Below are 112,486 nucleotides of genomic sequence, written 5' to 3'. Positions count from 1 at the left end.
TCAATCGGGGCGAGAAGCGGTGGGCGAGTCGGGAAATCCGGCCGCTACCGCTGCCGCCACTTCCAGAAGCGCGGTGCGGGTCCGCCCACGAAGACGATCCAGCTCGATTTCCGCACCTTCCTCGAGATGCGGGTCGAACGGAATCGTCCGTACGTGGGCGCATCGCTGCTCGAAGTGCTCGATGACCTTCTGCAAATCGACTTTTCCCGCTCTGGGCCGAACCCCGTTGACCACGGCCACCGACGTGGCCACCAATGATCGATACCCGTGAGCATCGAGCCAGTCCAACGTCGCCGACGCGCTCCGTGCACCGTCTACCGACGCCGAGCTGACGACCACCAGAGTGTCGGTGCCTTCGAGAATGCTCTCCATGGCCGAATGCATCAAACCGGTTCCACAATCCGTGATCACGATGCTGTAGAACTTCTCCAACATGTCGACCGCGCGGTCGTAGTCTTCGCCGCTGAACGCCTCCGACGCTGCCGGATCCGAATCGGACGCCAACACCTCCAATCGGTTGGCATTCTGCGACGTGTAGGCGCGGACGTCGCTGTAGCGATCCAGAGAATCCATGTCACGCAACAAGTTTCGAACGGTTGCAGTTGTTTCGCTAGGAACCTTCTGCCCCAGTGTTCCGCGGTCGGGGTTCGCATCGATCGCGATCACTCGATCACCTCGAATGTCGGCGAACGTCGACCCGAGCGTGGCGGTGGTGGTCGTCTTGCCGACACCGCCCTTCAGTGAGAGCACCGCGACGCGATAGCACCCCACGAGCGTCCGATCCACCTGTGCGGTCAGCTCGAGCCGACGCTGCTGGACGGCGCTGTTACCGACATCGATGCGGCCGCCGGACATCACGTACAGCGCCCGACGCCAGCCGGAAACCGGTGGCACATTCGCCGATCGAACGAGCAACGAGTTGCCGAGATCGTGCGAAGAGACCGGCTGCACGGTCAGCCGATCACCCGTCAGGCTCTGACCGACCGCCGCTGCCTGGGGACCCAGACCATGCACGTCGACTGCGCCGCGCAGCTGCGGCTGGTGCTGTGCGACGGATTGCGGATGCGGAAGTTGGGGCCACGGACCGGCCTGAACTGGCCACTGGTTCTGCGGATTCTTTTCACCCTGCGGCGCACCCTGACCCGGAGACACCATCGGCCCCTGTTGCACAACCTGACCCTGGGGCTGCGCCCCGTTGTTCTGCGGAGCCCAGTTGTTCTGCGAAGCCCAGTTGTTCTGCGGCGCCCAGTTGTTCTGCGGAGCCCAGTTGTTCTGCGGCGCTCCATAGTTTTGCGGCATCCACTGCTGAAGTGGCGGTGGCCCCGATGGCACCGGTGCCGTAGGCGGACTCTCGATCGGCTTCGCCTCGGTAGATGGGGCCACAGTGTTCTGCCGCGCAGGAGTCGCCTGCTCAGCGGAGGCTGAGGGAGTCTTCGTAGACGTTCCACTCGCAGTGGCCCTGTCCACCTCATCGACAACCACCGCCGCCGAATCGGCGAGCACCGCCACCCCACCGGAATCCGTAACCGCATCAGGTCCGTCGACCGCGGCAACTGTCCCGCTCTCTGCTTCACCACCGTTGTCGATCGACTCGGGAGCATCTTGCGCCACCACCGCAGGGTCCACCGAAACCGGCGGCGGACCAGACGTGGGCGTGGCCTCGTGTGGCGCTACCGGTGGGTTGTCCGCGCTCTCGGGCGGCATGGTGATGGGGGTCGAGCGGAACGGTTCCCGTTGAACCGCAGGCTTCGCGTCGGACACCGGTGTGGCTTCGACGGCAACCGCAGGCTCCGGATCTCGGTCGTCCGGCGGGTCGTCGTCCAATGGTCGGACGGGTTGCCAATTGTTCTCGTGCCGATCGGCCATGACCGATTCCCCCCAGTTCGCGTCCTACATCCTTCGATCCGGCTCGGATGTCTCCCCCATCGAGCCGGATCGGACGCTACCAGCTGAGCGGCCTGCGCAGCGGCCGAGTGCTAGTTCAGACCCGCGTAGCTGTGCAGGCCCGAGACCACCATGTTGATGATGAAGAGGTTGAACAGCATGGCGGTGAATCCGGCCACGTTGATCCACGCGGCGCGGGTGTTGCGCCAGCCGGAGGTGGCGCGGGCGTGCAGGTAGGCGGCATAGATGATCCAGGTGATGAACGACATCGTTTCTTTGGGGTCCCAGCCCCAGAAGCGTCCCCATGCGGCCTCGGCCCAGATCGCGCCGAGGATGACGCCTGCTCCGAAGAGTGGGAAGGCGACGATGGTCGTCTTGTATGCGAGTCGGTCGAGGGCTTGGGCGTCGGGCAGCTTGGAGGCGAATTTGCCCCAGAACCCAACGCTTTCCTCTCCCAGTGGCTGCTTGATGCGCAGTAGGAACAGCAGGGAAGCGACGCCGGAAACCAGCAGGATGCCGCTACCGACGCTGACGATGGTGACGTGAATGGGTAGCCAGTAGGACCGCAGTGCCGGGACGACCGGGGCGGCGTCGGCGTAGAGCTTGGTGGCGGCGAAGAACATCAACACGATGATCGGTGCTAGAACGAACACCAGCATCGGGCGCATCGCCTTCTTGCGCAGGGCGATGACGGAGGTCAAGGCCGCGGCTGCGGTGGCCATGGTGACGAATTCGTACATGTTGCCGAGCGGGAAGCGGTGCGTGGCGAACCCACGCAGTACCACCGCGGCGATGTGCAGGATGAGGGCCGGCGCAAGCAATGCGAAGCCCATGCCTGCCAGGCGGTCGGAGAGCGGGCGCTTCGGCGCTTCGGCGATACGACCCGGCCGGGTCTCGACCACCGGGGCACCTGCACCGACCAGTTCCTTGGCCTGAGCAGCCGTGGCCTTGGCCGACGCGTACTGAGCGATGAGCAGAACGAATGCGAGCACGTAGATGGTGAACGCTGATTCGAACGACCAGTCGCTGTACTGCGAGAGGGTCTCGTTGATCGGCATCGGTCAGTTCTCCTGTTTCGAGGTGTCGCCGAGCAGGCGGGTGCACAGGCGGTCGAACTCTTCGCCCCACCCCGCCTGATCGGTGCGTGCAAGTCCGCCGAGGTCTACTACAGTACGTCGTGCCTGGGCGTCGGCGGTGAGCCGGACCCAGATTCTGCGACGCTTGATCACCAGTGAGACGAGCAGCCCGCCCATCATCGTGAGTGCGAAGACGAGCACCCAGGTCTGAGCCGGGTCGTGGGAGACCTGAAGGTTGACGAACTCCTTCGCCCCGTCGAACGTGACGACGGTGCCGTCGCTGAGCGTCGCGGATTCTCCCGGCATCAGGTTGACGCGATCCTGCTTGACCAACCGACCCTGGGCGATCATTTCCTGGTCGAGCGAGAAGATGGACTGCGGCAGTCCGGTGTCGAGGCCGGTGTCGCCCTTGTAGACGTCGATTGCGACGGCGGGGTCGTTCATCGCAGGGAAGCTCGACGACAGCAGGCTGCCGTGGAACGACGCCGTCGGCGCGAACAGTCCCTCGATGGCGATCTGGTTCTTCCGGCGGTCCAGTGCGTCGGGATACAAACCGCCGGGCGGGTCGACGCGCAGCACGCCACTGGACAGGAAGGTCGTGGCGTCCGTCGGTTGCCACTGAATGGTGTCGGTACGGGTCTCACCGTTCGGGAACGTCACGGTGAAGGTCGGTGCATAGCCGTGGCCCTGCAGGTAGACGCGGTCGCCTGCGACGCGCAACGGGTGGTTGACCTGAAGCTGATCGTCGCGCCACACGTTGTTCGTCAGGTCGTCGCCGGCCTGGTATTCGATGTTGGAGGTGAACATCTCGGCCTGGCCGTTGTCGAGGTAGTCGGCCTTAAAGTCCTTGACGCGCACGCACAATGGCTCGAGGTCGGTGCCGTCGACGAGATTGCCTGCGCGGAACGAGTCGTAGTTCGCGGGGGTCGAGGTGCAGAATCCAGGGCCGTCGTCGGCGATGACGATGCGGTTGCCCTCGTAGCCGAGCAGTTTGCCCATGGCGATCGCGGCCAACAGCCCGACGAGAGAGAGGTGGAAGACGAGGTTGCCGAGTTCACGGACGTACCCCTTCTCCGCCGAGAGCGTCACTGCTCCGCCGTCCTCGGTTCGCTGGGCGACGCGCCAGCCGCGCAGCTGAGCACGCACCTGACCGGCAATGTCCTCGGGTGTGCCGTCGACGTCGTACCGGCTGTGGTGCGGCAGCCGCGAGAGATTACGGGGAGCGCGAACAGGCTTGGTACGCAACTGCTTTGCGTGCTCGATGCACCGCGGCAGGATGCAGCCGATCAACGAGACGAACAGCAGTGCGTAGATCGCGGTGAACCAGAAGCTGCCGAAGACGTCGAACAGCTCGAACTTGTCCATGATCGGGCCGAGGGTCGGCCGGTCGGCGATGTATTGATCGACCTTGCCTGCGTTGAGGCTGCGCTGCGGCACCAGGGCACCGGGCACTGCGGCGAACGCCAGCAGGAACAGCAGCACCAGCGCGGTCCGCATGCTGGTCAGCCCGCGCCAGGTGTTGCGAATCAGGGCCACTCCCCTGCCCAGCACCGACTGCTTGTGGGGCGGCGACGCCTCGGTGCGCTCTTCGACGTCGGTGGTCATATCGGCAACACCACATCGGAGACGAAGGCGTCGCGTACCCAACCGACGAACTGATCCCAGGCACCGGTGACCAGTGCAATTCCTACCGCTATCAACATGATTCCGCCGAACACCTGTATCTGTCGTGCGTGTGTACGTAGCCAGCCGACGCCTCGAAGCGCGCTGACCGAACCGAACGCGAGGATCACGAACGGCAATCCCAGACCGAGGCAGTACGCCACGATGAGGGTGACGCCGCGCGCTGCCGTCGCACCGTCGGTGCCTGCGGCGAGCGAGATGACGCCTGCGAGTGTGGGACCGAGGCACGGGGTCCACCCGAGTGCGAACACGCCGCCGAGCAGCGGAGCGCCGGCCAGCGAGCCGATCTGCTTCGGCTCGAAGCGCACATCACGCTGCAGTGCGGGGATCAGTCCGACGAACACCAGCCCCATGGCGATGGTGACGACACCGCCGATGCGCATGAGCAGCTCACGGTTGATCGACAGCACCGTGATCGCCCCGAACACCGACGCCGTGGCGAGAACGAACACCACGGTGAATCCGAGTACGAACAGTCCGGCCGCACCGGCGACGCGCACCCGGCCGTTGCGCACCTTCGTCTTGACAGCGGCCTCGTCGGCACTCACGGCCGGCGCGTCGGCTCCGACGACTCCGGCGAGGTAAGACAGGTAACCCGGTACCAATGGAACGACGCACGGTGATGCGAAGGAGACGAGTCCGGCCAGGACACAGGCACCGAGAGCCAGGATCAGTGGCCCGGAGGCTGCAGCTTCCTGAAAACTCGCGCCTATCCCGGCGAGATACATCGTCTCTGTCACGGCTGCACTGGCTCCTCGGCTGCTATCCGTTCCACGACGGGCTGCAGATCCTCGGCCAGCAGTTCTCGCAGAAACACTGCGGCGACACGATGCTGCCGGTCGAGCACGACGGTGGTCGGGATAACGGAGGTGGGAACGCCGCCGAGTGCGTTGAGCGTGCGCATCGGCGGGTCGTAGATCGAGGAGTAGGTGACGTTGTTGCTGACGACGAAATCCTGTGCGGCGGTTTGTGATTCGTCGCGCACATTGATGCCGAGGAATTCGACGCCGGAGGCCTTCGTGGCCTCGTAGACCTTCTCGAGATCGTCGGCTTCACCGCGGCACGGACCGCACCACTGTCCCCAGACGTTGAGCACGACGACGTCACCGTCGTAGTCCGACAGCGAGGTCGTCTTGCCCTCGGTCATCAGGTCGGGCCCGGACAGTTCGCCGAGGGCACCGCGCTCGGACGGCGGATCGTAGAAGATGTCGGTCTTCCCGCCCGGCGAGACGAATTGGAAGGTACCGCCCTGAGCAACCGCGTCGGTGCCGGTCGAACAGCCGGCGACGAGGGCCACCGCGGCAACCGCGAGCAGAAACCTACGCACCGGAGATCCTCGGGTCGGACGATCCCGCTGGCTCGGAGTAGACGAGGTCGACGAGCTGATCGCCCTCGTAGACCAGCGACGTCAGCGACGCGAGTCCGCACTGGCGATTGCGCGGGTCGTGCCACAGCCGGTCGCCCTGCAGGAAGCGGCGAAGTGTCCACACCGGGAGTTGGTGGCTGACGCAGACGGCCTCGTGCCCGACGGCCGCGACGCGGGCTGCGTTGACGGCGGCGAGCATGCGGTGCGCGATCTGCAGGTACGGCTCGCCCCAGGACGGCGTGAACGGATCGCGCAGTTTCCACCAGTGTCGTGGCCGACGCAGCGCGCCGTCACCGACGGCGACGCGCAGCCCCTCGAATTCGTTCCCGGCCTCGATGAGGTTCTCGTCCTCGGCGATGGTCAGGCCGTGAGCCGCTGCGATGGGTCCGGCGGTCTCCTGGGCGCGCAGGAGCGGCGATGCCACGACGTGGGTGATGTCGTGGCCGGCGAGAGCGTCCGCCACCGACTTGGCCTGTGCCTGACCGGTGACCGAGAGCTTGAAGCCGGGCAGCCGCCCGTAGAGGATTCCCTTGGGGTTGTGCACCTCGCCGTGCCGGAGGACGTGCACGATGGTGCGCGTCGTCGAGTGCGGATGTGTTGCGGGGGCCTCGGTCACGTCGGGGTCCTGTTTCTCGCTAGTCGGGTGGGGAGTCAGTTCTGTGTAGACGTCACAGTGGTGCGGTAGCGGCTGCTGCGGCTTTCGCGGCAGCCGGGGCCGCGTCGGCGATGATCGAGAACGCGTCGTCGTCGAGGGCTGCGGAGACGAACCAGGCCTCGAATGCGCTCGGCGGCGGGTAGACACCGCGCGAGAGGAAAGCGTGGAAGAACGCCGGGTATCGCCATGTCTGCGCGGCCTTGGCCTGCGCGTAATCGGTGACGGGTCCATCGGCGAAGAACACACTCACCATAGTGCCCGCGAACTGCACCTGATGGGTGACGCCTTCGGCGGTGAGGGCGTCGCCGAGCAGCGTTCCGAGCCGTTGCGAGTTCGTCTGCAGCTTCTCGTAGACGGCTGCGTCGGCCAGTTGCAGGCTCGTCAGGCCGGCTGCGACGGCAACGGGGTTACCGCTCAGCGTGCCCGCCTGGTACACCGGTCCGGCCGGCGCGAGGTAGGCCATGATGTCTGCTCGGCCACCGAATGCGGCAGCGGGCAGTCCACCGGACATGACCTTGCCGAAGGTGTACAGGTCGCCTGCGACACCGTCGATGCCGTACCAACCGGCGGCGCTGACGCGGAACCCGGTCATCACCTCGTCCATGATCAGCAGCGCGCCGTGCTCGGTCGCAAGACGACGCAATCCTTCGTTGAAGCCGGTGACCGGGGCAATCGCGCCCATGTTGCCTGCGGCGGCCTCGGTGATGATGCAGGCGATCTGGCCGGCGTTGGCCTCGAACGCGGCGGAAACGGCGGCGAGGTCGTTGTATGGAACAACGATGGTGTCCGACGCCTGTGCGCCGGTGACTCCCGGAGAAGTCGGGAGTCCGAAGGTGGCCAGACCCGAACCGGCGTCGGCGAGCAGCGCATCGACGTGGCCGTGGTAGCAGCCGGAGAACTTGAGGATCTTGGTGCGGCCGGTGAATCCGCGGGCCAGACGCACCGCGCTCATGGTGGCCTCTGTGCCCGAATTCACAAGGCGAACCTGGTCGACGGGGCCGACTCGACGGACGATTTCTTCGGCGAGCTCGATTTCGCGCTCGGTGGGTGCGCCGAACGACAGGCCGGTTGCTGCGGCCTTCTGGACGGCGTCGACGATGGCCGGGTGAGCGTGCCCGTGGATCATCGGACCCCAGGACGAGATGAGGTCGACGTAGGACTTCCCGTCGGCGTCGGTCATCGTGTATCCGCTGGCCTGCGTGATGAACCGTGGGGTTCCGCCGACCGATGCGAAGGCCCGCACCGGCGAGTTGACGCCACCGGGAATCACCGTGCTCGCGCGAGCGAAAAGTTGGGCCGATACGGGGGCGTCGTCGCCGAGAGGAGCAGTCACGACTTCCAGTGTCCCAGGTTCGGCGAAATCACCAACTACAGGGCGTAATAATGAGCTCGCCCGACAGCCTCAGTCGTCGGTTTTGTTGTCCTCGGGCATGAACACCATCGCAATCAGGATGATGCCCCAGATGCCGAGGGGCCACAGAGGCCAATAGGCGGTCGGCTCGCCGTCGGAGATCCACTGGACGGCCCAGATTCCGTTCATGACGACGGCACCGCCGAACCACCACCGCCACTCGTCCAGATACTCACGCCACTCGCTCGTCGTGCGGGCGACGTCCCTTGCTTTCGATTCGTGTGCCGTCGATTGCTCTGCGTCCGGCAAGTCGCGAACGACCTCGGCCAAGTCGCCGCGAGTTCTCGACGCCCACACTGCGTCGAGGCGTTGTTCGTACTCGACCAAGGTCAAGCGGCCCTCGCCCATCGCCAGGCCGAGTGTATTCACGACGACCTCACGTTCGTCGTTGCTCACGCGCAGGTCCAGCCGATCGTCCTTGTCGACATTCTTTCCCATACGCAGCCTCCCGACACTCGTGTCCGTTTTGTCACCTTAACGGTTGAGTGAGCTACGCACCGGGTAGTTGGTTTCGATGACGAACACCGACAGAACAAACACTGACAGCTCCGCGGACGGGGTCACCAAAGTCGCCGAACTGATGTCCGACGCCGGACTCTGCATGTTCACCACCGTCGGCGCAGACGGCCACCTCATCTCACGTCCGATGGCGCTGCAGGAAGCCGAGTTCGACGGCGACCTGTGGTTCTTCGCCGCACACGACTCGCGCAAGGTGGCCGACATCGCGGCGAATCCGACGGTCAACGTCTCGTTCCAGTCCGGCGAAGGCTGGGTGTCCCTGTCCGGCACCGCGGCCGTGGTCGAGAACCGAACGAAGGCCGAGGAACTGTGGAACACCCGGGCGGCCACGTGGTTCGAGAAGAATCCCGATTCACGGGAGGTGGCACTGATACACGTGGCCGCCGAGGGTGCGGAGTACTGGTCGACCCCCGGATCGAAGGTCTCGAATCTGATGGCTTACGCCAAGGCCAAGATCACCAACGAGCGGCCCGACCTCGGCGAGCACGAGGTCGTCGAACTCGAGCTACCCCACAATTCGACGAACTAGTTCCGCTCGTGCCGGGGTGCTGTCGGGGGCACGTCCGGATCGCCCACGAGGTTCTGGTGGCCTGTGACGTTGCGGTCGTCCGTCACATTGTGGTCGCCAGCGATGTCCCGGTCATCTCGCACGTTGCGGTCGTTTGTCAGGGTCCGGCCGTTCTTCACGTCCGGGTCGATACGATTCGCGCGCTCGAACTCCGAGTCGACCTCGTCGCGTGATGCCGCCGCAACTCCCTGGTGGGACTGGGCCTGCTGAGCAAGTTTCTCCGCCTCGGCTGCTTTGACGTCGGCCTCGGCCTGCGCTCGACGCGCCTTGGCCTCGCTTTCGCGAGCGAGCAGTTCACGCTCTTCTACGATGGCCGCTTGATCGGCTGCCTTTTCACGAATGTCGTTCGCTTCCAGCCTCTTTCGCTCCTTGCCTTTGCGCGCCACGACCAGGGCGACGGCAACGACCAACACTACGACGACTACTGCAACGATGATCCACACTGCGGTACTCATAATTGGAACTCCCGATCTGTTTCGAATGCCGAAGCGGCAGACGTTCCCCGTCGGTTACCCGAGTAACGAATCAGTAAACTCGCCGAACATCGTGCGGGCGAGCGCACCGAATTCCTTCTCGTCCAACAGGCCTGCCCCGTCGAGCACAGACGCGATCAGTTCGACACCCGTCACGAGCGGCAACTCCTCCAGGTTGACCCGGGCCGCCAGACTCGGTTCGGTCGGCCACGACCCGATGACCAGGCCGGAACATTTCACGTCCGCTGCACGCACGGCTGCGACGGTCAGCGCGCTGTGATTGAGCGTCCCCAGCTCCGCCCCTGCCACGATCAGCACCGATGCGCCGACGGCAGCGGCGATGTCGAGCGCGGTGAACCCTGCGGCACCCAGGCGCACCGCTACTCCGCCCGCACCCTCGACCAGGACGAGGTCGTGGGTCTCGTCGAGTGCGAGAACCGCGTCGACGACGGCGGCGAGTTCGAGCATCGGCCGACCGGACCGGCGGGCCGCGACATCAGGTGCGAGTGGCTCGGGGTACCGCGCCAGCTCGATTCCGCGAACTCCCGAAAGACGCTCCACCACATCGATATCCGACTCTCCCGGGCGGTCGTCCCCCACTCCGGTTTGCGCCGGTTTGCATACCGCCACCGTCCGTCCGTGCGTCCGAGCCGCGGCCGCGAGCGCTGCGGTCACCACGGTTTTCCCGACGCCGGTCGACGTTCCGCTGACGAGCAGCACGGTCATCCCGGTACCGCCGAATCGAATACTGCAGCATTCAATACCGTCGCCAAAACCGCTGCGGCACGGTCGATGTCGGCATCGGTGAGGTCGGCGCGGGCGGTCAATCGCAGCCGAGATGCGTTCGGAGGAACCGACGGCGGCCGAAAGCACCCGACGCGCACGCCGAGCTCGAGACAGTCCGCGGCCGCGCGGACGGCACGCTCGGCATCACCGAGTATCACCGGAACGACCGCCGATGCAGTCGGTTCCACTCCCGCCGCAGACGCCAATTGGATTGCCCGAACACCGATCGCAGCCACTCGATCGGGTTCGGTGCGCAGAACTTCCAGCGCGGCCGATGCTGCGCCCACCGATGCCGGGGCGAGCCCGGTGTCGAAGACGAAGGTCCGCGCGCCGTGCAGCACCTCGTTGCGGACGGCGGCCGGGCCGAGTACGACGCCACCCTGCGCCCCGAGTGCCTTGGACAACGTCGCGGTGATCACCAGATCGGGCGCACCGGCCAGGCCCGCGTCGTGGACGGCCCCGCGTCCGCCGGCTCCACGAACACCCAGCCCGTGCGCTTCGTCGACGACGAGTACGGCGCCTCGTCGCCGGCACACCGCGTACAACTCGGCCAGCGGTGCGAGGTCGCCGTCGGCGCTGAACACCGAGTCGGTCACCACCAGAGCCCGCGTCTCGGTGCGCTCCCGCAGCAGTCGGTCGACGTGCTCGGGATCGCAGTGGTGCGCGACGGCAACCCGTGCCCGGGACAGACGACAGGCGTCGATCAGGGATGCGTGCGACGCGGCGTCGGATATCACCAGTGCGTCACGTCCCGCCAGTGCGGTCACGACGCCGAGATTGGCGGTGTAGCCGGAGGAGAACACCAGCCCGGCGTCGGCACCGACAAAATCGGCGAGTTCGTCCTCCAGCTGCTCGTGTGCCGTCGTCGTGCCGGTCACGAGCCTCGATCCGGTGGATCCGCCGCCCCATCGACGCACGGCGGCGCAGGCCCCGTCGATGACGGCGGGATGTCGAGCCAGACCGAGGTAGTCGTTCGACGCCAGATCGAGAACTGCGTCCTCGGCTGTGCGGGCAATGACGACGCGCTCGAGTCCGGCCTCGCGTCGGTTGCGCGCGGCGGCGTCGAGCCACTCCAGAGCGGTCATGGCAGCACCATACTTGAACGCTGTTCAAGTATGGCTTCGGGCCACCGCCAGCATGGCCTCGGCGATGGCCGTTACGTCCTCGCCGGTGCAGATGTACGGCGGCATCGCGTAGACGAGGCGACCGAACGGCCGCAGCCACACTCCCGCGTCGACGGCCACAGCGGTCGCCCGTGCCATGTCCACCGGAGTGTGCATCTCGATCACCCCGATCCCGCCCAGCACTCGGACGTCGGCGACGCCCGGCAGCGAACGAGCAGGTGCCAACCCCTCTGCCAGACCCGATGTCACACCCGCGACCTCGGCGCGCCAATCGCGCGAGAGCAACAGTTCCACCGAGGCCACTGCGATCGCGCACGCGAGCGGATTGCCCATGAACGTCGGCCCGTGCATCAGGCCACCGGCCTCACCGCCCGAGACCGTCGTGGCTACCTCGGTGGTGCACAGCGTCGCCGCCAGGGTCAGATAACCGCCGGTCAGAGCCTTGCCCACGCACATGATGTCCGGCGCGACACCGGAATGATCGGCGGCGAACAACTCCCCGGTCCGGCCGAAACCGGTCGCGATCTCGTCGAAGATCAGCAGTACGCCGTACTCGTCGGCGAGGCGACGCAGCTCGACCAGGTATTGCGCGTCGTGGAATCGCATACCGCCCGCACCCTGCACAATCGGTTCGACGATGATCGCCGCCAGCTCGCTCGCGTGCGCCGAGAGCACCCGTTCGAACTCGGCGACGTAGGACTCGTCGAAGTCCGTGGGTGGGGCCGGTGCGAACACCTGTTTCGCGAGCACGTCGGTCCACAGCGTGTGCATCCCACCGTCCGGATCGCACACGCTCATCGGAGCGAACGTGTCGCCGTGATAGCCGCCGCGCCAGGTCAACAACCGCGTGCGCCCGTCCTCTCCACGGGCCCGCCAGTACTGCAACGCCATCTTCACCGCAACCTCGACCGAGACCGATCCGGAATCCGCGAGGAACACCTTGTCGAGCCCTGCGGGGGTGATCTCGACCAGCAGCTCGGCCAATCGCGCCGCCGGAGCGTGCGTCAGTCCACCGAACATCACGTGACTCATCCGGCCGAGCTGATCGTGCGCGGCGGCGTCGAGCACCGGGTGCCGGTAGCCGTGCACCGCCGCCCACCACGAACTCATCCCGTCGATCAGTTCCCGGCCGTCGGCCAGGCTGAGCCGCACCCCGGATGCACTCTCGACCACCAGCGGTGTAGCGCTCGCTGGAAACCGGCTGTAGGGGTGCCACAGGTGGTCGGAATCGATTCGACGAACATCCTCGGAAGTCAACACGCCACAGCACCCTGCCACAGCGCCCTCGAGCGCCGGCCGCATCGCCCCCTGAGGCGAAATGTCCGAATCCGTTAGCATCGCAGCATGATGATGCCGCGCACCACGACGAGACTCGCAGTCGTTGCCCTCGCGTCGACTCTGACACTCTCCGCCTGCGGCGGCACGGCCGAAACGCCTGCGGCCACCTCCACCACGACGGCACCGGCCTTCGCCGTCGACACCTCGACTCCCATCGGTGCGCTCAACGACCGAATTCTGCAGTGGATCAACGGCGAGAACGCACCCGATCCCACCGACGTGGAGGCCGTCGTCGGCCCCGAGTTGGCCGAGGCCGTGGCTCCGCTGGGCGGACTCGTCACCCCACTCGAACAATTGCGCGCCGGTGCACCGAACGTGGCCACGAACTTCGATGCCGGCCCCGATACCGGCGTCCTGGGCTTCACCACCGCCGACGTCCCGGCCACGATCTCCACCTCGATCGGTGCCGATGGCAAGCTCGACGGATTCCTGGCCAGACCCGACACCCCCGAGATCTCGTCGTTCGACGACCTCGATGCGGCGCTGTCGAAGGTGGCCCCGAAGTACTCCTACAGTGCGTCGCGCCTCAACGGTGGTGACTGCGAGGCCGTCTATTCCACCAACGCGGACGCAGTGCTGCCGCTGGGGTCGGTGTTCAAGTTGTACGTCCTCGGCGCGCTCACCGACGAGATCGAGGCGGGTACGGTCCGATGGGACGAGCAGCTCACCGTTCGCGATGCGACCAAGAGCGCGCCGTCCGGCGAGTTGCAGAATCTGCCCGACGGCACCGCGGTGTCGGTTCGGGAGGCTGCCGAGAAAATGATCTCGTTGTCCGACAACACCGCAACGGATCTGTTGATGGAACGACTCGGCCGCGACCGCGTCGAACGCCAGCTCGGTGTCATGGGACATCACGACCCGTCGGTCATGACGCCGATGATGGACACCCGGCAGTTCTTCGTCATCGGATTCGGCGATCCGAACATGCGGGCCGCGTGGTCCGGTGCGGACCCGGACGGCCGGGTCGAGCTGCTCGCCCGAGCGGACTCGCGGCCGCTCGAGATCGACTTCGAGAACTTCCTCGACAATCCGGCGTCGGCCGACGGCGTCGAGTGGTTCGCCAATGCGCAGGACGTCTGTGCGGCGATGGGCTACCTGGCATCGGGTCCGGCAGCGGAGGAGAACCGCCGGATCCTGGCGATCACCCCGGGTGTACAGCTCGACGCCGCACTGTGGCCGTATTCGGGCTTCAAGGGCGGCAATGCACCCGGCGACCTCGCCGGCGCATTCCTGGCCACCGATGCGTCCGGTCAGGACTGGATCGTCACCGAGCAATTCCAGGCCGAAGGTGCGATCGATCTGATCCCGTCCAGCTACGCGTTCCTCGTTGCTCAGGAGGCGTTCGCGCTACTGAAGTAGGTGTGATTTGTAACATCGGTGTTACTGCTGCATTACACTCGCGGTCGTGGAGGCACAACACGAACCAGCCCAGCACGCGTGGCCGTCGGGCTTCAAAGAGTTCCTGGTCAGCGAATTCACCGACTTCAGTCCCCTGGTCACCCGGGCTCTGGAGGACAACTGTGCGTCGCTGTTCCACGACGGTCCGTACGCGAAAACGGGCTTCTGGCGCACCTGCAGAGCGGTGTTCAGAGAATTCGTCTGGCCGGTCTGACTTTCCGGCCCTCACGCGCGGCGGCAAAAGGTTACCGTCGAGTATGGCAACCACAACGGATCACCTTCGGAACACTCTGGACGGCCGCTGGCGAGATGTGAAGAACGAGGCGCGCACGCAGCTCGCGCGCGACGAGTTCCGACCGCACTACACGCCGAACACCGTCATCGCCCGCACCAAAGCACTCGAGCAACTCAAGCTCCTCGCCGCCGCCGGTGCGGCCGACAACGGCTTCAAGAAGGAACACGGCGGTACCGGGGATGTCGGCGCTGCAGTGACGATGATCGAGATGCTCGCGATGAGCGACCTGTCGCTGATGGTCAAGGCCGGCGTCCAGTGGGGACTGTTCGGTGGTGCCATCGAGAATCTCGGCACCGAACGCCACCACGAGGCGTACGTCCCGAAGATCATCGACCTAGAACTGCTCGGCTGCTTCGCCATGACCGAGACCGGACACGGCAGCGACGTGCAGTCGCTCGAGACCACGGCCACCTACGACCCGAAGACGGACGAATTCGTCGTCAACTCCCCTACGCCGTCCTCACGCAAGGACTACATCGGCGGTGCCGCCGAGACTGCGACCGTTGCCGCGGTGTTCGCCCAGCTCATCACCGCCGGACCGGGCCAGGAGCCCGAAAGCCATGGTGTGCACTGTTTCTTCGTGCCACTGCGTGACGAGAACGGCGACGACCTGCCCGGCGTCACCACCTCGGACTGCCAGTACAAGGGCGGCCTGCCCGGAGTGGACAACGGCCGCATCATGTTCGATCACGTCCGGATCCCACGAGACAACCTGCTCAACAAGTACGCCGATGTGTCCGACGACGGCACGTACACCTCCCCCATCGAGAACAAGTCCCGACGGTTCTTCACGATGCTCGGCACGTTGATCCGTGGCCGCGTCACGGTCGGCGGCAGTGCCGCCGCTGCCGCGCGGGTCGCTCTCGACATCGCGACACGATACGCATTGCAGCGCAGGCAGTTCGCTGCACCCGATTCCGATCAGGAAGTCCTGATCATGGACTACCTTGTGCATCAGCGTCGACTGTTCCCGCTCATCGCCAAGTCCTACGCCCTGCAATTCGCACAGAACGAACTCGTGTCGAAGATGCACGAGTTGCAGACCGCGGACAGCCCCGACGCCGAGGAGCAGCGTGAGCTCGAGTCACGGGCAGCCGGCCTCAAGGCGGCAAACACCTGGCATGCGACCGCCGCGATTCAGGAAGCCCGCGAAGCATGCGGCGGCGCAGGCTATCTCGCCGAGAACCGGCTGATCTCGCTCAAGGCCGACACGGACGTGTTCACCACGTTCGAGGGCGACAACCATGTGCTCACCCAGCTGGTGGCCAAGGAACTGCTCACCGCGTACGCCGACGACGTCAAGTCCATGAGCCCGGTCGAGTGGGTCAAGTTCGCCGCCGATATGGTCGGCGACCGAGTGGTCAAACGCACTGCAGCGCAAGCGATCATGCAGACCATCCTGGACCGCCGTCAGGACAACGAGGAAGAGGGCTCGCTGTTCAACCGCGGCACCCAGGTCAAGATGTTCGAGGATCGCGAGGAGTACCTGCTCTCCACCGTCGCTCGCCGGTTGCAGTCCAAGTCCAAGGAGACCAGCCCGTTCGAGGCGTTCAACGCGGTGCAGGATCACGTGCTGCACGCTGCGAGCGCGCACATCGATCGCATCATCTTCGAGGCCTTCATCGCCGGCATCGAATCGTGTGAGGACGCGGCCACCCAGGATCTGCTGCACGAGGTCTGCGATCTGTATGCCCTCTCGGTGATCGAGAAGGACAAGGCCTGGTTCATCGAGCACCGCTACCTGTCCACCGAGCGGTCCAAGGCCGTCACCCGCGCCATCAACGAGCGCTGCCGCACACTGCGTCCGCACGCGGAGTTGCTCGTCGACGGTTTCGGTGTGCCCGACGCGTTGGTCGGTGCGGCGATGCTCGGCGAGCCGGGAGCGGGAACCGAGGAAGAGCCGGCGGCCAATCCCAGTCACGCGCACTGACGCATGACGGGACCGGAGCCAGGAGACCGAACCGACTAGGGGACTATCGCGAAAACTCGGCAGGGGCCACCGGTCGCGCCGGCGTGCTTGGGTGCGCCGACGACGACCGTCGCCCCTGCCGGGGGCACCGCATCGAGATTCGCCAGCGCTTCGACTCCGTACCTGCCCGCCCCGAGAACGGCTGTGTGCGCGGGGTATTCGCGGTCGTTCATCCGGTCGAGGCTCAGCGTGTCGACCCCGATTCCGACGATGTTGCGCTCACGTACCAGCATCTGTGCCGCGGCAGCGCCGAAGCCCGGCGCGGCACGCTCGGCAAGTCGGGTCTGCCACCGACTGTGCATCGCGACCAATGCCCGATCGGGTATTCGGCCGTGCTCACGCTCCCACCGGTCGATGTCCTCGGGTGTCACCACAGCTTCCGGATCTGCCTCGGCCCGCGCCGATATGTCCACCACCACGAGTGGGGCGATCAGATCGTCCAGGGGCAGCACGTCGGCCGTCGCCCCGCCGCGAACACGGTGCGCAGGGGCATCGATGTGCGTGCCGGTGTGCTCCCAGTACGAGAGCTTGTTCACCAGGAAACCACCGAGCTCGTAGGCCGCGACCGGGCGCATCGAGAACGGTTCGCTGCCCGGCCACACCGGAAACGTGGGGCTCAGGGTATGCGTCAGGTCGACCAGTCGGCCGGCCGGAACAGCCGCGGCGACAACGGGTTCGGCACGCACCGCCCCGCTCGCCGCGACCGTCAGCGCAGCCGCGCCCAACGATCCGAACAACGCCCTACGGCCCAATGTGCGGTGAACCGTCTCGACGACCTCGGGGCCACACATCAGCCGGCAGCGGGAGTGACGAGCAGAACCTTGTCGTCGGACCCGTTGTCGGTGGTGAGCAGAAACGCTCCGTCGTTGCCGAAGCTGGTGAGCGAACGCAGGCGTCCGTAGGTGCCGACCAACGCGTCCGCCTCGTCGACGTATTCGGTGCCGTCCTCGGACAACTTGAGGAACACGAGCTTCTCGCCCTGCTGACTCGACACCACCGCGGCACCGTTCCAGGAGCCCCATCCTGCACCGTTCGCGAAGGTGAGGCCGGGCGTGGCGATTGTGGGGCTACCCGAACTCCAGACCGCCGCGAGTGCACCGGGCACCCGGGTGGGATCGGTCATCGGTACCGATTCGTCGTAGATGACCGGGAGTCGGTCGGGGCGGTAGCCGTAGTTGCCACCGGGCTCGAGCAGATTCAGTTCGTCGTCGCGAGTCGTACCCTGCTCCACCTCGTAGATCTGTCCGGTCCCGGGGCGGATGGCCAAGCCCTGCACGTTGCGATGGCCGAGTGTGAAGATGCGATCCGGTGAATCGGCCGCCGGGGAACCGTCGGCGTTGACGTGCAGAACCTTGCCGCCCAACGAGTTTCGATCTTGCGGCACCGTCGGCGTTGCAGTGTCGCCGGTACCGACGTACAGGGTGCCGTCGGGATGAGCGAGGATGCGGCAGCCGCCGTGTCGCCCACCGTCGGCGACGGGAATGTCGTCGATCAGCGTGCCGGTGCGCGTCAGCGCGGTCCAGGCCGTGTCCACCGTCCACGAGAGGACGGCAATGTGGTTGTCACTTCCGCCGCCGCCCGCGCTGCCGGTTCCGGCGCTGCCCGTGCCTGCTCCGCCGCCTTGCACACCTTGGCACGTGTAGATCGTTCTGGATGTGCCGAAGTCCGTGGCCAGGGCGATGCCCATGAGTCCGGTTTCCCCCGACGCGTACAGATCGTCGAGGTCGGCATCGAGCTCGCGGGTGGCCCCGTCGACGTCGCGGATCACGAACCGCCCGGACCGTTCACCCGTCAGCACCGTTCCGTCGGGCGCGACCACAGCATCCCATGGTTTCGCGAGTCCGTCGAGCACCGTGGTGACCGTCAGATCAGGGAGCGGATCGGTCTGTGCCGTCGCGCCCGTCGAACATGCCAGCGTCAGGAAGACACTGGCGGCGAGTACTCCGGAACTGGACACCAGCTTGTTCATCCACACTCCTGACGACGATCTGCGACCAGCCCGATATGACCGGTATCACATGATTTTAAACACAGTCAGGAGGTGAACCGCCAGCTCACGACGCGAGGCGGTACCCGGCCTCGGCGACGGCAGCATCAACCGTCGCGGTATCGAGTGCCGAATCACTGCTCACCACAACGGAACCGGCGTCCACGTCCACATCGACACCGGTGACCCCCGCGATCTCGGAGACTTCTTCCTTCACCGACGCGGCACAGTGTGCGCACGTCATGCCCTCGACCGAATATGTCGTCTGCATCGTCGACTCCCCTTCTGTCGTCAGGAGCGCACGAGGCGCGCGATGGCCTCGGACGCTTCTTTCACTTTCGCGTCTGCTTCCGGCCCGCCCTGCCTCGCCGCCTCCACGACGCAGCCGGCGAGGTGGGCATCGAGCAGCTTCAACGAGACCGACTGCAGCGCTTTGGTTACGGCAGAGACCTGGGTGAGAACGTCGATGCAGTAGCGGTCGTCGGCGACCATGCGGGATATCCCGGCCACTTGACCTTCTATACGACGCAATCGCTTCAGCAGGTCGTCCTGCTCGGCGCTGTAGCTGCTCATAGCCTCACTATACCCCTACCGGGTAGGGGGTGACTCTTCTGTTCGGACTCGGCGCACACCGTCGACGATCAGCAATCCCGCGACGATGACGGCGAGGGCGGCCAGCGCGATCCAGGACCCCGAGTAGAACGTCCCCTGATATGCCGGGGACACGTCGGGAACCGCGGGGAACTCGGTGGTTCGCACACCCATGTTCCAGCACGCCACGGCTCCGATCCCCGCCAGCAGCGCAACCACGATCTCCACCCAGCCGACGGACTTCCTCACAGGTACTCCCGTTTGGCCGTTTCGAGAGCCGCACGCAACCCGTCGTCGTCCTTGGCCCAGGCCTGAACCAGCCCGCCGCCCACCAGCCGTAGCCCGATGCCGTGGCGCTTCCGCGGCACCCCCGAAAGCTCCCCGAGCACTCGCGCCGTCTCCCACCGCTTGGGCTCGTACTCGTCGTCGGCGTACTCGGCCGGAGGAAAGATGTCTTCGATATCGGCGACGTCGACCGTCTCCGTGCCCTGACGCAGCGCTCGGGTGGTGAGTTCGACGCTGACGTGCATGCGAGCGGCGCGCAGCTGAACGTAGGTGAGACCGACGAGGATCAGCGAGAACAGCACGAGTGCGAACCAGTGGATCACCGGACCGGAGGCGAGCTCGACGGCGAGTACCACGAGGCAGAACGCAGGCCCCCAAGCCAACATGCGCCATCGACCACCGGGTTCGTGGAACAGCACGGTCTCGCTCGCCGACATCTCACTGCTCACGATGAAACCACTCCCGTGCCGACGGGCGGTAGACGAGAACGGCCGCGAGAACAAGGCCGATGGTGATCACCAGCGGAACGAACGGGAACACCAGTGCCGCGAAGATCAGCAGCAGAGCGGCAACTCCCGACAGCGCCACCAGAGCGCGTCGAAATCTGCGGTCACCGCCGCGGACGTGGCTCGACATCAGTCCGATGGCCAATCCGACCACTCCGGAGATCACGCCGAGGCCGCGAAAGACGGTGAGGAACGAATTGCCCTGTGCTTCCGAGCTGAACGAGGCACGAATCTGATCGGCGGGGAGCGTCAGGGCGATCATGCAGACGACGATCAGCAACACGGCCGAGGCCAACCACAGCCAGTAGGCGGCCGAGACCACCCCAGGACGGACGATCGATGCGTCGGTGTCTGCGCTCACGCCAGACATCCTGCCACCGCGGGGTGGGAAAGGGTTCCGGCGGCAGAAATTCCGTACGGGCCCAGCGCGCTCAGCCTGCAGAAATTCCCAGCGCCATGATTGCGATCGCGGCCGAGACGGCGAGAAGCAACCCGAGCAGCGCCCAACCGGGACGGCCGCTCTCCTGGGGACAGGGCTCGCGGTCGGCTGCCGGCTGGGTCACGCTCGCTACTGCAGGGGTGTTCTCTGCCATGTCGGATCCGATCACTCGAAAAGATATCGAGAGTGATGCTAGTCACACAGCAGAGATCACAGCCGAGAACACGCCCGAAACTTCCGAGTTCCGACAACTACCGCCGTCTGGACGCGACGAAGTATTCGTTGGATTCACGACGATGCATCAGGTAGATCGCTCCGGCGGCAAGTACACCCTGGCCGATACCGATCACGCCCATCACGATGTTCATGGCCCCCGCCGTCGATGCCATGGCGAACAGATCGAGCATCGTGGTGAACACGATGAACGATCCGATGACGGTCAGCAGCATCCGGGCCCACATCTTGCCCGCGCGCATCCGCTTGACCCAGAACAGGAACAGCGCCCCGAAACCGATCACGACGAATATGGTGACGACCAGCATCACCGTCACCATCGACTGCGTGGACTCGACGGTCATGTCCGCTGCCGCATCCTGCGCCGCGAGTTCGTCGAGCAGAGACTGCGCAAATTCCTCACGCGCCCCGAACAACGTCCAGACCGAGTACAGCGCCGAGAGAGCGCCGATCAGCGCCACTCCCCACCACAGATGGCGGGCCGTCTCCACGTCGACCGGTGCCGGTCGTGGAGTCGGCTCCAGCTCCGGACCCGATTGCGGGAACCCGTGCTCGAGCTCCCAGCGTTGCCAATCCGGTTGCGACGGTGGATTGTTGGGCGTGTTGCTGTCGGGGTTGTTTCCCGGTGGAAAATCGTTCACAGCCAGCCCGCCACTTCGGTTGCCCAGTAGGTCAGTACCACATCGGCACCCGCACGCCGAATCCCGACGAGCGATTCCAGCACCGCCGCATCTCTATCGATCCACCCGTTCTGTGCGGCGGCGGTGATCATGGCATATTCCCCGGAGATCTGATACGCCGCAACCGGAACCGGCGACATCTCGGCCACATCGCGGAGTATGTCGAGGTAGGACATGGCCGGCTTGACCATCACCATGTCGGCACCTTCGGCGAGATCGAGCTCCACCTCGTGGGTGGCCTCTCGGCGGTTCCGAGCGTCTTGCTGATACGTCCGGCGATCGCCCTGCAGCGACGAACCGACGGCTTCCCGGAACGGGCCGTAGAAGGCCGAGGCATACTTCGCGGAGTACGCCAGCTGACCCACCTCGACGTGACCGGCCGCGTCCAGTCCGGCGCGGATCGCACCGACCTGTCCGTCCATCATTCCGCTGGGTCCGAGCAGATGCGCGCCCGCGTCCGCCTGCGCGACGGCCATGTCGACGTAGCGCAGCAGGGTGGCGTCGTTGTCGATCGAGCCGTTCTCCCCCAGCACCCCGCAGTGGCCGTGCGAGGTGAACTCGTCCAGGCAGGTATCGGCCATGATGACCGTCGAATCTCCGAGGTCGGCCTTCAGTCGAGCCAGTCCACGATTCAGAATTCCGTCCGGATCGGTTGCCCCCGAGCCGGTTTCATCCTTGTCTTCGGACTTCGGCACACCGAACAGCATGACGCCACCGACGCCTGCCGTCACGGCATCCTCGGCCGCTGCGCTCAGCGAGTCCAGCGTGTGCTGGAACACCCCGGGCATCGAGCTGATCTCTCGCGGTTCGGAGATGCCGTCGGCCACGAACATCGGCAGTATCAGATGCCTTGGCTCCAAGGACGTTTCGGCTACCAGCCGACGCAGCGCCGGGGTACGGCGCAGGCGTCGGGGGCGATCGGTGGGGAACAAGGTGGAACCTGCCTCACTTCGTTCGTCGTGCGCGTTTTGCGTAGTCAGAGCTACGCAAAACGCGCACGAGGCGCGTCAGCGCCTACGTGACTTCTTGCGCGGCGGGGGCAGTGCACCCTCGGCGCGCAGACGAGCTGCGTGCTCGGCGAGCGCCTCGACCAGTGGTCCGACCTGAGCCGACTCGGGCTGCACGTCCACGCGCAGACCGAATTCGACGGCCGTCTCCGCCGTCTTGGGGCCGATGCACGCAACGAGTGTGCGGGCGTGCGGCTTTCCGGCGATGCCGACCAGGTTCCGGACGGTGGAGCTCGACGTGAAGCACACTGCGTCGAATCCGCCGGTCTTGATCATCTCGCGGGTCTCGGCGGGGGGCGGCGCGGCCCGAACGGTGCGGTATGCGGTGACGTCGTCGATCTCCCAGCCGCGTTCGCGCAACCCTTCGGCTAGCGTTTCGGTCGCGATGTCGGCACGCGGCAACAGAACTCGATTGACCGGGTCGAACACCTCGTCGTACGGCGGGAAGTCCTCGAGCAGTCCGAGCGAGCTCTGCTCCCCCGACGGCACGAGCTCGGGGTTGATGCCGAACGAGCGCACCTTCGCCGCGGTTGCCTCACCGACGCACGCGATCTTGACGCCGGAGAACGCGCGGGCGTCCAGCCCGAACTCCTCGAACTTCTCCCACACCGCCCGGACGGCATTGGTGGAGGTGAAGACGACCCACTGGTAGCGGCCGTCGACCAGGCCCTTGACGGACCGTTCCATCTGCGCCGGGCTGCGCGGGGGCTCGACGGCGATGGTCGGAACCTCGATCGGGATGGCCCCGTGCGTGACGAGGCGGTCGCTCATCTCACCGGCCTGGTCCTTGGTACGCGGCACCAGCACGGTCCAGCCGTACAGTGCGCGAGACTCCCACCAGGACATCTTGTTTCGGCCGGAGACGACCTTGCCGACGGTGACGACGAGCGATCCGACGAGCTCGGATCCGGCGTCGTTCAGAGTCGCCAGTGTTGCTTCGACGGTGCGCTGCTGACGGGTGGTGCCACGAACGGTGATGGCTGCAGGCGTCTGCGGTGCCAATCCGTGTTCGACGAGGGCGCTGGCAGTTTCGGCCAGGTGACCCGACGTCGCGTGCAGCACCAGCGGGCCGGGAGCAGCAGCGAGCGCTGCCCAGTCGACCTCGCCGCGGACGTCGGCCTCGGTGTGACCCGAGCCCAGTGCCATGCCGGCGTAGCTGGGCACCGCGGATCCGGCGGGCAGGCCGGGGAGCACCTCGAAGGGCACGTGCGTCCGAGCGACGGCGCTGACCTCGGCGATCACCGAATCGGTGGTGAGCGGATCTCCGGAGACCAGGCGAACGACGTCGTGGCCGTTCTTGGCCTCGGCGAGAAGCGTTTTGGCGACCTCGGCGGGCTCGCCGAGCGCCGGACGAACCTCGACACCGTTCTCGCCCGTCTCCGCGTCCCGAGGAACATCGGCACCGACGAGCGCGGTGACGCCCTTGTCGACATCGGGATCGGTGAATGCGAGCTCGGCCGCTCCGAGCACTTCACGTGCCCGGACCGTGAGCAGAGCCGGGTCACCCGGCCCGGATCCCACGAACAGGATCCGTCCGTTGGTGTTCTTGCGGACTGGGCTCATCGGTTGTTCTCCAGTGCTGTCTTGTGTGGGTACTGCAGTTCTATCGGGGTTGCCGTGCCCCGTTTCGGAATCAGTCGAGCGGTGGCGATCGACTCTCTCCGTACGACCGGACGGGTCGCCGTGCGTTTGGCGCGTCCGCGGACGGGTGCCGTTATGGCCCTAGACATGAGATCCACCCTGTGCGTGAGAACCGGCCTGCGCTGGTTCGGTGACTGAAACGAGTTCGCGGGCACCGAGATCGAGCAGTTCGCGGGCCAATTCCCGGCCCAGCTCCTCGGCGCGGTCGGGTGATCCGACGATCGACGCGCGGATGGTGTCGCTGCCGTCGATCGCGGCTACGCAGCCACGCAACGACAGTTCGTCGAAGATGCGGCCGTCCTCGTCGATGGATTCGACGACCTCGGCGATCGCGCCGACCGGAGCGGTGCAGCCGGCTTCGAGTTCGGCCAGCAGTCCACGTTCGGCTGCCACCGCGGCGCGCGCGTGTGCGTCGTCGAGGGTGGCGATGGCCGCCGCGAGATCGGTGTCGCCGGTGCGGCATTCGACAGCCAGGGCACCTTGGGCGGGTGCCGGCAGCAGCTGCACCGGATCGAGTGCTTCGGTGACGACGTCGAGTCGGCCGATGCGGGCCAGTCCGGCGCGGGCGACGATGACGGCGTCGAGCTCGCCCGAGGCCACCTTCCCGATCCTGGTGTCGAGGTTGCCTCGCAGCGGCCGGACATCCAATCCCTGTCCGAGAGCTCGCAATTGAGCAATCCGGCGGGGTGCGGAGGTACCGACCTTCGCGTCCGCGGGCAGCTCGCCCAGTACCAGCCCGTCGCGGGCCACCAGGGCGTCTCGGGGATCCTCGCGGGCCGGGATGGCCGCGATGACGAACCGGTCGTCGGCTGCCGTCGGCAAATCCTTGTAGGAGTGCACGGCGATGTCGACAGTGCCGTCGGCGAGTGCCTCGCGCAGCGCTGCGGTGAAGACACCGACGCCGATCGTCTGTACGGGTGCAGCAGACAGATCGCCCGCGGTCTTGACGATCACCAGTTCGGCCTCGACCCCTGCAGCGGCGAGAGCCACGCGCACGGTGTCGGCCTGGGTGGTCGCGAGAAGGCTTCCGCGAGTACCGATCTTGACGATGTCGTTCACTCCGATCGCTCCTGACCGGCGGTGCCGCCGGGGTGAAAGTCCGAGCGCAGATCGGTACGGCTGGCGGTGAAGTCGTCGACCAGCTCCAGCGAGCCGATCTCCATCGGCGTCGCCACCGCATCGACCGAACCGGGGCTCAGCTCGAACAACTCCCGCAGCGCAGCGGCGTAGGAATCCCCGCCCGGGGTGCTGGCGAGCTGCTTGACGCGCACCGTCGGCGAGTGCAGCAACTTGTCGACTACCCGGCGCACGGTACGGGCCACCTCGTCGCGCTGCGGTGAATCGAGCCCGGGCAGCCGCGACTCGAGGCGCAACAACTCCCCCTCGACCACTTCGGCAGCGCGCTGACGCAGTGCGGTGACGGTGGGGGTGACCTCGGCAAGCCGTTGTCCCGCAAGGTAACCCGAGAGTTCACTGGAGACGATCTCGCGAGCCGCCGACGCGTCGTTCGCCGCAGCACCGGCTGCGGGATCGCGCTGAAGCGACTCCATGTCGAAGACGGTGATACCCGGCAGCTGCGCCACTGCGGCGTCGACGTCGCGGGGCAGTCCGAGGTCGCAGATCACCAGGGGGTGCTCGGAGTCGCGTCCGACGAGGGCGAGGTGAGCATCGGCGATGGAGACCACGGCCCCCACCGCACCGGTACAGGTGATGAGGATGTCGGCCTCGGCCACCGCGGCGGGCAGATTCTCGAGGGCGACCGACGTTGCCGGGATTCCGTTCGAGACGGCGTTCTCGGCCAAGTGGTCGGCCCGCTCGCGAGTGCGGTTGACGACGGTGAGGCCGCCGATTCCGGCGCGGCCGAGGTGCGCGACGGCGAGGCCGCCCATGGCTCCGGCTCCGAGGACGACGGCCTTGCGACCGGCGAGGGAACCGCCGAACGTCTCGGCGGCGCGATCGAGGGCAACCGAGACCACCGAGGCTCCGGCGGCGTCGATTCCGGTTTCGCTGTGTACCCGCTTACCGACGCGCAGCGCCTGTTGCGCCAGTTCGTGCATCACCCGTCCGGAAGCCTGCTGGCCGTCCGAGGCGGCGTATGCCGACCGGATCTGGCCGAGGATCTGCTGCTCGCCGATGACCATCGAGTCCAGGCCGCTGGCCACTGCGAACAGATGTTCGACGGCGGCCTCGCTGTAGCGCACGTAGGCGTGCTTGGTCAGGTCCGCGATCTCGAGTCCGGAGTGTTCACCGAGTACCTCGCCGACGGCGGTCAATGCGCCGTGGAAGGCGTCGACGACGGCGTAGATCTCGACACGATTGCACGTGGACACCACCATGACCTCGGAGATGCTTCCGCTGGCCATCAGTTTGTCGGTCAGTTTCGGGCGATCGGTGTCCGTGATGGCGACACGCTCGAGGACTGCGACGGGAGCGCTACGGTGCGATATCCCGACGAGAAGGACACTCACGGTGCAATCACCGATCCGTTTCTTGTCGAACTGTTGACTGGGCTTGGATTTCCGGCGATGCGCGGGCCGTGACTGCGGCCGAGACGTGCCGTGGACGTGAGTGGAGGCGGTGAGACCGGCTGTGGCCGAGGCGCAGTGACGACGGTCGGCGCGGTCACGCCGGCCGGTTCGGACACGTTGCGAGAGCTGTTGAAAGAGAGCACCTGCATCTCCACCGCCAGGTCCACGCGCCGTACCTCGACGTGTTCGGGAACGTCGAGCACCATCGGCGAGAAGCTCAGAATGCACTCGACTCCGCCTGCTACGAGCTTCTCGGCGACGACGTGCACGGCGTCGTCGGGGGTGGCGATGACGCCGATGGTCGCCTCGAGTTCACGGCATGCCTTGTCGAGCTCGTCGACGTGCCGGACGGTCAGTCCGTCTACGTCGGTGCCCACACGCGCCGGGTCACGGTCGAAGAGGCCGACCATCGTGAAGCCGCGACGCGCGAATCCGCCGTACCCGGCCAGCGCCTGTCCCAGATTGCCGACTCCCGCCAGTACGACGCGGTGGCCGCGATCGAGTCCGAGTGCGCTCTCGATCTTGGCGCGCAGACGTGCGACGTCGTAGCCGACACCGCGAACGCCGTTGGGGCCGAGAAAGGAGAGATCCTTGCGCAGTTTGGCCGACCCGACACCTGCTGCGGTGGCCAGTTCTTCACTGGAGACGATGAGAACGCCCTCGTCTGCGAGGATGGAGAGGACCCGCAGGTAGGTCGCCAGACGGGTGACCGTAGCCTGAGGGATGACCCGCTCTACGCCGCTGGGCGACGGGCGCTCTTCGGTCACGTCTGGGGCTCCTCGTCCGAACGGCGTCGATGCCGGTCTTCACGCTGATCCTGCGTTCGTGTCTATTTCACGAATGCTGTTCACACCACGGTAACTGCTTGTGAACGAATGAACAAAGTTGCGCATACCGGCCTTCACCTGCACACGGAGACGAATCACACGTTCTTAGGGTGCCCTGCCCGAGCCAGATCGGCCCGCAATCGGGGCACGTCCACCTCCCAGTAGCTGTGCTCGATGCCGTCGAGCAGCACCACCGGCACTCGGTCCCCGTACTCCGCACGCAGGTCAGGCGATTCCGTCGCCGCCTCGTCGACGTCGACGACCGTGACGGCCACGTCGAACTCGCGGCACACCTCGCTCAACACCTCGAGCGCGTGGGTGCACGAATGGCAGCCTGCACGGGTGAGAAGAGCCACGCCGCGGGGAGTCGTCTGCATCAGTCCACTGTGACACGTCCGCAATGGAGACGAACGTCACAGACGGCCACCCCGCCGGCCCGCCCTCACGGCCGGCTTCGCTTGTCCCCCGTCGGTCCTGTCGGACCCACGACTAGGCTGCGAGGGTAGCCGAGTGGGCTGCTTGCGTGACCGACTCGGCTGCGCGGGTAGACCGACTGGGCGCATCGAGTACTCGAGTGGGAGGAGGACCGAAGTGAGTGACGGGGGAACCGACCTGCCGATCGAGGCCACGCCCGATATCGACATGGTCGACACCGAGGATCCGCGCGGGGACAAGCAGTTCAAGCGGCGTATTCGCAGGATTCGCAACCCCTTCGGTCCGTCCGATGCAGAAGTCCGCGCCAACGTGGCCGGCCAGGCCAGTGCCGACGCCGCTCTCGCGTTGCAGATCGAGTCCGAGGGCGCGATTCCGCGCGATCTCACCGCCGCGGCCTTCTTCGACGTGGACAACACCATGGTCCAGGGCGCATCGATCATCCATTTCGCTCGCGGGCTGGCTGCTCGCAAATACTTCACCAGTGGCGACTTGGCTCAATTCGCTTGGCAGCAAGTGAAATTCAGGGTCAGCGGCAAGGAGAACAGCGAGGATGTGGCCAGCGGCCGAGAAAAGGCGCTCTCGTTCATCAAGGGCCGCCCCACCTCCGAACTGACCACGCTCGGCGAAGAGATCTACGACGAGGTCATTGCCGACAAGATCTGGGCCGGTACTCGCGCTCTCGCGCAGATGCACCTCGACGCCGGCCAGCAGGTGTGGCTGGTCACCGCCACTCCCCTGGAACTGGCTCAGATCATCGCCAAGCGGCTCGGGCTCACCGGGGCACTGGGAACCGTCGCCGAGAGCAAGGACGGGGTGTTCACCGGCCGCCTCGTCGGAGACATCCTGCACGGCATCGGCAAGGCGCACGCAGTGCGCTCACTGGCTGTGCGTGAAGGCCTCAACCTCAAGCGGTGCACCGCGTACTCGGACAGCCACAACGATGTTCCGATGCTCTCGCTCGTCGGGACCGCCGTGGCGATCAATCCCGATACGGACCTACGTGAGCTGGCCAAGAACCGGGGCTGGGAAATTCGCGACTATCGCACCGGACGCAAGGCCGCCAAGATCGGCGTCCCGACGGCGTTGGCCTTGGGCGCAGTGGGCGGCGGACTCGCTGCCGTGGTCGGCCGTCGCAAGGGCTGACATCCGGGCAGGCCGCTCAGAGCGTCAGCTGCATCAGGGTCAGGTCGAGCCATCTGCCGAACTTGACGCCCACCTCCGGCATCTGCCCGACGGTGGCGAAGCCGAATTTCCGGTGCAGCGCGATCGAGGTGGTGTTCTCGGACTCGATGAACCCCACCAGCACGTGCACCTCGCCTGCCCTGGCCCGCTCGATCAATTCGCTCAGCAGCGCACTGGCCAGGCCACGCCGATAGAAGTCCCGGTGGATGTACACCGAGTGCTCCACCGAGTGCCGGTAACCGCTCTTGACCCGCCACTGCCCGTACGACGCGTATCCGGCCACCCGGCCGTCGACCTCGGCGGTGAGGACGGGGTATCCCGCAGCGAGGCGGCCGTCGAACCAGGCCGTGCGATCGGCGAGGTCTACCTGTTCCTCGTCCCAGATGGCAGTCGTGTTGGCGACGGCATCGTTGTGGATGTCGAGAATCTCGGGCAGATCTTCGGTGGTGGTGTTGCGAATGTGCACTGGCACAGGATAACCCGTGCGTTCACCCCAGGAAGACGTTGCGTCTCTTGGCCAGCAGTCGGTACAGCGTGTGCTGAATGGTTTCGCGGACGTGGTCGGTCAGCTCGAAGAGCACCATCGGATCCTCGAACGCGGCGGCGTCGTACGAGTCGGTAGGAATCGGCTTACCGAACTCGATGTACCACTTGGACGGCAACGGGATCAGGCCGAGCGGACCGAAGTGCGGGAAGAACGGCGTGACCGGAAAGTACGGCATGCCCATCAGTCGAGCCAGTGGCGCGATGTCGCCGATCTTCGGGTAGATCTCCTCCGAGCCGACAATGGAGCACGGGATGATCGGTGCACCCGTTCGCAGAGCCGCCGAGACGAACCCGCCACGGCCGAATCGCTGCAATTTGTAGCGCTCGCTGAACGGCTTGCCGATGCCCTTGAAGCCCTCGGGGAACACCGCTGCGAGTTCGCCGGTGCGCAGCAGGCGCTCGGCGTCGGGGTTGCACGCCAGCGTGTGCCCGGCTTTGCGGGCGATGGTGCCGACGCCGGGCATCTCGAAAGCCATGTCGGCGGCCAACATTCGTAGTGGACGGTGCGCCGGATGGTGGTCGCGCACCGCGACCGACGCCATCAGCGCATCGACCGGGACAACACCTGCGTGGTTGGCGACGACGAGGGCACCACCGTCGGACGGAATGTTCTCGATGCCCTTCACTTCGACGCGGAACCACTTGTCGAACAGCGGCCGCAGCAGCGGAAGCCAGATGGCGTCGGCGAAGTGCGGGTCGTAACCGAACTCGTCCACGCTGTAATCGCCGGCCAGACGTCTGCGCACGAACTCGGCAACCGAGGAGATCTGGTCCACGACGGCGGTCTTGGTGTCGTCGATCATCGAGAGCAGCGGAGTCGGGATCGCTGCCGCCGAAGGGGACGCGACGACGGGGGCAGGGTCGAGCAGCGGCGTCGGCTCACGCGGCTCGGTGTAGGCGGAGGGGTGCCGTTCGCGCGAACCCTGCGACGCGCGGACCGAGCGGCCACCGTGCAATGGAATCACTTTGGCCACTTCACTCACCCGTCCCTCCCGAACTTCGCACTGTGTCCGTGCTACGCAGTGCCGCCAGTGCGCGCGCCGTGGATGCGCCGGTGTCAACGGCCGAGAGCAGTCGATTCTCGATGCCGTCCACCCACTCGGTCCTGATGACCGGGCGAAGCGCAGCGCCGCGGACGAAGTCGTCGAATGCCTGAACCGTAGTCCACCGCGGCTCGAAGCCCAGGACCGAACGCATGCGGGTGGTGTCGAGGCCGCAGCCGAAGTGGAAGTAGTCGAGTTGTTCGGTGGTGAACTCCCGCATCATGCCGCCCATGAGAGCGCGGCCGACACTCTTGAACAGTGGAAACGGAACCGGCACCTGGACGCGCCCGGCACGGCGGATCGCCTGCGACAGCATGATCGTGCCGTCGGCCCCGATGTTGAACGTGCCCGCCGGACCGCCGATGGTGGCGCGCTCGAGCGCGGCGAGGGCGTCTTCCTCGTGCAGCAACTGCATACGTGCATCGCGGCCGATGATGCTCGGGATCAGCGGCGAGGTCATGTACCGCGAGATGGTGCCGTTCAATCGCGGACCGATCAGCGGTGCCATGCGGAGGATCGACACGGCGATGTCGGGTCGTCGACGGCCGAGTCCGCGAACGTATCCCTCGATGTCGATGGTGTCCCGCGCGTACGCACCGCTCGGTGGGCGTCGGGCGCTCATCTCCTCGGTGAACTTCACCGGGTCCTTCGCGCTGCAGCCGTACACCGAGGAGGACGAACGCAGCACCACCTTCTCCACCGTCGGAGATTTCTGGCACACCGCGAACAACTGCATCGCGCCGATGACGTTGAGGTCTTTCATCGTGGCGCGGCCGCCGGATCTGGGGGGTTTGGCCACGGTGGCGGCATGCACGACCGTATCCACGCCGGCATTACGAATCACTTTGCCGATCAACGGGTTTCGGATGTCCGCGCGGACGAACTCGGCGCGGCCCATGCGTCGGAGCAGATCCTTGCTCGGCGACAGCGCGTCGACGGCGATCACCCGTTCGATCTGCGGGTTCTGGGCCAGTCTGGTGACGAGGTACCCGCCGAGAAAACGACTCGCTCCGGTCACCAGGACCACTCGGGGCGCGGCAACACCACGATCGCTCGGACTCACTGCGCACCCCCAACATCGGCTCCGGTCCAAAGCCTACTGGATCGGTGGGCAGACGCGAGGGCGAGAAGCGAAGCCCACGTTCGAACGCCAGGAGGCCCGCCACCGACGGTGACGGGCCTCCTGGTGAAAGCTATGCCGGCAGAACTACTTGCCGAGTTTCCTGCGCTGCACGCGGGTACGACGAAGCAGCTTGCGGTGCTTCTTCTTCGACATGCGCTTGCGACGCTTCTTGATCACTGAACCCATGCGGGTGTCCTCACGTTCTTCTCTAGCGTTTTCGCGCACGCCGTTTGCGTACGCCTACCTGACAACCAAGCCCTGAGGGCTTCGAGCCAAAAGCCTTGGTCACCGAGCTGGCGCTGGGGCCACGTACTCGCCCACGGCTGCACACCGGCTGGCTGGCACGACGAGCGCCAATCCTACCGGTCCGAACCGGCACTTACGAAACCGGCCCCGCGTGCACTACTAGCCTGCGTCGAAGTACGAGGTCTCGAGATAGTCGTGAACCGCCTTGGCGTGCACACGAAAAGATCGACCCACTCGTACAGCGGGCAATTCTCCGCCGTGTACCAGCCGGTACACGGTCATTTTCGAAACCCTCATCAGCGTCGCCACTTCAGCGACAGTGAGGAACTGCGTTCCGGCCAGAGCCGGTTGACCATCCGGGGACGAACCCTTGGACGGCTTGTTTATAGACGCCATCAATCCACATACCTCCGGCACGTCTCATGCGGCAGGCTTCCCCTCCTGCCGAACAGACACGCACGTGCTGCCCCCGAGCCTATAGGGACAGATGGGGTTACTGCGACGGGAGTGGGGAAAAGATTTTTCAATCTGCTGTGATGCCCATCTCAATGGATCGGGCATTTGCGGCACCGAGAGCATCGAAAAACGCTGCTCGAAGGCCATTTCGTTCCAATTCTCGCACTGCTGCGGCCGTCGTACCGCCCGGCGAGGTCACGGCATATCTGAGCTCGTTCGCACTCTCGTCGGACCGATCCAGCATCGCCCCGGCCCCCACCATCGTCTGAACCACGAGCGCCGACGCCACCTCGCGGGCCAATCCCAGGCCCACTCCCGCGTCGATCATGGCCTCGGCCACCAGGAAGAAATAGGCCGGACCCGACCCGGATACCGCCGTCACGGCGTCGAGCTGATGTTCCTTGACCACCACGACCTTGCCGACGGCCGAGAGGATGGAACGCACCAGTTCGAGGTGCTCGGCGCGGGCGTACTTACCCGGTGCCAGCACGCTGACGCCCTCCCCCACCAGCATCGGGGTGTTGGGCATGACCCGAACGACAGGGAAGCCGGCGGGGAGCTTGGGCTCGAACTTGGCGGTGGGAACGCCTGCGGCCAGCGAGACGATGAGTTGTTCGCGATCGCCGTCGAGCTCGATCTTGGTGATCTCGGTCAGTGCCGTTTCGACGTCGGCCGGCTTGACCGCCAGCACGATCACGTCGGCCCCCTCGGATGCGTCGCCGACGGTGGTGGTCAGGACACCGAATTCCTTCGCGATCTCCTTGGCGCGGGCCTCGGACTTCTCGGCGACCACCAGATCGCGCACTGCGTGGCCGGACTCGAGGAGTCCCGCAATCAACGCCTCGCCGATCCGTCCGCCGCCGATCACTGCAATTCTCGTCATGCGGCCAAGCCTGCCATGTCAGTTCGAGCGCGGCACCATCGCCAACTGTCTGCTCTGCACCACGACGGCACCGGTCGAATCCAGCACCACGTGGTCCTCCTCGAACCAGGTGCTGCCGATGACGGTGCTGGTCGCCGCCACGCGCAGCCACCCCGGTGCCGGACGGCGCCGCAGGTAGGTCGTCAACTGCACGGTCGGCGCCCAACCGAACATTCCGCGGTTCATGGTCACCGGAGCCGAGATGTCTCCGGTCATCAATGCGAACAACACCGCGGTGCCGATGTCGGCCTCGTCGCCCGCGAAGGGACGCACCCACAATCTGATCTCTGCCTCGCCCTGCGCGCCGGTCAGGAAGGACGCCGAGGACTCGTCGATACGCATCTCGCAGCCCTTGGCGACGTGCACGATGGACGCCATCGGATGATCCCCTGCCACCGCGAGTGTCTCGGCGGGAGGTTCGACGGCCATCGACGCCAGCGACGTCGGCGTCTCGTGGTGGGGTTCGTCGGAGTCGGGACGACCCAGGGTCACCACCGCCCGCACGGCGACGCGTCCGGCCTGGGTGAGTTCGACGTCGACGTGGGAGACCTGCCGACCGCGCTTGCGCACCACTGTCGTCAGTGCAACCTCGCCGGGATCGGGAGCGGCCAGGTAGCTGACGCTCACCGCGAGCGGCTGGATCTCGGCCTGCTCCGGGTCGGTCAGGACGATATGCCTGCGCGCCGCTGCCGCGCAGACGGCGAGCATGGCGCCGCCGTGCACCTTGGGACCGATGGTCCAGGTGGAGTCGATCGCGCCCGCGAACGACGCAGTGTCGGTGGCGACCTCGAGCGCGGTCAGGGTGGTGGCGGCCTTGAAGGGGCTGGCAGAACTCATTCCCGACAACTTACCGGCGGCCTCAGGACAGGTGTGCGCGGGCGAACTGCAGTGCTTGTCCGAGCATCGAGGAACGCTCGGGGACCGTCCGCGCGTTCTGCGTGTTGATCTCGATCACCGCCTGACCGTCGAAGCCGCGGCGCACCAGTTCGGTGCACACCTCCACGCACGGCTGACTGCCGTGCCCGGGGATCAGATGCTCGTCGACGGACGCGCCTCGGCCGTCGGCCAAATGCAGGTGCGCGATGCCCTCGCCCATCCGATCGAGCATCTCGAGGGCGTCGGAGCCCGCGGTGGCCGTGTGCGAGAGGTCGAGGGTGTAGTGACCGTGGCCGACGTCCGTCGGGTCGTACGACGGGGAGAACGCCGACAGGGCGGCTCCCGGGCCGCCCCGTCGTTCCAGTCGCTGTGCCGATTTCTCCTTGCGTCCGAAGAACCTGTCGGCACGCATCGGAAACATGTTCTCGACGGCAACCACCACGTGCGAGTTCGCTTCCAGTTCCGCTACCTGATCGGCGAAGCCCTCGCTGTACTTGCGTTGCCAGCGGAACGGCGGATGCACGACGACCGTAGCCGAACCGAGTTTCTCGGCCACCTCGACCGATCGGGCCAGTTTGGCAATCGGATCCGATCCCCACACCCGCTGCGAGATCAGCAGACACGGCGCGTGGATGGCCTGAACCGGCATCGAGTACTCCCGAGAGAGTGCGGCCACCGCGTCGACGTCCTGGCTGACCGACTCGGCCCACACCATCAGTTCCACGCCGTCGTACCCGAGTTCGGATGCGTAACGAAATGCCGCCTCCGTGTTCTGCGGGTACACCGATGCCGTGGACAGCCCGACGTGTATTCGCTGCGCAGCCATCGCGGTTCCAGCTCAGCCGGTACTGAGCTGGAAGGCGAGCGGACCGAGCGTCACGAACACACCCACTGCGATCGCGATGACGATCGATATCAGATCATCGGTGCGCCGCAGAATTCTCACCACCGCCACGAGACCGACGATCACCAGCACCGACAGCACCAGGGCGACCCATGGCAACACGTCCCACAGTTGCTCGAAGCCCTTGAACAGCAATGCGCCGACGACGATGGCCACCACTGCCTGACCGAGGAGCACGAGCCACTGCCGAACGGCACCGCCCTTGCCCTTGGCGGCCGAAGCACGGCGGCCGGATCGGGTAGCGGGGCTCGCGTCGGTCTCGGTCTCCGGTGCCGCTGCAGTGTTGTCCTCGGCGTCGCGCTCTGCATCCGGCTCGACGAGATCGACGGCCTGGGTGGGAACGGATGTCGCAGGTGCCTCGGTCGACGCGACCTTGCCCGTCGCGGTGGATTCCGTGTCGTCTGTACGCGCAATGCGCGCAGACACCGCCGTCTTCGCGACGTCGTCGACGTCGATCACCGCTGCTCGCGGAGTGACGTCGGTGTTCGGCTCGGCCACCTCGACCTGGCGCGGCGCGGTGAATCCTGCGGGCTTGCGGTTCCGCCCCTGTTCGGCCGCGGTGGATCCGTACGGCTGACGCTCCGGTGGCGTCGTCGGCGCAGCCGGACGATGACCGCGCTCGGTGTCGTCGTGCGACCGATTGAGCAGGTCACCGGCCACCGTGGTGGAGCCGGACAGCAGTTCTGGCTCGGGCTGCTGCTTCTCGCGCCTGGCCACCGGTTGGAACGCGGTCGGGCGTGCGCTCTGCGGTCGGGCCGGTTGTGGCTGCGAGGACAGGAATGCGGGCGCGTCGTCGGGCGTCACGCGGTCGTCGTCGGCCTCGACTCGAGCGGGGGCCGGCGTGTCACGGTCCGCCGGAGGCGGGGCAGGCGCGTCGACCACCGGGGCGCTACGGCTGCCCGGCTCGTCCCGGACGACCGGGATTTCACCGGTGAGCTCGGCGACGGAGATGCCGCCCTTGACGCCTCGGCGACGGCGTCCACCGGTGCTCAGGTTCGTCTGCTGGCCGTTTCGGGCCAACAGCTCGGCAACCGAGATCTGCCCGGTGTCTTCTGGATTGTTCTCGCTCATCTCGAACTCCCCACCAGATCGCCGTCGGTTTCGGTGTCCAGCTTCCTCAAAATCAAACCTTCCCTCAGCGCCCACGGGCAGATCTCGAGTGACTCCACCGACAATGCCCGCATGCTCGCCTCCGCTACCAATGCCCCGGCCACCAGTTGTGGCGACCTGTCGGCGCTGACGCCTTCCAATTCTGCACGGTCGGCGGCCGTCATCCGCGATATGAAGGCTATGAGTTGCCTCAAGCCGCTCGCAGTGAGCGTCCGCGTCACTCTGGGACCGGCCGCGGAGGGCGCGGCACCGGTCAAGCGAGCCAACGAACGGAATGTCTTCGACGTTCCCACGGCCCGGTCGGCGTCGCCGGCCGCGAGCAACTCCTTGGCGGGGGTCGCCAATTCCGCATCCAGCCAATCCCGGAGAACCGCGATACGACGCTTGCCCGGTGGATCCTCGTCGAGCCAATCGCGGGTGAGGCGACCGGCACCGAGTTGCAGAGAGAATGCGACGTCCGGATTCTCGTCGCTTCCGCTGGCCAGTTCGAGCGATCCGCCGCCGATGTCGAGTCCGAGGATGCGCCCGGCGCTCCAGCCGTACCAGCGTCGAACCGCGAGAAATGTCAGTCGCGCCTCGTCGACGCCGGACAATGTCTGCAGGGAAACTCCGGTTTCGGTGAGTACTCGAGCGAGCACGTCCTCCGAGTTGTAGGCGTCACGCACTGCGGAAGTGGCAAATGCCATCAGTTCACTGCAACCCGAACGTTCCGCGATGGCTGCGAACTCACGAACCTCGTTCACGAGGCGATCCGCGCCCGCAGGGGTGATGTTTCCGTGCGCATCGGTGTTCTCGGAGAGGCGCAGCGTTGCCTTGCTCGAGCTCATCGGGGTGGGGTGAGCGCCGCGGTGGGCGTCCACGACAAGTAGATGCACCGTGTTGCTACCGACGTCGAGCACCCCTAATCGCACAGGTCCACGGTACTGGGTCTAGCGTCGTCCTTTGTGACAGCAGGTCGTGAGCAGCCACCGTTCGCTGCAGAGGTCGAGATGGATTTCCCACGAGAGTGGGTCGAATTCCCAGATCCAGACAATTCGGAACACCTCATCGCCGCCGATCTGACGTGGCTCCTGTCCAACTGGACCTGCGTCTTCGGCACTCCGGCATGCCAGGGAACCGTCGAGGGCAGGCCCGACGACGGGTGCTGTTCGCACGGCGCATTCCTGTCCGACGAGGACGACAAGCGCAAGCTCGACGAGTCGGTGAAGTTGCTCACCCCGCAGGACTGGCAGCTCATGGACAAAGGTCTGGGCAAGAAGGGATACGTCGAATACGACGATCTCGACGACGAACAGTCGCTGCGTACGCGCCGCTACAAGGGTGCGTGCATCTTCCAGAACCGTCCCGGCTTCGAGGGCGGCATCGGGTGCGCGCTGCACTCGATGGCGCTGCGCAAGGGCATCGAGCCGCTCGAGGTCAAGCCCGATGTGTGCTGGCAGCTGCCGATCCGGCGCACCCAGGACTGGGTGACGCGGCCGGACGGCTCGGAGATTCTCAAGACCACCATCGGCGAATACGACCGACGCGGCTGGGGCGAAGGCGGTCTCGATCTGCACTGGTACTGCTCCGGCTCACCCGACGCCCACGTCGGCGCGAAGCAGGTGTTCGAGTCCTACAAGCCCGAATTGACCGAGCTGCTCGGCAAAGCCGCATACGACGAACTGGCGTCACTGTGCAAGCGTCGCCGTGGTCTGGGTCTGATCGCGGTGCATCCGGCCACTCGTGAGGCTCAGCGTCGATAGAGCCGCTGCGCCGCATGTGCGCGGAACCTCGTAGCCCACTACGAGTTTCTGTGCACATGCCGCAGGCTCTATCCCTCGAGCTTGTAACCCAGCCCGCGCACGGTGACGAGGTGTTCCGGCTTGGCCGGGTCGGCCTCGATCTTGGAGCGCAGTCGCTTCACGTGCACGTCCAGGGTCTTGGTGTCGCCCACGTAGTCCGCTCCCCACACTCGGTCGATCAACTGTCCGCGGGTGAGCACTCGGCCGGAGTTGCGCAGCAGGTACTCGAGCAGGTCGAATTCCTTGAGCGGCAACGTGATCTGCTCGGATCCCACCATCACGACATGGCGTTCGACGTCCATTCGCACCGGGCCGGCCTCGAGCACTCCGGTGTCGACTCCGCCGTCGACCTCGGCGTCGGAGCCTCGACGCAGTACCGCGCGGATGCGGGCGATGAGCTCGCGTGCCGAATAGGGCTTGGTGACGTAGTCGTCTGCTCCCAGTTCGAGGCCGACCACCTTGTCGATCTCGCTGTCGCGTGCGGTCACCATGATGACGGGAACACCTGAGCGCGAACGTAATTGCTTGCACACGTCGGTGCCGCTCATCCCGGGGAGCATGAGATCGAGCAGCACGATGTCCGCTCCGGCGCGATCGAACTCGGCCAGAGCCGACGGTCCGTCGCCCACGACGGTGGCCTCGAACCCTTCCTTGCGGAGCAGGAAGGCCAGTGGATCGGCCAACGACTCTTCGTCTTCCACGATCAGAACGTTGGTCACTGATTCTCTCTTTCTGTAACCGCAGCGTCGTCTTCTTCTTCGAAGTACGCGGGGATCTGGAGGGTGAAGGTGGATCCGGTGCCCAGCTTGCTCCACAGCGAGATGCTGCCGTTGTGGTTGGCTGCGACGTGTTTGGCGATGGCCAGGCCGAGGCCTGTGCCGCCGGTGGCCCGCGACCGAGCTTTGTCGACGCGGAAGAATCGTTCGAAGACGCGTTCCTGGTCGGCCTTGGCGATGCCGATGCCGCGGTCGGTGACGGCGAACGCGACCTGCGAGCCGCGCAGGGCCCGGCTGACCGAGACGGGCGATCCGTTGGACGAGTACGCGATCGCGTTCTGGATGAGGTTGGCGAGCGCCGTCACCAGTAGAGCTTGGTCGCCGAGCACTTCGAGTCCGCTCGGGTGATCGGTGGTGACGGAAATGCCGGCGTTCTCGGCGGCGAGCTTGGAGCGATCCATCGCCTCGTTGACGACGGTGTCGACGTCGACGACCTCGAGGTCGGGTAGCTTCTCGGCCCCTTGCAATCGCGAGAGCGCGATCAGCTCGGTCACCATGTTGCCCAGGCGTTTGGATTCGGCGACGACCTTGCCGCCGAAATGCCGAACGGAATCCGGATCGTCCGCGGACTCGAGCAGCGCCTCGGCCAGCAGGCTCATCGCACCGACGGGCGTCTTGAGTTCGTGACTGACGTTGGCCACGAAGTCGCGACGCGTCGCTTCCATCCGCACCTGCTCGGAATCGTCGTCGGCGAAGAGCACCACAAAACGTCGATCTTCCTTGCTGAGCAGGCGCGCGACGCATCGGACGGCGATCTTGTCGCGGCCCGGTCGCGGAGCCTTGGAGCTGAGATCGACTTCGACGGGATGGCCGTCGGACAGCACTTTCGTCGCCGCAGCCCAGGCGCGCTCGTCGATCGAACGGTTACGCACCAAACCGAGCTCCTCGGCCCGTGGATTCGAGAGCACGACGTCGTGAAACTGATCGACGACGGCGATGCCGCTCTCCGACGCGAGCACGATCAGGTCCAGTACCTGCGACATCGTCAAACCGGACGTGGCGCGGCGACGCTCCGAGTGTCGAGTGTTGAGATACGGGATGAGAACACCGCCGACGAGGTATCCCACGAAGGCCGCGGCGATTGCCAGTAGTACGGCCGATGCAACACTCACACCGGAATCGTACGTTCGATGGACAGCTCACATACGCAGGGTGCAGGCATTTCCCTGGTCGTCATAGTCCTCGTCGGCAGTGTTCTTCGTTCGTTCACCTGCAGTTTCGACAAACTGCCGGTTTGTGCGCGGTGGAGTTACTTACCGCCCTGATTTGCCACGGCAGCAGCTCCCGCGGCCGCTGCTTCCGGATCGAGGTAGGTGCCACCCGGATTGGTGGGCTTCAATTTGCCGTCGACCTCGGTGAGGTCGTACTGCAATGGGATGCCGGTGGGAATGTTCAGCTCGGCGATGTCCGCGTCGGAGATCTCGTCGAGGTACTTCACGAGCGCGCGCAGCGAGTTGCCGTGCGCGGCGACGAGCACGGTCTTGCCTGCCTTCAGGTCGGCGACGATCGTCTCCTCGAAGTACGGGATCAGCCGCTCGACCACATCTGCGAGGCATTCGGTCAGCGGAACGCTGTCCAGATCGGCGTAGCGGGGATCGGCATCCTGGCTGAACTCGCTGCCGACCTCGATGGCGGGCGGCGGGGTGTCGTAGCTACGACGCCACAGCATGAACTGCTCGTTGCCGTACTTGTCCTTGGTCTCGGCCTTGTTCAAGCCCTGCAGCGCGCCGTAGTGCCGCTCGTTGAGACGCCAATCGCGCACGACGGGAATCCAGTGGCGGTCGGCGGCGTCGAGTGCAAGGTTGGCGGTGCTGATCGCGCGACGCAGCAGCGAGGTGTACAGCAGGTCCGGTAGGACGCCTGCCTCCGCGAGGAGCTGACCGGCACGCTTGCCCTCGGCCTCACCCTTCTCGGTCAGTCGCACGTCGACCCAACCGGTGAACTGATTGGACGCGTTCCATTCGCTCTCGCCGTGACGGAGCAGAATCAGGGTTCCGATACTCATGTGGTCAGTTTCTCATGCGGGACGCTGGGGAGTGGAGCCTGCGGAACGACCTAACGCTGGGGGTCGTGGCCCGCGTGCGACGAGCACGCCGACCACGACGATCATGACCGCGGCGGTGAGGGTGATCGGGATGGGAATGATCGGGTCGAACAACACGAGCAGGGCGCCCACCGGAACTGCGATGTTGACGACGCGGTCCGCGTGGGCTCGGATGGCGATCAGCCACACTCCGAGGACGAATATCGCAATCGGCACCGTGACGGTGAACGACGCGGCAACGTCGCCGAGCTTGCTGTGTTCGGTGAGCACATCGATCTCGACCTCGATGCCGGCCGAGAACGCGCCGGCGGCCGCAAAGATGAAGTAGTGCGCGTAGCCGTAGATCAGCGAGTTGCCGAACTTTCCGATTGCCCGGTGATGCGGCGGCCAGAAGTAGATCCACCACAGGCTTGCGGTGACGACGAGTGTGAGGACGGAAATCGAGATCAACGGTGCCAGGGCCGTCTCGTCGTGCAGCGCTTCGATGATGGCGTTGGCCGATGCGAGCAGACTTTCGCCGAGGAGTATCAGCGTGAACAGCCCGTAGCGCTCGGTGATGTGATGCGGATGCCACGGCGTCGAGCCGCTGCGTTCGGCGATCACCGGAACCGACATCTCGGCAGCCGCCAGCACGAAGAACATGATGACAGCGGCCGTGCCGTCGAGCAGCACCATCCACAGAATCCACAGAACCTGCACTCCCGCAATGCCTATCGCGTACGACAGTGCGGTCTTCTTGTACTCACTCGACCGAGATGCTCGAACCCACTGCGTCACCATGGCCACGCGCATCACGACGTAGCCGAGTACCACGATCGCGAAATCCTTGTCCACGAACGCCGGTTCGATCCCCGCGGCGAGCACCAGGACTCCGGCCATCTGCACGACGGTCAACGCGCGATAGAGCCAGTCGTCGGTGTCGAACGACGTGGCGAACCAGGTGAAGTTCATCCACGCCCACCAGATCGCGAAGAACACGAGCGCATAGCTGAGAAGACCGTCGGCAAGGTGGTTCTCGGTGAGCGCATGATGGAGCTGCACTGCCGCGATACTCACGGCCACCACGAACACGAGGTCGAAGAACAATTCGAGTGGACTCGCGGTCCGGTGTGGCTCCTGGGGATCACGCGGTCGCATCGGCACCAGACGTGCAGTGGAGAGATTCACGCTCGCAGACTAAGTCATCCGATTCGCGAATGTTGTCTCGATTGTGTTGCTGCGGTTGTCTTTACGGACATTTCGGGCATGTTCGACGGTATGGCGCGACCATTTTCGGGACCTCACACCCTTTTTGCCGACCGCGCGCCGGGATTCAGCGCATAACGGGGGTGTGAGGTCGAGAGAAAGGGTGTGAGGTTGCGGATCTACTCCCCCAGTGCTGCTCCGATACCGCCGATCCGAGCTCCCACACTCTGATCGACCGCTTCGGTGTCGACGAAATAGCGGCGGAACACCGATCGCATCAATTCGATGACCTCGATGTGCTGCCTGATTACAGAAGCCGCCGAGCCTTCTTCGCCATCGGCCAGTCGCTTGAACTTCGCACCCAGCAATCGAGCCGACGGAAGGGTGCCATATGCGTTTAGATCGACAAGAAATTTCGTTTTTCCCAGCATTCCTGCCAGGTGGTCGATGTAGTCCGCGCAGACCTGGTCGCACCGAGATGCAACGCCCGCAGGAATTTCCATCAGCCCTGCCTCAGCACGCTCCGAGAGGTCCCGCCAATACTGCATCGACTCGAACAGATTGCCGTTTCCAGAAGCCATCGAACCTCAGCCTTTCTGTCTACCGTGCCCGCGCAGGCAGGCTGGTCTGCAACGATTTCGTGACCCGACCGATTTCCGAACACGGATCACCCATCGGCTCGCGCCCAGCCCTTCCGTCGAGAATGAAGTACACGATTCCCCCGGTAACTTCGTAAGCGATGCCGCAACTGACCTCGTCGTACTTCGCGGTACGTCGAAATTGCACGAAACCGTCTTCGTCAGCAACAGTGAAGCTGCCGAACTGGTCGTTCGCTTCTACATACCCGAGGTTGTGAGCCGAGGAAAATACGCCCAGGAAGTACCACGACCCAGGGTCAGGGTCCGTCCAGATACACGTCTTCCAGTCGTTGGACAGCGGCGCATCCCCGAACAGGTTCGTGCTTTTACTTCCCACATCCAATCCCGCGGCCTCGATGGCATTGTTCGGGATGCTGCACGGATCCCACGGCTCGGCTGCGCTCGGTGCTTCCGACGTCGAGGTCGGCGAATCCGCCACCGGCGCTCCCGACGTCGAGTCGCCACATCCGGCGACCAGAACCATCACCGCGGTCACACCCGCCACCGTCCACCGAGTTGTCCTCACATCTGTTCGACGCACCGAACATCGCGTCGGTTCCACCGACCACAACGACCTCACACCCCTACTGACGACTGCGCGCCCCCGCTCACTTCAGAGCAAGGGCGCGCAGTCGTCAAAAAAGGTGTGAGGTCACTACCGAGGCAAGATCAGCCGCAGTTCGACGGTGCCGGCTCACCTCGGAATCGTGAGTCCACGTAGGCGTAGGCCTCGGGCAGTCCGACGAGCGATCCGCTGAAGTGCTCCGCAAATGGGTACGCCCGGAACTGAACGGTGGCACCGGCTGCGCAGTAGCGATCGACGGTTTCCTTCACCGGCGCGAACGGGGTGATAAAATCGTTGATGCCGTGCCAGATGTACACCGGGGCCGTAGGCACGCCTTCGTAGTCGACCAGGCTGTTCTTCTTCAGTACTGCCTGCGCTGAGGGCAGCGACGCGATGTCGACGTTCGACAGATCTCTCGCGCTCTTGAACGCTCCGCCGATGATGATCGGGCGGCGGCATTCGTTGCTGACACGATCCCGCAACGCCAGGCCGGCCGCATTGAGGTTTTCCGAGACGGGGAACTCGGTGGGGTATTCACGTTCGAGTCCAAGCGATGCCGCGAGCGCCATTCCGAAGGCCGGGTGTGGAATCGCGCTGTAGCCCAGGTTCTTTGCGATCAATCCGAGGTCGGCAGGCGTTCCGCCGTGCACGCTGGCCACGATGTTCAGCTCGGGGGCGTAAGTCGGTGCCATCGCACCGGCCCACGATGTCGCCAGTGCGCCGCCGGAGTAACCGAGCAGAGCGACGGGGCTGTCCTTCAGCGGCAACTGCTCGAAGTTCTGGACCGCCCGAACACCGTCGAGCGTCAACCGACCTTCGTACTCGGCAGCGCCGTAGGCACCGGTCGGTCCGAGGTAATCCGGTACCGCAACCGCCCACCCGCGGGCGACCATTCCGACGTACAGGCTCGGAGCTTCACCGATCTCGTACGTGAAGAGGCCGTGCGAGGGTGCACATTTCACACCCAGGGCATTGATGACTGCCTGGTAGGACACCAGCGGCGTCCCCGCGCCTTTACCGCGCGGCATCAGCACAGTCGTCACCGCGGCAACGGGAGCACCGGCGGAGTTGGTCGACCGGTACTTGAGTTGCCAGATGTCGGTGTTCGGGTACATCCATGCGTCGGCCCGACGGCTGGCGAGGATGTCACCCGGCGCGTGATCGGCGATGTCGGCCGGTGCCGCGTAGAAGACGTCCGGATCGGGGGCAGTCGGCGCTGGGGCAGCCGAAGCTGTTGCGCCCATTGCGAACAGGGACGCGCAGAGTGCCACCAGAATGGTCCCCAGGGCAAAGAATTTTCGGATCACGGTGAGCCTTTCGGAGTAAGCAAATCGAAGTGTCACGGCACTGTAGGTAAAGAGAACTGGTTGGTCGGATCCGTCGAGGAGAAGGTGACGTCCGCCGGGCCGGGTCCACCGGCGAAGGACGGATCGGAAGCGGTGATGTCGACTCCGATGCGGTGGCCACGGTCGAATCGATGGACGATGCTGGGCAGCGAGATCGTCACCGGGTCCGCGGATCCGGTGAGGACGGCGGGTGCGACGAGCCCGTGAATCGGACTCCGCACACCGTTCGGTGCGACGTCGAGCACGGTGACGAAGACCGTCGCAGGCCCGGACACCGTGGGACTGATGGACAGCTCCGGTGCGCCGACGACGTCGACGGGTTCGGCCAGCGGCGCGGTTGTCCAGGTGGCGGAAGAACCGGGTAGCGAGACGCGAGGAACGGGCAGTTCCGCGGCAATGTTCGGAAGGCCGAGAGTGGTGTGCATCGGACTGCCTGCATCCCGAATCGTCTGTGTCCACGCACCACTCGGGACGTCGCCCTGGGACAGAGTGCCGTCGGCCAACTGGAACGTGCGCCTGGTGCCGACGGGGAACGTCTGCGACTCTTCGTAAGCCGGCGACGCGACGCCGTTGTAGGGCACCCAGTCTCGGAAGTAGGTGAATGCCGGCCCCGGGTCGACGTCCTTGTCCTTGAGGTGTCGGTCGAGCCAATTGCCCACCAGTGCCGCTTCGTGCTGATTGAACGGATCGGGGGCTTTGATGTCGAACTCCCCCGGATAGCCCTTCCGATCGTTGTGTCCCCACGAGTGCCAGACCATGGACGTTTCCACTCCGCGCGCCCGCAGAGTATCGAACGTGGCTGCTGCCTCGTCGAGACTGAACAGTGAATCCTTCTGGCCCTGCGTGAGCAGAACCGGGACATCGACTCGATCGAGATAGTCCACGGGCGAGACGTGACGCATCGCCGCCAGAGTTCCCGGGTCCGGTTCGCGATTGGCAGAGAAGGCGGACGCGGCGTCGCAGACCCACTGGGCATAGTTCGGGCATCCCTGTGCCCGGTCTGGATCGGCTGCATACCCTCCGGGACCGGTCAGGACGGCGCCGGCCGCCAGAAATGCCGAACCGAACACGCTCTTGACCGGGCCGACCGACCTGCGCCCGGCTCCATCCGGTGCCAGCGAGCGAGCCAGATCGTTCCACGTGATCATCGACGCGACGGTATCCAGTCGCGAATCCACCGATGCTGCCGCCAATCCCGTTGCACCGGCATAGGAACCACCGAGATAGCCGACGCGGGGATCCTGCGGAGCATCGAGGCGAACGACGTCCAGAACGGGGGCTTCGACAGAGAGAGCGGCGTCGGTGAACACGCCTTCGCTGTCACCGGCAAGGTAGCCGATGAGGTCCGAGGCAGCCATGCCGTCGTAGTCGGGATCGGCGAAATAGATCTTGCACGTCGAGCCACCGAAACCCAGGGCGGAGTACGACAGAACCACGTAGCCGTGGGTCGCGAATCTCGCTGCGGCACCCGCTTGGTCGTCCTTGGATCCGCCGAAACCGTTGCTGGTCAAAATGGCCGGAGCCCGGTTGTCCGGTCCCAGACCATCGGGGACGTAGATGTCGCCCACGACAGTGCACTGCTGATCCCGCTCAGGACCAACCGCGACGTCGAAATATCGAGTCTGCACCGAGAAGTCGCCGAACGATTGCGGGGCCAGCACCGGAAGGTCCGCAGCATGAGCAGGCGCGGTGGCCACGACCAGAGCGGTCGCGGTGACACCGACCACGGTCGAGAACAGTTTCATCGGACGCAGTTCGTCGGCGGCGCGACACCCCGAAACCTGTTGTCCAGGAATGTGAGCGCAGCGGGAAGACCCTCGAAGGCCGCCTGAATGTGCTGCGGGGCGTGAACGACGTCGAACTGCAGAGTCGCCCCGTTCGCGCAGTACCGTGCGGCAGTGTCGCGCAGGGCACCGATGGGGATCAAGGGGTCGTTGTCGCTTCCCCACAGCAGCGTGGGTGCGGTGGGAACTCCCGCATACTTCAGCAAACTGTTTTCGTCGATGATCTGCTGCGCTTCGGGGCTGTCCACCAAGGACGTCGTGGTCGAGACCGCCAGCGCGCTCTTGAAGGCTCCGGTAGCAAGGATCACCGGTGTGCACGCATTCGAGACCTGATCCTTCAACGCCAGACCGGTGGGATTGAGCTGAGCCGTGATCGGTAGACGGTCGGGGTACTCGCGTTCGAGTCCGATGGCCGCGGCAAACGCGAGCCCGAATGCCTGATGCGGCTGGAAACCCAACGCGCGAGCGATGTTGTCCAGATCGGCAGGCACCCCTCCGGCTGCGGCACCGACGATGTTCAGCTCGGGTGCATAGCTCGGAGCGAGCGCGGCAGCCCACGCCGTCGCCATCCCACCACCCGAATACCCGGCCATTCCTACCGGACTGGCCGACAGTCCGAGCTCGGGAACCCGCTGCGCGGCGCGAATTCCGTCGAGAGTGATCTGACCGCCGAGCTTGGCTGCGCCATAAGCACTTTTGGGACCGAGGTGGTCCGGGACTGCGACCGACCAGCCACGCATCAGGGCCAGGTTGAGAAATTCACGCTCCTGAACACCGGTCGTCGGATCGGCCCCGAACAACGATTCCGACGGCGCGCACTGCAACCCGAGCGCGTTGACGAACGGCTGATACGACAGCAGTGGCCCACCGGGTGCGCGGTTCGCCGGCGCGAGAACGGTTGTCACAGCAGCGATCGCGTCTCCTCGGGAGTCGGACGATCGATACTGGATCTGCCAGATGTCGGCACCCGGGTACAGGGGACTCGAGAACCGCCTGTTCGCCACGACGTCACCGTTGTTCTTACCGGTCAGGTCCGCCGCAGCCGCATAGAGCGTGCCGGGCACCGGTGTCGGATCGGTCGGCGCGGCCGACGCGTGTGGTGCAGTGACGAACAGCATCGACATCAGCCCGACGGCGGTCGTCAGGGTCAAGAGGGTGCGGCGCATGATGAAAGCTCTTCTCGATTTTCATTGGGCCCGGGCCATTCGTCGGACCGGGGAAGTCTCAGGTCTATTTTCGGATCGGCATTTGTCGTTCGGGGCCTGCCGGTCATGGTGACCGCTGGGGTGCCGTCAACGGCTCTCGCACACATTCGGCGGCCGCTCGATCGCCTCGTGGCAGTGCCATCGCGACAGCGGTGGCCACGGCCATCGTCGCTGCCAGTCCGAACAGCACGTTCTGCTGCGAGGCCAGATGATCCGACGCCACCGGCAGCGCGGGAAGCATCGCGAAATACACGGCACCGGCGGCCGCGGTACCCACCGCCGACCCGACTTGTTGGACCGTCGGCAGGATCCCCGACGCGGAGCCGATGGCATCCGGGCTCACACCGGCGACGATGGTGCTCTGCAGCGGCGCGATCACCGATCCCAGGCCGACCCCGACCAGAACCAGTGGGATGGTCATCGGCCACGGAAAGCCGGGCCGATCGAAGTGATCCACGGCGGCACCGAGGACGAACAGCGCCGCTCCCATCGTGGCCGCACCTACCGCCACCACGCGAGAGTCCCAGCGGTGGAATGCTATCGGCGCGGCCAGCGACGCCACAACAGCCCCGAGGGCGAAGGGGATCGTGATCACTCCCACCGTCGACGCGCTGTCGCCCAGTCCGGTCTGCAGCGTCACCGACATCGTCAGAACGAATGCAGTGAAGGTGCCGTACACCAGCGCCGAGACGACGCACCCACAGGTGAACCCACGCTCGACGAAAATGCGGGTGTCGACCATGACGTGTGCACCCGCCGCGCTCCGGCGCCGTTCCCACATCGCGAAGACGGCCAACAGAACCAGGCCTATGCCGAATGCGGGTACCGCGGCCATCGCACTCGCGCTGGTCATGATGGGGTACACGATCGACACAGCACCGATCGACCACAGGGCAACCCCGATCGGATCGAACAGGCCACCCGACAGCACGTGCCCCGAGCCGGCGGAGACATACCGCCGGGCGAGGACGATTGCCGCCACCGAGATCGGAACGTTGATCAAAAATATTGCACGCCAACCTGTTCCGAGGATATCGAGGTGAAGCAGGACCGCGCCGACGGCCGGTCCGGCCAGACCTGCGAGTCCTGCCGTGCCGCCATACAAGGCGAACGCAGTGGTACGCCGCGCCCCGGAGTAGGTTGCGGTCACGATGGCCACGGTCTGAGCGGACATGGCGGCGCCCGCAATTCCCTGCAGGACGCGACAGAGGATCAGTAGTTCGATGGTGGGCGCGTACGCGCACAACACCGACGTCGACGCGAACATCGCAGTGCCGACGACGAACGTGTTTCTGCGCCCGAATACCTCACCTGCTCTGGCCATCGTGAGGAGCGCGCACGCAAATGCCAGTAGATACGCCGCTGGTACCCAGACTTGCTGTGCACCTGTCCCGTCGAGGTCCAGGGCGATCGTGGGCAGCGCAACGGTCACGGCCGTGACGTCGATCATCTGCATCGTCACCGCCAGCAAACAGGCGCACAGCGTCATCCACGAGCCGCTGCGTCGGCGTGTCATACCCTGCTGACGTCCGGAAGTTCGTGCGCGAACGTACTCGCATCGGGGAGCTGCGGTACGTAATCGCCCGATTCGACCACGGCAGTGAAGATCTCGGAGATCTTGGCGAAGTAGAGATCGATCGAGCGATCGGCCTCGTCCGTTCCCGGGTACAGAAATTCCACGCCGGTGTGATCTTCGAATCGGTTGACCCACATGAAGACTTCCTCCGAGCTACCGCGGTTGCCGTACAACCCGGCCCCGGCCGCGTCGAGTTCGGCTTCACCGGGCAGCTTTCGGACGTCGACGTACGAGATCATCGGCGCGGTCCACCCCGGTTGTGTGGTGATTCCGTGTTCCGGGCCGACCAGTTCGAGAACTCGGTGGTAGGACGTGTTCGCCAGCAGCTTCCCGGAATCGAATGCCTGCTGAGCAAGGACGGCCAAGGTGAGAAACGTCGGCTGCGTGCCCAACTCGAACTGCACGGGAACGAGGCTGGAGAACCAACCGATCGAGGCGAATTCGCCCGGCAGAGTTCGAGTGCTCTTGGGCGTCAGGCCCAGGTAGCTGCTTCGGCCGGCCAGTTCGTATTCTGCCAGGGCTGCCGCGGCGAAGATGCCTCCGATGAATTTTGCTCCCACTCCGGCACATGCGTCGTCGACGGCCCGCGCCTTCGCGCCGTCGAACAGCGGAAACGAATTGTGCGACGTTCTGGTGTAGTCGATACTGTTGCGTCCCAGCGGAAGTGGGAATGTCGGAAGATCACCACCGTTGTCCGTGACCAGGTCGATCCAGGTCCGGACCGCCGCGGACTCGAGAGTCGTGGCATCGCTCTCGGTGCGCTCGCGCCGGCAGTACTCGATGTAGCTGCCCGGGGTGAACAGTCCATCGGACTCCCCCGTCACCGCGTTGCGATAGAGCTGCCGCAACTCGTAGTACGTCAGCGCCTGCGAAATGCCGTCGGTGTCGAGGTGATCGACCGCCGCGTACACCACAAAATGGTCGTCGTGCTCGATCGTCCCGAAGGAGAAGCAGTTCCAACTCTCCGGCCCCGGGGTGGTGTCCTGCACGTGCCGTCGGATATCGGCCGCACTCGAGGGCACACCGTAGGAAGTCGGCTCGAGCACGATGTCGTCGACGTCGACGACGTGGCGCACCGATCCGGCCGACGTGGTCTCGAACCAGCTCGAGAACGAATCATGGCGCTTGACAAACGTATTGAACGCTTGCCCCATTGCCGCGCTGTCCAACTTTCCTTCGATGCGGAACGTGACGAGGCACAGTCTGGAGAAGCGAAAGGACGATCCTCGGTTGCGGAATGCGGCCTCGAGGTACGCCTGCTGGATGTGGGACGGACGTGCCGGATGGACGGGTGCCGCTGCGGCCGCGCCCCGTGAGGCGTCGGTAGGCGACCACGTGGTGAGTGGTCCCGGAGCAGGCTTCCACTCGTCGATGAGTCCGAATGCAACCACGACACAACCTTTCGGAGGGAGAGATACGACGCAGCACAGTGAGGTGCGTCGGAGGGGCCAGTGCATCATTCGAGCGAGACGGAGAACACCCCACGGCCCGGCATTTTGGAAAATCGACAACGATGCGCGAGATATCTGTGTCAGAACTGAAGGATCGTCAAGATTGTGGTGGAGGCCAGACATTCGATCTAACGTCGGACACTCATCGCGCTGACCGAAAACCAGGCTCCGCGCTGCCCCCCCCACGATGTCAGGAACGGTAGATGATCGACCGATACCGCCTGCGTGATGCGACCGTTTCGGCCCTGAGTGTGCTCGCGACCGTCGTTGTTCTCACGTCGGGCACAGCAGCAGTGGCAACTGCCGAGACAGCATCGTCGGTCGTCGGAGTAGAAGGCATCGGGGAACGCCGCGACGTCGTGCACGTGCATTCCGCGGCAATGGACCGCGACGTCGTCGTCGACATCTTTCGGGCGGAGGAACCCGGTGCGCCCACCCTCTATCTGCTCAACGGTGCAGCCGGAGGAGACGGCGGCAGCAGCTGGTTCGATCAGACCGACATCGCCGGTTTCTTCGGTGACAAGAACGTCAACGTGGTGGTCCCACGGGGTGGCGCTGCGAGTTACTACACCGACTGGTTGCACGACGACCCGGTGCTGGGCCGAAACAAGTGGTCCACGTTTCTCGGTCTCGAACTGCCGCCGTTGATGAACGCACTGCTCGACAGCAACGGCGTCAATTCCGTCGCCGGTATCTCGATGGCCGGGACGTCCGTTCTGCAACTGGCCATCGCCCACCCCTCCGTCTACCGATCCGTGGCCTCGTACAGCGGATGTGCCCGTACGAGCGACCCGGTGGGCGAGATGTACGTCAGATCCGTGGTCGAAGCGCGCGGCGGTGGATCCACCGCGAACATGTGGGGGCCTGCAGGCAGTGCCGACTGGATTGCCAACGACCCGTACGTCAACGCCGAAGGCCTGCGTGGTGTCGCGGTGTACATCTCGAGCGGAACGGGAGCGCCCGGCGCGTTCGATGTACCCGGCGGACCCGGCATCGGTAGCGACTACGGCAAGCTCGCCCAGCAGCTTGCCGTCGGAGCCGTCATCGAGGCGACCACCGATTCGTGCTCGCACCAGATGCAGCAGCGCCTGCAGGAGTTGGACATCCCCGCCACCTACAACTTCCGACCCAACGGAACCCATTCGTGGGCCTATTGGCAACAAGACCTACACGACTCGTGGTCGGTGATCGCGCCGTCGATGGGACTGCCGACCACCTCCTGAGCCGTGACTTCCAGCGATGACGAAGGAAACTCGATGAGCCGAACCGACACCGTGGGCACTCCTGCTCTTGCCGCCACCTGGGCCCGTTCACCCTGGCCGCTCGCCGACATCATCGCGGCCAAACGCGGCCGAACGGTCTCGGTGGTCCTCCCTGCCCTCGACGAGGAGGACACCGTCGCGGACGTGATTGCCTCGATGACTCCCCATCTGGGAAGTCTCATCGACGAAGTGGTCGTGCTCGATTCGGGCTCGACCGACCGCACGGCTGTCCGGGCGCGCGCGGCCGGGGCAACGGTCGTCTCCAGGGAAGAGGTGCTCCCAGCCCTACCCGTCGTCGGTGGAAAGGGAGAAGTCCTGTGGCGCGGAGTAGCGGCCACCTCGGGCGACATCGTGGTGTTCGTCGACTCGGATCTGGTCGATCCGGGCTCGCACTTCGTGCCGTCGCTCGTCGGCCCGCTGCTCATGCACGAGGGTGTCGAACTGGTCAAAGGCTTCTACCGTCGCCCTCTGACGATCGGCGACAGCACCGACGAGGATGGTGGCGGACGCGTCACGCAGTTGACGGTGCGGCCCCTGCTGACCGCACTTCGTCCCGAACTGGCCGGCGTCTTCCAGCCGCTGGGCGGCGAGTACGCCGCCACTCGCCGATTGCTGGAAACTCTGCCCTTCGCCCCCGATTACGGCGTCGAGATCGGACTGCTGCTCGACACCTATCACCGCTCGGGTGCGGACACGATCGGGCAGATCGGACTCGGAACGCGCCGCCATCGAAATCGGCCGACCTCCGAGTTGGCCGTCATGAGTCGACAGATCATCGCCACGATGTTCTCGCGCCTCGGTCTCGGCGATTCCGGCGCCGGATTCACCACCTTCTCGACCACGGGACCTCAGGTCTCGATGAGTGTGGCACCGCTGTCCTCGGTCGACCGTCCCCCGCTGATCACCGTCGACGACTACCTACGTGCCACCCGGCGGCACTCGATGGGCGCGCCGGTCTGACCCGAATACAGACGCACCCTCCACCGACGAACACGGTGGAGGGTGCGCTGGGTCGTGCAGAAGAACGAGTTACTTGCCTGCAGCTTCCGACGCCCGCAAGTCCTTACGGAGAATCTTGCCTGCCGCAGACTTCGGAACGGTGTCGATGAATTCGACGCGTCGAACCTTCTTGTGCGGGGAGACGCGCTCGGCGACGAACGCGATGATGCTCTCTTCGTCGATCGTGGCACCCTGCTGGCGGACGACGAAAGCCTTGGGGATTTCCTCGCCCTCGTCGTCGAGAACACCGATGACGGCCGCGTCGGCGATTTCCTCGTGCGTGAGCAGCAGGGCCTCGAGCTCGGCCGGCGGCACCTGATAGCCCTTGTACTTGATCAGTTCCTTGAGGCGGTCGACGATGTAGACGACGCCTTCGTGGTCCGCGACAGCGATGTCACCGGTGTGCAGGTAACCGTCGGAGTCGAGGGTCTCGGCGGTGGCGGAGGGGTTGTTCAGGTACCCGACCATCACGTTCGGTCCCTTGACCCACAGCTCGCCCGGCTTGCTCAATCCCTCTGCGGGAAGCTCGATTTCGTCGCCGGTGGCCGGGTCGACGAGCTTGTTCTCGGTGTTGGCCAAGGGCTGACCAACCGAGCTCAGCGGCATGTCGTCACGGTCGAACGGGATGGCGTGGCTGACCGGGCTGAGCTCACTCATGCCGTAGCCCTGGCGCACCCGCGTGTTCAAGCGCTTGGCGACGGCCTTGCCGAGCTCCTCGTCCAGCGGTGCGGCACCCGAGAAGATGGTGTGGACGCTGGAGAGGTCGTACTGGTCGATCATCGGATGCTTGGCGAGCGCGACGGCCACCGGCGGTGCGATGAACAGGTACGTCAGCTTCTGATCCTGAATGATGCGCAGGAATTCGACGAGGTCGAACTTCGGCATCGTCACCAGGTGCGCGCGCAGCTTCAGCGCGATGTTGAGCAACACCGTCAGGCCGTAGATGTGGAAGAACGGCAGTAGCGCGAGGATCGCGTCGTCGCTGTCGATGCCCACCCGCGGTTCCATCTGTGCAACGTTCGCGACGAGATTGCGGTGAGTGAGGATGACGCCCTTCGGCACACCCGTCGTACCGGAGGAGTACGGCAGCACCGCGACGTGCGTGGCCGGATCGAACGAGACCTCGGGGGCAGGCGCGCCCTGGGTCAGCAGATCGCGCAAATTCGGGTGCCCCTCGGCACCGTCCAGCACGATGACGTGATCGGCGTCGATGCCGACCTTCTCCGCAGCCGCCTTCGCCTGCGGGTACAGGGGCGAGACGGTGAACAGGAACTTCGCACCCGAGCCGGTGAGCTGCTTGGCGATGTCCTCCGCCGTGTACAGAGCGTTGATCGTCGTCGCGGTTCCGCCTGCGCGCAGGATGCCGTGCAGCACCGACGCGAACGCGGGAACGTTCGGCGAGTGCAGTCCGACGACATCGCCCACCTCGAGCCCGCGCGCAGCGAGCGCACCTGCAATGGCGTCGACCTGGCCGATCAACGTCTTGTAGGTGGTGACGTCACCCGAAGTGCCGTCGATGAGAGCAGGCTTGTCGAGATCGGACTCGGCGATCGACCCGAACAGGAAGTCGTAGACGCTCAGATTCGGGATCTCGACGTCGGGAAAGGGACTGCGGAAGCTCATGGCTCTCCTTCGAAAAACTGCGGCAACAATGATCGAACACTACAGTGAAAGCGGTCACATCGGACAGCGACCCTACCGCTGAGTCAGGTAGGGCGGCCGCTAACTTCGGGACGCGTACGGTTTGCCCGCTGCTGCCGGTCCTCGCACGTGGCCCACCAGCCCGGCGACGGCGAAGATGGTCACCACGTAGGGCAGCATCAACATGAATTCGCTCGGCACCGGAGACCCGATGATGCCCAGCACGTTCTGCAGGTTCGACGCGAATCCGAACAGCAGTGCAGCCAACGTCGCGCGCACCGGATCCCAGCGCCCGAAGATGACCGCGGCGAGTGCGATGTAGCCGGCACCGGCAGTCATTTCCTTGCCGAAGGCTCCGACGGAACCGAGCGTGAAGTACGCACCGCCGAGTCCGGCGATGGCACCGGCGAGGCAGACGTTCCAGAATCGCGTTCGAGCCACGTTGATTCCGACGGTGTCGGCGGCTTGCGGATGCTCACCGACGGCGCGCAGTCGCAGACCCCACTTGGTGTGGAACAGGCCGAAGAAAACCAGCGCCACGGCGATATACATCAGGTACACGATCAACGTCTGTCGAAACAGCACCGGACCGACGATCGGAATCTGCGAGAGCACCGGAATGTCGATGCGCGCGAAGCGCGGTGGCGAATTGAGAGTCTCGGCGTTCTTGGTGAGCACCACCGAGTACAGGAAGCTGGTCAGTCCGACGACCAGGACGTTGAGCACCACACCCACGATGACCTGATTGACGAAGTAGCGAATCGAGAACACTGCCAGCAGCGACGCGGTCAGTGCACCGGCCACCAGAGCGGCGAGCAACGCCACGTAGGTCGACCCGGTGATCGACGCGACGACGGCACTGACGAAAGCACCTGCGAGCAACTGACCTTCGATAGCGATGTTGATGACACCGACCCGCTCGGAGATCACCCCGCCCATCGCGCCGAAGATCAGCGGTGTGCTCAGAGCGACTGCGCCGATGAGCAATCCGGGCACCGGGATGGTCTCACCGTCGGCTGCCCACGCGAGAAAGCCGAACACGAACAACACCGCGAACACGGCAAGCACCCACAGCGGCGTCGAGCGGTACCGCGAGGCCAGCAGCGCCGCGTAGCCGGTGATGACGGCCAGCAACACGACCACGATGAGACCGGTGCCGTACGACGGCACACCCACGGCCGGCAGCGCGAAGAAGTCGTCCTCCGATGCCAATGCGAATGTGCTTGTGCCCGAACCTTTCTTGACAACGAACAGCACCAGAGCAAGCAACGTCACGACCCCGAGGATCGACGGCACCTTCCAGCTGCGACCGAGTACTGCCTCGGCGGGGGCGACGACGGGGGCGGTCACAGTGCACCCACCTTCGCGGTCTCGGCCTTCGCCAGTTTCTCTTCGCCTGGTTTGGGCAATCGGAACACCGCTCGCACCAGTGGCGGCGCAGCGATGAACAGCACGATCACCGATTGCACGACGAGCACGATGTCGATGGGTACGCCCTCGGCCGCCTGCATGGCGAACCCGCCGGCTTTGAACGCGCCGAACAGGATTCCTGCGAAGAACACACCCCACGGCTTCGATCGGCCGAGCAGTGCGACGGTGATGGCGTCGAATCCGATTCCGGCATCGATGTCGGCGCTGAAGCCGGTGGTAACGGTGCCCAGCACTTGGGCCACTCCGGCCAGGCCGACGAGCGCACCGGACATGATCATGGCGTAGAGGTAGATCCGATTGACGTTCATACCGGCCACCCGTGAGGCGTGTGGGTTCTCGCCCACTGCCCGGCAGCGGAATCCGAGGCTGGATCGCTCGAGCAGCCACCACACTGCGACGGTCACGAGGATCACCAGAACGAAACCGAGGTGCAGGCTGTACCGGTCGCCGAACAGCTTGGGGAACACCGCTGTCGACGCGATGGGAGCGGTCTTGGGATTGTTCGATCCCGGAGCCTGCAGCGCTCCAGGGGTTCGCAGAAGGTACGAGATCAGGTAGAACGCGATGTAGTTGAGCATGATGGTGACGATCACCTCGTGAGCACCGGTGCGCGCCTTGAGGAATCCGGCGATACCTCCCCACACCGCGCCGCCGAGAACTCCGGCGACGACGGCCACCAGCAGGTGGATTCCGGCCGGCAGGTTCACTCCGAACCCCACCCAGCCTGCGCATGCCGATGCGATGAGCATCTGGCCTCGACCACCGATGTTGAACATGCCGACACGGAAGGCAAGTGCCACACCGAGTCCCGCGACGATCAGCGGAGTGGCGAAAGTCAGCGTCTCGAGCAGAGGCCGGATACCGTTCTCGAATCCGGGCCGCCGAAAGTTGTACACCGAGCCCTGGAACAACGACGAGTACGCTCCGGCAACGGAATCCCAGATGGCCTTCAGCATGTCCGAGGGACGCGAGAAGAAGTAGCCTGCCGACTCCTGGACGCCGGTGTTGGTGGCGGCGATGAGCACGGCACCGACGATCAGCGCGAGCAGTACGGCGAGAACCGAGATGATGGCACTGCCGGTGAAGATCTGGCGGAGCACTACATGTGACGCGGACGGCTGCGGAGGTGTGGGGGGCTGCTGAGCGGCCGGGGGCTGCTGGGTCTCACTCACCACGCTCACCGCCCATCATCAATCCGAGTGTTTCGCGGGACGTATCCCCGGGGACGATTCCCACGATTGCTCCTCGATACATGACGGCGATGCGGTCGGCCAGTGCGGCGACCTCATCCAGTTCGCTCGAGACCACGATGACCGGGATCCCCGAATCCCGAGTGGCGACGATGCGCTTGTGCACGAATTCGATGGACCCGACGTCGATTCCGCGAGTCGGCTGGGCCGCGACGAACAGCCGCAGATCGCGGCTCAGTTCGCGTGCGAGTACCACCTTCTGCTGGTTACCACCGGACAGGCGTCCGACGGCGGTCCCGATTCCCGGTGCCCGCACATCGAATTCGCTCAGCTTCTCCGCTGCGAACTTCTCCAGATAGTCGCGCTGCACCGCTCCGCGCTGCACGAACGGCATGCTGTTCGAGCGGTCGAGCATCAGATTCTCCGCAATCGAGAACTCGCCCACCAAACCGTCGACGGTACGGTCCTCCGGCACGAAGCCGACACCGGCGTCGAGCACGTCCTGCACCGTCGATCCGACCAGCGAACGACCGTCGAGGCTGATCTTTCCGGACACGTTGTCCTGCAACCCGAGTAGAGCCTCGACGAATTCGGTCTGCCCGTTGCCCTGCACTCCGGCGACGGCGAGGATCTCCCCCGCCGCGACCTCGAGGCTGACGTCGTCGACGGTCTTGTTGCCCTGGGCGTCGAACACCGACAGATTCTCGATGACCAGCGCCGGCTCTCCCGGAGAGGCGGGATCCTTCGAGACCGTCAGCTGCACATCGCGTCCCACCATCATGGCCGCGAGTTCGGTGTTGGAGGCGGTCGGTTTCGCTTCGCCGACCACCTTGCCGAGCCGGATGACGGTGATCTTGTCTGCCACTTCGCGTACTTCGCGCAACTTGTGGGTGATGAAGACGATGGTGGTGCCCGACGCCGCGAGCTCGCGCATGATTCGCATCAGATCGTCGGTTTCCTGTGGCGTCAGGACGGCCGTCGGCTCGTCGAACACAAGCACCTTGGCCTCACGAGAGAGCGCTTTGACGATCTCCACCCGCTGCTGCACGCCGACCGGTAGGTCGTCGACGAGAGCATCGGGATCGAGATCGAAGCCGAACCTCGCGGAGATCTCTCGTACCAGCTTTCGTGCTGCCACGAGATCGAGTCGTCCACCGAGCGAGGTGGTTTCGTTGCCGAGCACGATGTTCTCGGCGACGGTGAACACCGGTATCAGCATGAAGTGCTGATGCACCATGCCGATGCCGGCGGTCATCGCCTCGCCCGGACCGGCGAAGTTCTGCTCGACGTCGTCGAGCAGAATCTGGCCCTCCTCGGCGCGATACAGGCCACTGAGCACGTTCATCAACGTGGACTTGCCTGCACCGTTCTCGCCGAGGAGGCAGTGGATCTCGCCGGATTCGACGCTCAGATCGATGTGGTCGTTGGCGATCAACGAGCCGAATCGTTTGGTGATACCGCGAAGTTCGAGCTTCATATCCCTTTACGACCGCTTGGTGCTACTTGGGTGCCGACGGCGACTCGACGGTGATGGACCCGTCGACGATGCCGGCCTTGATCGTGTCCAGCTCGCCCTGCAGTGCGGGGTCGACCTTGGATTCGAAGTCGTGGAACGGTGCGATGCCGACGCCGTCGTTCTCCAGGGTGCCCACGTACGGAGCGTTGTCGAACTTGTCGGCACCGGAGTTGGCGACGACCTCGTCGACGCTGGTCTTGAGGCCCTTGGTCACCGAGGTGAGCAGCAGGTCACCGACCGAGGGGTCGGATTCGAAGACGTCGGCGTCCGCACCGATGAGGGCGACGGGACGCGAGGAGTCCCGAATGGCCTGTGCCGCACTCTGATAGATGGGTCCACCGACCGGGAAGATGACGTCGGCGTTCTGGTCGATCAGACCTTGAGCGGTGTTCTTGGCAACTTCGTTGGCGGTGAATCCACCGGTGAACGAGCCGTTCTGCGAGGGCACGTCCCAGCCGATGACGCGGACCGCCTTGCCCTTCTGCTCGTTGAAGTAGTTCACGCCGTCGGCGAAGCCGTCCATGAAGATGGTGACGGTCGGCAGCTGGGAGCCGCCGAACGTGCCGACCACTCCGGTGGTGCTGTAGCTCGCGGCCGCGTAGCCGGCGAGGAAAGCCGACTGCGAGGCGTCGTAGGTCAGCGGCTTGACGTTCGGCAGGTCGATCGTCGAGTCGTCGATGATCGCGAAGTCGATGTCGGAGTTGGCCTCGGCTGCCACCTTGGTGGCGTCGGCCAGATCGAATCCGACGGTGACGATGAGGTTGCAGCCCTGATCGACGAGGTTGTTGATGTTGGGGGCGTAATCGGTGGGCGACGCGGACTCGACGGTGCGCGGCTCGACGCCGAGCTCCTGGGAGGCTTCGGTCAAACCCTCGAACCCGAGCTGGTTGAACGACTTGTCGTCGAATCCGCCGCTGTCGGAAACCATGCAGGGCAGGAAGTCACTGGATCCGCCTCCACTCGATCCTTCGTCCTCGGGAGCGGATCCACAGCCTGCGATCAGGGCGATGGCACCGAGCGACGCGACGCCGCCGAGTGCTGCCTTCCGCGTACTCGTGCGGGTAACGAATGACAAGATGTCCTCCAATTTAGATGTGCTTCGTCTGGGTCGGGACGCTACTCGCGCGGGCGAGGGTGCGCAGGATTTCACTCAGGAGTCCTTATCGGATGCAGCCTTGTCGGGCACAGCCTTGTTGGGCTCGGCCTTCTCGGGCAAGCTGCCGCCTTCACGGAGTATTCGTGCTTCGTCCTCACGCACCATCACTGCCGGCCCCGCTGCCACCACCGATGGGTTCGGCGGCGTACCGGGTCTGAATACGTTGAAGAATACGTTGAGGACCACTGCCACGATGCTGGCGGCACTGATTCCGGAATGGAAGATGGTGACGAACCAGTCCGGAAATTCGTCCCAGAAGTCGCTCGCGACAACGGGAATGAGGCCGAACGCCAAGGTCACCGCCACGATGACCACATTGGAGTTGTTGTCGTAGTTCACCTTGCCGAGGGTCCGGATGCCGCTGGCGGCGACGGTTCCGAACAGAGCGATGCCTGCCCCGCCGAGTACCGGCAGCGGGACGACACCGACGACTGCGGCAAGAACCGGCGAAAGGCCCAGCAGCGCAAGCACGCCGCCACCCACAGCCACGACGAAGCGGCTCTTGATGCCGGTCATCGCCACCAGACCGACGTTCTGCGCGAAGGCCGTCGCCGGGAAGGTGTTGAAGATCGGGGCGACGGCAGAGGACACCATGTCTGCGCGCAGGCCGTCACCGACGCGCTTGGAGTCGACATCGGTTCCGACGACCTCTCCAACGGCGAGGATGTCGGCCGTGGTCTCGACCATGATCACCAGGATCACGATGGTCATCGAGACGATCGCACCGACGGCGAAGATCGGTGACCCGAACGCGAACGGGGTCGGTACGGCCACCACGGACGCGTCACCGACACCGTCGAAGTCGGTTTTGCCGACGATCAGTGCTGCGATGGTGCCGACGACGAGTCCGAGCAGAATCGACAGCCTCGACAGGCCAGGAATCTTGGTCATCACCAGCACGGCGAGGAGGGTGAACATCGCCAGCCCGATATTGGCGGGATCGAGATAGTTCGGGTTCGGGGCACCGCCCACCATCTCCTGGCCGGTGATCCACCGCGCGGCGACCGGCATCAGCGACAGTCCGATGACGGTGATGATGCTGCCGGTCACCAGCGGCGGAAAGAAGCGAATGATCTTCGAGAAGAACGGCGCGATGGCCAACCCGATCAGTGCGGCCACCAGCACGGCACCGAGGACCGTGCGCAATCCGGTTCGGCCGTCTTCCGCACTGCCGATGATCGTCAGCACCGTCGAGACCGAAGCAAACGAAATGCCCTGCACCAGCGGCAGTTGCGAGCCGAAGAACGGGATACCGATGGTCTGCAGGACGGTGGCCACGCCACTGACGAACAGCGCGCACGAAATCAGCAGGGCTTGGTCGGCACCGGACAGCCCGGCCGCTCCACCGACGATGATCGGTACGGCAATGACGCCACCGAACATCGAGAGAATGTGTTGCAGACCGTAACCGAACATCTGCAGCACCGGCGGGCGGGCGTCCTCGGGCCTGGTCATGAGAGTCAGGCTATGAACCGGACGTTACGGGCAGCCACACAGACCCATTTCGAGCGAGTTACGCTTGCTCGGCCTTGTCTGCTCCCACCAGATGCTCGAACGCCTTCAGGTTCGCCAACGATTCGCCACGCGAGACCCGCCATGCCCATTCACGTTTGATGGACTCCGCGAATCCCAGCTCGAGCAGCACGTTGAAGTCCCCGTCGGCGGCCTCGAGGGTCTGACCGAAGATCCGATCGAGTTCGTCACCGTCGACAGCCCGCAACGACATTCGGCCCACGAGATAGATATCGCCGACCTTGTCGATGGTGTAGTGCACCCCGTACAGCCGACGGTTACGACGCAGCAGGTACTTGTAGACGCCCTCGAAGTTCTCGTCGGGCTTGCGGCATACGAATGCCTCGATGCGCACCCCGTGATGTCCGACGGTCAACATCGTCGTCGTCTTCAGTTTGCGTTCCCCGGGCAGTTCGACGGTGAACACCTCGCCGCGCCGTGTGTAGTCCAGTTCGCGATCCTTCAGGACCCGGTCGATCAGTTCGGCGGTCTCGCTCATGCAGTCACAGCTCCTGATCTGCGTAGTTTCGACAATCCTCGGACCCGTCGCGGCGAGAACTCGCTCGGTGCCTCACCGCGGTCGAAATGGAATTTGGCCTGCCGGTAACTCTCGATGAGACCGTCCGCGGTGTGCTCCCACGAGAAGTTTCTGGCGTGCCGAGGTGCCGCACTTGCCATGTCCGCCAATGCAGTTCGATCCGAGAGCATGGACGCGAGCGCATCGGCCCAGTCCTCGGTGCGGTGCCCCTGCACCAGCCGACCGGTCTCGCCCGATCGCACGGCCACACCGAGACCGCCCACATCGGCTGCCAACACCGGCGTTCCGCACGCCTGAGCTTCGATCGCGACCAGGCCGAACGATTCGTTGTAACTCGGCACCGCAACGACATCCGCGGCGCGGTAGATCTGGGCCAGACGCGACGACGGTTGTGGCGGCATGAACGTCACCCGCGGGGTGATCCCGAGACTCTCGGCCAGATCGATGAGGCTGTCGGGCCGATCCAACCCGCTGCCCGACGGCCCGCCGACGATGAGGACCCGTAGCGGCGATGACGGATCTCGCTGCAGCACTTCGGCGGCCGCGGCGATGAGCACGTCGGGAGCCTTGAGCGGTTGGATGCGTCCGACGAATGCGACGATCGACTCGTCGGGGTCCAGACCCAGCTCGATGCGGGCCGCGAGCTTGTCCCCCGGATTGTATTGCGCCAGATCGGCTCCCGGCGCAACCACGTCGATCGAGTCCTGCGATGCCCCGTAGATCTCCACGAGGGACTTCGCTTCCTCGGTCGTGTTGGCGATCAGCCGGTCTGCCTCGGCCACCACTTGCTGCTCGCCGATCTGGCGCGCCGCAGGCTCCGGTGAGTCACCATGCGCCAACGAGGCGTTCTTGACAGCGGCGAGGGTGTGCGCGGTGTGTACCAGCGGCACTCCCCAGCGATCGCGCGCGAGCCAGCCCACCTGACCCGAGAGCCAGTAGTGCGAGTGCACCAGGTCGTAGTACCCGGGCTCGTGCCGGGCTTCCTCACGCAATACCCCGGCCGCGAACGCGCACAGCTGGGTGGGCAGGTCGTGTTTGTCCAGCCCCTCGAACGGGCCGGCGACGATGTTGCGGACCAGCACTCCGGGTGCCGCCTCGACGACGGGAGCATCGGTCGACGCCGTGGCCCGCGTGAATATCTCGACCTCCACACCCCGCTTGGCCAGCTCTTTGGCGCTCTGCAACACGTAGACGTTCATGCCACCCGCGTCACCCGTTCCGGGCTGCGCCAGTGGGGACGTATGCAAGGACAACACAGCGACCCTGCTCAGCTGGTGTCCATTCACTCCCTCAGTGTGCACGCCTCCACATTACGTCTCGATAACTACCCCTTCAGACGACCGGGCAGGCTCAGACCATCCGGGAGTGCAGCCTGCGGAACGACCCAGGCTGTCGAGAAACTCGGTCACCTCGGCGAAGAACCTCTCGGGATCGGCGACGAACGGTCCGTGATCCACGCCCTCCCAATACGACGCCACGGCCGTGGGAATCAACTCCGCTGCGTGACGCCCGGCGGAGACGTCGACGACGGTGTCCTCGGTGCCGTGCAGCACGAATGCCGGCACATCGAGGCTGCGGAGCAGGTCGTCGTGCCCGACGGCACGATCGAACAGGGCAGCGCGCACTCGCGGCCGGGTCGACAGGGTCAACCCGAACAGCGCCTGTGCTTCCGTCCCTTTTCCTTCTGTCGGCCCGGTCAACGCGTTGCCGAAGCTACCGAGCGCCTTGATGGCAACGCGGGGCTCCTCGGCCATCGCACCGGGGATCGCCGCCCGCATGGCCGTCCCCACGCGTCCGCCTGCCTCTCCCCTGCCGATGCTGGTGATCGCGCCGACGAGCACGACGCCCGCCACCGCGCCCGTGCCGTGTTCGGCGAGGTAGTCACAGATCACCAGACCGCCGTAGGACCAGCCCAGAAGCACTGCGTCGGCGGTGATGCCCTCTGCGCCGAGCACCGCCTCGACGTCCCCGGCCCAGATCTTCGAGTCGTCGTAACCCACCGCAGGGGCATCGGAGTAGCCGTGACCCCGCAGGTCGACGGCGACAACGCGGTACCGCTCGGCCAAGTTCGCCAACAGTCCCTCGCCCCAGCACGCCGAGCTCTGCGCCCACCCGTGCAGCAGAACCAGTGGCCTCGCCTCGGGGTCACCGCTGACGCGGTAGACGATGTTGGCTCCGTCGATCCCGGTGGCCTGGCGAACCGGTCCTGCTGCAGGGGTGCTCATAGTGGGTGAACCTACGCGGCGGCCCTGCGCATCGAAGCGAGCGGATCGGAGTACAGGGAGCTGAGAGAGACCACCGTCGCGGCGTATTCCTGCACCCGGTCGCCGAATCCGGTGACGCGAATATCCCGGCGTGCCAGCGTCGAATGCGCGGTGAATGCCTCGCCCACGTGCGGGATTCCGGCCGGGTACGCGGTGAACGCCTGGCCCCCGAGTACGACGCGATCCGGATTGAACATGTCGCGCAGCAGCGCCACCGTCCGACCCAGTATCCGAGCGCGCTCGACCAGCAGTTCGCGCGCCGCCTCCGAACCGCCCTGCGCTGCCTGGTACACAGCGGCGATACTCGGACGCGGTTGCGGCGCAAGAATTTTGCGGTCGACGGCAGAAGCGACCACCGCTCGATCACTGACGGAGGCCTCGAGGCAGCCTCGGTTACCGCATCCGCACAGCGCCGATGATCCGGTGGGCAGGTGGGCGATGGACCCGGGGCCGCTCGCCGGGGTGTGGACGCGGCCGTCGATCGTCAGAGCCATGCCTGCGGTCTCGCGTGCGTAGAAGTAGAGGGAGGTTCCGCTCGAGCTCTGCGCTGCCGCGGTGTCCGACAGTCGAGGTGCAAGCAACAATTCCGAGGCTGCCATCGCCTCGACGTGCCCGGACACCGAGATGGGAAGGCCGAGTCCGCCGCCGATGATGCCGGCGACGCGGCCGTTCTCCCACCCCAGTCGCGGGTGGTCGACGGTGCCGTTCGCGGTGTCGACACGGCCGCCGATGGCTACGCCGACCCACAGCGGTGTGCGGCGGTGCCAGCGGCCGGCAAAGGCACCGGCACTGCGGGTGACGGAAGCCAGCGCCGCCTCGGGGGATCCACCTGGCGTGGGGATTTCGACGGCGCCGAGGATGCGCCCCCGCAAGTCGCTGACGGTGATGCCGGTGACGACGGCACCGATGTGGATGCCGATCGTCGAGAATGGTTCGTGGTTGACCTCGAACGGCACCCGGGGCCGTCCGATTGCGCCTGATGCCGTCAGGTCTGCGCGCTCGCGCAACAGCCCGACACCGAGCAGAGCCGATACCTGACGGTTGACGGTGGCGATGCTCAATCCTGTTGTGCGAGCTGCGCTGTCGCGTGAGATGGGGCCTTCGACGCAGGCCACTCGCAGCACCGACGCCACGGGGCTGTCGACGATCCGCAGATCGGGTGCAACGAGTTGGACGCGGGATGCGGGAGCGGTGACCCGTCCGGGCGAGCGCAGAGCGGGGCGAACGTGGTGGTGGTGCAGCGTGGTTACGGACATCCGTCGTGGATCCTCAGCAGTGGAGACCTTCGTCGCGAATGAACAGCGACGACGGTGCGAAGTGATGCAGGTCAAGGGGCGAGCACGGTGGTCACGAAGGACCACGACACGCGAATCAACTGCCCGTAGCGCAAAAAGGCTAGAGACAGGTTCCTTGGCCGAGACAACACAGTTCCCGAGGGAGCGGCAAGCGAGAACCGAGGGACGCGGTCACATAGGTGACCCGCATCGCGGTGGTCTCGCTGGCGGACATGAGTCCAAAATTAGCACTCGAAGCCCAATTGTCCAATCGGGCCCGTCCAGAAGCGCTGTTTCTCCCGAACTAGAATTTCCCCATGACCTCGCCCGAACAGATCGCACCCGATACCCGAATCGCCGTCGTCACCGGAGCGAGTTCCGGCATCGGCGCGGCCACCGCCCGCCAACTCGCCGCCGACGGATTCCACGTGGTCATCGGCGCCCGCAGACTCGACCGGCTCGAGGAGTTGGCGTCGGACATCGGCGGTACGGCCCTGGAACTCGATGTCACGGACGAGGATTCGGTAGCGGCCTTCGCCGCGGTGATCCCCCGCGTCGACGTCCTGGTCAACAATGCAGGCGGCGCAAAGGGACTGGCTCCGGTGATCGACGCCGACCTCGACGACTGGCGCTGGATGTGGGAGACCAACGTCCTCGGCACGCTACGTGTCACGAAGTCGTTGCTGCCCAAGCTGATCGACTCCGGCGACGGCCTCATCGTCACGATCACCTCGGTTGCTGCGTTCGAGGCGTACGACAACGGCTCGGGGTACACCTCCGCCAAACACGCTCAGGCCGTGCTGCATCGAACGCTACGCGGCGAACTGCTGGGTAAGCCGGTGCGGTTGACCGAGGTTGCGCCCGGCGCCGTGGAGACCGAATTCTCGCTCGTCCGCTTCGACGGCGACGCCGCCAAGGCCGACGCTGTCTACCAGGGCATCACACCGTTGGTGGCGAGCGACATCGCGGAGGTGATCGGCTTCGTGGCCTCGCGCCCGTCGCACGTCAACCTCGATCAGATCATCATCAAGCCGCGCGATCAGGCCGGCCCGGGGCGCTTCTCCCGTAAGTAGCCCATGTGCATGGAAACTCGTAGTGCGCTACGAGTTTCCATGCACATGCGCGTAGCGCTCTACCCAGCGGGCGCGGGTGCCGTCGTCGTCGCAGGTGCCGTGGTCGCAGGGGTCGTGGTTGCGGTTGCTCCGCCGGCGGGAAGCGCCGACATCGACTCCCAGGTCGGCCAGTCGATGGCCCAGTCGTACAGATCCCCATCGGCCGCGGACAAGTCGATACGGGTGCCGGTGACCTCCACCGGGTCGCCGTACATCGCCGTACCGAAGTACTGCTGTGCGTCCTCGGTGGAGAGATTTATACACCCGTTGGTGACGTTGGACGCGCCCTGCACGCCGGTGGTCAGCGGGTTGGCGTGGATGAACTCACCGTTGTTGGAGATGCGCACCGCCCAGCGTTCGCGCACGTTCTCGTAGAACGGCGGGTTGGACATCAGGAAATCCTCGTGCTTCTCGGTGACGACGTGGATGCCGCTGCGGGTGACGTTGCGGTCCTCGTTGCCCTCGCCGTAGCTGACGGGGATGTCCATGATCGTCGCGCCGTCGCGGACCACCTGCATGCGGTGGCTGGTGGCGTCGGCGACGACCACCTGGCTGCGTCCGATACTGAAATTCAAGGTGACGTCGTCGGCACCGTACGCGCCGTCGCCGTAGTTCACGCCGTAGAGCTTCGCGACCACCGACACCGTCGTACCGGGAGCCCAGTAGTTGGTGGGACGCCAGTGGATGCGTGAGCCGTTGTCGTCGGGGAACCAGGCCCATGCGCCGGGGGTCGGCGGGTTGGTGGTCACCGTCAACGCCTTCTCGACGGCCGCCTTGTCCTCGATCGCCGAGTCGAACTGCAGGATGATCGGCGCGGCGATGCCGACTTCCTGGCCGTCGCCGATGTTGGTGCTCACCGAGGTTCGGCTGTCCGGTTCGACGGTGGTGAACGCACCCTCGATGGGCACGGTCTTGTTGTCGCCGCCGACAGCCGAGCCGGACCACGTGTACTCGACGCCGTAACCCAGGGGTTCGGTGACGGCGTAGGAGGTCTTGTCCGGTGAGAGTGCACCCTGGACGACCTTGCCCTCGGGGTTCGTCAGCGCAACGTCGGTGAGCGTTCCGTCGGTCACGGAGACCGAGATGGGCGCGACGGGGCTGATGTCGACGGCACCGTCGGCCGGGTTCGCGGTGACCTTCGCAACGGGCGCGGCCTCGGTGGTGGGGGCTGCAGCTCCCGAGCCTCCGTCGCCGGATCCGACGGTGCAACCTGCCACCAACGCCACCAAGGCGACGAGCACGGCGATCAACCACACCGCGCGCGTCCGTTTTGTCTGTTCTACCTGCTCATGCACGTTATCCAACGTACCTGCGTCTGCGAACTGCCCCACTTTTCCGGGTCATTTTGGGGGCAGTCTCACAGCGGAGTCAGAGTTTCTGCGTGCGGAGCTCGTGGCCCTTCGACGTCAGGCAGCGGCCAGTTTCGAGGTTCCAGTCCCAACCGTGCAGGTTGCAGGTGAGCTTCTTACCCTCGACGATGCCGAATTTCGTCAGGTCCGCTTTCAGGTGCGGGCAGCGGCGTTGGATCTCGTAGCCGCCCATCGTGATCGTGGCGGTGTCGTCGTGCGCCTCGGAGAACCAGCCGTCGGCATAGGCGATGCGCTCGTCGGTGAGGCACTTGAAGAACGTGTACAGGAATTCGTTGTAACCGCCGACGCGTCGGGCCCGGAAACGGGTGGACAGGAAGATCGAGTTCACCCAATCGGGCTCCTGATCACGCACTGCGGTGCGGACCAGTTCCGGCGGAATGGTGAAGCTGTAGCGGAACTTCTCGTCCGAGATCGGCTCTCGCACAATCCTTTTCGGAAAGTCCAGCACGACGGTTTCGTCGCCCATCGTGATCCCGACGGGGTAGCCGATTCCGTCGCAGATCAGGTCCGTCTGCGCCATGATCGGCTCGAACAGCCCCCGCAACGGCTCGAGCAGCGGCTCGCCCTCGGCCGGAGCCCAGCCGGCTTTCTCGGCCGCGATGACCGATGCCTGACGCTGCGCGTAGGCCTCGATGTACTCGGCCTTGCCGGTGGTGAAGATGGCCTCCGCCTCGGCGGTGGGAATGGGGTGCTCGTGCGAGAGCAGCTCGGAACCGTCGAACGTTGCGGCGGTGCCCGGCATCATCAACAGACCCTTGTCGTGCCCGTGCAGGCGCATCTGCTCGAGAAACACCATCTGGTCCGGGAACACGTTGGCCGGGTCGCCGTAGACGTCGTTGAGGAAGCGGAGATCGTCGTCGAGGAAACACGGCGGGCCGGCCGACGGAATCACCCAGGTGGAGCCGACCTGTTCGATGTACTGGCGCGCTCGATCCATCTGCCGCTGACGCTTCTGGATGCCGAAGTTCTTCTTGGCCCGCGAGACCATGTCGTAGACCATCGGGTACCAGATCGCGCCCGAGTACTGCAGCATGTGCACGTCGACGGGGCCGAAGTTCTCGGTCATCACGTCCAGGTCCACCGGCCGTGCGTCGTTCATGTTGAACGCCACGGTCTTTCCGTCGGAAACAACCAAGCCCGAGTCACCGATCGGACCGTCCGCGGGTGCACGCAGCGCGATGATCATGATGTCGAGATCGCCCTTGGGACCGGAGATCGTGTGCTTGACCGAGTCCGTCGTCTCGTAGAACTTGTGGAAGCCGAGCTTCTCGAGCTCGTGCTTGAGGTCGAGCACCGGGTAGTCCGGCAGCAGCACCGTCGCGTCCTTGTTGACGTGCTCGGCCAGGTTCCGTGGATCGAAGTGGTCCTTGTGCAGGTGCGAGACGTACAGGTAATCGCAATCACCCAACTCGTCCCAGTCCAGGCCCGAGTTGTCGGGGAACGGGAACCACGATGCGTAGAACGACGGGTTCACCCACGGATCGCACAGGATGCTCCCGGCGTCGGTCCGAATATGGAATCCCGCATGTCCCACGCTGGTGACCTGCACTGATTTACCTCCTACGAGCCGGGCTTTTCAAAGCTCCATCGTATGCGCCGTTTCGGGCGGCTCTAACCCAGCGCGCAGTTGACGAGGTCACACTCGGGCGTGAGCGTGACGCCGAACTTCTCCTGCACACCGTCTCGGACGTGCGCGGCGAGCGCCATGATGTCCGACGCGGTCGCCCCGCCTCTGTTGGTGATGGCCAACACGTGTTTCGACGACAATGCCGCGGTGCCTCGTCCGAATTCGGTGCCGTAGCCGCGCGGGAAGCCTGCGTTCTGGATCAGCCAGGCAGCCGGGATCTTGGTTCCCGCGGGGTCGGGGAAGTTGGGCGCGTGCGCAGCGGCCTCGGGCACCTCGGGCAGTACCGGGTTGAGGAAGAACGATCCGACACTCCACGTGTCGTGATCGCTCGCGTCGAGCACCATCCCCCGCTCGCCGCGCAGAGCCAGTACGGCGCCGCGTACGTCCGGCACCGGTACGACGTCGCCGATCTGCACGTCGAGACGCTCCGACAGTGCCGCGTAGCGCACCGGTAGCGACTCGGTCGTCTTCTTCAGCGCGAACGTCACGTCCAGAATCACGTACCGCGAGGATCGCTTGAACACCGACGACCGGTGCGTACCGAAACCGCATTGCTCCGGCGTCCACACCGAGGTCTCCTGCGTCTGCCGGTCGTACACGGTGAGACTGTGCAACAGCTCCGACGTCGACGCCCCGTACGCACCCACGTTCTGGATGGGCGTCGCGCCGGTGGTTCCGGGAATGCCCGACAGCGCTTCCATCCCGGACAGTCCTGCATCGATCGTCGCCTGCACGACGGCATCCCACTCGACGCCCGCATCGACGGTCACGATCTCGCCGTCGATGTCCAGCCGCGAGCCGGTCACCTGAATCACCCGACCGTCGAACCCGTCATCTCCGACGACCAGGTTGGATCCACCGCCGACGACCAACACGTCGGTTCCGGCCCGATCCGCGTCGCGCACCAGCGAAACCAACTCGTCACCGGTCGTCGCGACACAGAATTCACGGGCCGGGCCACCCACGCGGATTGTGGTGAGCTCCGAAATTGCAGTAGACACGGACTCTCACGCTACCGGTCGCGCATGGCGTGAAGAGTCACCCGGTAACCTGCGTGGATGCCTCGCCCTATTGAGCACAGCTCGACTGTGCCCGCCTCCGCCGACAAGGTCCACGCAGCGCTGACATCCGAGCAGTACTGGAAGGACCGCATCGAGCAGATCGGCGGCCCCGGTGCCAGCTTGAAGAGCGTCACCGTCGGCGACGGCACCATCGACGTCGTCATGACCCAGTCCGTCCCCGAAGAGGAGTTGCCGTCCGCGGTGACCGCCTTCAAGAAGGGCGACCTCATCATCGAACGCACCGAGAGCTGGGGACCGTTCGACGGCACCCACGCCGAGGGCACATTCGGAGCCACCGTCGAAGGGGCACCGGCTCGCATCACCGGCACCACCACGCTCGACGGCAAAGGCGATACGACGACCGTCGCACTGGCCGGCACCACCGAGGTCAAGGTCCCCATCTTCGGCGGGAAGATCGAATCGATGATCAGCGAGCAGGTGCTCTCGCTCATCGACAACGAGCAGGACTTCACCGGTAACTGGATCGCCGCACAGGCGAACAGCTAGCCTGGCGCACTATGGCTCGCCGAATGAACTACTCCGCCCGGTTCACCCACTCGACGCAGCAGGTCTATGCAGCGCTGTCCAGTCGCGATCATTGGGACGCGCGCATCGAGGAGATGCGTAAGTACTCGGAGAACGAGCTGAAGAGCTTCGAGGTGTCCGACGCCGGAATCGACATCGTGATGCACCACGTCATCCCGCGCACCGAACTGCCCGACATCGCGCAGACGGTGATGAAGAAAGACATGGTCATCACCCGCAACGTGCACTTCGACGCCTACGAGGAAGTCACCGCGGGCCACTACGACGCGTCGATTCCGGCCGGTCCGGGTTCGTTGAAGGGCACCACGTCGCTCTTCCCCACCAACGGCGGTTCGACCCTGCGCACCTCCTCGGAGGCCAAGGTGTTCCTGCCGTTCATCGGCGGCAAGCTCGAGCAGCTCATGCTGGTCAACCTCATCGACCTGTGGCGCGGTGAAGGCGAAGTGACCGCCGACTGGCTCGAGAAGAACGCCTAGCCCACTGAAGGGGCCTGAAGGCGTCATCACCCGCGGCACCACCGGCATCAATCGGTTGCGTCGTAGCGACCGGTGGCTGATGCACAACCCCGATGTTCGACGCGTCCTGCGCGACTCACCGGATCCCCTCGTCGTCGACCTCGGGTACGGGGCGATGCCGAACACGACTCTCGAACTCGCGGGCCGACTGCGCACCGTCAGACCCGATATTCGCGTTACGGGCCTCGAGATCGACCCCGCCCGCGTCGTTCCCGGGAGTGACGGCGTGGAGTTCGCCCGCGGCGGATTCGAGTTGGCCGGTCTGCGCCCGAACCTGGTGCGTGCGTTCAACGTACTACGGCAATATCCCGAGGACGCGGTTCCTGCTGCCTGGCAACGCATTCAGTCTCGCCTGGCACCCGGCGGCCTGCTGGTGGACGGTACCTGCGACGAGTTGGGTCGACGCTGCGCGTGGGTATTGCTCGACGCCGACGGCCCGCGGTCTCTGACTCTGGCCTGGGATCCGTTCGATGTCGAGATGCCGTCGGACATCGCGGAGCGACTCCCGAAGGTGTTGATACACCGCAACATCGAGGGCGAGCTGATCCACGATCTGCTGCAGCGCGCAGACAGAGCGTGGTCGGTCTCGGCACCACTGGCCCCTTTCGGCCCCCGCCTGCGCTGGCGCGCTGCTCTGAAAATACTTGCCGAACAAGGGCTTCCGATCACTCTCCCCCGCCGCCGCATGCGAGACAACGTGCTCACGGTGCCCTGGGCGACGGTTGCACCGAGATGAACGATCTACCCCTCACGGTCAGACCGTGCGCGCCCGAGGACCTTTCGAAACTCGAGCGATGGTCGAATTCAGATCCGGTCGACTGGGTCGGTCGCGCTCGTCTCCACGAGGACATGGCGTCGGGCAATTACCGATTCGAGTGGACCTGGCTTGCCGAACGCGCGGGCCGTCCGGTCGGGCGCGCTGTGTGGTGGGGCCGTCCGGGCGCAACCAGCCCCGTCACCCTCGACTGCTTGTCGGTCGTGCCTACCGAGAAGCGACCGGCCGACGTCGGCACTGCCCTGATCAGCAGCGCTCGTGCGGCCTTCGCGCATACCGCCGATCTCGAATTCAATGTCGATGTGGCGGTGAGCAATTCGCGAGACTCCTCGTTACCGTCGGCATTGGCGTGGCGCGAATCGGCCGCGCACCGGGGTGGTTTCACCCGCACGACCGAACGCGTCTCTTTCGCCCGAACCGCTGACGATCCGGTGCCCGCGGCCTCGACTCGTCTGCACTTCTCGGCGGGCACCGATGCGCAGTTCCTCGCGGTGTTCGAGGCCGTCGCAACCGGAAGCCTCGACTCTCACACCCGCGCCATGGTTGCCGAACACGGAGTAGCCGCACTCGCGGAAGACGATCTTGCCTTCTACGGTTCCCTACCGGGGCGGCGCGAGGCCTGGCAGATCGCGAGCCGACCCGACGGCACGACTGTGGGCTTCGTGGTGCCGACGAGAAATGCCTACGACGCGGCCATCAGCTATCTCGGAGTGCTTCCCGAGCATCGCGGTCAGGGGTATGTCGACGATCTGCTGTCACAGATGGTCCGGATGCACCACGACGACGGGCAATACCGCATCGTCGGAACCACCGATGCGGTCAATGCCCCCATGCGTTCTGCCTTCGAGCGCGCAGGTTTTGCCGTCACCCGTAACCGGATCGTGCACGCGGGCCGGTGATCACGTGCAGGCAGACAAGGCCAGTTCGACGCGTTCGGCCACGCGATCGGTGCTGCTGCCGGCCTCGGAGTACAGCGCCTGCGGGTCGACGCGACCGATCGCCACGGCGTCGCACACCACCTCGTCGAGGGTCAGTTGCGAGATTCCGCCGGCAGCCAGATCGAGCACCGTCCGCACGGGCGTGGTGATGTTGAACGTGCCGGCCGATTCGACGTCACGAGGCTCGAGCCGCAGACGGTGAACCGCAAGTCGGGTGTCGCTCAGGCGTAGGTCCCCGAACGCGCACAGGTGCACGAACTGCGGGTGCAGGTGACCGAATCCGTGCAACTCCGCGGCGCTCTGGTGCGAGATCACTGCCTCGCCGCCGAACCAGGCGCACCACATCGCGAACACCTCGAGCTCGCTGTGCGGCCATTGGCCCAGTCGGAACAAGTTGCGCTCGACGCGGGTCCACGTGTTCGTCGCCAGGTTGACGCGCACCATTGCCGAATCGAAGCCGAGCTCCCCGGCCTGCTCGGCGGTGAAATAGCCGTCCTGACGAGTGGCGAGCGAGTGCAGTTCCTGCACACTCGGTCCTGTCGTACCCATGCCGCAAGCGTACGGCAAAATGTGTTACAGATCACAAACTTTGGTACCGGAGACATCTCTTCGGCGAGTTTCACAGAGCTTGCTCAGAATCATCGGGAAGACTGCCGGGAATGTCCTCCACAGCCAAGCGCAGCAGCGTGCCGTTGATTGCAGTCTCCGTCGTTGTAGTCCTCCTCGTCGCCGTCATCGGTGGCGAGTTGTTCGTGCGTCAGCAGATCAAATCGTGCCTCGCCGGCCAGCTCGAATCCGAGCTCGGCAGCCAGGTCGAGGTCGGTCTCGGCCTCAAGCCGGTTCTGCTGTCCTTGGTGGACAAGAAGGTCTCGTCGGTCACCGTCGACAGCGACGACGCGCGATTCGGGCCTGCCGAGGGCATGGTCGTGCACGCCGAGGCACGGGATCTGAACCTCACCCAGTCCGCGGATTCCGGCGGCACCATCGGCAGCTCGAGTGCCGACATCTCGTGGTCTACCGACGGCATCACCCGCACCCTGCAGAGCCAGGGCATCGGCGCGATCGTCTCGGGCGTCACCTCGGATGCATCGGCGGGCACCCTCGAATTCGCCGTCGGCGCGCTCGCAAAGCTGACCGTCAAGCCGCAGGTCGCCGACGGCAGGGTCGACTTTCAGACCGTCGACGCGTCGATCCTGGGTCTCGGTATCCCCACCGACCTGGTCGACTCCGTCGTCGGGGTGCTGACCGACAGCCTTCAGGCGTACCCGTTGGACATGACCCCGACGTCGCTGACCGTCACCGACTCCGGCATCGAGCTCACACTCGAAGGCGGGCAGTACACAATTCCCGCGACCCAGCAGAACCAGAATCAGCAGACCCCCGAGGGCTGCTCACTCGTCGCGTAACCCCACGTGCGCGGTAACTCGTAGCCCACTACGAGTTGCCGTGCACATGCGACGCAGTCGCTCTAGTTCAATCCGTCGAGCACCGCACGGGTACCCGACAGCCCCAATCGTGTTGCGCCCGCGTCGATCATCGCCAGGGCGGCCTCCGTCGTACGGATGCCGCCGCTGGCCTTGACGCCCAATCGACCGCCGACGGTCTCCGCCATCAATCGCACGGCCTCGACGCTCGCGCCGCCGGCCGGATGGAAACCGGTGGATGTCTTGACGAAGTTCGCGCCCGCGGTTTCTGCCGCGCGGCACACTTCGACGATCGCTTCGTCGGACAGCGCTGCCGATTCGATGATCACCTTGAGTACGGCATTGCCGATGCCTTCACGGACGGTCACGATGTCGGCCAGAACGGCGTTGTAGTCACCCGCAATGGCGGCTCCGACATCGATCACCATGTCGACCTCGTCGGCACCCTGCTGCACCGCGAGCCGCGCCTCGGATCCCTTGATCAACGAATGATGCTTGCCCGACGGGAATCCGGCGACGACTGCGGTGAGCATTCCCTCGGCGCGAATCGGCAGCATCGACGGCGAGACGCACACGGCGAGCACTCCGAGCTCACGGCCCTCCTCGATGAGCGCGGTCACGTCGGCGGTCGTGGCTTCGGGCTTGAGCAGCGTGTGGTCGACCATTCCGGCGAGGGCGGCGCGGGTGAGTGTCATGTGGTTCAGCTTTTCACAGCTCTGCCATTCGCAGCCCTGTCGGTCTACGATTTGCGGTCATGACCGCAGCGTCGCTCGCCGCCACCTTCAATGCCACCAGCAGGGAGTTCGACGCGGTGACGCCGCAGGTCTGGGGACCTGCCGGGCAGTCGCTCGCTTTCGCACTCGAGCTGACACCCGGCGATGCCGTTCTGGACGTGTGCTCGGGCACCGGGGCATCGGCAATTCCTGCGGCGGCCGCCGTCGGACCCGACGGCATGGTGCATGCCATCGACCTCGCCGACGATCTCTTGGAAGTGGGCCGGGTGAAGGCCACCGATCGGGCACTGCGCAACATCGACTTCGTCGTCGCCGACGCCACCGAGTGGCAACCCCCGTCGACCGTTCCCGTCGCCGGATACGACGCCCTGGCCTGCTCGTACGGCATCTTCTTCCTTCCCGAACCAGAGCAGGATTTTGCCCGACTCGTCTCGTTGGTTCGCCCAGGCGGGCGCGTCGGAGTGACGGTGTGGCGCAAGGGCTCGGCCAGAGAGTATTCGGGCGCGTTCTTCGACGTGATCGGCAGACACTGGCCGCCGAGCGCGGGCCCTGCGCCGGACCCGACGGCCACAGTCGACGATCACCCGATCCGCAGGATGGAGACAGCGGATCTACTCGATGCCTGGCTCACCGCCGCCGGCACCTCGGACGTCCGGGTCGTCGAGCTGTCCAATCATGTTCCGGCGACACAGTCGTTCGTCTGGGATTTTGTGCTGGGCAGTGCACTGCGCGGTGCACTGAACCCGTTCGACGACGCAACTCGCGCGCAGATCCGGGCCGAGTTCTCGGCTCTGTTGACCGAGCGCGGGATCGATTCGATCGATCTCGGGACACTGGTGGCAACCGGGGTCCGCACGCCCTGAGAGAATCGTCGGCATGAGTTCTTCCGTATCCGAGGACCGCCGCTACGTTCTGTCTCTCGGTTGCCCCGACAAGACGGGCATCGTCGCCCGAATCTCGACCTTCCTCGCCGACGTCGGTGGTTGGATCGTCGAGGCCGCGTATCACGCCGATCCCGACACCGGTTGGTTCTTCACCCGGCAGGCCGTGCGGGCGTCGTCGGTGGACATGAGCATCGATGACCTACGCACCCGCTTCGCTGCGGTGGCCGCCGAGCTCGGTCCGGAAACCGAATGGGCACTGCATGATTCGGGCGAACCCAAGCGCGTGGTACTGCTCGTCAGCAAAGAAGCGCACTGCCTGCACGATCTGCTAGGACGGGCGGCGGGCGGCGAACTGCCCGCGCAGATCTCCGCGGTGATCGGCAATCACAAGTCGCTCGAGCCGATTGCCGCCGCGCACGGCACACCGTTCCATCACGTCGAGTTCGCGAAGGATCCGGCCGAGCGCGGGCCCGCCTTCGAGAAGGTGCGCTCGCTGGTCGATTCCTACGACCCCCACGCAGTGGTGCTGGCGCGCTTCATGCAGGTTCTGCCGGAATCGCTGTGCGCGCACTGGGCGGGCCGGGCGATCAACATCCACCACAGCTTCCTGCCGTCGTTCGTCGGTGCCCGGCCCTACCACCAGGCCTTCGCGCGGGGCGTCAAACTGATCGGTGCGACGTGCCATTACGTCACCGCCGAGCTCGACGCGGGTCCCATCATCGAGCAGGACGTCATCCGCGTCGACCATTCCGACGAGGTCACCGACATGGTGCGTCAGGGCCGCGACATCGAGAAGCTGGTGCTCTCCCGTGGTCTGCGATGGCACCTGGAAGATCGGGTGTTGGTGCACGGCCGCAAGACCGTGGTGTTCAGCTAGATCACAAGTTACGGAGCCGAACGACCTCGGCGTTGAATTCGTCGATTGCTTCGACCGAGCTCATGTGTCCGATGCCGGGGATCACGATCAATCGGCTCAGATGGTCGTGATCGTCCAGCGCGCGGGCGAGTTTGCGGGCGTGCACCGGCGGGGTCAGTCGGTCGGCAGATCCGACGAGGACGCTGGTGGGGACGGACATGTTCGCCAGTGCCTCGCGGATGTCGAGGTTGCTGATGGCCGCGCCCCAGATGCCTCGTGTGCGCGGGGCGCATTCGAGCACGATCTTCTCGCAGAAGGCCACCTCGGCTGCGGTGGCTCCGGGAGCCATCGAGATGTATTTGATGGCTTGGCGCGTCACAGGCGACGGCCGCAACGGTAGCGCCGAGCTCAGCACGGCTCGACCGACCGGTGCCGGAACGCGTGGGAAGCGCTGCGGCAACGGGATGACTGTGGTCTCTCGGACGAGAGAGTCGGTCGCGGTGCTGGCGAGGAGCACGGCGCTGACGAGTCGATCGACCTGTTCGGGGTAGTTTCCGGCCCATGCCATGATCGACATACCGCCCATGCTGTGTCCCACCAGGACGGCCTTGTTGTCTTCGACGACAGTCGCGGCGAGCACCGCAGCGAGGTCGTCGGCCAGCACATCCGGGCTCAGAGGCCGCGTTCCGACGTCGCTGCGGCCGTGGCCGCGCTGGTCGTACGCGATGACGCGGTATCGGCCGGCGAGGGCGTTGATCTGCGGAAACCAGTAGTCGGCCGAGCAGGTCCACCCGTGGCTGAAGACGATCGGTTCTGCATCGGGATCACCGTAGCTACGGACGTGCAGGTGAGCGCCGTCGTCGGTGACCACCTCGGTGATGTGCGGCTCGATCGTGGGGTGCTTCAGAAGCTCGTCCGGCCGAACGTCCGTCGTCTTGGTGAACGAATGCAGGCGACGCCGGCGGACGACGAATGCACCGACCGATGCCGCCGCGGCCGCGCCGCCGATTCCGAACAGCACACGTTCGACTACCTTGCGTGAAACCACAGAAAATCCCCTCTACCTCGACCCCCTGGCGGGTTCGGTAGACGGTACGCCCACAATCCCGTGGGCGTCGATGCGCCTGCCTACCAGCGGGGTCCGCGCTGAATGCTGTCGATCTTGGGTCGGACGTCGACAAGGTACACGCACACCGCGACGACGCCGATGATGCCCAGGAATCCGATCACTCCGGAGACCAGGATAAGGAGCAGACCCACGAACAGGATGGCCAGCCAGGCGGTCTTGGTGAGCTTGTCCACGGCAGGAAAGGCGTCGGCGCGCTGACGCAGCGCGTGGAAGATCGCGAATCCTGCGCCTACCACTCCGAGGATCTGCAGAAAGGTAAGGATGTAGTAGCTGAAGCTGCCGGCGATGCTCACGCGGTCAGTGTACGAGAAACGACCCCCGCACCGCGCGGCGCAGGGGTCGTTTTCTTTACGAATGCTTTAGCGAGTGGTCTTCTTCGCCGGAGCCTTCTTGGCCGGAGCCGGGGTGGCCTTCTTCGCAGCCGGTGCCGGTGCCGTCTTCTTGGCCGGTGCCGGGGTCTTCTTGATGGGCGAGCTCGCGCTGCTGCGGGTCTTGGCCTCGACCTTGCCCGCCACGCCGCTCACCTTGTCGGAAGCCTCGACGGCCTTGTCCTTGGCCTCGTCGCCTGCTTCGTCGATGTTCTCGGCGAGCTCGTCGGCTGCGTCGGAGATCTCCTCGGCACCCTCACGAACCTTGTCCGACGCGATGCCGGCCAGAGCTGCGGCGCGCTCACCCACTGCGCGAGTCTGCGAAGCGACGGTTCCGAGAGCCTGCTCGGTAAGGTCGACGACGTCGTTGGCTGCCGAGTTGGCGCGCTCGAGGCCCTCTTCGACGGCAGGCGTACGGCGGATGCGCTCGACGGCCTCTTCGCCGCGCTCGGCGAGGGAGGTGTACAGATCGGAGGCAACCTTGAGGTACGCCTCGGCAACCTTGCGCAGCTCTTCCGGGGTGAAGCGCTCACGCAGTTCGGCGATCTCGTCGGGGAGTTCCGCAGGCAGGGCAGCGAGGCGCTCGCGCAGGTTCTCCACGCCCTCGGTGACCTCTTCGGAGATGTCGGCGAGCCGAGCGTTGACCTCGCTGGTGCGGCTCTCGGCGCGCGAACGCACCTGAGCGACGACGTCGGCTACGGCCTGGACGACAGCGTCGCCGGCACCGACGGCTGCAAAGATGGGGGTCTTGACGTTCTCGAAGTTCTTGGAATCAGACATCGGGTGTCTCCTGTTCGTCGGGTTCGGGCTCTTGCGTCGACTCGTTCTCACGACAGAACGAGTCGTAGATCTCGATCAGCACTTGCTTCTGCCGTTCGGTGATGTGCTCATCACCGAGCAGAGCTTCGCGCACCGGACCGTGGGGACGCGCTTCCAAGATCCCGGCCCGGACGTACAGCACCTCCGAGGAGACGCGCAGACCCTTGGCTATCTGCGCTAGTACTTCTGCGGACGGGTTGCGCAGTCCGCGTTCGATCTGGCTCAGGTAGGGGTTGCTCACTCCGGCCCGACTGGCGAGTTGCCGCATGGATACCTGAGCGGCTTCCCGCTGCGACCGGATGTAGCTCCCGATGTCCTGCGCTGCAGTCGTCACGACTGAAGCGACAAGATCCCCCGCCTCGGCGACAACCTGCGTCGCCTCGGTCGCCTTGGCGACCAGATCCCCCTCGTTCTCGGCCATCTCGGCCTCCTGTTTTCGGTGTCCTACTGGACGGTACCGAAGGGTGCTAACTATTGCAAGCACTCTGCTAGCACTAGTGCCCGAAGATCAGATCCGAGATTGTGTAGATGGCCAGTCCGGCGATGGATCCGACGACGGTTCCGTTGATTCGAATGAACTGAAGATCGCGTCCGACCTGCAGTTCGATCTTCTTGCTTGCTTCCTCGGCATCCCACCGAGCAACGGTGTCGCCGATGATCGTGGTGATCTCGTCCGCATAGTTCGCAGCGATGTACCGCGCTCCGCCGAGCAGCCAACCGTCGGCCTTCCCCCGCAATTCGTCATCATCACGGAGACGAATTCCGAAGTTGACGGTGTTCTCCTTGATCTTGGTGCGCAACGTACTCGTGGGATCGTCGACCGACTCGGTGATCAGACGCTTGGCGACCTTCCAGGTTGCCGCAGCCAGACCGGTGATCTCCTCGCGGCCCATGATCTGCGCCTTGAGCTTCTCGGCCTTCTCGATGGTGGTCGGGTCGTGCTGCAGATCGTTGGCGTAGTCGATCAGGAACTTGTTGGCGGCAAGACGCACGTCGTGCTCGGGGTTGGACCTGATCTTCCAAGTGAACTCGACGAGCTCCTTGTAGACCTTCTCGCCGAGCAGGGTGTCGACGAACTTCGGCGACCAGTTCGGGGAGTCTCGCGCCACGACGCGATCGATCATTTCCTGGCTGCCCAGAGCCCACTGATGAGCCCGCTCGGCCAGCATGTCGATCAGTGGCAATTGGCGGTTCTCGCGGAGCAACTCGTCGAGAATGCGACCGATGGGCGGCCCCCACTGCGGATCGGCGAGTCGGCGCACGATGGTGCTGTCGATCACCGCGGTGATGTCCTCGTCGTTGAGCACGTCGACCACACCGTGCAGCACCGTCGCCGCCTCGGCCGCAACGCGTTCGGCATTGTCGGGCTGGGCGAGCCAGGTACCCAGCCGCAACGGAACCTGCGCCGACGCAACCTTCTCCGACACCACCTCGGGCGCAAGAAAATTACTGCCGACGAACGAGCTCAGGCTTGCACCCAGCTGGTCCTTCTTCTTCTTGATCAACGCCGTGTGGGGAATCGGGATGCCCAGCGGATGCTTGAACAGCGCGGTCACCGCGAACCAGTCCGCGAGCGCGCCCACCATTCCCGCCTCCGACGCCGCGCGTACGTACCCCACCCACGCGCCAGCACCCGTCGACTCCTGCCACCGGCAGAACAGGTAGACGATCGATGCGAAGACGAGAAAGCCCGTCGCGACCGTTTTCATCTTGCGGAGGTCGCGACGCTTGGTGTCGTCATCGAAGTTCATGAGCTGCACAACCGACATTGTGCCCAGAAATGTGTCGGATCAACCGGACACGGCCTGTAATGGTGTCGGAGAAGGCGCATAGGGTGGGGTTGTGGCGAGAAATACGACGGAGGCAAAGCTGGACGAGTCCGAGCCGAACGAGGACAAGCCCAAGGCCGAGAAGCCGGACGGCCGCAAACGTCGGTGGCGCGAGCACAAGATCGCTCGACGTGAAGAACTCGTCGACGGCACGTTGGCCGCGATCCGGTTGCGCGGCCGCGAGATCGGAATGGACGAGATCGCGTCGGAGATCGGCATCTCGAAGACGGTGCTCTACCGGTACTTCACCGACAAGAACGATCTGACCAGCGCCACCATGTCGCGGTACGTCGAGACGACGCTCGCCCCGCGGATCTACTCCGCCATCTCGCACGAACTCGACGAGTACGAGCTCACCCGTGTGGTGGTGACCGCCTACGTCGAGACCGTCGCCACCGATCCCGAGGTGTACCTCTACGTCATGGCGAACAACGCGGGCAACAACCGCGACGTCGTCGCCGAGTCCGAACGGATGATCGCCGAGCTGCTCTCGACCGTCCTCGGTGAGCGGCTCCGTCAGCGCGAGATGGATTCCGGCGGATCGGTGCCGTGGGCCTTCGCCATCGTCGGTGCGGTCCAGTTGGCAACACACTGGTGGATTTCCAACAAATCCATGTCGGCGGACGATTTGATCGACTACCTCTGCATGATGATGTGGGGCGGAATCCACGGGGTCGCCATGGCCGACGGCTCCCCCGCCAAATTCAAATCACAACCGCACCCGCTGGTCGACGAGCCGAACGAGTCCTGACGCTCGTCAGTTTGAGAATCGGCCCGGTCGGACATTCGAACAGGTATGACTACCGATACCTTGACCGGACGCCGCATCGCCATTCTCGCTACCGACGGCGTCGAGCAAGTCGAGCTGGTGCAGCCTCGTGAAGCCGTCGAAAATGCCGGAGCCACAGTCACATTGGTTTCGTTGGACCACGGCGACATCCAAGCGATGGAGAGCGATGTCCATGCCGCCGACACCTTCACGGTCGATCGCGTCGTCGCCGACGTCTCGGCCGACGACTTCGATGCGCTGATCCTGCCCGGCGGAACCACCAACCCCGATCAACTCCGCGTCGACGCCGAGGCGGTTGCTTTCGTGCGTGACCTCGTCGCCGCGGGCAAGCCGGTCGGCGTGATCTGCCACGGAGCCTGGACGCTCGTCGAAGCCGACGTTCTGAAGGGACGAACGTTGACGTCCTACCCGAGCATCCGCACCGACATCCGCAACGCAGGCGGGACTGTCGTCGACGAGGAAGTAGTCGTGGACGGCAACCTGGTCTCGAGCCGTAACCCGGACGACCTACCGGCCTTCTGCACAAAGATCGTGGAGCATTTCGCCGCTTGATAGGTTAGCGTGCCCTATGCGCATTTCTCGTTCGTTGGCTCTGCCTGCGGCAGCCCTCGCCTTCGCCCTAGCCCTGACCGCATGCAGCTCCGACGCTAACGACGGTGCCGATTCTCCCGAGGCAGGTGGCACCGTCGTCACCGACATGTTCGGCGACGTCGAAGTGCCGGCAAACCCCCAGCGCGTGGTGGCTCTCGGTTGGTCCGATGCCGAAACAGCGCTGGCTCTCGGTGTACAACCTGTCGGAGCCAGCGACTGGCTGGGCGTGGGCGGAAACGGTTTGGGGCCATGGGTCGACGAGTCCTACGACACCGACCCCACGATCGTCGGCACTTTCGACGTCGACATGGAGTCGGTCGCGGCTCTGGCACCGGACCTGATCCTCTGGACGCGCAGCACCAACGACAAGGCCGTGTACGACCAGCTGTCCGACATCGCACCCACCGTCGCGGCCCCACCGGGAACCGACGTCGCCTACGGCACCACCTGGGACGGGCAGACCGACATCGTCGCCCAAGCGCTCGGCAAGGTCGACGAGGGCAAGAAACTCGTCGACGACACCAAGGCACTCTTCGACGACACCGTGTCCGCCAACCCGGAGTTCGCGAACAAGACCGTCGCCGTCGGCACGCTCTACAGCGGACAGATCGGTGCCTACGTGCGCGGCGACACCCGCGTCGACTTCCTCGAGTCCCTCGGCCTGACGAACACCCCGGCCGTCCAGGATCTCGCCGAGCCGGGAGCGTTCAGCATCGAACTGTCCGAGGAGAACGTCGCCGCCCTCGACGCCGACCTCACCGTCATGTTCCCCATCGGCACCGGACCCGAGGTGATCACCGACAACCCGTCCATCCAGGGCCTACCGTCCGCACGCGACGGACGCCTCGTCGTACTCGGCGACCAGAACCTGTCCAACGCATTCTCGGCCGCCTCGGTCGCGGGCACCCGATACGCACTGAAAAACGCCGTACCACTGTTCGCAGCACCACTGAAGGGCTAGTCACACCCTCCCTGGCGGGCTTGTCACACTCTCCCTGGCGGGAAGCCACCCGCGGCGATCGGACCCCAGGTGTCGATCACGATGCGTATCAACGACTTTCCCTGTTTCACCATCGCCGCGCGGTACTCGTCCCAATCCGAGTGCTCGCCGGCGATGCTGCGGAAGTACTCCACCAGAGGCTCGACGGCGTCGGGTAGATCGATGATCTCGGCCGTACCGTCGACCTGCACGTAGTCGCCGTTCCAATCGTCACTGTGCACCAACACCGTGACGGCCGAATTGCGGCGAATGTTCAGCACTTTCGCGCGCTCCGGGTACGTGGCGATCACGATGCGGCCCTCGGAGTCCACTCCCGCGGACACCGGTGAGACCTGCAGACCGTCGTCGCGTTTGCGGGTGATCAACGTGTGGTGATGCCGCGGAGAGACGAACTCGAGTAGCTGCTCACGCGTTGCGGATTCAGCTTTTGCAATCGTAGGGGCCATGCATTCCATCGTAGAGAAGTAGTCTCATCGGTCATGGCCGACAAGTCGAAATTGTGGACGCAATCTCCCGTCGATGTGCTGCGCGCCAGTGCCTCTCCACGCGTGGAGGACATCGATTTCACGGCTACACCGGGTTTCGACGGCAAGAAGGCGCACGGCAACGACGTCCTCGAAGAGCGCGGTGCAGTCCTGGCCGCGCTGCAGGAGAAGCTCTACGCGCACGGCCGAACCGGTGACAGTCGATCGGTTCTGTTGGTGCTCCAGGGCATGGATACCGCGGGCAAGGGCGGGATGGTCAAGCACGTCATCGGAATGGTCGATCCGCAAGGGGTGGACCTGGCGTCGTTCGGAGTTCCGACGCAGCAGGAGAAGCAACACCACTACCTGTGGCGCATCCGAAAGGCACTGCCGCGGGCCGGACGAATCGGGGTGTTCGATCGCTCCCACTACGAGGACGTACTCGTTGTCGCGGTCCACGATCTGGTTCCACGAGAGGTGTGGGAGCAGCGGTTCGACGAGATCAACGCCTTCGAGAAGGAGTTGACCGACGAGGGGACCATCGTGGTCAAGGTCGCGTTGTTCGTCTCGGCGGACGAGCAGAAGAAGCGTTTGCAAGAACGGCTCGATCGGCCGGACAAGTACTGGAAGTACAACCCGGGTGACGTCACCGAGCGTGGTTTCCTACCGCAGTACCGGACGGCGTATCAGCGGGTTCTCGATCGCACGGATACCGATCAAGCACCCTGGTACGTCGTGCCGGCCGATCGTAAATGGTACAGCCGCTTGGCCGTCACCGAAATATTGATCGACGCACTCGAGCAGCTCGATCTCGATTGGCCTGCACCCGATTTCGACGTCGAGCTCGAGAAGAAGCGTCTCGCCGAGAGCTGAAACAGAAGGGCCCGCGACGTATGGTCGCGGGCCCTTCTTTTCATGCGGGGTACAGCGTGCCTGAGATCAGAACGTCGCTGCGTCGATCACGAAGCGGTAGCGCACGTCGGACTTGACGACGCGGTCGTAGGCCTCGTTGATCTTCTCGGCCGGAATGACCTCGATCTCGGCACCGATGTGGTGCTCGGCGCAGAAGTCCAACATTTCCTGGGTCTCGGCGATGCCGCCGACCATGGAGCCTGCGAACGACCGGCGGTTGGCCAGCAGGTTGAAGGCGGGCACCTCGAGGGGCTTCTCGGGAACGCCGAGCTCGACGAGGGTGCCGTTGCGGGCCAGCAGTCCCAAGTACTTGCCCATGGGCAGGTTCGCGGACACGGTGTTGAGGATCAGGTCGAACTTGCCTTGCAGATCCTTGAGCGCGGAGGTGTCCTTGGTGGCGTAGTACTCGTCTGCACCGTAGGCCTTGCCGTCGGCTTCCTTCGCGTCCGTCTGGCTCAGCACGGTGACGTGTGCACCCATGGCGTGGGCGATCTTGACGCCGATGTGCCCCAGGCCGCCCATGCCGATGATGGCGACCTTCTTGTCGGGGCCTGCTCCCCAGTGCTTCAGCGGCGAGTACAGCGTGATGCCTGCGCACAGCAGCGGTGCCGCGACATCGAGCTCGACGCCCTCGGGGATGCCGAGCACGAACTTCTCCGTGACGACGATCTGGGTGGAGTAACCACCGTTGGTGAACTCACCCTCGTAGGTCGTCGAGTTGTAGGTCTGGACGACGCCTTTGGTGCAGTACTGCTCGTCGCCGTCCTTGCATGCCTCGCACTCGCCGCAGGAGTCCACGAAACAACCGACGCCGACGCGGTCGCCCACCTTGCGGCTGGTCACATCGGTGCCGACCTCGGCAACGATGCCGGCGATCTCGTGCCCGGGAACGACCGGGTACGTGGTGCCGCCCCACTCGTTGCGAGCAGTGTGGATGTCGGAGTGGCAGATGCCGGCGAACTTGACGTCGATGAGGATGTCGTTGGGGCCGAGAGCGCGTCGCTCGATCGTCGCCTTCTCGAGCGGAGCGTCAGGAGCGGTGGCCTGGTAAGCGGTAGCTGAAGTCATAACTACATTGCTACCTACGCATCTGTGTAAGCGCAACACAGCTACCGCTCCGACCAGGCTATTCCTAGGCTAAACGAGTCGTTCGCAACAGTAACGTCAGCCGTTCTTGGCGATGTTCGCTCCCAGCCATAGACCGTACGCACCCAGACCGATCAGTCCGATCTTGCGAGTCTTGGGGTACGCGATCGCGACGCCGACTGCCAATTCGGTGGCACCGTTGCGACTGATCCAGGTTCGCGTGTCCTTCGGGAACGGGAGCTTGGTGATTCCTTCGAAGGCCTCGGGAACCACGAAGTGGGCGGCGCCGGTGGCGGCCAATCCGATTCCGAATGCCTTGGTGACCAGACCGTTCGACTTCTTGGACTTGCTCACTGACGCGCTCCCTGCGATCGACGTGGTTGAACTGGCAAAACGACAATAGCGCTACGAGACGGCGGCTACTTTGCGACCCGGCCGTTCTCGTAGCGATAGAACCCGGCTCCGGACTTCTTGCCCACTTGCCCGGCCTCCACCATGCGTAACAGCAGCGAAGGGGCGGCGAACAGCGGCTCCGCGAACTCGGAATGCATCGAATCTGCAATGGCTTTAACGGTGTCGAGGCCGATCAGATCGGCGAGTGCAAGCGGCCCCATCGGGTGTGCGAGTCCCAGCACGGTTGCCTTGTCGACGTCTTCCTTGGTGGCGAATCCGGATTCGACCATCCGAATGGCCGAGAGCAGATACGGCACGAGCAGCGCGTTGACGACAAAGCCCGAGCGGTCTGCGGAGCGCACCACCTGCTTCCCGAGAATGTCACCCGCGAACCTCTCGGCGCGGTCGGCAACTGCCTCGGAGGTCGCATCGGTGGTGACGAGCTCGACGAGCGGCAGTACCGGTACCGGGTTGAAGAAATGCAGTCCGACGATTCGGTCCGGGGCCGTGGTAGCAGATCCCAGCGTCGTGATGGGAATGGAGGAGGTGTTCGAGGCAAGTACGGCACCGGGGTCGATCACAACGGCGTCGAGCTCGGCGAAAATGTCGGCCTTGATCTTCTCGTCCTCGAGTACCGCTTCGACGACGAGTTGACGGTCGGCGAAGTCTGCGAGATCGGAGGTGAAACGCAGGCTGCATGCTGCTTGCTCACGCTCACGTTCGGTGATCTTGCCGCTGCTGACACCGCGGTCGAGCGATTGCAGGATGCGGCTGCGACCGGCCGTCGCGAGTTCGCGAGTCTGCTCGTACACCAGCACGTCGACGTGTGCGCGGGCGCAGACCTCCGCGATTCCTGCCCCCATCTGCCCGGCTCCGACGATCCCCACCCTCTCGACCGTCAAGGCAAACTCCTTTGAAATACATTGCACAACAACAGCTTTAGGCGAGATGAGGGTAACTCTGATGGGGTACGAGCAAACGTGCCCAGATACGAGTCAGGCGGCCCGCAACGAAACGCTGGGGCCGCCCGACTAGTGCGCTGAAGGTCAGGAGAGGCGGTTAATGAAACTGGCCTTCTTCGGTGGAGCCCTTCAGTGCAGCCGTCGAGGTGTTGGGGTCGACGGTGGTGGCGATGCGGTCGAAGTAGCCTGCGCCAACCTCACGCTGGTGCTTGATGGCGGTGAAGCCGCGCTCTTCGGCAGCCTTGAACTCGCGCTCCTGCAGGTCGACGAATGCGGTCATGCCTTCGCGGGCGTAGCCGTGTGCCAGGTCGAACATGCCGTAGTTGAGCGAGTGGAAGCCTGCGAGGGTGATGAACTGGAACTTGAAGCCCATCGCGCCGAGTTCCTTCTGGAACTTCGCGATGGTGGCGTCGTCCAGGTGTGCCTTCCAGTTGAACGAAGGCGAGCAGTTGTAGGCGAGGAGCTGGTCCGGGAACTCGCTGCGAACCGACTCGGAGAACTTCTTGGCAACCTCGAGGTCCGGCACGCCGGTCTCCATCCAGATGAGGTCTGCGTACGGTGCGTAGGCCTTGGCGCGAGCGATGCAGGGCTCGATGCCGTTCTTGACGCCGAAGAAGCCTTCTGCGGTGCGGGTTCCGTCGAGGAACTCACGGTCGCGCTCGTCGACGTCGGAGGTGATCAGCGTTGCTGCCTCGGCGTCGGTGCGGGCGATGATGACGGACGGCACGTCTGCGACGTCCGAGGCCAGACGTGCGGAGGTCAGGGTGCGGATGTGCTGCTGGGTGGGGATGAGCACCTTGCCGCCGAGGTGGCCGCACTTCTTCTCCGATGCGAGCTGGTCTTCCCAGTGCACACCTGCGGCGCCGGCCACGATCATGGCCTTCTGCAGCTCGTAGGCGTTCAGTGCGCCACCGAAGCCGGCTTCGGCGTCCGCGACGATCGGTGCGACCCAGTTCTTGACGGACGTGTCGCCCTCGATCTTGGCGATCTCGTCGGCGCGCAGGAGTGCGTTGTTGATGCGACGGACGACCGACGGCACCGAGTTGGCCGGGTAGAGGCTCTGGTCCGGGTACGTGTGGCCAGAGAGGTTCGCGTCGCCGGCAACCTGCCAGCCGGAGAGGTAGATCGCCTGGAGGCCGGCGCGAATCTGCTGCACGGCCTGGTTGCCGGTGAGGGCACCGAGCGAGTTGATGTAGTCCTCGTTGTTCACGAGGTCCCAGAGGATCTCGCTGCCGCGGCGAGCGAGTGTCGCTTCTTCGACGACGGTGCCCTGGAGGTCGGAGACCTGCTGTGCGGTGAAGTTACGGGTGACGCCCTTCCAACGGGGGTTGGTGTCCCAATCCTGCTGGATCTCGGCGGTGGTCTTCGGGGTGCCGGTGGTCGACATCTTCAGCTCCAGTCTCTTCTGCTTCTCGGCCTGCCTCGAGACGAATCTTCACATCGTTGCCAGGCCCTTCTGGTGTACTCCAAAACAATGGCACAACCGAAAACATGCGTCTACCAGTTGTTAGTGCCAATCTTGGCTAGCTTTCCCGGCACCCTTGCTAAGTTTGCAAATTTTCGACTGCCACAAACCTCGCCGATCGGACGGCTGTGTTACTCGCCGGTAGCGACGAATCCCCAGTTGATGAACGCAATGCACAAAAACTCATACAGGACGCTTGTACGGTTTGGCGACGGCGTCTGAATCGAGTCAGAACTGCGGCATGATATGATCGACATCACAGCGGTCTCATCCCACGATGTGAGCATGGCACGGGTTGCTCCCCTCGACACCACTTTCGCTGGGATCCCCCGACCGACGCCACCGAGTGGAGCAGAAGTTGCACTCATCCACAGGCAGGCACGTGTCCACAGGGCATTCGATATCCCCAGGTCGAGCATCGGAGACCACCCACGCCATCGCCGACGCTGCACCCATGGCAATCCACTCCCGGCCACACAGGTCATTCCGCAGGCTCCACTCCCGCCACCCTTCGAGAGCTCGTCTCCTCCGGACTCCATCCCAGCACCGTCTCGCGTCGCTTCACTCGTGTTCTGCCGACGGTCCACATGCGCGGGGAACCGTCGACGATGGATCGGTGTCGGGCCATCTCGCTGTGGCGACCCGACGCCGTGCTCAGTCACCGATCGGCCGCGTACCTGCGCGGTTGGACTACCGAGCCGTCCACTCTCGATGCAACCGTCCCTCGCAGTGCCCGATTGCGACCGCCGCCGTGGCTTCGGCTGCACCGTCGCGCACTCGATTCCCGACTCGTCGACGAGGTCGAGTCTCTGCCCTGCACCTCGCCCGCCCAGACGATGCTCGATTGCCTGGCGGTACTCCCCCGCGAAGAGGCCGAGTTGCTGATCGACGAGCGCTTGAAGTTCGGCCTCGACCCGGCATCGCTGCTCTGCTTGCTCGAGCGGTTCCCGGGCCGACGCGGCAATGCGGAGTTGGCCCGTCAGGTCCGGTTGGCAGTGACGAGGTTCGCCTCGGAGCCGGAGCGGGCCCTCGGCCGGGCATTGCATCGGATCGGCCTGTATCTGGAGATGAACGCGGCGGTCGGCTCGTTCGTCTGCGACCTCGTCGACCGTCGCAGCCGAACGATCATCGAGGTGGACGGACGCGAATTCCACAGTGCAGCAGAGGTGTTCAGCAAGGATCGACGTAGACAGAACGCCCTGGTACTCGGTGGCTGGTTGGTGCTGCGCTACTCGGCGTTCGATGTGCTCGCCGCGCCGGACGTCGTGGCCGCCGAAATTGCGTCGGTTGTCAGGCGGCGTCGGGAATCGCGGCGATGAGAGCACACAGTGCTCCACTCGCCGGGACGCACGAGGGATTTACCGGATCCACCGCGCCGAGTGGAGCACCCATTGCATCAGACGCCGCGATGAACCCACAGAGCAGAAAATGCTCCACTCCCGTGCCCGCGTACGAGATTCATCGCACGCGCCCACGGGAGTGGAGCATCAGTTGCAGGGAAGGATCAGATGCGGACGCCGGTGTGCTCGTCGCTGGACGCGACCACCCGCGAGGTGATCGGGGCCCGACGCGACGCAACCACTCCGAGCGCGCCCATGGCTGCGATCACGAGTCCGCCGACGATGGCGAACAGGTCCGCTGCCAACAGTCCGGACGGGAACACCATCAATGCGGGAGACACCGCGAGCAGCAGACCGAGGCCCACGTGAGTCCAGTGGCTCTGCCTCGACGAGGATCCGATGGCCCACAGAGCGGATGATGCCGCGAGTATGCCGAGTACGAGGATGGCACCGGTGACTTCTTGGTCTCCCTGAACCGGGAGCCAGACGGTGGATGCGACGAGAACTGCTCCGGTGACGAAGACGACGACGTCCCTGACGATTTCCGATGTGCGTTGACGGTTGGACATGACCGCTCCTCGAGGTGCGTGGTGAATAGCTCGTATACCGGTATACGCCTTTACTTCGGCTAATGTTCCCGATGATCACCGAATTGTGATCCAGCAGCTAGTTGCGAACGGTGTTAAGGCCTTTCTTCGCAGGCGTAGCCTGGCGATGTGTCCAAGACCTTCGTCGGCGTGCGGCTACGGCAGCTCCGCAGCGAACGCAGCATGAGCCAGGTATCGCTGGCACAGAAGCTGGGGATCTCCGCCAGCTACCTCAACCAGATCGAGCACGATGTGCGTCCACTGACGGTGCCGGTGCTACTCCGGATCTCCGAAGTGTTCGGCGTCGACACGTCGTTCTTCTCCTCCGAGGACGACACCAGGTTGGTTGCCGAACTCCGTGAAGTAGCGCTCGATCAGGACATGGGCATCGATGCCGACGCGCACGAGATCGCCCAGATGGTCAGCTCGCACCCACAGTTGGCGCGGGCGATGGTCAACATGCACCGCCGATACCGCAATACGACGGCTCAGCTGCTGGCCGCGACCGAGGAACGCTTCTCCGATGGCAGTGGCAGTGGTTCGATCAGCAAGCCTCACGAAGAAGTGCGCGACTACTTCTATCAGCGACAGAACTATCTACACGATCTGGACACTGCGGCGGAGGCACTGACATCTAGGATCCGATTCCATCGCGCCGACGTGGGCGGTGAGATCGCCAAGCGGCTCCGAACGGTGCACGACGTGCAGATAGTCAATCGCATCGACCTCGGCGAGAACGTGCTGCACCGTTTCGACCCGCAGACGCGAGTGCTGGAGATTTCACCACATCTGTCGGGTGGACAGAAGGTGTTCAGGTACGCCGCCGAACTCGCTTACCTCGAATGCGGAGATCTACTGAACAAGATGGCCGAGGAAGGCAATTTCTCCAGCGAGTCGTCGAAGAAGCTGGCGGTGCTCGGTTTTGCGAACTACTTCGCTGCCGCGACGGTATTGCCGTACCACCACTTCCACGACGTAGCCGAGGATTTCCGGTACGACATCGAGCGGCTCTCGGCGTTCTTCTCGGTCAGTTACGAGACCATCTGCCATCGACTCTCCACCCTGCAGAGACCGGAGTTGCGGGGTGTGCCGTTCTCGTTCGTCCGGGTGGATCGCGCGGGTAACATGTCGAAACGGCAGTCCGCCACCGGCTTTCACTTCTCGTCGAGCGGCGGCACGTGCCCTCTGTGGAATGTGTACGAGACGTTCGCCTATCCCGGCAAGATCATGACGCAGATCGCCGAGATGCCCGACGGCCGCAGCTACTTGTGGATCGCACGCACCGTGGAGCGTCGAGCCGCGCGTTACGGCCAGCCGGGCAAGACCTTCGCCATCGGCCTCGGTTGCGAACTCCGCCACGCCGGAAGGCTGGTGTACGCCGATGGGCTGGATGTGCAGGGCTCGGCAGCTGCCACGCCGATCGGAGCGGGCTGCCGGGTCTGCGAACGCTCGAACTGCCCACAACGCGCCTTCCCGCCGCTGGGCAAGGACCTCGACATAGACGAGCACCGAAGTTCGGTGTCCCCGTACCTCGTTCGCTGAGAAGAAGGAGAATTCCAATGACGCGAGTCGGCGTTGTACTCAGACCGGAAATTGCTCCGGAGGCTTTGGTCGAAGCGGCCCGCGCAGCCGACGCCGCGGGCGTCGACGAAGTGTGGTTGTGGGAGGACTGCTTCTTCTCCGGCGGACTGTCCACTGCTGCACTGATTCTCGCGAACACCGATCGCGTGAACGTCGGCATCGGGGTGTTGCCCACTCCGATGCGGAACGTGGCGTCGACAGCGATGGAGATTGCCACCATTGCCCGGGTCCACCCGGGTCGGCTCCGTGTGGGACTCGGCCACGGCGTCCAGTCGTGGATGGGCCAGATCGGCGCGCGAGTGCAGTCTCCTCTGACGTTGCTGAGCGAGCAGATGACCGCGCTGACGAGTCTGCTGGCGGGCGACATGGTCACTGTGCAGGGCCGTTATGTCTTGCTCGACGAGGTGAAGCTGAACTGGCCGCCGCTGCAACCACCGCCCCTTCTAGTCGGTGCGACCGGGCCGAAGACGCTCGCCCTGAGTGGTCGACACAGTGTTGGAACAATTCTCACCAGCGAGACGACACCGGAACAGGTTCGTACAGCCATCGACCACATCGACGGTGGGCCAGACCACGACGTGGTCGTCTACGTGTCGGTCGGATCCGATTCGGATGCAGCCACGATCGATATCCAACGCTGGATCGATGCCGGTGCCACCACCGTCGTACTCGAACCCTCTGCGGACGCAGCCGATCCGACCGCGTTGTTCGCTCACGCCGCTTCCCTGACAGCACATCTCAGCTCGCAGTGAATCCCCGGGCGCGGTCCTTGTCCTCGGTTGTCCACAGCGTGGTCGTCACCTCGGCCCGCACCAAGGGAATCACTTCCTCGGCGAACTGTCGTAACGTGTCCTTCTGACGCTCGAAGTCCAGGACGTGGTTGATCGAAACCGACTGCAGGTCATGCCCGTACGCATCGTGATAATCGAGGATCTTCGCTGCGACCCGTTCCGAGGAACCCACCAGGGCCGACCCCCGCGCGACGGCGTCGTCGATGGTCCGAAAGCTCGTGACCTTGCCTTTGGCCGAAGGGTCGTGGGTGCGCTTGTCCTGCTGCGCGACGATGCCCTCGTAGATCGGCCGATATTCGGCAACGGCAGCCTCGGTCGTCGTACCGAGGAACAGTCCTCCGGAGCCCGAACCCACGTAGGCTTTGTCCGGGTCGTGCCCGTGATGAAGGTACTGCTCGCGGTAGCGGTCGATCAGAACCTTGTAGTTCTCCCTGGGCTGCAATGCATTTGCCGTGAAGATGGGATCCCCCCACTCGGCGGCCAGATCGACCGCCTCCACCGAGGTGGCCGAGCCGTGCCAGATCCGGAAAGGGCCGTCGAAAGGTCTGGGCAGTGTCGTGGCGTCGGACAACGGATGTCGATGCCGGCCGGTCCAATCCACGTGCTCCTCGCGGATGAGTCTGCGGAGCAGTTCGTAGTTTTCGGTGAGATACTCGTACTGGCGCGAGATGTCGAGTCCGAACAGCGGGTATTGCAGCACTTCGTTGCCTTTGCCGATGACGACTTCGAGGCGACCTCGACTCAGTTGGTCGATGGTGCCGAGGTCTTCGGCAACGCGGATCGGATCCAACACCGACAGTACGGTGACGCCGGTGGACAACAGGATGCGTTGCGTGGCCTGGGCTAGCGCGCCGAGAATGACCGTCGGGGAGGACGAGAGCACGTCTCCCGCGTGCCGTTCTCCCACGGAAAACGAATCGATGCCCAATTCTTCTGCGAGAACGGCAAGTTCGATCAATCGGTCGAATCTGTCGGCCGGGGTCACCACTGCACCGGTGACCGGATGCGGAGGGTTGAACACGATGTCGAGGACCTGAAAGCGCATAGTGTTACCGAGACTTCCAACCGAGGGATTCGAACGACTTTCTCAGAGTGACACGCGGTCCGATCGCCTCGCCGCTCCGCAAGCGGGACAACACCGACGTGGTCCAGGATGCCGTACGGCCCTGCGTTGCATAGTATTCCGCAAGTCGTTGCTCGTAGACGGTCACGGCCGCGTCCGCTGCCTGAGGGTCGTACAGTTCGTGGTGGAGCACCGAGGAGATGGGCAACCGCGGCTTCACCCCGGCGGTCTCGTCGCCCGCCCGGCCGATGGCCAAGCCCACCACGGGGATCGACTGTTCGGCCAGCCCCAACTCAGCAGCAATCTCGTCGGGTGCATTGCGCACCGCCCCGACGTACACGGTGCCCCATCCGAGCGACTCCGCGGCGACGACGGCGTTCTGCGCGGCGAGCGCAGCATCGATGGCACCGAGAATCGTACTGTCGAAGTAGTCGGCACCACCGAGCTCGGCGTCGTGCCCGGCGGCGAGGCGTCGGGCCCGCCCGAGATCGGCCACGAACACCAGGAACACCGCGGCATCGGCGATGAACGCCTGATTCGCAGCCAGCGCCGCAAGGCGCTTCTTGCGCGCCGGGTTCTGTACTGCGATGACGCTCCAGGCCTGCAGGTTCGACGACGTCGGCGCGGATTGGGCTGCGGCGACGATCGTCTCGATCGTCGCCGTGTCGATCGGATCCCTGGTGAACGTCCGCACCGAGTGATGCGACAGCAGAACGTCGATGGTCTCGTTCGTGTGCGCCAACGCAGTCAGAGCAGGATCGCGGTAGCGCTGCTGAACCCACGAGGCCGAAGAGGAGGTCACGGGCTCCAGAGTGCCCCTGCCCTGGCCGACGCGCCACAGTTGCACTCGGCATGATTCGAAAGCTACCGCTCCCGCAAGAACCGCCCCGCATCCGCGAACGCCCGTGCTCGACGCGTCAGCGTGGGTGGCGCGGGCGGTTCGCCTCGCCACAGGCGGTAGAGGGTGCTCATGCTCAGGATGAGTCGTTCCGGTGAGTCCCAGTGGGCGTACTGCCCGAATTCGCCTGATTTCAGCAGGTTCAGAGCGGCCTCGGTCGATCCGAGCCCGGCGTCGAAGCAGCGGCGTCCGGCCTCCCCCACCCAACTCCAGTAGTTCCGCACGGCGCGTATCTCGTCGCTGCCGCACAGAGGGCCGTGGCCGGGAACGTAGACGGCTGCATCGAGTTCGAGGAGGTAGTCGAGGGCATCGATCCAGTTCTGCAGCGGTCCGTGCCAGAGCACCGGGGTGGCGTCGATGAACAGCAGATCGCCGGCGAACACGACTCCCACATCGGGTAGGTGAGCAATGAGGTCGCCCTCGGTGTGTGCCGGTCCCAGGTAGCGCAGGTGGACGGATCGCCCTGCGACGTCGATGGTTTCGGTGGTTTCGAAGGTGTGGTCGGGCAGCCGCGGCAGTGCGCTGGGGAAGGTGGCATCACCCCGGACTCGGTTCATGTACGAGCCCATTGCTCCGACCGGTCCGGGTATCCACCCGATCTTGCCGCCGAAGGAGGCGAACGCGTCCACCCCTTTGGGTGGTGTCTCTTCCTTCATCGCGTGCAATGACGCGGCGCTGGTGGTGATGCGCGCAGAGGTGGGAACCGAATCGTTTCCCCACCAGTGATCGCCGTCGGAATGGGTGTTGAGCACTTCGGTGATCGGCGCATCGACGATCAGTTCGGCGGTATCGGCGGCAACGCGCGCTGCCCAATTCGTGTCCCAGACGGTGTCGATCAACATCGACGCGCCACCGGGCCCCACGATCAGTCCGGTGTTGGTCTGTCCCCAACTGCCGGGCGGCCGCATGAAAGCCCAGGTCCCGTCGGCGATCTGCCGGTATCCCACCTCTGTGTCCGTCACCGCCTCAGGCTAGCCGGTGAGCAGCTCCCGCACGTGAGAGTCCCACTGTCGTTCGGGGAAGCATCTGTTCAGCACCTCGATCATGATGGGTACGGCCGTCGATGCGCCCGGTGACGCACCGAGTACAGAAGCGATCGTGCCGTCCTGCGAGGCGACCACTTCGGTGCCGAACCGCAGTTCGCCGTTCTTTACGATCTGGGCACGCTGACCGGCACTGACGATCGACCAGTCTGCCGAATCGGCACTCGGCACGAACTCGCGTAACGCGGCAATCTTCTTCCCTCGGGTGGCGGTCAACTCGGAGAGCAGCAGCCTGATCAGCGGCGTGTTGGCCCAGGCCATCGACAACAGCGATCCAACATTGTCTCGGCTGATCGAACGCGGAAGGTCCAGCACCGATCCGTGTTTCAGGAATTTCGGGTTCGCGCCTGCGTACGGGCCGAAAAGGATGGAGCGCTGCTCGTCGACGATGCGAGTGTCCAGGTGTGGAACCGACATCGGTGGCGCGCCGATGGGCGGCGTCCCGTACACCTTGGCGTCGTGGCGATCGACCACCTCGCTCCGGTCGCAGCGCAGAAATTGTCCGCTGATCGGCAACAGCCCGAAGCCACGCGCATCGGGAATTCCGGCTCTGCGCAGTAATTTCAGGGCCCAACCCCCGGCACCGAGGAACACGAATCGGGCGCGCTCCACCGGTCGACCACCTCGGACGTCGAGTCGCCAGGATCCATCCCGATCCTGCGAAAACCCACGTACTTCCCGTCCGGTCTCCACGCTGGCCCCTGCCGAAGTCATGGCGTCGAACAGCTGCCGCGTCGCTGCGCCGAAGTCGACGTCGGTACCCGTCACGTCTCGGGTCGCAGCCCAGCTGCCGGTGCGGCCCTCGGCAACCAGCGGTGACCACTGCTGCAGCACCGCAGCGTCTTCGGTGTACTCCATCGCCTCGAACATCGGGTGACTGCTCAGCGCGTGATGCCGAGCGCGGAGAAACTCGACGTTGTCGGAACCCTGGACCAGAGTCATGTGCGGCACGGGGCGCACGAAGTCTGCCTGGGGCAACGTCGCCCAGAAACGCCGAGTCGTTGCGAACTGCTCGGCGATCCGCACGGCACGGTCGATGTCGACAGAACCGTCGGATCGCACTGTCGTGTAGTTGGTTTCGCACAGACCGGCATGCCCGGTTCCGGCGTTGTTCCACCCGTCGGATGCTTCCGCAGCCACTCGAGGAAGGCGCTCGAGCACCCGAATCGACCAGGTCGGTTCCAGTTTCTGCAGCAGCGTCCCGAGCGTTGCGCTCATGATTCCGCCGCCGACAAGAATGACGTCGTCCACCGTCGGGCCCCTTTCTCGTACTAAGTACAAGTCACGCTAGCACCGACTCGTACACCTGTATAGTTCGATCGATGCCGCGCCTGAGCAGGACTGCCGTCGTCGACGCCGCTCTCGACGTCGCATATCGCCACGGATTGGACTCGCTCACCATCCGCAAGATCGCGACCGAACTCGGCGTCTCCCCCATGGCGATCTACTGGCATGTCAAGAACAAGGACGAGCTACTCGATGCCATGGGCGACCGCGTCTGCCAGGACCTCGAGCTCACCGTTGATCCCGCCGCCCCGTGGTGGCAGCAGCTACGCACCGTGCTCGAGGACTTCATGCGCGCCTTGCGAGCCCACCCGGGCGCAGCCGACATCGTTGTTCCTCGAATGTTGTTTTCCCCCAACAGTAGGGAGGCCATGGAGTTGGCACTGAAAGCTCTTGGCGAGGCCGGCTTCCCCCTTCCCGACGCCACCCAACTCGCCCGCCATGGCGTCCGGGTCGCCATCTCGCTCATCACCGAGCCCTTGTTCACCGGTGTCGAGGTCGAGCCAGAGCGTCGGGCACACGTCGAGCGGGAGGTGGCGTCGACGATGAAATCACTCGATCCCGAAGAGTTCCCACACATCCTGGCCTCGGCCCACCATCTCGGCGATCCCACCTCCCGTCCGGCGTTCGAGAAGCTCGGTCTCGAGACGTACATCGCCGGCGTCAGAGCGCTTGCCGACAACCGTGACATTTCGTCCTGATCCTTCGGCGGATGTTGGACATGTTGTCGGGTGGCGAAGTCTCGTCCGTAGGTGCAGGCTTTGCAGAACCGAAATATTGGTGGAGTGACGACGCTAGGGGTTGTGAGATGACGGTGCCTGTCCTGCAGAACTACATCGACGGGGCGTTCGTCACGCCCTCGGGCACCGAGATGCTCGAGGTGATCAGCCCGGTGGACGAGACGGTCGTCGCCCATTCCCCCATCTCCGACGCGGCCGACGTCGAGGCCGCAATGTCGGCTGCCGCCAGCGCATTCGAGACCTGGGGCAAAACGACGCCGAGTGAGCGACAGAAGGTGTTGCTGAAGCTTGCCGACGCCATCGAGGCGCACAGCGACGAGATCGTCGAAGCGCAGAGCCGCAACACCGGCCAGCCCAAGGCCACCATCGCCGCCGAAGAGGTGACGGTCGGCGCGGATCAGCTCCGATTCTTCGCCGGCGCCGCCCGGATGCTCGAAGGCAAGTCCGCGGGCGAATACATGGATGGCTTCACCTCGTACGTGCGCCGCGAACCGATCGGCGTCGTCGGCCAGGTGACCCCGTGGAACTACCCGTTCATGATGGCGATCTGGAAGATCGGGCCCGCTCTGGCCGCCGGCAACACGATCGTGCTCAAGCCCAGTGACACCACCCCCGAGAGCACGTTGGTGCTGGCCAAGCTCTCGAAGGGCATCGTTCCTGACGGCGTGCTCAACGTCGTCCTCGGCAACGGCGGCACCGGTGCGACAATCGTCGAGCACAAGACTCCCGGACTGGTGTCGATCACCGGATCCGTGCGCGCCGGCATCGCGGTGGCAGTGGCCGCAGCCAAGCAGCTCAAGCGCGCGCACCTCGAACTCGGCGGGAAGGCACCGGCGATCGTCTTCGACGACGTCGACATCGCCAAGGCAGCCGACGGCATCGCCGAGGCCGCGTTCTTCAACGCCGGTCAGGACTGCACGGCCGTCACCCGCGTCCTGGTGCACGAATCGGTACACGACACCCTCGTCGATGCCCTTGTGGCCAAGGCGAAGACACTGAAAGTCGGCCTCCCCGACGACCTCGATACCTTCCTCGGGCCACTGAACAACGTCAACCACTTCGGTCAGGTCAGCGCCAAGGTCGACGGCATCGGCGCACATGCCACCATCGTCACCGGCGGCAAGCGCATCGGCGACAAGGGTTTCTTCTTCGAGCCCACCATCATCACGGGCGTGCAGCAGTCCGATCCCATCGTGCAGGAGGAGACGTTCGGCCCGGTGCTCACGGTGCAGAAGTTCACCGACGAGGCCGAGGCGATCGCGCTCGCCAACGACGTCGACTTCGGCCTCGCATCGAGCGTCTGGACATCCGATCACGCACGCACACTGCGCATCTCGGCAGCTCTGGACTTCGGTGCCGTCTGGGTCAACTGCCACATCCCGTTGGTCGCGGAAATGCCGCACGGCGGATTCAAGTACTCCGGCTACGGCAAGGATCTCTCTGCCTACGGTGTCGAGGACTACACCCGCATCAAGCACGTCATGAGCTCGACGGAGACCATCGCATGACCTCTCATCCCCTCGATCCCCTGTCCAGCGACGAATTCGCCACCGTAGCCGAGATTCTCGGCCGCGATCACGGCGTCGGCGACGGTTGGCGTTACGCCTCCATCGAAATGATCGAACCGGCCAAGCCCGAGATCGCTGCGTTCGACGCGGACGGGACCGTGCCTGCACGTCGGGCGGTGTCAGTGGTGCTGAACCGCAACGAGAACACGACCTTCAAGGCCGTGGTGTCGCTGGACGATCGCACCACCGAATCGTGGACGCACATCCCCGATGTTCAGCCCAACTTCACCGTCGACGAGTGGGAGGAGGCCGACGAGGCCCTACGCGCCCACCCCGATGTGATTGCCGCCCTTGCCGATAGAGGCATCACCGATCTGGATCTGGTGTTCATGGACACCTGGACCTACGGCGAGGCGGTGACGCCCGAGAAGTACAAGGGTCGACGCCTCGGCTGGTCGGATACCTGGGTGAAGGCCGCGGCGGGTGCCAATCCCTACGCCGGACCGGTCGGTGGGTTCCACTGCGTCATCGACGTGAACACGATGGAATTGCTCGAGATCGAGGACACGTATCGCGTCGAGCGGCCGGAGATCATGGGCGAGTACGTCCCTCGCCACATCCCGGAGCGGATCAGGAACGCCAGCACGCGTCCGCCGCTGAAGCCCCTCGAGATCACTCAATCCGACGGGCCTTCGTTCGAGCTCGACGGCAACAAGTTGACGTGGCAGAACTGGTCGCTGCGCGTGGGGTTCAACTACCGCGAGGGCATGACACTGCATGCCGTCAGCTACAACGACAACGGAAATGTGCGCTCCGTTGCGAATCGAATGTCGTTCGCGGAGATGGTCGTTCCCTATCGCGATCACACCGAGGATCACTATCGGCGCACCGCGTTCGACATCGGCGAGTGGGGCCTGGGTTTCATGACCACCTCGCTCGAGCTCGGTTGCGACTGCCTCGGCGAGATCCGCTACCTCGACGCGGTGCTGCACAACAGCAAGGGTGAGCCGTACACGATCACCAACGCGATCTGCATCCACGAGGAAGACAACGCCGTGCTGTGGAAGCACGTCGATCACGACGCCGGAGCCGAGGTACGGCGTATGCGCCGGCTCACGGTCAGCTTCCACGCAACGGTCGCCAACTACGAGTACCTCGTCTATTGGCGGTTCTACCAGGACGGCAACATCGAGTGCGAGGTGCGCGCAACGGGCATCATGGTCGTCACGCACTTCGACGAGGGTGGCACGCACCCGTCGGGCACGCTGGTCGACAACCGTACGTACGCGCCGTATCACCAGCACTTTCTCGTCGCCCGGCTCGATCTGGACATCGACGGCACCGAGAACACCGTGTATGCCAGTGAGACGCAACGGGTTCCGATGGGCCCCGACAATCCGTACGGCCTCGCACTCACTCAGGTCAACACTCCCCTGACCACCGAGTCCGAGGGCAAGCAGGATTACGACTGGAACACCCAGAAGGCATGGAAGGTCGTCAACGACAACGTCACCAACGGTCTCGGCACCCGTCCCGCCTACAAGTTGGTACCGGGCGCAGCGATCCCCTCGATGTTCGATCCGGCGTCGCCGATCTTCCAGCGCGCCCAGGTGATCGGCCACACCGTGTGGGTCACCCCCAACTCGCCCGACGAGCGTTGGCCCAGTGGTGAATTCGTCAACCAGAGCGGTATCGATCACGGCCTGCCGGAGTGGACCGAAAAGGATCGCAGCATAGAGAACACCGATGTCGTCGTCTGGTACACCTTCGGGATCCACCACGTCACTCGCCCGGAGGACTGGCCGGTGATGCCCGCGGACACGGTCTCGTTCTGGCTCAAGCCGTTCGGGTTCTTCGATCGCAATCCCTCGCTCGACGTCGTGGCGTCGGAGCAGAAGTCGTGCCATACCGATCCCGGTAGCACCTGTCATTAGCTCGCCCGAACTCAGGGAAGGTCCGCCCATGCGTCTGATCGTGGGGTACCAGGCAACACCGAGTGGCGCGGACGGAATTGCCCTGGGCGCTACGCTCGCGCGTTCGCTGCAGGCCTCGCTGGACATCTGTCTGGTGCTGCCTCAGGAGCGTCCGGTGCCGTCCAAGGCACCGGTCGAGGCGGCCTACGACGACATCTTGATCGACCAGGCCACCGAGTGGCTGGACGAGGCACTGAAATTGGTGCCCGAGGACGTCGAGGCTCGTACTCACCTGCTGTTCGACGAGTCGTTCGCACAGGGCCTGCTCGACTGTGTGGACGAGTGTGACGCCTACATGATCGTCGTCGGCGCGGCCGGTGACGGTCTGCTCGGACGCCACTCGATCGGCACCGTCACCAGCGATTTGTTGCACGTCGCGCACGTGCCCCTCGCGCTGGCTCCACGCGGGTATCGGCACTCTCCCCCGCAGCGCATTCGCGAGATCACCTGCGCCATCGGAAATCGTCCGGGGGCAGCCGAACTCGTCGAGGCGGCCACCGACCTCTCTGCCACCGCCGAGTTGCCACTGCGCCTGCTCTCCCTCGTTTCCGCAGATGAGCGATCGGCACCGGGGCCAGGAGGTCTCGCCAGGGCCGAGGACGTGCTGCGCACCGTACAAGCCGGACTGCCCGACGGTTCGGAGGTGCAGTTGACGGTGGCCGAGGGTTCCGGCATCGAGAAGGCCGCCTCCTCCCTGGACTGGCACGGCGGTGACGTGTTGATGGTGGGCTCGTCTCGACTCGCGCAGCCTCACCGACTCTTCCTGGGATCGGTTGCCGCCAAGATGCTTCGGGTCGTCCCCGTTCCGATGATCGTTGTTCCGAGAGAGGCCGGCGATGAATGAGCACAAGGTAGTGGACGTCGAGTCCAAGGGCCTGTCGGCCGGCCAGCTCGGGCTGCTCGCGAGTGTCGTGCTGGGCATTTCGACCATCGCACCCGCGTACGCATTGACGGCATCGCTCGGGCCGACGGTCACCGAGGTCGGGGTGCACCTGCCGGCGATCTTCATCGTGGGCTTCATCCCGATGTTGCTGGTGGCGTTGGGCTATCGAGAGCTCAACGCGGCCGAACCCGACAGCGGCACGTCCTTCACGTGGGCATCCAAGGCCTTCGGCCCCTACGTCGGCTGGATGGGCGGGTGGGGTCTGATCGCGGCCACCATCATCGTGCTCTCCAACCTCGCCGGGGTGGCCGTCGACTTCTTCTATCTCTTTCTCGCGCAGGTCACCAGCAACGATTCGGTGGCCGACCTCACCGGCAACAAGCTCGTCAACATCTTCACCTGCCTGGTGTTCATGGCGCTGTCGGCGTGGCTGTGTTATCGCGGTATGCAGGAGACAAAGCGCGTTCAATACACGATGCTCGGCTTCCAGTTACTGGTGATGGCGTGGTTCATCGTCGCCGCGTTCGCCAAGGTCGGGGCAGGCGACGGGGCCGACGACATCTCGTTCAGCCTGGATTGGTTCGATCCGTTCGGCATTCCGAGCTTCTCCGCATTCACGGCCGGCCTGTCGCTGTCGATCTTCATGTACTGGGGCTGGGACGTCTGTTTGACGGTCAACGAGGAAACGTCCGGTAGCGCAAAGATTCCCGGCCGCGCCGCTCTGGTGACGGTGTTCTTCATCATCGTGTTGTACCTGCTCACCGCGGTCGCCACGCTGCTGTTCGCCGGCACCGGGGACACCGGGAACGGACTGCAGAATCCCGACACCACCGACAACGTGTTCGCGGCTCTCGCCGGGCCGGTGATGGGACCGTTCGCGGTTCTGCTCTCGCTCGCCGTGCTGAGCAGCTCGGCCAGTTCGTTGCAAGCCACGTTCATCTCACCGGCGCGCACTCTGCTGGCAATGGGCCACTATCAGGCACTGCCGAAGCGGTTCGCTTCCATCACACCGCGATTCAGCACTCCGGGCTTCGCGACGCTGGTGGCGGGCGGCGCGTCGGCCGGCTTCTACGCCGTGATGCGAGTGGTGAGCGACAACGTACTCACCGACACCATCGCCGCACTCGGACTGATGATCTGCTTCTACTACGGCATCACGGCGTTCGCCTGCGTCTGGTACTTCCGCGAGGAATTGTTCACCAGCACCCGCAACGTGTTCTTCAAGTTCCTCGCGCCGCTACTCGGCGGGGTCGGGATGGCCGTGGTGTTCGTGCAGACCTCGGTCGATGCGTGGGATCCCGAGTTCGGCAGCGGCTCATCACTGTTCGGCATCGGGATGGTCTTCCTCATCGGCGTGGGGATCATCGTTCTCGGCATCGTCATCATGTTGGTGGTGGCACTGCGCAAGCCGGAGTTCTTCAAGGGCGACATTCTCCGCCGCGACACTCCGTCACTGATCGTCGAGGACTGACGATCCCCCTGGCTTTCGTCAGGGTGGGGAATGCTCGACGCCGCGCTCCTGCAGGCCTTGCATGATCAGCTCGGTGACGCGTACCCAGGCAGGCCGGTCGGCCCACTGCTCCGCGAGCAGTGCGTTGGCCGCAGGGTCGTCGAGACCGCGCTGGAACGACCACTCGCGGGCGTCACTGGCCCAGGTGTCGATCATCCATTCGACCGTGTCGTCCGCGAGCTCCTGGATCCGTGGGTCCTCGGGTTCGAGCTCGGCTGCTCGAAAAGAGCGCACCATGAGTGCCAGATAGCCCGGGTCTCCGAGCATGCCGCCGCCTACCGTTTCCAGCCAGGGATCGAGCCTGGACCGGTAGACGGCATACGTCAGTACCCAGGCGTCGCGATAGTGATCGACCACTCCGGAGTCGATGCCCGCCTCACGCAGGTGCTCGATCAGGCCGACGATGACATCGGGAAGGACCAGCGCGTCGCCTGCACGCAACAGCCCGAGTCTGTCGCGATCCTTCTCCAGACGTTCGATCCTGTTGCTCAGGTCGGCGTGGATCTCGATCAAGGCGAGGTCGAGTGTTTCCTGCGAGGCGTCGAGCAGCTCGTGGACGCGCGCCAGTGGCACACCGGCCGAGGCAAGAGCAACAACACGTGACAGCCGCAGCACGGCCTCCCCGTCGTAGAGACGGTAACCCGACGTGTCGCGCTGCGGCTCGTCCAACAGCCCCTGCTGGTGGTAGAACCGCACGGTTCGGGTCGTCACTCCCACATAGGAAGCCAGCTCACCGATACGCAGCATGGCGACCATTCTTGCCGATCAACCGTCCACTTCGGCAGACTGCGGCACCGGTTCGGTCAGCTCACGCGCACCCGGGCTCAGCACTGCATAGGCAGCGACCGCGGTCCATCCGACTCCCATCACGACGGCCCCGAGACCGAGATCGCCGCCGAGGAGCACCACCGACATCAGTCCCAACCCCATCGGACCGGCCACGAGCCCGCTCATGTTCAGCCAGCCGAGGACGCGCCCCCGAACGTCTGCGGGGACCTGTTCGGCCACGTAGACATTCCAGATCGGACCGAACAGCCCGGATCCGAGACCCATCACGAGCATCCCGGCCGCGACGATCCAGAACCCCTGCAGCTGTGCGAACAGCCAGATACCGATCGTCATCGCAGCCATTCCCGTCACGAACGTGGCCCGTCGCGATCGGGCGGCCACAAAAGCGAACAAGGCCGACCCCGCCAAGGCACCGACGGCGTACGCCGACATGGCCAGGCCGAGCTGCCCGGGTTCGCCGATCTCGTTGAAGTGACCGGGCAGCAGCAGGCTGATCATCGGCGGGGTGACCAGACTCGCGAGAAACGCGAACAGCAGCATCGCGCGCAGCGCGGGCGTGCGACGGATCAGGTCCAGCGCACTCCCCGACCCCGCGGCACCGGCCGCGAACGCCTGCCCCACAACCGGAACCAACGCAGTCAGCACCGCAGCGGCCGCCGACGAGGCGGCCGTGACGGCCACGACGTCGATCGGATCCAGCATGCTCAACAGCAGACCCGCCAGAGCCGGTCCGGCCAGGAACGCCAGCGAGAAACCGGTCTGAAAGAACCCGGCCACCGCCGTGACCGACGTCCCCGAGATCGACGCGACGTCGGCGAGCATCGCCTGACGAGCCGTCATCCCCGGCACATCGAAGACAGCGCCTGCCACTCCGAGCACCACGAACCATGGCACCGACAACCCCACCGTCGCACTCACCACGATCAGGCCGAATACCGCAGTCGCGCTACCGAGATCGGAGACGACGGCCACGTTGCGTGCCCCGAATCGGTCGATCAGTCGACCACCGGCGAACGTTGCCGGCACCGCTGCGATGCCTGCTGCCGCAGCGATCAGACCTGCCGACGCCAGGCTTCCTGTCGTGGCCAGCACCAACCAGGGCAGGACGATAGTGATGGCCGAGTTGCCGAAAAGCGACAACGACGCGCCACCGATGTACAGCGGAACAGCAAGACGGATGCGACTCATGCTCCGATGATCTGCATTGACGTTGCGTCAAGGTCAAGCTGTGCGTGCACACCGGGCCACGATGCCGACACGAGGGCAGCGCGTGACGGACCTCGACGATGAGTCGCGACCCGTCGACGACCGACCCAGGACTGCTGCTCAGATTTCCTCGGCCTCGAAACGCGCGTTGCGCTTACGCATCTGCCAGATGATCAGTGCGACGACGCCGCCCCCGACCACCGCACCCACGGCTGCGCCTGCCCACGAGCTCACCTGCGAGTAGACGTCCGGCTGCAGCCTGACGAGGACTCCGACGTAGCCGGCTGCCGCGATCACACCGACAATGATCCCTCGGAGCCGTCCGGCCTTTGCTGCGGTGTAGATGTTCACCCCGCGGACCGCCGAATAACCGATCGTGGCGAAGCTGATCAGCGTGGAGACGACGAGAATCCCGAGCGCAATCCACGCTCCGGTCGTGTTCGCCGCCCATGGCAGAATTGCACCGCCGATGAGGCCAGCCCAGAGGAACAGTTGAAAACCGATGGCGGAGGCTTCGTTCCACACATCACGCTGGCGTTCGTCGTCGTAGAATTCGTCGTCCAGATCGCCGACGATTCGCATGGTCTTGGTGAATGTGCTCATGTCACTCCTCGTTTCCGAACAATGTTTCGACAGTGGTGTTCAGTGCCCCGGCCAGCTTCAGTGCCAGGTAGACGCTCGGTGCGTAGTCGCCGCCTTCGACGGAGACGATGCTCTGCCGGGAAACACCGCAGGCTTTACCGAGCTCCGCCTGGGTCAGCCGCGCAGCTTTGCGGTGTTCACGCACCGCATTGGTTTTCAGCGCGTTGTTCATACCAAAAGTCAAGCTGACTTGTCAGAAAATGTCAAGCCTTCTTGTCATCGACAATGGTGCGGCGTCGCTACCGCGGCTCGAGGCCCATCAGGAGAGCCTGCAGCCCGAACTCGAAGGCATCCTCGGACCGCTCGTGCAGTTCCCCCGCAGCGTCCAGTGCAGCTTTCAGTTCCGGTTCCACGTCGCGGCTACTGAGCCACGGTGCTTCGGGAGCTGCCAGATCCAAGGCCGAACCCAACACGAAACTGTCGAGCACGGTGATGATGCGGAGCACGTCGGCAGGCGGGAAGCCGGCATCTGTCAGCACCCGCGCCAACGTGTTGTACATCCCGAACGCAGCGCTGCTGTTCACGGCCTGAGCCGTCAGCAGTGGAATCAACCGTGGGTAGCGCCCGTAGCTGTTTCGGTACCCGCGCGCGATCCAGGCGAGCGCCTCACGCCACGGCGTACCGGCCTCCGGCATCTCCACCGCGGACATCGCTCGACCCCGCAGCAACTCGATGATCTCGTCACGTCCGGACACGTGGTTGTAGAGCGAGGACGGACTGACCTTCAGCTTCTTGGCCAGCTGAGGCATGGTGAATCCACCCGACTCTTCGACGAGAGTCAGGGCCGCCGTCGTGATGCGATCGACGTCGAGAAGGGGTGCCGACGGTCTTCCCACAGCATTTCTCCCGTATCCGTTGCGTTCGGGGCAGACATCAACGATACTTAACGAATCACATTCGTTTTAACAGGAGATCGGCATGCTGACCCTCACGAACCTCACACCTCCCGAGGCGCTGACCCGGACCACCCCGACCGATCGGCCGCCACTGCGGGTCGGTCTGGTGCAGCATCGCTGGAATCCCGATGCAGCCGCATCGAAAGGCGAACTGCTCGATGCCATTTCAACAGCCGCAGGCCTCGGGGCGCAGGTCGTCTTCCTGCCCGAGATCACCCTGCTGCGCTACCCGGCCGACACCCCCGCCGGTGCGAACCCCGGCAGCGCGGCCGAGGATCTGACGACCGGGCCCACATTCGGCCTGGCCGCCGAGGCCGCCGCCGCCAACGGCATCGTGGTTCATGCCTCGCTGTACGAGAAGTCCGAGGCAGACGGATTGGGCTTCAACACCTCCATCATGGTCTCGCCCTCCGGCGAACTACTGGCCAGAACCCGCAAGCTGCACATCCCCATCTCGGCCGGCTACTACGAAGACACCTACTTCCGCCCCGGCCCGGCCGACGACCCGTACCCCGTCTACTCGCCGGAGCAACTCGGTGGTGCTCGGGTGGGTCTACCCACCTGCTGGGACGAGTGGTTTCCCGAGGTCGCACGCAGCTACGCACTCGGCGGCGCCGAGATACTCGCGTATCCGACGGCCATCGGGTCCGAGCCGTCGTTCCCGGCGTTCGACACCCAACCGCTGTGGCAGCACGTCATCGTCGGTCACGGAATTTCCAACGGCCTGTTCATGGTGGTGCCCAACCGGTGCGGCGACGAAGGCGAGATCACGTTCTACGGATCGTCGTTCATCTCCGATCCCTACGGCCGCATCCTGGTACAGGCACCGCGCGACGAACCAGCCGTGCTCGTCGCGGATCTCGACCTCGATCAGCGTCGAGAATGGTTGGAGCTCTTTCCTTTTCTACTCACCCGCAGACCGGACACCTACTCACGTCTGACCGAGCCGGTGCGCTCGGACGCCCCCTACGGCGACGGACATACTGCGACGCCGGTGGTCAAGTGATCACGGCCGCAACGCAATACACGATGCCGTCCGAGACGGCACCGCAGGACAAGGTATGGATGGCGTTCCCGTGCGAGGGCTACTCCCTCGGCGACGATCCGGAAGCCAAGCACGAGGCCCGCTCCACCTGGGCTGCCGTCGCGCATGCGGTAGCGGAGTTCGAGCCGGTGACCGTCGTCGTCGATCCGGCCGAGCGCGAGGTGGCGGCGACGTACCTCTCTCGCGATATCGACATCGTCGAGGCACCGCTGAACGACGCATGGATGCGCGACATCGGCCCGACATTCGTTCATGCGGGCGACGGTTCGGTTGCTGCCGTCGACTGGGTCTTCAACGGCTGGGGCGCACAGGACTGGGCGCAGTGGGACAAGGACAGCCGCATCGGCGAGTTCGTCGCCGATCAGGCTGCAGTACAGAGGATTACGTCACCCATCGTCAACGAGGGCGGCGGCATTGCGGTCGACGGCGCGGGCACGGTACTGGTCACCGAAACCGTGCAACTCGATCCCGGTCGCAATCCGGGCCTGACGAAAGCCGACATCGAGGCGGAGCTGGCGCGGACCATCGGTGCGCAGCACGTCATCTGGCTGCCACGCGGATTGACGCGTGATTCCATGCGGTTCGGCACCCGTGGCCACGTCGATATCGTCGCGGCCATCCCGTCTCCTGGAACCGTTCTGGTGCACAGTCAACGAGACCGGGCTCACCCCGATCACGAGGTCAGCGCGCTGATCATCGCCACTCTGCGCGCCACGCACAGTGGCTCGGGTAACGATTGGAACATCGTCGAGGTGCCGGCTCCGCAGACGTTGCGGGATGCGGATGGCTTCGTCGACTACAGCTACATCAATCATCTCGTCGTCAACGGCGGCGTGATTGCCTGCAGCTACGACGACCCGGCCGACGGTGAGGCAGCGGCGGTATTGCGAGACGCCTATCCGGGAAGAAAGGTGGTTAGCGTGGACGCGAGGCCACTGTTCGAGAGAGGCGGTGGCATCCACTGCATCACCCAGCACCAACCGTCGGCGCGCGATCGCGGCTGACGGTCGGCGTTCGGAACTCCTACGAGCTGCGTCGAACTTCCAACTGCTCGCCGACGACGACGGTCTGCGCCTCGGTCACGCAGTCCAACCGTCCGTCGAGACGGAGTGACACGTTGTATTCGCCCGGCTTGAGGGCGAACGTGGTGATGTCGATGCTCGAGATGTTGTCACCGACGGTGACGCGGTGGCTCAGCGACAGCATGCCGTTGTGCAGGATCTCGCACATCTGACCCGGCAGAACGTTGTCGACGTGAACGGTGATGGTCTTGGGTCCGCCGTGAACCTCGATGGTGGGCTGCGGCGTGCTCGATCCAACGAGTCTGAGGTAGCTCTTGTCTCTGCGCACGGCCTCGACTTCCCTGTTAGCGTGCTCCACCGTGAGGTGAACGTCCGACGTGGTCTCGTTGGTACTTCGTGGCACGACGAAGGGCGGATTGGTAGTGCACATCGTCATCGGCCTCGAACCGAGCCTCTCTTATCATCGGGCGCACGCTCGGCCACGTTACGAACCCGCGTCCGACCAGCCCTGCAACAGCCGCTGACACCGAACGATCGTGATGTCATCGGACAGAACATACCTCCCGGACGGCAGATCTGCGAACGGACTGATCGAAACCGATACCTTTACGTATCCTTACGCCCTGTAACCCCAGGTCTAGGGACGATTCACAGTATCGACGTCACTTGTTCGGGTCGAACCCGAGCAGTTCGGCCCTCTCGGCGGCGCACTCGGCCTCCTGCACCCGACGCCGCCGATTCTTGATACCCACCACTCCAGCCGCGAGCCCCACCGGCGCACCGATCGCGGCCCCGATCCACAAGGACTGAAGATTGCCGCCTCCGTAGTGAGCCAGGAGGCGAAGCGCCGCTCCTGCACCGGCGAGAAAGAAGAGCAGTCCGGCGAACGCTATCCGCGAGCGTCGAAGTTTCTGCGAGGCGTACATGTCGATCCCTCGCTGCCTGGCGTATCCCAACACCGCGAAGGACACGGAGATCAGCACGAAGAACAGGCCGAGCGCCATCCACGCTCCGGTGACACCCGCCGCGTAGGGCAGGACCGCGCCACTGATCAGTCCGATCCACAGCAGAGACTGAAATCCGACGGCCGAGGCCTCGTTCCAGATGTCGCGTTGCAGCTCGTCGGCATAGAACTCGTCGTCGAGGTCTCCGACGAATCGGGCTGCTGTGACGAATGCACTCATGATCGACCCTTTCTTTGGGCTACGGATTACCCAAAAGTCAACTCTGCTTGTCAAAAAATGTCAAGGATGATTGTCACTCGCCTGCTTTTACGTCGACGTAACGCGGGAAACAGACTCGTCACCGCGCAACATACCGGCGCAATAACTTCCCTTTACTGTTCGCAATCGCGAATACACCTCTGTATACAAACTCCGAAAGGGCCGTAGATGCCTGCTGTCTCGAAGCGCATGTCCGTCAAGCGCGTCATGGTCGTTCCCGCAGCTCTGGCTGCATTGAGCCTGGTCGCCACCGCCTGCGGCAGCAAGGCGAGCGACACCACCTCCGCGGACGGCGGCGGCAGTACCGCCACCTCGTGTGTGGACACCTCGGGTGACACCATCAAGGTGGGCTCGCTCAACTCCCTGTCCGGCACCATGGCGATCAGCGAAGTGACGGTGCGTGATTCGATCGCGCTGGCCGTCGAGCAGATCAACGCAGCGGGCGGCGTCAACGGCAAGCAGATCGAGGTCGTCGCCGAGGACGGCGCGTCCGAGCCCACCGTGTTCGCCGAGAAGGCCGAGAAGCTGATCAGCAGCGATTGTGTCGCAGCAGTTTTCGGCGGTTGGACCTCGTCGTCGCGCAAGGCGATGCTGCCCGTGTTCGAGGACAACGACGCTCTCCTCTACTACCCCGTGCAGTACGAGGGCCTCGAGGCGTCCAAGAACATCTTCTACACCGGTGCCACCACCAACCAGCAGATCATTCCGGCCCTGGACTACCTGAAAGAGAAGGGCGTCAAGTCGCTCTACCTGGTCGGTAGCGACTACGTCTTCCCGCAGACGGCCAACCGCGAGATCAAGGCCTACGCCGCGGCCAACGGAATCGAGATCAAGGGCGAGGACTACACCCCGCTCGGCTCGACCGACTTCTCCACCATCGTCAACAAGGTTCGCTCCGCCGACGCCGACGCGGTGTTCAACACCCTCAACGGCGACTCCAACGTCGCGTTCTTCCGCGAGTACACCAACGCCGGCCTCAAAGCTGCTGACATGCCGGTCATCTCGGTGTCCATCGCCGAGGAGGAAGTGGCGGGCATCGGAGCCGCGAACATCGAGGGCCAGCTGACCGCCTGGAACTACTACCAGACCGTCGACTCCCCGGAGAACACCAAATTCGTCGCCGACTACAAGGCGAAGTACGGTGCCGACAAGCCCACCTCGGATCCCATGGAAGCCGCCTACACGTCGGTCTACCTGTGGAAGAACACCGTGGAGAAGGCCGATTCCTTTGCGGTGGCCGACATTCAGGCCGCGGCCAACGGCGTCAGCTTCGCCGCTCCCGAGGGTGACGTCGTCATCGACGGCGACAACCACCACATCTCCAAGACCGCCCGCATCGGTGAGATCCGCCCCGACGGACTGATCTACACGGTGTGGGAGTCGCCCGAAGCAATTGCACCCGACCCGTTCCTCGAGACCTACGACTGGGCCTCCGACCTCAACTGACCGAGAGTGCCTGCGGCAGTGGGGGGGGGGGGGGGGGGGGGGGGGGGGGGGGGGGGGGGGGGGGGGGGGGGGGGGGGGGGGGGGGGGGGGGGGGGGGGGGGGGGGGGGGGGTGGGGGGG

Annotated in this window: 117 protein-coding genes; 31 read left to right on the top strand and 86 right to left on the bottom strand. The window is 64.9% G+C overall.

Features of this window, described 5'->3' with window-relative positions; all coding sequences use genetic code 11:
- The 8 genes from ACQR3T_RS21665 to ACQR3T_RS21630 form a co-directional block, all read right to left on the bottom strand.
- Nucleotides 1–1,299: a MinD/ParA family ATP-binding protein gene (locus ACQR3T_RS21665; RefSeq protein WP_428694966.1), complete on the bottom strand. Its 1,299-nt coding sequence runs from the start codon at nt 1,297–1,299 to the stop codon at nt 1–3.
- A gap of 677 nt (nt 1,300–1,976) precedes the next feature.
- A complete protein-coding gene (gene ccsB / locus ACQR3T_RS21660; protein ID WP_032380404.1) occupies nt 1,977–2,942 on the bottom strand; it encodes a c-type cytochrome biogenesis protein CcsB in 966 nt (321 codons plus the stop codon).
- A 3-nt stretch (nt 2,943–2,945) separates the two neighbouring features.
- The gene (gene resB, locus ACQR3T_RS21655) at nt 2,946–4,565 is read right to left on the bottom strand and encodes a cytochrome c biogenesis protein ResB (RefSeq protein WP_428694789.1); all 1,620 of its coding nucleotides are present in this window, start codon (nt 4,563–4,565) and stop codon (nt 2,946–2,948) included.
- Nucleotides 4,562–5,371: a cytochrome c biogenesis CcdA family protein gene (locus ACQR3T_RS21650; protein WP_037172203.1), complete on the bottom strand. Its 810-nt coding sequence runs from the start codon at nt 5,369–5,371 to the stop codon at nt 4,562–4,564. Before ACQR3T_RS21650 ends, resB begins: the two co-directional genes overlap by 4 nt.
- Nucleotides 5,372–5,379: 8 nt before the next feature.
- Nucleotides 5,380–5,970 (bottom strand): TlpA disulfide reductase family protein, encoded by a 591-nt coding sequence (locus ACQR3T_RS21645; RefSeq protein WP_032380402.1) that lies wholly within the window; start codon nt 5,968–5,970, stop codon nt 5,380–5,382.
- Nucleotides 5,963–6,625 (bottom strand): histidine phosphatase family protein, encoded by a 663-nt coding sequence (locus ACQR3T_RS21640; RefSeq protein WP_032380401.1) that lies wholly within the window; start codon nt 6,623–6,625, stop codon nt 5,963–5,965. Before ACQR3T_RS21640 ends, ACQR3T_RS21645 begins: the two co-directional genes overlap by 8 nt.
- 52 nt (nt 6,626–6,677) lie before the next feature.
- On the bottom strand, nt 6,678–7,997 hold the full coding sequence (gene hemL / locus ACQR3T_RS21635) for a glutamate-1-semialdehyde 2,1-aminomutase (protein ID WP_428694788.1): 1,320 nt from the start codon (nt 7,995–7,997) through the stop codon (nt 6,678–6,680).
- Nucleotides 7,998–8,066: 69 nt separating this feature from the next.
- On the bottom strand, nt 8,067–8,513 hold the full coding sequence (locus ACQR3T_RS21630) for a DUF1707 SHOCT-like domain-containing protein (protein WP_428694787.1): 447 nt from the start codon (nt 8,511–8,513) through the stop codon (nt 8,067–8,069).
- 76 nt (nt 8,514–8,589) lie between these two features.
- Here ACQR3T_RS21630 and ACQR3T_RS21625 point away from each other — a divergent pair, with 76 nt between their 5' ends.
- Nucleotides 8,590–9,123 carry a pyridoxamine 5'-phosphate oxidase family protein gene (locus ACQR3T_RS21625; protein ID WP_037171824.1) on the top strand — a complete coding sequence of 178 codons (534 nt, stop codon included), beginning with the start codon at nt 8,590–8,592 and terminating at the stop codon, nt 9,121–9,123.
- Here ACQR3T_RS21625 and ACQR3T_RS21620 read toward each other — a convergent pair.
- The 4 genes from ACQR3T_RS21620 to ACQR3T_RS21605 are packed head-to-tail and all read right to left on the bottom strand — an operon-like array spanning nt 9,120 to nt 12,802.
- Nucleotides 9,120–9,617, bottom strand: coding sequence for a hypothetical protein (locus tag ACQR3T_RS21620; RefSeq protein ID WP_428694786.1), 498 nt, complete (start codon nt 9,615–9,617; stop codon nt 9,120–9,122). The two genes, ACQR3T_RS21625 and ACQR3T_RS21620, sit on opposite strands and share 4 nt — an antisense overlap.
- 54 nt (nt 9,618–9,671) lie before the next feature.
- On the bottom strand, nt 9,672–10,361 hold the full coding sequence (gene bioD / locus ACQR3T_RS21615) for a dethiobiotin synthase (RefSeq protein ID WP_428694785.1): 690 nt from the start codon (nt 10,359–10,361) through the stop codon (nt 9,672–9,674).
- On the bottom strand, nt 10,358–11,506 hold the full coding sequence (locus tag ACQR3T_RS21610) for an 8-amino-7-oxononanoate synthase (protein WP_428694784.1): 1,149 nt from the start codon (nt 11,504–11,506) through the stop codon (nt 10,358–10,360). Before ACQR3T_RS21610 ends, bioD begins: the two co-directional genes overlap by 4 nt.
- Before the next feature lie 24 nt (nt 11,507–11,530).
- Nucleotides 11,531–12,802: an adenosylmethionine--8-amino-7-oxononanoate transaminase gene (locus ACQR3T_RS21605; RefSeq protein WP_428694965.1), complete on the bottom strand. Its 1,272-nt coding sequence runs from the start codon at nt 12,800–12,802 to the stop codon at nt 11,531–11,533.
- A gap of 87 nt (nt 12,803–12,889) precedes the next feature.
- Here ACQR3T_RS21605 and ACQR3T_RS21600 point away from each other — a divergent pair, with 87 nt between their 5' ends.
- Genes ACQR3T_RS21600 through ACQR3T_RS21590 form a run of 3 tightly spaced genes read left to right on the top strand, consistent with a single transcriptional unit; the run spans nt 12,890 to nt 16,506 of the window.
- Entirely contained in the window at nt 12,890–14,242 is a 1,353-nt protein-coding gene (locus tag ACQR3T_RS21600; RefSeq protein WP_428694783.1) for a serine hydrolase, read from the top strand.
- A 46-nt stretch (nt 14,243–14,288) separates the two neighbouring features.
- Nucleotides 14,289–14,495 carry a hypothetical protein gene (locus tag ACQR3T_RS21595; protein ID WP_037171828.1) on the top strand — a complete coding sequence of 69 codons (207 nt, stop codon included), beginning with the start codon at nt 14,289–14,291 and terminating at the stop codon, nt 14,493–14,495.
- A 43-nt stretch (nt 14,496–14,538) separates the two neighbouring features.
- Nucleotides 14,539–16,506: an acyl-CoA dehydrogenase gene (locus tag ACQR3T_RS21590; protein WP_032380392.1), complete on the top strand. Its 1,968-nt coding sequence runs from the start codon at nt 14,539–14,541 to the stop codon at nt 16,504–16,506.
- Nucleotides 16,507–16,541: 35 nt separating this feature from the next.
- Here ACQR3T_RS21590 and ACQR3T_RS21585 read toward each other — a convergent pair whose 3' ends face one another.
- The 16 genes from ACQR3T_RS21585 to ACQR3T_RS21510 all read right to left on the bottom strand — a co-directional run bounded on the left by ACQR3T_RS21585 (nt 16,542) and on the right by ACQR3T_RS21510 (nt 27,647).
- The gene (locus tag ACQR3T_RS21585) at nt 16,542–17,336 is read right to left on the bottom strand and encodes a cyclase family protein (RefSeq protein ID WP_037171833.1); all 795 of its coding nucleotides are present in this window, start codon (nt 17,334–17,336) and stop codon (nt 16,542–16,544) included.
- The gene (locus ACQR3T_RS21580; protein WP_032380390.1) at nt 17,336–18,514 is read right to left on the bottom strand and encodes a PQQ-dependent sugar dehydrogenase; all 1,179 of its coding nucleotides are present in this window, start codon (nt 18,512–18,514) and stop codon (nt 17,336–17,338) included. The genes ACQR3T_RS21585 and ACQR3T_RS21580 overlap by 1 nt, the downstream gene beginning before the upstream one ends.
- A gap of 85 nt (nt 18,515–18,599) precedes the next feature.
- Nucleotides 18,600–18,803, bottom strand: coding sequence for a heavy-metal-associated domain-containing protein (locus ACQR3T_RS21575; RefSeq protein WP_032380389.1), 204 nt, complete (start codon nt 18,801–18,803; stop codon nt 18,600–18,602).
- Nucleotides 18,804–18,823: 20 nt separating this feature from the next.
- Entirely contained in the window at nt 18,824–19,105 is a 282-nt protein-coding gene (locus ACQR3T_RS21570; protein ID WP_032380388.1) for a metal-sensitive transcriptional regulator, read from the bottom strand.
- Nucleotides 19,106–19,120: 15 nt separating this feature from the next.
- Nucleotides 19,121–19,372, bottom strand: coding sequence for a hypothetical protein (locus ACQR3T_RS21565; RefSeq protein ID WP_032401871.1), 252 nt, complete (start codon nt 19,370–19,372; stop codon nt 19,121–19,123).
- Nucleotides 19,369–19,845: a hypothetical protein gene (locus ACQR3T_RS21560; protein ID WP_032380386.1), complete on the bottom strand. Its 477-nt coding sequence runs from the start codon at nt 19,843–19,845 to the stop codon at nt 19,369–19,371. The genes ACQR3T_RS21565 and ACQR3T_RS21560 overlap by 4 nt, the downstream gene beginning before the upstream one ends.
- A gap of 1 nt (nt 19,846) precedes the next feature.
- Nucleotides 19,847–20,275: a hypothetical protein gene (locus ACQR3T_RS21555; RefSeq protein ID WP_428694782.1), complete on the bottom strand. Its 429-nt coding sequence runs from the start codon at nt 20,273–20,275 to the stop codon at nt 19,847–19,849.
- A 70-nt stretch (nt 20,276–20,345) separates the two neighbouring features.
- Nucleotides 20,346–20,507, bottom strand: coding sequence for a hypothetical protein (locus ACQR3T_RS21550; protein ID WP_165430230.1), 162 nt, complete (start codon nt 20,505–20,507; stop codon nt 20,346–20,348).
- Nucleotides 20,508–20,604: 97 nt separating this feature from the next.
- Nucleotides 20,605–21,228: a hypothetical protein gene (locus ACQR3T_RS21545; RefSeq protein ID WP_428694781.1), complete on the bottom strand. Its 624-nt coding sequence runs from the start codon at nt 21,226–21,228 to the stop codon at nt 20,605–20,607.
- Nucleotides 21,225–22,199: a porphobilinogen synthase gene (hemB, locus tag ACQR3T_RS21540; RefSeq protein ID WP_032380384.1), complete on the bottom strand. Its 975-nt coding sequence runs from the start codon at nt 22,197–22,199 to the stop codon at nt 21,225–21,227. Before hemB ends, ACQR3T_RS21545 begins: the two co-directional genes overlap by 4 nt.
- A 75-nt stretch (nt 22,200–22,274) precedes the next feature.
- Nucleotides 22,275–23,837, bottom strand: a complete 1,563-nt coding sequence (locus tag ACQR3T_RS21535; protein ID WP_032401867.1) for a uroporphyrinogen-III synthase — start codon at nt 23,835–23,837, stop codon at nt 22,275–22,277.
- Nucleotides 23,834–24,004, bottom strand: a complete 171-nt coding sequence (locus tag ACQR3T_RS21530; RefSeq protein WP_155289207.1) for a hypothetical protein — start codon at nt 24,002–24,004, stop codon at nt 23,834–23,836. Before ACQR3T_RS21530 ends, ACQR3T_RS21535 begins: the two co-directional genes overlap by 4 nt.
- The gene (gene hemC, locus ACQR3T_RS21525) at nt 23,997–24,965 is read right to left on the bottom strand and encodes a hydroxymethylbilane synthase (protein WP_032380798.1); all 969 of its coding nucleotides are present in this window, start codon (nt 24,963–24,965) and stop codon (nt 23,997–23,999) included. Before hemC ends, ACQR3T_RS21530 begins: the two co-directional genes overlap by 8 nt.
- A gap of 5 nt (nt 24,966–24,970) precedes the next feature.
- On the bottom strand, nt 24,971–26,383 hold the full coding sequence (locus tag ACQR3T_RS21520) for a glutamyl-tRNA reductase (RefSeq protein ID WP_032380382.1): 1,413 nt from the start codon (nt 26,381–26,383) through the stop codon (nt 24,971–24,973).
- Nucleotides 26,380–27,210 (bottom strand): redox-sensing transcriptional repressor Rex, encoded by an 831-nt coding sequence (locus ACQR3T_RS21515; protein ID WP_032380381.1) that lies wholly within the window; start codon nt 27,208–27,210, stop codon nt 26,380–26,382. Before ACQR3T_RS21515 ends, ACQR3T_RS21520 begins: the two co-directional genes overlap by 4 nt.
- Nucleotides 27,211–27,365: 155 nt before the next feature.
- Nucleotides 27,366–27,647 (bottom strand): glutaredoxin family protein, encoded by a 282-nt coding sequence (locus ACQR3T_RS21510; protein ID WP_428694780.1) that lies wholly within the window; start codon nt 27,645–27,647, stop codon nt 27,366–27,368.
- Nucleotides 27,648–27,912: 265 nt separating this feature from the next.
- On the opposite strand from ACQR3T_RS21510, the gene ACQR3T_RS21505 reads away from it, so the two are divergent.
- Nucleotides 27,913–28,848: an HAD family hydrolase gene (locus ACQR3T_RS21505; RefSeq protein ID WP_052071003.1), complete on the top strand. Its 936-nt coding sequence runs from the start codon at nt 27,913–27,915 to the stop codon at nt 28,846–28,848.
- 16 nt (nt 28,849–28,864) lie between these two features.
- Here the strand turns inward: ACQR3T_RS21505 and ACQR3T_RS21500 are convergent, their stop codons facing one another.
- From ACQR3T_RS21500 to ACQR3T_RS21455, 10 genes are all read right to left on the bottom strand, one after another.
- Complete coding sequence (locus ACQR3T_RS21500; protein WP_428694779.1) at nt 28,865–29,353, bottom strand: N-acetyltransferase family protein; 489 nt, start codon at nt 29,351–29,353, stop codon at nt 28,865–28,867.
- A gap of 22 nt (nt 29,354–29,375) precedes the next feature.
- The gene (locus ACQR3T_RS21495; RefSeq protein WP_428694778.1) at nt 29,376–30,416 is read right to left on the bottom strand and encodes a lysophospholipid acyltransferase family protein; all 1,041 of its coding nucleotides are present in this window, start codon (nt 30,414–30,416) and stop codon (nt 29,376–29,378) included.
- Nucleotides 30,409–31,539 (bottom strand): NAD-dependent epimerase/dehydratase family protein, encoded by a 1,131-nt coding sequence (locus tag ACQR3T_RS21490; RefSeq protein ID WP_428694777.1) that lies wholly within the window; start codon nt 31,537–31,539, stop codon nt 30,409–30,411. Before ACQR3T_RS21490 ends, ACQR3T_RS21495 begins: the two co-directional genes overlap by 8 nt.
- Before the next feature lie 144 nt (nt 31,540–31,683).
- The gene (locus ACQR3T_RS21485) at nt 31,684–31,785 is read right to left on the bottom strand and encodes a 30S ribosomal protein bS22 (RefSeq protein WP_003402602.1); all 102 of its coding nucleotides are present in this window, start codon (nt 31,783–31,785) and stop codon (nt 31,684–31,686) included.
- Between the two features lie 219 nt (nt 31,786–32,004).
- The gene (locus ACQR3T_RS21480; RefSeq protein ID WP_008713658.1) at nt 32,005–32,241 is read right to left on the bottom strand and encodes a helix-turn-helix domain-containing protein; all 237 of its coding nucleotides are present in this window, start codon (nt 32,239–32,241) and stop codon (nt 32,005–32,007) included.
- A gap of 127 nt (nt 32,242–32,368) precedes the next feature.
- Complete coding sequence (gene proC / locus ACQR3T_RS21475) at nt 32,369–33,184, bottom strand: pyrroline-5-carboxylate reductase (RefSeq protein ID WP_428694776.1); 816 nt, start codon at nt 33,182–33,184, stop codon at nt 32,369–32,371.
- An 18-nt stretch (nt 33,185–33,202) separates the two neighbouring features.
- Nucleotides 33,203–34,060: a thioesterase family protein gene (locus tag ACQR3T_RS21470; RefSeq protein WP_428694775.1), complete on the bottom strand. Its 858-nt coding sequence runs from the start codon at nt 34,058–34,060 to the stop codon at nt 33,203–33,205.
- A 22-nt stretch (nt 34,061–34,082) separates the two neighbouring features.
- Nucleotides 34,083–34,925, bottom strand: a complete 843-nt coding sequence (locus tag ACQR3T_RS21465; protein ID WP_428694774.1) for a sugar phosphate isomerase/epimerase family protein — start codon at nt 34,923–34,925, stop codon at nt 34,083–34,085.
- Nucleotides 34,926–34,937: 12 nt separating this feature from the next.
- On the bottom strand, nt 34,938–36,074 hold the full coding sequence (locus ACQR3T_RS21460) for a hypothetical protein (RefSeq protein ID WP_428694773.1): 1,137 nt from the start codon (nt 36,072–36,074) through the stop codon (nt 34,938–34,940).
- On the bottom strand, nt 36,071–37,024 hold the full coding sequence (locus ACQR3T_RS21455; RefSeq protein ID WP_032380371.1) for a Ppx/GppA phosphatase family protein: 954 nt from the start codon (nt 37,022–37,024) through the stop codon (nt 36,071–36,073). Before ACQR3T_RS21455 ends, ACQR3T_RS21460 begins: the two co-directional genes overlap by 4 nt.
- A 78-nt stretch (nt 37,025–37,102) precedes the next feature.
- On the opposite strand from ACQR3T_RS21455, the gene ACQR3T_RS21450 reads away from it, so the two are divergent.
- Nucleotides 37,103–37,855 (top strand): hypothetical protein, encoded by a 753-nt coding sequence (locus tag ACQR3T_RS21450; protein WP_052064905.1) that lies wholly within the window; start codon nt 37,103–37,105, stop codon nt 37,853–37,855.
- A 68-nt stretch (nt 37,856–37,923) separates the two neighbouring features.
- On the opposite strand, the gene ACQR3T_RS21445 is transcribed toward ACQR3T_RS21450, so the two are convergent.
- From ACQR3T_RS21445 to ACQR3T_RS21395, 11 genes are all read right to left on the bottom strand, one after another.
- Nucleotides 37,924–38,613, bottom strand: coding sequence for a response regulator transcription factor (locus ACQR3T_RS21445; RefSeq protein WP_032380369.1), 690 nt, complete (start codon nt 38,611–38,613; stop codon nt 37,924–37,926).
- Nucleotides 38,610–39,782, bottom strand: a complete 1,173-nt coding sequence (locus tag ACQR3T_RS21440) for a sensor histidine kinase (RefSeq protein WP_032380368.1) — start codon at nt 39,780–39,782, stop codon at nt 38,610–38,612. The genes ACQR3T_RS21445 and ACQR3T_RS21440 overlap by 4 nt, the downstream gene beginning before the upstream one ends.
- 137 nt (nt 39,783–39,919) lie before the next feature.
- Entirely contained in the window at nt 39,920–40,675 is a 756-nt protein-coding gene (locus ACQR3T_RS21435; RefSeq protein ID WP_032380367.1) for a phosphoglyceromutase, read from the bottom strand.
- 12 nt (nt 40,676–40,687) lie between these two features.
- On the bottom strand, nt 40,688–41,851 hold the full coding sequence (locus tag ACQR3T_RS21430) for a low temperature requirement protein A (RefSeq protein WP_428694964.1): 1,164 nt from the start codon (nt 41,849–41,851) through the stop codon (nt 40,688–40,690).
- 227 nt (nt 41,852–42,078) lie between these two features.
- On the bottom strand, nt 42,079–42,480 hold the full coding sequence (locus ACQR3T_RS21425; RefSeq protein WP_428694772.1) for a hypothetical protein: 402 nt from the start codon (nt 42,478–42,480) through the stop codon (nt 42,079–42,081).
- A 19-nt stretch (nt 42,481–42,499) separates the two neighbouring features.
- Nucleotides 42,500–43,033, bottom strand: coding sequence for a DUF3558 domain-containing protein (locus ACQR3T_RS21420; RefSeq protein ID WP_428694771.1), 534 nt, complete (start codon nt 43,031–43,033; stop codon nt 42,500–42,502).
- Between the two features lie 173 nt (nt 43,034–43,206).
- A complete protein-coding gene (locus tag ACQR3T_RS21415; RefSeq protein WP_428694963.1) occupies nt 43,207–44,346 on the bottom strand; it encodes a lipase family protein in 1,140 nt (379 codons plus the stop codon).
- A gap of 95 nt (nt 44,347–44,441) precedes the next feature.
- Nucleotides 44,442–46,193, bottom strand: a complete 1,752-nt coding sequence (locus ACQR3T_RS21410; protein WP_428694770.1) for a CocE/NonD family hydrolase — start codon at nt 46,191–46,193, stop codon at nt 44,442–44,444.
- Nucleotides 46,190–47,398: a lipase family protein gene (locus tag ACQR3T_RS21405; RefSeq protein WP_428694769.1), complete on the bottom strand. Its 1,209-nt coding sequence runs from the start codon at nt 47,396–47,398 to the stop codon at nt 46,190–46,192. The genes ACQR3T_RS21410 and ACQR3T_RS21405 overlap by 4 nt, the downstream gene beginning before the upstream one ends.
- A gap of 103 nt (nt 47,399–47,501) precedes the next feature.
- Nucleotides 47,502–48,953: an MFS transporter gene (locus ACQR3T_RS21400; RefSeq protein ID WP_428694768.1), complete on the bottom strand. Its 1,452-nt coding sequence runs from the start codon at nt 48,951–48,953 to the stop codon at nt 47,502–47,504.
- Nucleotides 48,950–50,404 (bottom strand): condensation domain-containing protein, encoded by a 1,455-nt coding sequence (locus tag ACQR3T_RS21395; RefSeq protein WP_428694767.1) that lies wholly within the window; start codon nt 50,402–50,404, stop codon nt 48,950–48,952. Before ACQR3T_RS21395 ends, ACQR3T_RS21400 begins: the two co-directional genes overlap by 4 nt.
- 263 nt (nt 50,405–50,667) lie before the next feature.
- On the opposite strand from ACQR3T_RS21395, the gene ACQR3T_RS21390 reads away from it, so the two are divergent.
- Entirely contained in the window at nt 50,668–51,687 is a 1,020-nt protein-coding gene (locus tag ACQR3T_RS21390; RefSeq protein ID WP_428694766.1) for an alpha/beta hydrolase, read from the top strand.
- A gap of 33 nt (nt 51,688–51,720) precedes the next feature.
- A complete protein-coding gene (locus tag ACQR3T_RS21385; RefSeq protein ID WP_428694765.1) occupies nt 51,721–52,686 on the top strand; it encodes a glucosyl-3-phosphoglycerate synthase in 966 nt (321 codons plus the stop codon).
- A 69-nt stretch (nt 52,687–52,755) separates the two neighbouring features.
- On the opposite strand, the gene ACQR3T_RS21380 is transcribed toward ACQR3T_RS21385, so the two are convergent.
- The 10 genes from ACQR3T_RS21380 to ACQR3T_RS21335 form a co-directional block, all read right to left on the bottom strand.
- Nucleotides 52,756–54,348 carry a 4-coumarate--CoA ligase family protein gene (locus tag ACQR3T_RS21380; protein ID WP_428694764.1) on the bottom strand — a complete coding sequence of 531 codons (1,593 nt, stop codon included), beginning with the start codon at nt 54,346–54,348 and terminating at the stop codon, nt 52,756–52,758.
- 99 nt (nt 54,349–54,447) lie between these two features.
- Nucleotides 54,448–55,716, bottom strand: coding sequence for an ABC transporter permease (locus ACQR3T_RS21375; RefSeq protein ID WP_094617474.1), 1,269 nt, complete (start codon nt 55,714–55,716; stop codon nt 54,448–54,450).
- On the bottom strand, nt 55,713–56,969 hold the full coding sequence (locus ACQR3T_RS21370) for an ABC transporter permease (protein ID WP_428694763.1): 1,257 nt from the start codon (nt 56,967–56,969) through the stop codon (nt 55,713–55,715). Before ACQR3T_RS21370 ends, ACQR3T_RS21375 begins: the two co-directional genes overlap by 4 nt.
- The gene (locus ACQR3T_RS21365; protein ID WP_428694762.1) at nt 56,962–58,464 is read right to left on the bottom strand and encodes an ABC transporter ATP-binding protein; all 1,503 of its coding nucleotides are present in this window, start codon (nt 58,462–58,464) and stop codon (nt 56,962–56,964) included. The genes ACQR3T_RS21370 and ACQR3T_RS21365 overlap by 8 nt, the downstream gene beginning before the upstream one ends.
- Before the next feature lie 22 nt (nt 58,465–58,486).
- A complete protein-coding gene (locus ACQR3T_RS21360) occupies nt 58,487–59,578 on the bottom strand; it encodes a BMP family lipoprotein (protein WP_242459136.1) in 1,092 nt (363 codons plus the stop codon).
- Nucleotides 59,579–59,653: 75 nt separating this feature from the next.
- Nucleotides 59,654–61,114, bottom strand: a complete 1,461-nt coding sequence (locus ACQR3T_RS21355) for a nucleobase:cation symporter-2 family protein (RefSeq protein WP_428694761.1) — start codon at nt 61,112–61,114, stop codon at nt 59,654–59,656.
- Nucleotides 61,115–61,172: 58 nt separating this feature from the next.
- Nucleotides 61,173–61,670 carry a YbjN domain-containing protein gene (locus tag ACQR3T_RS21350; RefSeq protein ID WP_032380356.1) on the bottom strand — a complete coding sequence of 166 codons (498 nt, stop codon included), beginning with the start codon at nt 61,668–61,670 and terminating at the stop codon, nt 61,173–61,175.
- Nucleotides 61,667–62,995 carry a D-inositol-3-phosphate glycosyltransferase gene (gene mshA / locus ACQR3T_RS21345; protein WP_428694760.1) on the bottom strand — a complete coding sequence of 443 codons (1,329 nt, stop codon included), beginning with the start codon at nt 62,993–62,995 and terminating at the stop codon, nt 61,667–61,669. Before mshA ends, ACQR3T_RS21350 begins: the two co-directional genes overlap by 4 nt.
- Before the next feature lie 24 nt (nt 62,996–63,019).
- Nucleotides 63,020–63,934, bottom strand: a complete 915-nt coding sequence (locus ACQR3T_RS21340; RefSeq protein WP_428694759.1) for an alpha/beta fold hydrolase — start codon at nt 63,932–63,934, stop codon at nt 63,020–63,022.
- An 11-nt stretch (nt 63,935–63,945) separates the two neighbouring features.
- Nucleotides 63,946–65,229, bottom strand: a complete 1,284-nt coding sequence (locus tag ACQR3T_RS21335; protein WP_428694758.1) for an ROK family protein — start codon at nt 65,227–65,229, stop codon at nt 63,946–63,948.
- Nucleotides 65,230–65,564: 335 nt separating this feature from the next.
- Here ACQR3T_RS21335 and ACQR3T_RS21330 point away from each other — a divergent pair, with 335 nt between their 5' ends.
- A complete protein-coding gene (locus ACQR3T_RS21330) occupies nt 65,565–66,320 on the top strand; it encodes an SDR family NAD(P)-dependent oxidoreductase (protein ID WP_057475129.1) in 756 nt (251 codons plus the stop codon).
- Between the two features lie 59 nt (nt 66,321–66,379).
- On the opposite strand, the gene ACQR3T_RS21325 is transcribed toward ACQR3T_RS21330, so the two are convergent.
- The 3 genes from ACQR3T_RS21325 to ACQR3T_RS21315 form a co-directional block, all read right to left on the bottom strand.
- The gene (locus ACQR3T_RS21325) at nt 66,380–67,654 is read right to left on the bottom strand and encodes a L,D-transpeptidase (RefSeq protein ID WP_428694757.1); all 1,275 of its coding nucleotides are present in this window, start codon (nt 67,652–67,654) and stop codon (nt 66,380–66,382) included.
- 73 nt (nt 67,655–67,727) lie between these two features.
- A complete protein-coding gene (locus ACQR3T_RS21320; protein WP_094617487.1) occupies nt 67,728–69,278 on the bottom strand; it encodes an MBL fold metallo-hydrolase in 1,551 nt (516 codons plus the stop codon).
- 62 nt (nt 69,279–69,340) lie between these two features.
- Complete coding sequence (locus ACQR3T_RS21315) at nt 69,341–70,357, bottom strand: UDP-N-acetylmuramate dehydrogenase (RefSeq protein ID WP_428694756.1); 1,017 nt, start codon at nt 70,355–70,357, stop codon at nt 69,341–69,343.
- 57 nt (nt 70,358–70,414) lie between these two features.
- On the opposite strand from ACQR3T_RS21315, the gene ACQR3T_RS21310 reads away from it, so the two are divergent.
- From ACQR3T_RS21310 to ACQR3T_RS21295, 4 genes are all read left to right on the top strand, one after another.
- Nucleotides 70,415–70,924 (top strand): DUF2505 domain-containing protein, encoded by a 510-nt coding sequence (locus tag ACQR3T_RS21310; protein ID WP_428694755.1) that lies wholly within the window; start codon nt 70,415–70,417, stop codon nt 70,922–70,924.
- Nucleotides 70,925–70,935: 11 nt separating this feature from the next.
- Entirely contained in the window at nt 70,936–71,439 is a 504-nt protein-coding gene (locus ACQR3T_RS21305) for a DUF2505 domain-containing protein (protein WP_032380350.1), read from the top strand.
- Between the two features lie 79 nt (nt 71,440–71,518).
- Nucleotides 71,519–72,214 carry a class I SAM-dependent methyltransferase gene (locus ACQR3T_RS21300; protein WP_428694754.1) on the top strand — a complete coding sequence of 232 codons (696 nt, stop codon included), beginning with the start codon at nt 71,519–71,521 and terminating at the stop codon, nt 72,212–72,214.
- Nucleotides 72,211–73,152 (top strand): GNAT family N-acetyltransferase, encoded by a 942-nt coding sequence (locus tag ACQR3T_RS21295; protein WP_428694753.1) that lies wholly within the window; start codon nt 72,211–72,213, stop codon nt 73,150–73,152. Before ACQR3T_RS21300 ends, ACQR3T_RS21295 begins: the two co-directional genes overlap by 4 nt.
- On the opposite strand, the gene ACQR3T_RS21290 is transcribed toward ACQR3T_RS21295, so the two are convergent.
- Nucleotides 73,153–73,740 (bottom strand): type IV toxin-antitoxin system AbiEi family antitoxin domain-containing protein, encoded by a 588-nt coding sequence (locus ACQR3T_RS21290; RefSeq protein ID WP_032380348.1) that lies wholly within the window; start codon nt 73,738–73,740, stop codon nt 73,153–73,155.
- 110 nt (nt 73,741–73,850) lie between these two features.
- Here ACQR3T_RS21290 and ACQR3T_RS21285 point away from each other — a divergent pair, with 110 nt between their 5' ends.
- A complete protein-coding gene (locus ACQR3T_RS21285) occupies nt 73,851–74,597 on the top strand; it encodes an LmeA family phospholipid-binding protein (protein WP_032380347.1) in 747 nt (248 codons plus the stop codon).
- Nucleotides 74,598–74,659: 62 nt separating this feature from the next.
- Here the strand turns inward: ACQR3T_RS21285 and deoC are convergent, their stop codons facing one another.
- Nucleotides 74,660–75,310: a deoxyribose-phosphate aldolase gene (deoC, locus tag ACQR3T_RS21280; protein ID WP_080730728.1), complete on the bottom strand. Its 651-nt coding sequence runs from the start codon at nt 75,308–75,310 to the stop codon at nt 74,660–74,662.
- Between the two features lie 59 nt (nt 75,311–75,369).
- Between deoC and ACQR3T_RS21275 the strand changes: the two genes are divergently transcribed.
- Both ACQR3T_RS21275 and purU read left to right on the top strand, forming a co-directional pair.
- Nucleotides 75,370–76,212, top strand: coding sequence for a class I SAM-dependent methyltransferase (locus tag ACQR3T_RS21275; RefSeq protein WP_428694752.1), 843 nt, complete (start codon nt 75,370–75,372; stop codon nt 76,210–76,212).
- Between the two features lie 13 nt (nt 76,213–76,225).
- Nucleotides 76,226–77,110 (top strand): formyltetrahydrofolate deformylase, encoded by an 885-nt coding sequence (gene purU / locus ACQR3T_RS21270; protein WP_032380344.1) that lies wholly within the window; start codon nt 76,226–76,228, stop codon nt 77,108–77,110.
- Between the two features lies 1 nt (nt 77,111).
- On the opposite strand, the gene ACQR3T_RS21265 is transcribed toward purU, so the two are convergent.
- The 5 genes from ACQR3T_RS21265 to ACQR3T_RS21245 all read right to left on the bottom strand — a co-directional run bounded on the left by ACQR3T_RS21265 (nt 77,112) and on the right by ACQR3T_RS21245 (nt 81,174).
- Entirely contained in the window at nt 77,112–78,137 is a 1,026-nt protein-coding gene (locus ACQR3T_RS21265) for an alpha/beta fold hydrolase (protein WP_428694751.1), read from the bottom strand.
- Nucleotides 78,138–78,217: 80 nt separating this feature from the next.
- Nucleotides 78,218–78,505 (bottom strand): DUF2516 family protein, encoded by a 288-nt coding sequence (locus ACQR3T_RS21260; RefSeq protein ID WP_371828244.1) that lies wholly within the window; start codon nt 78,503–78,505, stop codon nt 78,218–78,220.
- A gap of 72 nt (nt 78,506–78,577) precedes the next feature.
- Entirely contained in the window at nt 78,578–79,366 is a 789-nt protein-coding gene (locus ACQR3T_RS21255) for a heparin-binding hemagglutinin (RefSeq protein WP_037171897.1), read from the bottom strand.
- Nucleotides 79,359–79,826, bottom strand: a complete 468-nt coding sequence (locus ACQR3T_RS21250; protein WP_052058177.1) for a helix-turn-helix domain-containing protein — start codon at nt 79,824–79,826, stop codon at nt 79,359–79,361. The genes ACQR3T_RS21255 and ACQR3T_RS21250 overlap by 8 nt, the downstream gene beginning before the upstream one ends.
- A gap of 73 nt (nt 79,827–79,899) precedes the next feature.
- The gene (locus tag ACQR3T_RS21245) at nt 79,900–81,174 is read right to left on the bottom strand and encodes a DUF445 domain-containing protein (RefSeq protein WP_032380340.1); all 1,275 of its coding nucleotides are present in this window, start codon (nt 81,172–81,174) and stop codon (nt 79,900–79,902) included.
- A gap of 73 nt (nt 81,175–81,247) precedes the next feature.
- Here ACQR3T_RS21245 and ACQR3T_RS21240 point away from each other — a divergent pair, with 73 nt between their 5' ends.
- Genes ACQR3T_RS21240 through ACQR3T_RS21230 form a run of 3 tightly spaced genes read left to right on the top strand, consistent with a single transcriptional unit; the run spans nt 81,248 to nt 83,576 of the window.
- Nucleotides 81,248–81,985: a TetR/AcrR family transcriptional regulator gene (locus ACQR3T_RS21240; RefSeq protein ID WP_052070947.1), complete on the top strand. Its 738-nt coding sequence runs from the start codon at nt 81,248–81,250 to the stop codon at nt 81,983–81,985.
- Nucleotides 81,986–82,030: 45 nt separating this feature from the next.
- Nucleotides 82,031–82,576, top strand: coding sequence for a type 1 glutamine amidotransferase domain-containing protein (locus ACQR3T_RS21235; protein ID WP_428694750.1), 546 nt, complete (start codon nt 82,031–82,033; stop codon nt 82,574–82,576).
- Between the two features lie 16 nt (nt 82,577–82,592).
- A complete protein-coding gene (locus tag ACQR3T_RS21230; RefSeq protein WP_428694749.1) occupies nt 82,593–83,576 on the top strand; it encodes an iron-siderophore ABC transporter substrate-binding protein in 984 nt (327 codons plus the stop codon).
- Between the two features lie 23 nt (nt 83,577–83,599).
- Here ACQR3T_RS21230 and ACQR3T_RS21225 read toward each other — a convergent pair whose 3' ends face one another.
- On the bottom strand, nt 83,600–84,061 hold the full coding sequence (locus tag ACQR3T_RS21225; RefSeq protein ID WP_032380785.1) for a PPOX class F420-dependent oxidoreductase: 462 nt from the start codon (nt 84,059–84,061) through the stop codon (nt 83,600–83,602).
- A 33-nt stretch (nt 84,062–84,094) separates the two neighbouring features.
- Between ACQR3T_RS21225 and ACQR3T_RS21220 the strand changes: the two genes are divergently transcribed.
- Nucleotides 84,095–84,952, top strand: coding sequence for a polyphosphate kinase 2 family protein (locus ACQR3T_RS21220; protein ID WP_428694748.1), 858 nt, complete (start codon nt 84,095–84,097; stop codon nt 84,950–84,952).
- A 66-nt stretch (nt 84,953–85,018) separates the two neighbouring features.
- Here ACQR3T_RS21220 and ACQR3T_RS21215 read toward each other — a convergent pair whose 3' ends face one another.
- The 4 genes from ACQR3T_RS21215 to aceA all read right to left on the bottom strand — a co-directional run bounded on the left by ACQR3T_RS21215 (nt 85,019) and on the right by aceA (nt 88,819).
- Nucleotides 85,019–86,059, bottom strand: a complete 1,041-nt coding sequence (locus ACQR3T_RS21215) for an NAD(P)-dependent alcohol dehydrogenase (protein WP_032401829.1) — start codon at nt 86,057–86,059, stop codon at nt 85,019–85,021.
- A gap of 96 nt (nt 86,060–86,155) precedes the next feature.
- Nucleotides 86,156–86,431, bottom strand: a complete 276-nt coding sequence (locus ACQR3T_RS21210) for a hypothetical protein (RefSeq protein ID WP_032380335.1) — start codon at nt 86,429–86,431, stop codon at nt 86,156–86,158.
- A gap of 65 nt (nt 86,432–86,496) precedes the next feature.
- The gene (locus ACQR3T_RS21205) at nt 86,497–87,372 is read right to left on the bottom strand and encodes a 3-hydroxybutyryl-CoA dehydrogenase (RefSeq protein ID WP_428694747.1); all 876 of its coding nucleotides are present in this window, start codon (nt 87,370–87,372) and stop codon (nt 86,497–86,499) included.
- Nucleotides 87,373–87,529: 157 nt separating this feature from the next.
- Nucleotides 87,530–88,819 (bottom strand): isocitrate lyase, encoded by a 1,290-nt coding sequence (gene aceA / locus ACQR3T_RS21200; protein ID WP_027498404.1) that lies wholly within the window; start codon nt 88,817–88,819, stop codon nt 87,530–87,532.
- Between the two features lie 665 nt (nt 88,820–89,484).
- On the opposite strand from aceA, the gene ACQR3T_RS21195 reads away from it, so the two are divergent.
- Nucleotides 89,485–90,216: a DUF559 domain-containing protein gene (locus ACQR3T_RS21195; RefSeq protein ID WP_428694746.1), complete on the top strand. Its 732-nt coding sequence runs from the start codon at nt 89,485–89,487 to the stop codon at nt 90,214–90,216.
- Between the two features lie 185 nt (nt 90,217–90,401).
- On the opposite strand, the gene ACQR3T_RS21190 is transcribed toward ACQR3T_RS21195, so the two are convergent.
- A complete protein-coding gene (locus ACQR3T_RS21190) occupies nt 90,402–90,806 on the bottom strand; it encodes an SPW repeat domain-containing protein (RefSeq protein ID WP_032401826.1) in 405 nt (134 codons plus the stop codon).
- Between the two features lie 147 nt (nt 90,807–90,953).
- Between ACQR3T_RS21190 and ramB the strand changes: the two genes are divergently transcribed.
- The gene (gene ramB / locus ACQR3T_RS21185) at nt 90,954–92,366 is read left to right on the top strand and encodes an acetate metabolism transcriptional regulator RamB (protein ID WP_032380332.1); all 1,413 of its coding nucleotides are present in this window, start codon (nt 90,954–90,956) and stop codon (nt 92,364–92,366) included.
- 17 nt (nt 92,367–92,383) lie between these two features.
- Nucleotides 92,384–93,157: an LLM class flavin-dependent oxidoreductase gene (locus ACQR3T_RS21180; protein ID WP_428694745.1), complete on the top strand. Its 774-nt coding sequence runs from the start codon at nt 92,384–92,386 to the stop codon at nt 93,155–93,157.
- On the opposite strand, the gene ACQR3T_RS21175 is transcribed toward ACQR3T_RS21180, so the two are convergent.
- From ACQR3T_RS21175 to mqo, 4 genes are all read right to left on the bottom strand, one after another.
- Nucleotides 93,144–94,241 (bottom strand): LLM class flavin-dependent oxidoreductase, encoded by a 1,098-nt coding sequence (locus ACQR3T_RS21175; RefSeq protein ID WP_428694744.1) that lies wholly within the window; start codon nt 94,239–94,241, stop codon nt 93,144–93,146. The two genes, ACQR3T_RS21180 and ACQR3T_RS21175, sit on opposite strands and share 14 nt — an antisense overlap.
- Before the next feature lie 4 nt (nt 94,242–94,245).
- On the bottom strand, nt 94,246–95,061 hold the full coding sequence (locus ACQR3T_RS21170; RefSeq protein WP_428694743.1) for an NADPH-dependent oxidoreductase: 816 nt from the start codon (nt 95,059–95,061) through the stop codon (nt 94,246–94,248).
- A 62-nt stretch (nt 95,062–95,123) separates the two neighbouring features.
- On the bottom strand, nt 95,124–96,119 hold the full coding sequence (locus tag ACQR3T_RS21165; RefSeq protein WP_428694742.1) for an MBL fold metallo-hydrolase: 996 nt from the start codon (nt 96,117–96,119) through the stop codon (nt 95,124–95,126).
- Between the two features lie 9 nt (nt 96,120–96,128).
- Nucleotides 96,129–97,451, bottom strand: coding sequence for a malate dehydrogenase (quinone) (gene mqo, locus ACQR3T_RS21160; RefSeq protein ID WP_428694741.1), 1,323 nt, complete (start codon nt 97,449–97,451; stop codon nt 96,129–96,131).
- Nucleotides 97,452–97,522: 71 nt separating this feature from the next.
- Between mqo and ACQR3T_RS21155 the strand changes: the two genes are divergently transcribed.
- From ACQR3T_RS21155 to ACQR3T_RS21135, 5 genes are all read left to right on the top strand, one after another.
- Nucleotides 97,523–98,185 carry a TetR family transcriptional regulator gene (locus ACQR3T_RS21155; protein WP_428694740.1) on the top strand — a complete coding sequence of 221 codons (663 nt, stop codon included), beginning with the start codon at nt 97,523–97,525 and terminating at the stop codon, nt 98,183–98,185.
- A gap of 107 nt (nt 98,186–98,292) precedes the next feature.
- Nucleotides 98,293–99,732, top strand: coding sequence for a gamma-aminobutyraldehyde dehydrogenase (locus ACQR3T_RS21150; protein ID WP_428694739.1), 1,440 nt, complete (start codon nt 98,293–98,295; stop codon nt 99,730–99,732).
- Nucleotides 99,729–101,666, top strand: coding sequence for a primary-amine oxidase (locus ACQR3T_RS21145; RefSeq protein ID WP_428694738.1), 1,938 nt, complete (start codon nt 99,729–99,731; stop codon nt 101,664–101,666). The genes ACQR3T_RS21150 and ACQR3T_RS21145 overlap by 4 nt, the downstream gene beginning before the upstream one ends.
- A gap of 28 nt (nt 101,667–101,694) precedes the next feature.
- The gene (locus tag ACQR3T_RS21140; protein ID WP_428694737.1) at nt 101,695–102,549 is read left to right on the top strand and encodes a universal stress protein; all 855 of its coding nucleotides are present in this window, start codon (nt 101,695–101,697) and stop codon (nt 102,547–102,549) included.
- Nucleotides 102,542–104,059, top strand: a complete 1,518-nt coding sequence (locus ACQR3T_RS21135) for an APC family permease (protein ID WP_428694736.1) — start codon at nt 102,542–102,544, stop codon at nt 104,057–104,059. The genes ACQR3T_RS21140 and ACQR3T_RS21135 overlap by 8 nt, the downstream gene beginning before the upstream one ends.
- A gap of 18 nt (nt 104,060–104,077) precedes the next feature.
- On the opposite strand, the gene ACQR3T_RS21130 is transcribed toward ACQR3T_RS21135, so the two are convergent.
- From ACQR3T_RS21130 to ACQR3T_RS21110, 5 genes are all read right to left on the bottom strand, one after another.
- Nucleotides 104,078–104,845, bottom strand: a complete 768-nt coding sequence (locus ACQR3T_RS21130) for a MerR family transcriptional regulator (protein ID WP_196249206.1) — start codon at nt 104,843–104,845, stop codon at nt 104,078–104,080.
- 18 nt (nt 104,846–104,863) lie between these two features.
- Nucleotides 104,864–106,075: an MFS transporter gene (locus tag ACQR3T_RS21125; RefSeq protein ID WP_428694735.1), complete on the bottom strand. Its 1,212-nt coding sequence runs from the start codon at nt 106,073–106,075 to the stop codon at nt 104,864–104,866.
- 138 nt (nt 106,076–106,213) lie between these two features.
- The gene (locus tag ACQR3T_RS21120; RefSeq protein ID WP_032380322.1) at nt 106,214–106,696 is read right to left on the bottom strand and encodes a hypothetical protein; all 483 of its coding nucleotides are present in this window, start codon (nt 106,694–106,696) and stop codon (nt 106,214–106,216) included.
- Nucleotide 106,697: 1 nt separating this feature from the next.
- The gene (locus ACQR3T_RS21115) at nt 106,698–106,907 is read right to left on the bottom strand and encodes a helix-turn-helix transcriptional regulator (RefSeq protein WP_032380321.1); all 210 of its coding nucleotides are present in this window, start codon (nt 106,905–106,907) and stop codon (nt 106,698–106,700) included.
- Nucleotides 106,908–106,974: 67 nt separating this feature from the next.
- A complete protein-coding gene (locus tag ACQR3T_RS21110) occupies nt 106,975–107,571 on the bottom strand; it encodes a TetR/AcrR family transcriptional regulator C-terminal domain-containing protein (RefSeq protein ID WP_428694734.1) in 597 nt (198 codons plus the stop codon).
- Nucleotides 107,572–107,653: 82 nt separating this feature from the next.
- Between ACQR3T_RS21110 and ACQR3T_RS21105 the strand changes: the two genes are divergently transcribed.
- Both ACQR3T_RS21105 and ACQR3T_RS21100 read left to right on the top strand, forming a co-directional pair.
- Complete coding sequence (locus tag ACQR3T_RS21105; protein WP_032380319.1) at nt 107,654–108,637, top strand: nitrilase-related carbon-nitrogen hydrolase; 984 nt, start codon at nt 107,654–107,656, stop codon at nt 108,635–108,637.
- A gap of 23 nt (nt 108,638–108,660) precedes the next feature.
- Nucleotides 108,661–109,680 (top strand): agmatine deiminase family protein, encoded by a 1,020-nt coding sequence (locus ACQR3T_RS21100; protein ID WP_428694962.1) that lies wholly within the window; start codon nt 108,661–108,663, stop codon nt 109,678–109,680.
- Nucleotides 109,681–109,699: 19 nt separating this feature from the next.
- Here the strand turns inward: ACQR3T_RS21100 and ACQR3T_RS21095 are convergent, their stop codons facing one another.
- Together ACQR3T_RS21095 and ACQR3T_RS21090 are read right to left on the bottom strand one after the other, a co-directional pair.
- A complete protein-coding gene (locus ACQR3T_RS21095) occupies nt 109,700–110,134 on the bottom strand; it encodes a hypothetical protein (RefSeq protein ID WP_052064868.1) in 435 nt (144 codons plus the stop codon).
- A 226-nt stretch (nt 110,135–110,360) separates the two neighbouring features.
- Nucleotides 110,361–110,882, bottom strand: a complete 522-nt coding sequence (locus tag ACQR3T_RS21090) for a hypothetical protein (protein ID WP_032380318.1) — start codon at nt 110,880–110,882, stop codon at nt 110,361–110,363.
- A 207-nt stretch (nt 110,883–111,089) separates the two neighbouring features.
- Between ACQR3T_RS21090 and urtA the strand changes: the two genes are divergently transcribed.
- The gene (urtA, locus tag ACQR3T_RS21085) at nt 111,090–112,367 is read left to right on the top strand and encodes an urea ABC transporter substrate-binding protein (RefSeq protein WP_428694733.1); all 1,278 of its coding nucleotides are present in this window, start codon (nt 111,090–111,092) and stop codon (nt 112,365–112,367) included.
- Nucleotides 112,368–112,486 lie beyond the last annotated feature (119 nt).

The sequence above is a fragment of the Rhodococcus sp. IEGM1428 genome (genome assembly GCF_050321865.1).
GTDB lineage: Bacteria > Actinomycetota > Actinomycetes > Mycobacteriales > Mycobacteriaceae > Rhodococcoides.
Note: the sequence above shows the minus strand (reverse complement) of the source record. Positions and strands in the feature narration are given on the sequence as shown.

Coding starts and splice junctions, on each gene's coding strand:
- ACQR3T_RS21090 (WP_032380318.1), bottom strand. CDS start 110,882: ATGAGTGCATTCGTCACAGCAGCCCGATTCGTCGGAGACCTCGACGAC.
- ACQR3T_RS21665 (WP_428694966.1), bottom strand. CDS start 1,299: ATGCCGCAAAACTATGGAGCGCCGCAGAACAACTGGGCTCCGCAGAAC.
- ACQR3T_RS21195 (WP_428694746.1), top strand. CDS start 89,485: ATGCGCGGGGAACCGTCGACGATGGATCGGTGTCGGGCCATCTCGCTG.
- ACQR3T_RS21620 (WP_428694786.1), bottom strand. CDS start 9,617: ATGAGTACCGCAGTGTGGATCATCGTTGCAGTAGTCGTCGTAGTGTTG.
- ACQR3T_RS21310 (WP_428694755.1), top strand. CDS start 70,415: ATGCCTCGCCCTATTGAGCACAGCTCGACTGTGCCCGCCTCCGCCGAC.
- ACQR3T_RS21225 (WP_032380785.1), bottom strand. CDS start 84,061: ATGGCCCCTACGATTGCAAAAGCTGAATCCGCAACGCGTGAGCAGCTA.
- ACQR3T_RS21250 (WP_052058177.1), bottom strand. CDS start 79,826: ATGGCCGAGAACGAGGGGGATCTGGTCGCCAAGGCGACCGAGGCGACG.
- ACQR3T_RS21275 (WP_428694752.1), top strand. CDS start 75,370: ATGACCGCAGCGTCGCTCGCCGCCACCTTCAATGCCACCAGCAGGGAG.
- ACQR3T_RS21340 (WP_428694759.1), bottom strand. CDS start 63,934: ATGAGCACCCCTGCAGCAGGACCGGTTCGCCAGGCCACCGGGATCGAC.
- ACQR3T_RS21430 (WP_428694964.1), bottom strand. CDS start 41,851: ATGCGACCGCGTGATCCCCAGGAGCCACACCGGACCGCGAGTCCACTC.
- ACQR3T_RS21425 (WP_428694772.1), bottom strand. CDS start 42,480: ATGGCTTCTGGAAACGGCAATCTGTTCGAGTCGATGCAGTATTGGCGG.
- ACQR3T_RS21510 (WP_428694780.1), bottom strand. CDS start 27,647: ATGCAGACGACTCCCCGCGGCGTGGCTCTTCTCACCCGTGCAGGCTGC.
- ACQR3T_RS21155 (WP_428694740.1), top strand. CDS start 97,523: ATGCCGCGCCTGAGCAGGACTGCCGTCGTCGACGCCGCTCTCGACGTC.
- ACQR3T_RS21295 (WP_428694753.1), top strand. CDS start 72,211: ATGAACGATCTACCCCTCACGGTCAGACCGTGCGCGCCCGAGGACCTT.
- ACQR3T_RS21180 (WP_428694745.1), top strand. CDS start 92,384: ATGACGCGAGTCGGCGTTGTACTCAGACCGGAAATTGCTCCGGAGGCT.
- ACQR3T_RS21100 (WP_428694962.1), top strand. CDS start 108,661: ATGCCGTCCGAGACGGCACCGCAGGACAAGGTATGGATGGCGTTCCCG.
- ACQR3T_RS21330 (WP_057475129.1), top strand. CDS start 65,565: ATGACCTCGCCCGAACAGATCGCACCCGATACCCGAATCGCCGTCGTC.
- ACQR3T_RS21140 (WP_428694737.1), top strand. CDS start 101,695: ATGCGTCTGATCGTGGGGTACCAGGCAACACCGAGTGGCGCGGACGGA.
- ACQR3T_RS21300 (WP_428694754.1), top strand. CDS start 71,519: ATGCACAACCCCGATGTTCGACGCGTCCTGCGCGACTCACCGGATCCC.
- ACQR3T_RS21190 (WP_032401826.1), bottom strand. CDS start 90,806: ATGTCCAACCGTCAACGCACATCGGAAATCGTCAGGGACGTCGTCGTC.
- ACQR3T_RS21125 (WP_428694735.1), bottom strand. CDS start 106,075: ATGAGTCGCATCCGTCTTGCTGTTCCGCTGTACATCGGTGGCGCGTCG.
- ACQR3T_RS21530 (WP_155289207.1), bottom strand. CDS start 24,004: ATGTCTAGGGCCATAACGGCACCCGTCCGCGGACGCGCCAAACGCACG.
- ACQR3T_RS21560 (WP_032380386.1), bottom strand. CDS start 19,845: ATGTCGGCGAGCGAGACCGTGCTGTTCCACGAACCCGGTGGTCGATGG.
- ACQR3T_RS21570 (WP_032380388.1), bottom strand. CDS start 19,105: ATGAGCAGCTACAGCGCCGAGCAGGACGACCTGCTGAAGCGATTGCGT.
- ACQR3T_RS21415 (WP_428694963.1), bottom strand. CDS start 44,346: ATGGGCGCAACAGCTTCGGCTGCCCCAGCGCCGACTGCCCCCGATCCG.
- ACQR3T_RS21575 (WP_032380389.1), bottom strand. CDS start 18,803: ATGCAGACGACATATTCGGTCGAGGGCATGACGTGCGCACACTGTGCC.
- ACQR3T_RS21480 (WP_008713658.1), bottom strand. CDS start 32,241: ATGGCGTCTATAAACAAGCCGTCCAAGGGTTCGTCCCCGGATGGTCAA.
- bioD (WP_428694785.1), bottom strand. CDS start 10,361: ATGACCGTGCTGCTCGTCAGCGGAACGTCGACCGGCGTCGGGAAAACC.
- ACQR3T_RS21505 (WP_052071003.1), top strand. CDS start 27,913: ATGGTCGACACCGAGGATCCGCGCGGGGACAAGCAGTTCAAGCGGCGT.
- ACQR3T_RS21120 (WP_032380322.1), bottom strand. CDS start 106,696: ATGAGCACATTCACCAAGACCATGCGAATCGTCGGCGATCTGGACGAC.
- ACQR3T_RS21105 (WP_032380319.1), top strand. CDS start 107,654: ATGCTGACCCTCACGAACCTCACACCTCCCGAGGCGCTGACCCGGACC.
- ACQR3T_RS21335 (WP_428694758.1), bottom strand. CDS start 65,229: ATGTCCGTAACCACGCTGCACCACCACCACGTTCGCCCCGCTCTGCGC.
- ACQR3T_RS21465 (WP_428694774.1), bottom strand. CDS start 34,925: ATGGCTGCGCAGCGAATACACGTCGGGCTGTCCACGGCATCGGTGTAC.
- ACQR3T_RS21380 (WP_428694764.1), bottom strand. CDS start 54,348: ATGAGCTTCCGCAGTCCCTTTCCCGACGTCGAGATCCCGAATCTGAGC.
- ACQR3T_RS21550 (WP_165430230.1), bottom strand. CDS start 20,507: ATGGCAGAGAACACCCCTGCAGTAGCGAGCGTGACCCAGCCGGCAGCC.
- ACQR3T_RS21355 (WP_428694761.1), bottom strand. CDS start 61,114: ATGACCAGGCCCGAGGACGCCCGCCCGCCGGTGCTGCAGATGTTCGGT.
- ACQR3T_RS21600 (WP_428694783.1), top strand. CDS start 12,890: ATGATGATGCCGCGCACCACGACGAGACTCGCAGTCGTTGCCCTCGCG.
- ACQR3T_RS21485 (WP_003402602.1), bottom strand. CDS start 31,785: ATGGGTTCAGTGATCAAGAAGCGTCGCAAGCGCATGTCGAAGAAGAAG.
- ACQR3T_RS21460 (WP_428694773.1), bottom strand. CDS start 36,074: ATGAGCGAGAACAATCCAGAAGACACCGGGCAGATCTCGGTTGCCGAG.
- ACQR3T_RS21450 (WP_052064905.1), top strand. CDS start 37,103: ATGGATTTCCCACGAGAGTGGGTCGAATTCCCAGATCCAGACAATTCG.
- ACQR3T_RS21255 (WP_037171897.1), bottom strand. CDS start 79,366: ATGTCTGATTCCAAGAACTTCGAGAACGTCAAGACCCCCATCTTTGCA.
- ACQR3T_RS21650 (WP_037172203.1), bottom strand. CDS start 5,371: ATGTATCTCGCCGGGATAGGCGCGAGTTTTCAGGAAGCTGCAGCCTCC.
- ACQR3T_RS21470 (WP_428694775.1), bottom strand. CDS start 34,060: ATGAGTTCTGCCAGCCCCTTCAAGGCCGCCACCACCCTGACCGCGCTC.
- ACQR3T_RS21410 (WP_428694770.1), bottom strand. CDS start 46,193: ATGAAACTGTTCTCGACCGTGGTCGGTGTCACCGCGACCGCTCTGGTC.
- ACQR3T_RS21305 (WP_032380350.1), top strand. CDS start 70,936: ATGGCTCGCCGAATGAACTACTCCGCCCGGTTCACCCACTCGACGCAG.
- ACQR3T_RS21175 (WP_428694744.1), bottom strand. CDS start 94,241: ATGCGCTTTCAGGTCCTCGACATCGTGTTCAACCCTCCGCATCCGGTC.
- ACQR3T_RS21095 (WP_052064868.1), bottom strand. CDS start 110,134: ATGACGATGTGCACTACCAATCCGCCCTTCGTCGTGCCACGAAGTACC.
- ACQR3T_RS21135 (WP_428694736.1), top strand. CDS start 102,542: ATGAATGAGCACAAGGTAGTGGACGTCGAGTCCAAGGGCCTGTCGGCC.
- urtA (WP_428694733.1), top strand. CDS start 111,090: ATGCCTGCTGTCTCGAAGCGCATGTCCGTCAAGCGCGTCATGGTCGTT.
- ACQR3T_RS21285 (WP_032380347.1), top strand. CDS start 73,851: ATGTCCTCCACAGCCAAGCGCAGCAGCGTGCCGTTGATTGCAGTCTCC.
- ACQR3T_RS21290 (WP_032380348.1), bottom strand. CDS start 73,740: ATGGGTACGACAGGACCGAGTGTGCAGGAACTGCACTCGCTCGCCACT.
- ACQR3T_RS21235 (WP_428694750.1), top strand. CDS start 82,031: ATGACTACCGATACCTTGACCGGACGCCGCATCGCCATTCTCGCTACC.
- ACQR3T_RS21215 (WP_032401829.1), bottom strand. CDS start 86,059: ATGACTTCAGCTACCGCTTACCAGGCCACCGCTCCTGACGCTCCGCTC.
- ACQR3T_RS21150 (WP_428694739.1), top strand. CDS start 98,293: ATGACGGTGCCTGTCCTGCAGAACTACATCGACGGGGCGTTCGTCACG.
- ACQR3T_RS21625 (WP_037171824.1), top strand. CDS start 8,590: ATGACGAACACCGACAGAACAAACACTGACAGCTCCGCGGACGGGGTC.
- deoC (WP_080730728.1), bottom strand. CDS start 75,310: ATGACACTCACCCGCGCCGCCCTCGCCGGAATGGTCGACCACACGCTG.
- ACQR3T_RS21585 (WP_037171833.1), bottom strand. CDS start 17,336: ATGTGTGGCCCCGAGGTCGTCGAGACGGTTCACCGCACATTGGGCCGT.
- aceA (WP_027498404.1), bottom strand. CDS start 88,819: ATGTCGACCACCGGCACCCCGAAGACCACCGCCGAGATCCAGCAGGAT.
- ACQR3T_RS21580 (WP_032380390.1), bottom strand. CDS start 18,514: ATGAACAAGCTGGTGTCCAGTTCCGGAGTACTCGCCGCCAGTGTCTTC.
- ACQR3T_RS21220 (WP_428694748.1), top strand. CDS start 84,095: ATGGCCGACAAGTCGAAATTGTGGACGCAATCTCCCGTCGATGTGCTG.
- ACQR3T_RS21435 (WP_032380367.1), bottom strand. CDS start 40,675: ATGAGTATCGGAACCCTGATTCTGCTCCGTCACGGCGAGAGCGAATGG.
- ACQR3T_RS21630 (WP_428694787.1), bottom strand. CDS start 8,513: ATGGGAAAGAATGTCGACAAGGACGATCGGCTGGACCTGCGCGTGAGC.
- ACQR3T_RS21350 (WP_032380356.1), bottom strand. CDS start 61,670: ATGAGCGAGACCGCCGAACTGATCGACCGGGTCCTGAAGGATCGCGAA.
- ACQR3T_RS21610 (WP_428694784.1), bottom strand. CDS start 11,506: ATGACCGCTCTGGAGTGGCTCGACGCCGCCGCGCGCAACCGACGCGAG.
- ACQR3T_RS21130 (WP_196249206.1), bottom strand. CDS start 104,845: ATGCTGCGTATCGGTGAGCTGGCTTCCTATGTGGGAGTGACGACCCGA.
- ACQR3T_RS21405 (WP_428694769.1), bottom strand. CDS start 47,398: ATGCGCCGCACCCTCTTGACCCTGACGACCGCCGTCGGGCTGATGTCG.
- ACQR3T_RS21365 (WP_428694762.1), bottom strand. CDS start 58,464: ATGAAGCTCGAACTTCGCGGTATCACCAAACGATTCGGCTCGTTGATC.
- ACQR3T_RS21590 (WP_032380392.1), top strand. CDS start 14,539: ATGGCAACCACAACGGATCACCTTCGGAACACTCTGGACGGCCGCTGG.
- resB (WP_428694789.1), bottom strand. CDS start 4,565: ATGACCACCGACGTCGAAGAGCGCACCGAGGCGTCGCCGCCCCACAAG.
- ACQR3T_RS21245 (WP_032380340.1), bottom strand. CDS start 81,174: ATGTCGGTTGTGCAGCTCATGAACTTCGATGACGACACCAAGCGTCGC.
- ACQR3T_RS21535 (WP_032401867.1), bottom strand. CDS start 23,837: ATGAGCCCAGTCCGCAAGAACACCAACGGACGGATCCTGTTCGTGGGA.
- ACQR3T_RS21390 (WP_428694766.1), top strand. CDS start 50,668: ATGATCGACCGATACCGCCTGCGTGATGCGACCGTTTCGGCCCTGAGT.
- ACQR3T_RS21400 (WP_428694768.1), bottom strand. CDS start 48,953: ATGACACGCCGACGCAGCGGCTCGTGGATGACGCTGTGCGCCTGTTTG.
- purU (WP_032380344.1), top strand. CDS start 76,226: ATGAGTTCTTCCGTATCCGAGGACCGCCGCTACGTTCTGTCTCTCGGT.
- ACQR3T_RS21230 (WP_428694749.1), top strand. CDS start 82,593: ATGCGCATTTCTCGTTCGTTGGCTCTGCCTGCGGCAGCCCTCGCCTTC.
- ACQR3T_RS21115 (WP_032380321.1), bottom strand. CDS start 106,907: ATGAACAACGCGCTGAAAACCAATGCGGTGCGTGAACACCGCAAAGCT.
- proC (WP_428694776.1), bottom strand. CDS start 33,184: ATGACGAGAATTGCAGTGATCGGCGGCGGACGGATCGGCGAGGCGTTG.
- ACQR3T_RS21385 (WP_428694765.1), top strand. CDS start 51,721: ATGAGCCGAACCGACACCGTGGGCACTCCTGCTCTTGCCGCCACCTGG.
- ACQR3T_RS21145 (WP_428694738.1), top strand. CDS start 99,729: ATGACCTCTCATCCCCTCGATCCCCTGTCCAGCGACGAATTCGCCACC.
- ccsB (WP_032380404.1), bottom strand. CDS start 2,942: ATGCCGATCAACGAGACCCTCTCGCAGTACAGCGACTGGTCGTTCGAA.